Annotated in this window: 93 protein-coding genes and 4 pseudogenes (2 of these 97 cut by a window edge); 60 read left to right on the top strand and 37 right to left on the bottom strand. The window is 56.4% G+C overall.

Features of this window, described 5'->3' with window-relative positions; all coding sequences use genetic code 11:
* The 18 genes from yidC to glmS all read left to right on the top strand — a co-directional run.
* A protein-coding gene (yidC, locus tag CKW19_RS11145) for a membrane protein insertase YidC (RefSeq protein ID WP_095057934.1) crosses the window boundary here: on the top strand, positions 1 to 1,484 show its 3' portion. Its footprint begins 196 nt before the window's first position; 1,484 of the gene's 1,680 nt are visible here — the last part of the coding sequence; the start codon falls outside the window, past its left edge; the stop codon is at positions 1,482 to 1,484.
* A gap of 79 nt (positions 1,485 to 1,563) precedes the next feature.
* Positions 1,564 to 2,934 (top strand): tRNA uridine-5-carboxymethylaminomethyl(34) synthesis GTPase MnmE, encoded by a 1,371-nt coding sequence (gene mnmE / locus CKW19_RS11140; protein WP_095057933.1) that lies wholly within the window; start codon positions 1,564 to 1,566, stop codon positions 2,932 to 2,934.
* A gap of 552 nt (positions 2,935 to 3,486) precedes the next feature.
* Positions 3,487 to 5,385, top strand: a complete 1,899-nt coding sequence (mnmG, locus tag CKW19_RS11130) for a tRNA uridine-5-carboxymethylaminomethyl(34) synthesis enzyme MnmG (RefSeq protein ID WP_095057932.1) — start codon at positions 3,487 to 3,489, stop codon at positions 5,383 to 5,385.
* A complete protein-coding gene (gene rsmG / locus CKW19_RS11125) occupies positions 5,382 to 6,026 on the top strand; it encodes a 16S rRNA (guanine(527)-N(7))-methyltransferase RsmG (RefSeq protein WP_095057931.1) in 645 nt (214 codons plus the stop codon). The genes mnmG and rsmG overlap by 4 nt, the downstream gene beginning before the upstream one ends.
* Positions 6,027 to 6,044: 18 nt before the next feature.
* Complete coding sequence (locus CKW19_RS11120) at positions 6,045 to 6,842, top strand: ParA family protein (protein ID WP_053164056.1); 798 nt, start codon at positions 6,045 to 6,047, stop codon at positions 6,840 to 6,842.
* Between the two features lie 9 nt (positions 6,843 to 6,851).
* Positions 6,852 to 7,724, top strand: a complete 873-nt coding sequence (locus CKW19_RS11115; protein WP_095057930.1) for a ParB/RepB/Spo0J family partition protein — start codon at positions 6,852 to 6,854, stop codon at positions 7,722 to 7,724.
* Positions 7,725 to 7,872: 148 nt separating this feature from the next.
* Positions 7,873 to 8,280: a F0F1 ATP synthase subunit I gene (locus CKW19_RS11110; RefSeq protein WP_008045685.1), complete on the top strand. Its 408-nt coding sequence runs from the start codon at positions 7,873 to 7,875 to the stop codon at positions 8,278 to 8,280.
* A gap of 16 nt (positions 8,281 to 8,296) precedes the next feature.
* Positions 8,297 to 9,166: a F0F1 ATP synthase subunit A gene (gene atpB / locus CKW19_RS11105; protein ID WP_053164051.1), complete on the top strand. Its 870-nt coding sequence runs from the start codon at positions 8,297 to 8,299 to the stop codon at positions 9,164 to 9,166.
* Between the two features lie 133 nt (positions 9,167 to 9,299).
* Positions 9,300 to 9,557, top strand: coding sequence for a F0F1 ATP synthase subunit C (atpE, locus tag CKW19_RS11100; RefSeq protein ID WP_003097235.1), 258 nt, complete (start codon positions 9,300 to 9,302; stop codon positions 9,555 to 9,557).
* 58 nt (positions 9,558 to 9,615) lie between these two features.
* The gene (locus tag CKW19_RS11095) at positions 9,616 to 10,086 is read left to right on the top strand and encodes a F0F1 ATP synthase subunit B (protein WP_008045681.1); all 471 of its coding nucleotides are present in this window, start codon (positions 9,616 to 9,618) and stop codon (positions 10,084 to 10,086) included.
* Between the two features lie 12 nt (positions 10,087 to 10,098).
* The gene (locus CKW19_RS11090; protein ID WP_008045680.1) at positions 10,099 to 10,635 is read left to right on the top strand and encodes a F0F1 ATP synthase subunit delta; all 537 of its coding nucleotides are present in this window, start codon (positions 10,099 to 10,101) and stop codon (positions 10,633 to 10,635) included.
* A gap of 21 nt (positions 10,636 to 10,656) precedes the next feature.
* On the top strand, positions 10,657 to 12,201 hold the full coding sequence (gene atpA / locus CKW19_RS11085; protein WP_030132553.1) for a F0F1 ATP synthase subunit alpha: 1,545 nt from the start codon (positions 10,657 to 10,659) through the stop codon (positions 12,199 to 12,201).
* Positions 12,202 to 12,251: 50 nt separating this feature from the next.
* On the top strand, positions 12,252 to 13,112 hold the full coding sequence (atpG, locus tag CKW19_RS11080) for a F0F1 ATP synthase subunit gamma (RefSeq protein ID WP_095057929.1): 861 nt from the start codon (positions 12,252 to 12,254) through the stop codon (positions 13,110 to 13,112).
* Between the two features lie 27 nt (positions 13,113 to 13,139).
* Positions 13,140 to 14,519, top strand: coding sequence for a F0F1 ATP synthase subunit beta (gene atpD / locus CKW19_RS11075; RefSeq protein ID WP_095057928.1), 1,380 nt, complete (start codon positions 13,140 to 13,142; stop codon positions 14,517 to 14,519).
* A 45-nt stretch (positions 14,520 to 14,564) separates the two neighbouring features.
* Positions 14,565 to 14,990: a F0F1 ATP synthase subunit epsilon gene (locus tag CKW19_RS11070; protein WP_059403770.1), complete on the top strand. Its 426-nt coding sequence runs from the start codon at positions 14,565 to 14,567 to the stop codon at positions 14,988 to 14,990.
* A gap of 112 nt (positions 14,991 to 15,102) precedes the next feature.
* Positions 15,103 to 16,470, top strand: a complete 1,368-nt coding sequence (gene glmU, locus CKW19_RS11065) for a bifunctional UDP-N-acetylglucosamine diphosphorylase/glucosamine-1-phosphate N-acetyltransferase GlmU (RefSeq protein ID WP_095057927.1) — start codon at positions 15,103 to 15,105, stop codon at positions 16,468 to 16,470.
* A gap of 194 nt (positions 16,471 to 16,664) precedes the next feature.
* Positions 16,665 to 17,441: a DeoR/GlpR family DNA-binding transcription regulator gene (locus tag CKW19_RS11060; RefSeq protein ID WP_095057926.1), complete on the top strand. Its 777-nt coding sequence runs from the start codon at positions 16,665 to 16,667 to the stop codon at positions 17,439 to 17,441.
* A 1-nt stretch (position 17,442) separates the two neighbouring features.
* The gene (gene glmS, locus CKW19_RS11055) at positions 17,443 to 19,275 is read left to right on the top strand and encodes a glutamine--fructose-6-phosphate transaminase (isomerizing) (protein ID WP_095057925.1); all 1,833 of its coding nucleotides are present in this window, start codon (positions 17,443 to 17,445) and stop codon (positions 19,273 to 19,275) included.
* 92 nt (positions 19,276 to 19,367) lie between these two features.
* Here the strand turns inward: glmS and CKW19_RS11050 are convergent, their stop codons facing one another.
* The 4 genes from CKW19_RS11050 to CKW19_RS11035 are packed head-to-tail and all read right to left on the bottom strand — an operon-like array spanning position 19,368 to position 24,151.
* Positions 19,368 to 20,396 carry a DUF2955 domain-containing protein gene (locus tag CKW19_RS11050; protein ID WP_095057924.1) on the bottom strand — a complete coding sequence of 343 codons (1,029 nt, stop codon included), beginning with the start codon at positions 20,394 to 20,396 and terminating at the stop codon, positions 19,368 to 19,370.
* Positions 20,386 to 21,504, bottom strand: coding sequence for an HlyD family secretion protein (locus tag CKW19_RS11045; protein WP_095057923.1), 1,119 nt, complete (start codon positions 21,502 to 21,504; stop codon positions 20,386 to 20,388). The genes CKW19_RS11050 and CKW19_RS11045 overlap by 11 nt, the downstream gene beginning before the upstream one ends.
* The gene (locus tag CKW19_RS11040) at positions 21,501 to 23,009 is read right to left on the bottom strand and encodes an efflux transporter outer membrane subunit (RefSeq protein ID WP_095057922.1); all 1,509 of its coding nucleotides are present in this window, start codon (positions 23,007 to 23,009) and stop codon (positions 21,501 to 21,503) included. Before CKW19_RS11040 ends, CKW19_RS11045 begins: the two co-directional genes overlap by 4 nt.
* 14 nt (positions 23,010 to 23,023) lie before the next feature.
* Positions 23,024 to 24,151 (bottom strand): AI-2E family transporter, encoded by a 1,128-nt coding sequence (locus CKW19_RS11035; protein ID WP_095057921.1) that lies wholly within the window; start codon positions 24,149 to 24,151, stop codon positions 23,024 to 23,026.
* A 590-nt stretch (positions 24,152 to 24,741) separates the two neighbouring features.
* On the opposite strand from CKW19_RS11035, the gene CKW19_RS11030 reads away from it, so the two are divergent.
* From CKW19_RS11030 to CKW19_RS11010, 5 genes and pseudogenes are all read left to right on the top strand, one after another.
* Entirely contained in the window at positions 24,742 to 25,644 is a 903-nt protein-coding gene (locus tag CKW19_RS11030) for a LysR family transcriptional regulator (RefSeq protein ID WP_095057920.1), read from the top strand.
* Positions 25,645 to 25,762: 118 nt separating this feature from the next.
* Positions 25,763 to 26,389: a glutathione S-transferase family protein gene (locus CKW19_RS11025; protein ID WP_095057919.1), complete on the top strand. Its 627-nt coding sequence runs from the start codon at positions 25,763 to 25,765 to the stop codon at positions 26,387 to 26,389.
* A 40-nt stretch (positions 26,390 to 26,429) separates the two neighbouring features.
* Positions 26,430 to 27,308 (top strand): annotated as a pseudogene (locus tag CKW19_RS11020) (pyridoxamine 5'-phosphate oxidase family protein); the annotation flags it as partial.
* A gap of 185 nt (positions 27,309 to 27,493) precedes the next feature.
* Complete coding sequence (locus CKW19_RS11015) at positions 27,494 to 28,690, top strand: DUF3142 domain-containing protein (RefSeq protein ID WP_095057917.1); 1,197 nt, start codon at positions 27,494 to 27,496, stop codon at positions 28,688 to 28,690.
* Positions 28,677 to 30,809, top strand: a complete 2,133-nt coding sequence (locus CKW19_RS11010) for a hypothetical protein (RefSeq protein WP_095057916.1) — start codon at positions 28,677 to 28,679, stop codon at positions 30,807 to 30,809. Before CKW19_RS11015 ends, CKW19_RS11010 begins: the two co-directional genes overlap by 14 nt.
* 3 nt (positions 30,810 to 30,812) lie before the next feature.
* Here the strand turns inward: CKW19_RS11010 and CKW19_RS11005 are convergent, their stop codons facing one another.
* Positions 30,813 to 31,439, bottom strand: coding sequence for a LysE family translocator (locus tag CKW19_RS11005; protein WP_095057915.1), 627 nt, complete (start codon positions 31,437 to 31,439; stop codon positions 30,813 to 30,815).
* A gap of 145 nt (positions 31,440 to 31,584) precedes the next feature.
* On the opposite strand from CKW19_RS11005, the gene CKW19_RS11000 reads away from it, so the two are divergent.
* On the top strand, positions 31,585 to 32,058 hold the full coding sequence (locus CKW19_RS11000; RefSeq protein ID WP_095057914.1) for an Lrp/AsnC family transcriptional regulator: 474 nt from the start codon (positions 31,585 to 31,587) through the stop codon (positions 32,056 to 32,058).
* Positions 32,059 to 32,115: 57 nt separating this feature from the next.
* On the opposite strand, the gene lpdA is transcribed toward CKW19_RS11000, so the two are convergent.
* The gene (gene lpdA / locus CKW19_RS10995; protein ID WP_095057913.1) at positions 32,116 to 33,516 is read right to left on the bottom strand and encodes a dihydrolipoyl dehydrogenase; all 1,401 of its coding nucleotides are present in this window, start codon (positions 33,514 to 33,516) and stop codon (positions 32,116 to 32,118) included.
* 201 nt (positions 33,517 to 33,717) lie between these two features.
* Between lpdA and hflK (CKW19_RS10990) the strand changes: the two genes are divergently transcribed.
* The 5 genes from hflK (CKW19_RS10990) (at position 33,718) to cfaB (ending at position 41,085) form a co-directional block, all read left to right on the top strand.
* Positions 33,718 to 35,676, top strand: coding sequence for a protease modulator HflK (gene hflK / locus CKW19_RS10990; protein ID WP_095057912.1), 1,959 nt, complete (start codon positions 33,718 to 33,720; stop codon positions 35,674 to 35,676).
* On the top strand, positions 35,673 to 36,713 hold the full coding sequence (hflC, locus tag CKW19_RS10985) for a protease modulator HflC (protein WP_095057911.1): 1,041 nt from the start codon (positions 35,673 to 35,675) through the stop codon (positions 36,711 to 36,713). Before hflK (CKW19_RS10990) ends, hflC begins: the two co-directional genes overlap by 4 nt.
* Positions 36,710 to 37,768, top strand: coding sequence for a protease modulator HflK (hflK, locus tag CKW19_RS10980; protein WP_095057910.1), 1,059 nt, complete (start codon positions 36,710 to 36,712; stop codon positions 37,766 to 37,768). Before hflC ends, hflK (CKW19_RS10980) begins: the two co-directional genes overlap by 4 nt.
* Entirely contained in the window at positions 37,765 to 39,675 is a 1,911-nt protein-coding gene (locus CKW19_RS10975) for a cation-translocating P-type ATPase (RefSeq protein ID WP_095057909.1), read from the top strand. The genes hflK (CKW19_RS10980) and CKW19_RS10975 overlap by 4 nt, the downstream gene beginning before the upstream one ends.
* Positions 39,676 to 39,900: 225 nt before the next feature.
* Positions 39,901 to 41,085, top strand: a complete 1,185-nt coding sequence (cfaB, locus tag CKW19_RS10970) for a C17 cyclopropane fatty acid synthase CfaB (RefSeq protein WP_095057908.1) — start codon at positions 39,901 to 39,903, stop codon at positions 41,083 to 41,085.
* Here cfaB and cls read toward each other — a convergent pair.
* Positions 41,082 to 42,521: a cardiolipin synthase gene (gene cls, locus CKW19_RS10965; RefSeq protein ID WP_095057907.1), complete on the bottom strand. Its 1,440-nt coding sequence runs from the start codon at positions 42,519 to 42,521 to the stop codon at positions 41,082 to 41,084. The two genes, cfaB and cls, sit on opposite strands and share 4 nt — an antisense overlap.
* Before the next feature lie 133 nt (positions 42,522 to 42,654).
* Here cls and CKW19_RS10960 point away from each other — a divergent pair, with 133 nt between their 5' ends.
* A complete protein-coding gene (locus CKW19_RS10960; RefSeq protein WP_095057906.1) occupies positions 42,655 to 43,176 on the top strand; it encodes a DUF3617 domain-containing protein in 522 nt (173 codons plus the stop codon).
* Positions 43,177 to 43,179: 3 nt separating this feature from the next.
* Here the strand turns inward: CKW19_RS10960 and folE2 are convergent, their stop codons facing one another.
* Positions 43,180 to 44,076 carry a GTP cyclohydrolase FolE2 gene (gene folE2, locus CKW19_RS10955; RefSeq protein WP_095057905.1) on the bottom strand — a complete coding sequence of 299 codons (897 nt, stop codon included), beginning with the start codon at positions 44,074 to 44,076 and terminating at the stop codon, positions 43,180 to 43,182.
* A 94-nt stretch (positions 44,077 to 44,170) separates the two neighbouring features.
* On the opposite strand from folE2, the gene zigA reads away from it, so the two are divergent.
* Positions 44,171 to 45,376 carry a zinc metallochaperone GTPase ZigA gene (gene zigA, locus CKW19_RS10950; RefSeq protein ID WP_095057904.1) on the top strand — a complete coding sequence of 402 codons (1,206 nt, stop codon included), beginning with the start codon at positions 44,171 to 44,173 and terminating at the stop codon, positions 45,374 to 45,376.
* On the opposite strand, the gene CKW19_RS10945 is transcribed toward zigA, so the two are convergent.
* On the bottom strand, positions 45,377 to 45,745 hold the full coding sequence (locus tag CKW19_RS10945; protein ID WP_095057903.1) for an NADH:ubiquinone oxidoreductase: 369 nt from the start codon (positions 45,743 to 45,745) through the stop codon (positions 45,377 to 45,379).
* A 27-nt stretch (positions 45,746 to 45,772) separates the two neighbouring features.
* Between CKW19_RS10945 and CKW19_RS10940 the strand changes: the two genes are divergently transcribed.
* Positions 45,773 to 46,744 carry a CobW-like GTP-binding protein gene (locus CKW19_RS10940; protein ID WP_095057902.1) on the top strand — a complete coding sequence of 324 codons (972 nt, stop codon included), beginning with the start codon at positions 45,773 to 45,775 and terminating at the stop codon, positions 46,742 to 46,744.
* Positions 46,745 to 46,748: 4 nt separating this feature from the next.
* Here the strand turns inward: CKW19_RS10940 and CKW19_RS10935 are convergent, their stop codons facing one another.
* Complete coding sequence (locus CKW19_RS10935; RefSeq protein WP_095057901.1) at positions 46,749 to 47,162, bottom strand: DUF3301 domain-containing protein; 414 nt, start codon at positions 47,160 to 47,162, stop codon at positions 46,749 to 46,751.
* Between the two features lie 119 nt (positions 47,163 to 47,281).
* Here CKW19_RS10935 and pdxY point away from each other — a divergent pair, with 119 nt between their 5' ends.
* Positions 47,282 to 48,154 (top strand): pyridoxal kinase PdxY, encoded by an 873-nt coding sequence (gene pdxY / locus CKW19_RS10930; RefSeq protein WP_095057900.1) that lies wholly within the window; start codon positions 47,282 to 47,284, stop codon positions 48,152 to 48,154.
* A gap of 70 nt (positions 48,155 to 48,224) precedes the next feature.
* On the opposite strand, the gene CKW19_RS10925 is transcribed toward pdxY, so the two are convergent.
* Positions 48,225 to 48,707: an acyl-CoA thioesterase gene (locus CKW19_RS10925; RefSeq protein ID WP_095057899.1), complete on the bottom strand. Its 483-nt coding sequence runs from the start codon at positions 48,705 to 48,707 to the stop codon at positions 48,225 to 48,227.
* Between the two features lie 286 nt (positions 48,708 to 48,993).
* Here CKW19_RS10925 and CKW19_RS10920 point away from each other — a divergent pair, with 286 nt between their 5' ends.
* Positions 48,994 to 50,757, top strand: coding sequence for a cation:proton antiporter (locus tag CKW19_RS10920; RefSeq protein ID WP_095057898.1), 1,764 nt, complete (start codon positions 48,994 to 48,996; stop codon positions 50,755 to 50,757).
* 18 nt (positions 50,758 to 50,775) lie between these two features.
* On the opposite strand, the gene CKW19_RS10915 is transcribed toward CKW19_RS10920, so the two are convergent.
* The 3 genes from CKW19_RS10915 to uvrD form a co-directional block, all read right to left on the bottom strand.
* Positions 50,776 to 51,183, bottom strand: a complete 408-nt coding sequence (locus CKW19_RS10915) for an SMI1/KNR4 family protein (protein WP_095057897.1) — start codon at positions 51,181 to 51,183, stop codon at positions 50,776 to 50,778.
* Between the two features lie 138 nt (positions 51,184 to 51,321).
* A complete protein-coding gene (locus CKW19_RS10910) occupies positions 51,322 to 52,203 on the bottom strand; it encodes a Tim44 domain-containing protein (RefSeq protein WP_095057896.1) in 882 nt (293 codons plus the stop codon).
* 289 nt (positions 52,204 to 52,492) lie between these two features.
* Complete coding sequence (uvrD, locus tag CKW19_RS10905; protein ID WP_095057895.1) at positions 52,493 to 54,676, bottom strand: DNA helicase II; 2,184 nt, start codon at positions 54,674 to 54,676, stop codon at positions 52,493 to 52,495.
* Positions 54,677 to 54,932: 256 nt separating this feature from the next.
* On the opposite strand from uvrD, the gene CKW19_RS10900 reads away from it, so the two are divergent.
* From CKW19_RS10900 to CKW19_RS10890, 3 genes are all read left to right on the top strand, one after another.
* The gene (locus tag CKW19_RS10900) at positions 54,933 to 57,806 is read left to right on the top strand and encodes an EAL domain-containing protein (protein WP_095057894.1); all 2,874 of its coding nucleotides are present in this window, start codon (positions 54,933 to 54,935) and stop codon (positions 57,804 to 57,806) included.
* A gap of 134 nt (positions 57,807 to 57,940) precedes the next feature.
* Positions 57,941 to 58,807, top strand: a complete 867-nt coding sequence (hexR, locus tag CKW19_RS10895) for a transcriptional regulator HexR (RefSeq protein WP_007954250.1) — start codon at positions 57,941 to 57,943, stop codon at positions 58,805 to 58,807.
* Positions 58,808 to 59,007: 200 nt separating this feature from the next.
* Positions 59,008 to 59,214 (top strand): PA3496 family putative envelope integrity protein, encoded by a 207-nt coding sequence (locus CKW19_RS10890; RefSeq protein ID WP_095057893.1) that lies wholly within the window; start codon positions 59,008 to 59,010, stop codon positions 59,212 to 59,214.
* Here the strand turns inward: CKW19_RS10890 and CKW19_RS10885 are convergent.
* Positions 59,156 to 60,118, bottom strand: coding sequence for a LysR family transcriptional regulator (locus CKW19_RS10885; RefSeq protein ID WP_095057892.1), 963 nt, complete (start codon positions 60,116 to 60,118; stop codon positions 59,156 to 59,158). The two genes, CKW19_RS10890 and CKW19_RS10885, sit on opposite strands and share 59 nt — an antisense overlap.
* Positions 60,119 to 60,308: 190 nt before the next feature.
* Between CKW19_RS10885 and CKW19_RS10880 the strand changes: the two genes are divergently transcribed.
* Positions 60,309 to 61,724 carry an acetyl-CoA carboxylase biotin carboxylase subunit gene (locus CKW19_RS10880; protein ID WP_008045577.1) on the top strand — a complete coding sequence of 472 codons (1,416 nt, stop codon included), beginning with the start codon at positions 60,309 to 60,311 and terminating at the stop codon, positions 61,722 to 61,724.
* 11 nt (positions 61,725 to 61,735) lie between these two features.
* On the top strand, positions 61,736 to 63,544 hold the full coding sequence (gene oadA / locus CKW19_RS10875; RefSeq protein ID WP_095057891.1) for a sodium-extruding oxaloacetate decarboxylase subunit alpha: 1,809 nt from the start codon (positions 61,736 to 61,738) through the stop codon (positions 63,542 to 63,544).
* Between the two features lie 83 nt (positions 63,545 to 63,627).
* Here oadA and CKW19_RS10870 read toward each other — a convergent pair whose 3' ends face one another.
* Positions 63,628 to 66,078 (bottom strand): autotransporter outer membrane beta-barrel domain-containing protein, encoded by a 2,451-nt coding sequence (locus tag CKW19_RS10870; protein WP_095057890.1) that lies wholly within the window; start codon positions 66,076 to 66,078, stop codon positions 63,628 to 63,630.
* 403 nt (positions 66,079 to 66,481) lie between these two features.
* On the opposite strand from CKW19_RS10870, the pseudogene CKW19_RS10865 reads away from it, so the two are divergent.
* Positions 66,482 to 67,643: pseudogene (locus CKW19_RS10865) on the top strand (HipA domain-containing protein).
* The gene (locus tag CKW19_RS10860) at positions 67,640 to 67,918 is read left to right on the top strand and encodes a helix-turn-helix domain-containing protein (RefSeq protein WP_095057889.1); all 279 of its coding nucleotides are present in this window, start codon (positions 67,640 to 67,642) and stop codon (positions 67,916 to 67,918) included. The pseudogene CKW19_RS10865 and the gene CKW19_RS10860 overlap by 4 nt, the downstream one beginning before the upstream one ends.
* Positions 67,919 to 67,980: 62 nt before the next feature.
* On the opposite strand, the gene CKW19_RS10855 is transcribed toward CKW19_RS10860, so the two are convergent.
* The 3 genes from CKW19_RS10855 to CKW19_RS10845 are packed head-to-tail and all read right to left on the bottom strand — an operon-like array spanning position 67,981 to position 69,748.
* Positions 67,981 to 68,652 carry a GNAT family N-acetyltransferase gene (locus CKW19_RS10855; protein ID WP_095057888.1) on the bottom strand — a complete coding sequence of 224 codons (672 nt, stop codon included), beginning with the start codon at positions 68,650 to 68,652 and terminating at the stop codon, positions 67,981 to 67,983.
* 17 nt (positions 68,653 to 68,669) lie between these two features.
* Positions 68,670 to 69,116 carry a GNAT family N-acetyltransferase gene (locus tag CKW19_RS10850; protein WP_095057887.1) on the bottom strand — a complete coding sequence of 149 codons (447 nt, stop codon included), beginning with the start codon at positions 69,114 to 69,116 and terminating at the stop codon, positions 68,670 to 68,672.
* A 2-nt stretch (positions 69,117 to 69,118) separates the two neighbouring features.
* Positions 69,119 to 69,748 carry an FMN-binding negative transcriptional regulator gene (locus tag CKW19_RS10845; protein WP_095057886.1) on the bottom strand — a complete coding sequence of 210 codons (630 nt, stop codon included), beginning with the start codon at positions 69,746 to 69,748 and terminating at the stop codon, positions 69,119 to 69,121.
* A 91-nt stretch (positions 69,749 to 69,839) separates the two neighbouring features.
* Between CKW19_RS10845 and CKW19_RS10840 the strand changes: the two genes are divergently transcribed.
* Entirely contained in the window at positions 69,840 to 71,396 is a 1,557-nt protein-coding gene (locus CKW19_RS10840) for a PLP-dependent aminotransferase family protein (RefSeq protein WP_095057885.1), read from the top strand.
* Between the two features lie 14 nt (positions 71,397 to 71,410).
* Here the strand turns inward: CKW19_RS10840 and CKW19_RS10835 are convergent, their stop codons facing one another.
* From CKW19_RS10835 to CKW19_RS10820, 3 genes are all read right to left on the bottom strand, one after another.
* Entirely contained in the window at positions 71,411 to 75,910 is a 4,500-nt protein-coding gene (locus tag CKW19_RS10835) for a dermonecrotic toxin domain-containing protein (RefSeq protein WP_095057884.1), read from the bottom strand.
* Positions 75,911 to 76,098: 188 nt separating this feature from the next.
* Complete coding sequence (locus CKW19_RS10830) at positions 76,099 to 77,130, bottom strand: histone deacetylase family protein (protein WP_095057883.1); 1,032 nt, start codon at positions 77,128 to 77,130, stop codon at positions 76,099 to 76,101.
* 1,913 nt (positions 77,131 to 79,043) lie between these two features.
* Positions 79,044 to 80,408, bottom strand: a complete 1,365-nt coding sequence (locus tag CKW19_RS10820; protein ID WP_143500321.1) for a hypothetical protein — start codon at positions 80,406 to 80,408, stop codon at positions 79,044 to 79,046.
* Positions 80,409 to 81,053: 645 nt separating this feature from the next.
* Here CKW19_RS10820 and CKW19_RS29045 point away from each other — a divergent pair.
* Positions 81,054 to 81,374 (top strand): hypothetical protein, encoded by a 321-nt coding sequence (locus CKW19_RS29045; protein ID WP_256580320.1) that lies wholly within the window; start codon positions 81,054 to 81,056, stop codon positions 81,372 to 81,374.
* A 1,735-nt stretch (positions 81,375 to 83,109) separates the two neighbouring features.
* On the opposite strand, the gene CKW19_RS10810 is transcribed toward CKW19_RS29045, so the two are convergent.
* The 9 genes and pseudogenes from CKW19_RS10810 to CKW19_RS10765 all read right to left on the bottom strand — a co-directional run bounded on the left by CKW19_RS10810 (position 83,110) and on the right by CKW19_RS10765 (position 92,492).
* Positions 83,110 to 84,177: an SAVED domain-containing protein gene (locus tag CKW19_RS10810; protein WP_095057880.1), complete on the bottom strand. Its 1,068-nt coding sequence runs from the start codon at positions 84,175 to 84,177 to the stop codon at positions 83,110 to 83,112.
* Between the two features lie 8 nt (positions 84,178 to 84,185).
* On the bottom strand, positions 84,186 to 84,641 hold the full coding sequence (locus CKW19_RS10805) for a Mov34/MPN/PAD-1 family protein (protein WP_095057879.1): 456 nt from the start codon (positions 84,639 to 84,641) through the stop codon (positions 84,186 to 84,188).
* Positions 84,631 to 86,289 carry a ThiF family adenylyltransferase gene (locus CKW19_RS29495; protein WP_371856343.1) on the bottom strand — a complete coding sequence of 553 codons (1,659 nt, stop codon included), beginning with the start codon at positions 86,287 to 86,289 and terminating at the stop codon, positions 84,631 to 84,633. The genes CKW19_RS10805 and CKW19_RS29495 overlap by 11 nt, the downstream gene beginning before the upstream one ends.
* Before the next feature lie 56 nt (positions 86,290 to 86,345).
* Positions 86,346 to 87,551 carry a nucleotidyltransferase gene (locus CKW19_RS10795; RefSeq protein WP_095057877.1) on the bottom strand — a complete coding sequence of 402 codons (1,206 nt, stop codon included), beginning with the start codon at positions 87,549 to 87,551 and terminating at the stop codon, positions 86,346 to 86,348.
* A 239-nt stretch (positions 87,552 to 87,790) separates the two neighbouring features.
* Positions 87,791 to 88,246 (bottom strand): annotated as a pseudogene (locus CKW19_RS10790) (RND family transporter); the annotation flags it as partial.
* A 590-nt stretch (positions 88,247 to 88,836) separates the two neighbouring features.
* Positions 88,837 to 89,775: a copper homeostasis membrane protein CopD gene (gene copD, locus CKW19_RS10780; protein WP_060543723.1), complete on the bottom strand. Its 939-nt coding sequence runs from the start codon at positions 89,773 to 89,775 to the stop codon at positions 88,837 to 88,839.
* A gap of 3 nt (positions 89,776 to 89,778) precedes the next feature.
* On the bottom strand, positions 89,779 to 90,162 hold the full coding sequence (gene copC, locus CKW19_RS10775) for a copper homeostasis periplasmic binding protein CopC (RefSeq protein WP_060543722.1): 384 nt from the start codon (positions 90,160 to 90,162) through the stop codon (positions 89,779 to 89,781).
* A gap of 255 nt (positions 90,163 to 90,417) precedes the next feature.
* The gene (locus CKW19_RS10770) at positions 90,418 to 91,806 is read right to left on the bottom strand and encodes a heavy metal sensor histidine kinase (protein ID WP_060543721.1); all 1,389 of its coding nucleotides are present in this window, start codon (positions 91,804 to 91,806) and stop codon (positions 90,418 to 90,420) included.
* A complete protein-coding gene (locus tag CKW19_RS10765) occupies positions 91,803 to 92,492 on the bottom strand; it encodes a heavy metal response regulator transcription factor (protein ID WP_060543720.1) in 690 nt (229 codons plus the stop codon). The genes CKW19_RS10770 and CKW19_RS10765 overlap by 4 nt, the downstream gene beginning before the upstream one ends.
* Positions 92,493 to 92,589: 97 nt before the next feature.
* Here CKW19_RS10765 and CKW19_RS29490 point away from each other — a divergent pair.
* From CKW19_RS29490 to CKW19_RS10750, 4 genes and pseudogenes are all read left to right on the top strand, one after another.
* Positions 92,590 to 92,752 (top strand): annotated as a pseudogene (locus CKW19_RS29490) (plastocyanin); the annotation flags it as partial.
* Between the two features lie 102 nt (positions 92,753 to 92,854).
* Complete coding sequence (locus CKW19_RS10760; protein WP_060543719.1) at positions 92,855 to 93,112, top strand: DUF2933 domain-containing protein; 258 nt, start codon at positions 92,855 to 92,857, stop codon at positions 93,110 to 93,112.
* A gap of 2 nt (positions 93,113 to 93,114) precedes the next feature.
* Entirely contained in the window at positions 93,115 to 95,478 is a 2,364-nt protein-coding gene (locus CKW19_RS10755) for a heavy metal translocating P-type ATPase (RefSeq protein WP_082457625.1), read from the top strand.
* 112 nt (positions 95,479 to 95,590) lie between these two features.
* Entirely contained in the window at positions 95,591 to 95,791 is a 201-nt protein-coding gene (locus CKW19_RS10750) for a heavy-metal-associated domain-containing protein (RefSeq protein WP_082457640.1), read from the top strand.
* A 258-nt stretch (positions 95,792 to 96,049) separates the two neighbouring features.
* Here CKW19_RS10750 and CKW19_RS10745 read toward each other — a convergent pair whose 3' ends face one another.
* On the bottom strand, positions 96,050 to 96,526 hold the full coding sequence (locus CKW19_RS10745; protein WP_060543717.1) for an antitoxin Xre/MbcA/ParS toxin-binding domain-containing protein: 477 nt from the start codon (positions 96,524 to 96,526) through the stop codon (positions 96,050 to 96,052).
* A gap of 448 nt (positions 96,527 to 96,974) precedes the next feature.
* Here CKW19_RS10745 and CKW19_RS10740 point away from each other — a divergent pair, with 448 nt between their 5' ends.
* The 12 genes from CKW19_RS10740 to CKW19_RS10685 all read left to right on the top strand — a co-directional run bounded on the left by CKW19_RS10740 (position 96,975) and on the right by CKW19_RS10685 (position 110,541).
* Positions 96,975 to 97,181, top strand: a complete 207-nt coding sequence (locus CKW19_RS10740; protein WP_060543716.1) for a co-regulatory protein PtrA N-terminal domain-containing protein — start codon at positions 96,975 to 96,977, stop codon at positions 97,179 to 97,181.
* A gap of 223 nt (positions 97,182 to 97,404) precedes the next feature.
* A complete protein-coding gene (locus tag CKW19_RS10735) occupies positions 97,405 to 99,324 on the top strand; it encodes a copper resistance system multicopper oxidase (RefSeq protein ID WP_060543715.1) in 1,920 nt (639 codons plus the stop codon).
* A gap of 12 nt (positions 99,325 to 99,336) precedes the next feature.
* Positions 99,337 to 100,392, top strand: coding sequence for a copper resistance protein B (locus tag CKW19_RS10730; RefSeq protein ID WP_060543714.1), 1,056 nt, complete (start codon positions 99,337 to 99,339; stop codon positions 100,390 to 100,392).
* Positions 100,393 to 100,553: 161 nt separating this feature from the next.
* Positions 100,554 to 101,021: a DUF411 domain-containing protein gene (locus CKW19_RS10725; RefSeq protein ID WP_060543713.1), complete on the top strand. Its 468-nt coding sequence runs from the start codon at positions 100,554 to 100,556 to the stop codon at positions 101,019 to 101,021.
* A 134-nt stretch (positions 101,022 to 101,155) separates the two neighbouring features.
* Positions 101,156 to 101,491: a hypothetical protein gene (locus tag CKW19_RS29035; RefSeq protein WP_082457624.1), complete on the top strand. Its 336-nt coding sequence runs from the start codon at positions 101,156 to 101,158 to the stop codon at positions 101,489 to 101,491.
* A gap of 101 nt (positions 101,492 to 101,592) precedes the next feature.
* On the top strand, positions 101,593 to 102,849 hold the full coding sequence (locus CKW19_RS10715) for a TolC family protein (RefSeq protein ID WP_060543712.1): 1,257 nt from the start codon (positions 101,593 to 101,595) through the stop codon (positions 102,847 to 102,849).
* On the top strand, positions 102,846 to 104,330 hold the full coding sequence (locus CKW19_RS10710; RefSeq protein WP_095057876.1) for an efflux RND transporter periplasmic adaptor subunit: 1,485 nt from the start codon (positions 102,846 to 102,848) through the stop codon (positions 104,328 to 104,330). The genes CKW19_RS10715 and CKW19_RS10710 overlap by 4 nt, the downstream gene beginning before the upstream one ends.
* Positions 104,327 to 107,485 carry an efflux RND transporter permease subunit gene (locus CKW19_RS10705; RefSeq protein ID WP_095057875.1) on the top strand — a complete coding sequence of 1,053 codons (3,159 nt, stop codon included), beginning with the start codon at positions 104,327 to 104,329 and terminating at the stop codon, positions 107,483 to 107,485. The genes CKW19_RS10710 and CKW19_RS10705 overlap by 4 nt, the downstream gene beginning before the upstream one ends.
* 54 nt (positions 107,486 to 107,539) lie before the next feature.
* Positions 107,540 to 107,902 (top strand): DUF3302 domain-containing protein, encoded by a 363-nt coding sequence (locus CKW19_RS10700; RefSeq protein WP_060543709.1) that lies wholly within the window; start codon positions 107,540 to 107,542, stop codon positions 107,900 to 107,902.
* A 228-nt stretch (positions 107,903 to 108,130) separates the two neighbouring features.
* Positions 108,131 to 108,523, top strand: coding sequence for a hypothetical protein (locus CKW19_RS10695; protein ID WP_060543708.1), 393 nt, complete (start codon positions 108,131 to 108,133; stop codon positions 108,521 to 108,523).
* A 102-nt stretch (positions 108,524 to 108,625) separates the two neighbouring features.
* Positions 108,626 to 109,045, top strand: a complete 420-nt coding sequence (locus tag CKW19_RS10690) for a hypothetical protein (protein WP_060543707.1) — start codon at positions 108,626 to 108,628, stop codon at positions 109,043 to 109,045.
* An 11-nt stretch (positions 109,046 to 109,056) separates the two neighbouring features.
* Positions 109,057 to 110,541, top strand: coding sequence for a multicopper oxidase family protein (locus CKW19_RS10685; RefSeq protein ID WP_060543706.1), 1,485 nt, complete (start codon positions 109,057 to 109,059; stop codon positions 110,539 to 110,541).
* Between the two features lie 398 nt (positions 110,542 to 110,939).
* Here the strand turns inward: CKW19_RS10685 and CKW19_RS29340 are convergent, their stop codons facing one another.
* The 3 genes from CKW19_RS29340 to CKW19_RS28845 all read right to left on the bottom strand — a co-directional run bounded on the left by CKW19_RS29340 (position 110,940) and on the right by CKW19_RS28845 (position 113,236).
* Positions 110,940 to 111,233, bottom strand: a complete 294-nt coding sequence (locus CKW19_RS29340; RefSeq protein WP_060543705.1) for a BPSL0761 family protein — start codon at positions 111,231 to 111,233, stop codon at positions 110,940 to 110,942.
* A 73-nt stretch (positions 111,234 to 111,306) separates the two neighbouring features.
* Positions 111,307 to 112,692: a DEAD/DEAH box helicase gene (locus tag CKW19_RS10675; RefSeq protein WP_060543869.1), complete on the bottom strand. Its 1,386-nt coding sequence runs from the start codon at positions 112,690 to 112,692 to the stop codon at positions 111,307 to 111,309.
* A gap of 187 nt (positions 112,693 to 112,879) precedes the next feature.
* Complete coding sequence (locus tag CKW19_RS28845) at positions 112,880 to 113,236, bottom strand: hypothetical protein (protein WP_177408799.1); 357 nt, start codon at positions 113,234 to 113,236, stop codon at positions 112,880 to 112,882.
* Positions 113,237 to 113,257: 21 nt separating this feature from the next.
* Here CKW19_RS28845 and CKW19_RS28715 point away from each other — a divergent pair, with 21 nt between their 5' ends.
* Positions 113,258 to 113,449 (top strand): hypothetical protein, encoded by a 192-nt coding sequence (locus CKW19_RS28715; RefSeq protein ID WP_095057874.1) that lies wholly within the window; start codon positions 113,258 to 113,260, stop codon positions 113,447 to 113,449.
* A 414-nt stretch (positions 113,450 to 113,863) separates the two neighbouring features.
* Here CKW19_RS28715 and CKW19_RS29485 read toward each other — a convergent pair whose 3' ends face one another.
* Both CKW19_RS29485 and CKW19_RS10655 read right to left on the bottom strand, forming a co-directional pair.
* Complete coding sequence (locus CKW19_RS29485; RefSeq protein WP_371856344.1) at positions 113,864 to 114,085, bottom strand: hypothetical protein; 222 nt, start codon at positions 114,083 to 114,085, stop codon at positions 113,864 to 113,866.
* 121 nt (positions 114,086 to 114,206) lie between these two features.
* On the bottom strand, positions 114,207 to 115,343 hold the 3' portion of the coding sequence (locus CKW19_RS10655; RefSeq protein WP_095057873.1) for an ATP-binding protein. The gene runs 24 nt beyond the window's last position; 1,137 of the gene's 1,161 nt are visible here — the last part of the coding sequence; the start codon falls outside the window, past its right edge — the gene reads right to left on this strand; its stop codon occupies positions 114,207 to 114,209.

Raw genomic sequence — 115,343 nt, 5'->3', positions numbered from 1 at the left:
GTGATACCAGCGCACCTGCCGAAACGCCGGTGGCCGCCAGCAAGGACCTCATCCAGATCAAAACGGATGTACTGGAACTCGCTATCGATCCACAGGGTGGTGATGTTGCCCAGTTGATGCTGCCGCTGTATCCGCGCCGCCAGGATCATCCGGAAATTCCGTTCCAGCTGTTCGATAACGGCAGCGAACGTACTTATCTGGCGCAAAGCGGTCTGATCGGCACCAATGGTCCGGATGCAAATCCAGCCGGTCGTCCGGTTTATTCCTCGGAGAAGAAGGTTTATCAACTGGCTGACGGTCAGGACCAATTGGTCGTGGACCTGAAGTTCAGCAAGGACGGCGTCAATTACATCAAGCGTTTCACCTTGAAACGCGGCCTGTATGACGTAACCGTTTCTTACCTGGTCGACAACCAGAGCGCTCAGCCCTGGTCCGGTGCGATGTTCGCGCAACTCAAGCGTGACGCCAGCGCCGATCCATCTTCGACCACCGCCACCGGCACCGCGACTTACCTGGGCGCTGCCCTGTGGACAAGTTCCGAGCCGTACAAGAAAGTGTCCATGAAGGACATGGACAAGGCGCCGTTGAAAGAAACCGTTACTGGCGGTTGGGTTGCGTGGTTGCAACACTACTTCGTGACGGCGTGGATTCCGGCCAAGGGCGAAAACAATATCGTCCAGACCCGCAAAGACAGCAAAGGCAACTACATCATCGGTTACACCGGTCCTTCGCTGACCGTTGCTCCGGGTGCCAAAGCGGAAACCAGTGCTGTTCTGTACGCCGGCCCGAAAAGCCAGGCTGTGCTGAAAGAGTTGTCCCCAGGTCTGGAACTGACTGTCGACTACGGCATTCTGTGGTTCATCGCTCAACCGATCTTCTGGTTGCTGCAACATATCCACGCCATTGTGGGTAACTGGGGCTGGTCGATCATCTTCCTGACCATGCTGATCAAAGGGATTTTCTTCCCGCTGTCGGCTGCCAGCTACAAATCCATGGCGCGCATGCGTGCAGTGGCACCAAAACTGGCTGCGCTGAAAGAGCAACATGGCGATGACCGGCAGAAAATGTCGCAAGCCATGATGGAGCTGTACAAGAAAGAGAAGATCAATCCGCTGGGTGGTTGCTTGCCAATCCTCGTGCAGATGCCGGTTTTCCTCTCGCTGTACTGGGTTCTGCTGGAAAGCGTTGAAATGCGCCAAGCGCCATTCATGCTGTGGATTACTGACCTGTCGATCAAGGATCCGTTCTTCATTCTGCCGATCATCATGGGTGCAACCATGTTCATCCAGCAGCAGTTGAACCCGACACCGCCGGATCCGATGCAGGCCAAGGTGATGAAGCTGATGCCAATCATCTTCACCTTCTTCTTCCTGTGGTTCCCGGCCGGTCTGGTGCTGTATTGGGTAGTGAACAACTGCCTGTCGATCGCCCAACAGTGGTACATCACACGTAAGGTCGAAGCCGCCGCTAATGCAGCTGCCTGATTTACACTGTGGATAACCACTCAAAACGCCCCCTAGTGGGGCGTTTTGCTATCTGTCACTTTTGTCTGGATACCGGTTTATGAGCGCTCCTCGTGAAACCATCGCCGCTGTCGCGACTGCCCAAGGTCGTGGTGGTGTGGGCATCGTCCGTATTTCCGGGCCGTTGGCCAGCGTTGCGGCCAAGGCCTTCAGTGGTCGCGAACTCAAGCCGCGATACGCCCATTACGGCCCTTTTCTCAGTGAAAACGACGAGGTGCTTGACCAGGGCATCGCGCTGTATTTTCCGGGACCGAACTCGTTCACTGGCGAAGATGTGCTGGAACTGCAGGGCCATGGCGGCCCGATTGTTCTCGATATGTTGCTCAAGCGTTGCCTGGAATTGGGTTGCCGTCTGGCCCGGCCAGGTGAATTCAGTGAACGCGCCTTCCTGAATGACAAGCTCGATCTAGCCCAGGCCGAAGCCATCGCCGACTTGATCGAAGCCAGTTCTGCACAGGCTGCGCGCAATGCGCTGCGCTCACTGCAGGGCGCGTTCTCGACACGTGTGCATAACCTCACCGAACAACTGATCGGTCTGCGCATCTACGTCGAGGCTGCGATCGACTTCCCGGAAGAAGAAATCGACTTCCTTGCCGATGGCCATGTCCTGAGCATGCTCGACAAAGTACGCGACGAGTTATCCACCGTGATGCGTGAAGCCGGACAGGGCGCCTTGCTACGTGACGGTATGACGGTAGTGATTGCCGGTCGTCCGAATGCCGGGAAATCCAGCCTGCTCAATGCCCTGGCCGGGCGCGAAGCGGCGATCGTGACAGAAATTGCCGGGACTACCCGGGATGTACTTCGCGAACATATCCACATCGACGGCATGCCGTTGCACGTGGTTGATACCGCCGGTCTGCGCGATACCGATGATCATGTGGAAAAAATCGGCGTCGAACGTGCATTGAAAGCCATCAGTGAGGCGGATCGCGTGCTGCTGGTCGTTGATGCCACGGCTCCTGAAGCGCTCGATCCCTTCGCATTGTGGCCGGAGTTTCTCGAAACCCGCCCGGATCCTGCGAAAGTCACCCTGATCCGCAACAAGGCTGACCTGACCGGCGAAGCCATCGCCCTGGAAGTCAGCGATGACGGGCACGTCACTATCAGCCTGAGCGCAAAATCAGGCGGTGACGGCCTGGATCTATTGCGTGATCACCTCAAGGCCTGCATGGGTTATGAACAGACATCGGAAAGCAGCTTCAGCGCACGCAGGCGTCACCTGGACGCACTGCGTCATGCCAGTGCAGCCCTTGAACATGGTCGCGCTCAGCTGACTCTGGCCGGTGCCGGCGAGTTGCTGGCGGAGGATTTGCGACAGGCTCAGCATTCCCTGGGGGAAATTACCGGCGCATTCAGCTCCGATGATCTGTTGGGGAGGATTTTTTCCAGCTTCTGCATCGGTAAATAACGCCCTCCGTTGTCCACAGACAGGCCATTCGAGCCTGTCTGTTTTCTCCTTTTCTTGATCAAACACCGAGTGCCGAGCGAATTCTTTCTGCTTGAGCGGCATTTGTGTGCCCGGATTTTGATCATTCCGACGCTATTCTGTGGATTAAGCCCTGTGAATAACAGCGGTTAAGGTCAGTTGATAACAGGGCTCGAAAACTGAATATAATTGCCTCTGTGGATAACCACCCCTTTCATCCACAGGCTTACACCGGTTATCCAAGGGCCTCATTGGCACATGAACACAGGGTTTTGAATCTCTGTACACATTGAAAACAAAGGGCTGCATCAATCTATCCACAGAAATGTAGCTACATAGAAATAAACATAAAAACAAAGATTTAATAAATTTCTCTCTTTTTAATTTCTATAACCCCGACTTTTCCACAGCTGGTTAATTTTTGTGCAAAGGGTTCTTTAGGAACGGCGAAGTCCCTATACTTGTCGACCAGGTCCAAAAACCTGAGCTCAAACTATTCCTGAATTACCTACTTAAGCAGGCACGAGGTGCGTGGTGGATTTCCCTTCCCGTTTTGAAGTGATCGTCATCGGCGGCGGTCATGCCGGTACCGAGGCAGCACTGGCCTCAGCACGTATGGGGGTGAAAACCCTGTTGCTGACGCATAACGTGGAAACCCTCGGTGCCATGAGCTGCAACCCGGCTATTGGCGGGATCGGCAAAAGCCACCTGGTCAAGGAAATCGATGCCCTCGGCGGCGCGATGGCCATGGCTACCGATAAAGGCGGCATCCAGTTTCGCGTATTGAACAGCCGCAAAGGCCCCGCCGTGCGTGCAACCCGCGCCCAGGCAGACCGGATTCTGTACAAGGCCGCTGTCCGCGAAATCCTGGAAAACCAGCCGAACCTGTGGATATTTCAACAGGCTGCTGATGACCTGATCGTCGAGCAGGAACAAGTCCGTGGTGTTGTCACGCAAATGGGTCTGCGTTTCCTCGCCGATTCCGTGGTGTTGACCACCGGTACGTTCCTCGGTGGACTTATCCACATCGGTTTGCAGAATTTTTCCGGCGGTCGCGCCGGTGATCCGCCGTCGATCGCCCTGGCTCACCGTCTGCGTGAACTGCCATTGCGTGTGGGCCGTTTGAAAACCGGTACTCCACCGCGTATCGACGGCCGGTCTGTGGATTTCTCTGTGATGTCCGAACAAGCGGGCGATACGCCGATCCCGGTGATGTCGTTCATGGGGTCCAAAGAGCAGCATCCGAAGCAAGTCAGCTGCTGGATTACCCACACGAATGCGCGCACCCACGAAATCATTGCCGCGAACCTCGACCGTTCGCCGATGTATTCCGCTGCCGGTGAGATCGAAGGCATTGGCCCGCGTTACTGCCCGTCGATTGAAGACAAGATCCATCGCTTTGCCGACAAGGAAAGCCATCAGGTGTTTATCGAACCGGAAGGTTTGACCACCCATGAGCTGTATCCGAACGGGATATCCACAAGCTTGCCGTTCGACGTGCAATTGCAGATCGTGCAATCGATTCGCGGCATGGAAAACGCGCACATCGTGCGTCCGGGCTACGCGATCGAGTACGACTACTTCGATCCACGGGATTTGAAATACAGCCTGGAAACCAAAGTCATCGGCGGCTTGTTCTTCGCCGGGCAAATCAACGGCACCACCGGTTACGAAGAAGCCGGCGCCCAGGGTTTGCTTGCCGGGACCAACGCGGCGCTGCGTGCACAGGGCAAAGACGCCTGGTGCCCGCGTCGCGATGAAGCGTACATCGGCGTGTTGGTCGACGACCTGATTACGCTCGGTACCCAAGAGCCCTACCGGATGTTCACGTCCCGTGCCGAATACCGTCTGATTCTGCGCGAAGACAATGCCGACCTGCGCTTGACCGAAAAAGGTCGCGAACTGGGCCTGGTGGATGACGCGCGTTGGGCGGCTTTCTGCAAAAAGCGCGAAAGCATTGAGCTGGAAGAGCAGCGTCTGAAAAGTACCTGGGTACGCCCGGGCACCGAGCAAGGCGATGCGATCGCCGAAAAATTCGGCACGCCGCTGACTCACGAATATAACCTGCTCAACCTCTTGAGCCGTCCGGAAATCGACTACGCTGGTCTGATCGCCGTGACCGGTGGCGGCGCAGAAGATCCACAGGTCGCCGAGCAGGTCGAAATCAAGACCAAGTACGCCGGTTACATTGATCGTCAACAGGATGAAATCGCCCGTCTGCGCGCTAGCGAAGACACGAAACTGCCTGTGGATATCGATTACACGAATATTTCCGGTCTCTCCAAAGAGATCCAGAGCAAACTCGGCGCGACCCGACCAGAGACTTTGGGCCAGGCGTCACGTATCCCGGGTGTTACGCCGGCAGCCATTTCGCTGTTGATGATTCATTTGAAAAAACGCGGCGCGGGCCGTCAGTTGGAGCAAAGCGCTTGAGTTCGTTGGTCACTTCGCAACACGCAGAAGAGTTATCCACAGGTGCTCGCCAGCTTGGTGTCACGCTGACAGAAACCCAGCACGCGCAGCTGCTGGGTTACCTGGCCCTGTTGATCAAATGGAACAAGGCTTACAACCTCACCGCCGTGCGTGATCCGGACGAAATGGTGTCCCGTCATTTGCTCGATAGTCTGAGCGTCATGTCGTTCATCGAAAATGGCCGCTGGCTGGATGTTGGCAGCGGTGGCGGCATGCCGGGTATTCCGCTGGCCATCCTGTTTCCAGAGTCCCAGGTGACTTGCCTGGACAGCAACGGCAAGAAAACCCGCTTCCTGACCCAGGTCAAACTCGAACTCAAACTGGATAACCTGCAAGTTATCCACAGTCGCGTCGAAGCCTTCCAGCCTGAACTGCCATTCAACGGGATTATTTCCCGGGCGTTCAGCAGCATGGAGAACTTCAGCAACTGGACTCGCCACCTCGGCGATACCGAAACACGTTGGCTGGCAATGAAGGGCGTTCATCCCGCCGATGAGCTGGTAGCATTGCCGGCAGACTTCCACCTCGATAGCGAACACGCCCTGGCCGTACCCGGTTGCCAAGGCCAACGCCATCTGCTGATACTGCGCCGCACGGCATGATTGGGAACACAAGCAAGAATGGCTAAGGTATTCGCGATAGCGAACCAGAAGGGTGGTGTGGGCAAGACCACCACCTGCATCAACCTCGCAGCATCCCTGGTTGCAACCAAGCGCCGGGTGTTGTTGATCGATCTCGATCCACAGGGCAACGCCACCATGGGTAGCGGTGTGGATAAACATGGCCTGGAAAACTCGGTCTACGACCTGTTGATCGGTGAATGTGACCTGGCCCAGGCCATGCACTACTCCGAACACGGTGGTTACCAGCTGTTGCCGGCCAACCGCGACCTGACCGCGGCCGAAGTGGTTCTGTTGGAAATGCAGATGAAGGAAAGCCGTCTGCGCAGCGCGCTGGCGCCGATCCGGGAAAACTACGATTACATTTTGATCGACTGCCCGCCGTCGCTGTCGATGCTGACATTGAACGCGCTGGTGGCCGCCGATGGGGTGATTATCCCCATGCAGTGCGAGTACTTCGCGCTGGAAGGTTTGAGCGACCTTGTGGATAACATCAAGCGCATCGCTGAACTGCTGAACCCGAACCTCAAGGTCGAAGGCTTGCTGCGTACGATGTACGACCCGCGCCTGAGCCTGATGAACGACGTGTCCGCGCAGCTCAAGGAACACTTCGGCGAGCAGCTCTACGACACCGTCATCCCGCGCAACATTCGTCTGGCCGAAGCCCCGAGCTACGGTATGCCGGCGCTCGCATACGACAAAGCATCGCGGGGCGCCATCGCCTATCTGGCATTGGCTGGCGAGATGGTTCGCCGCCAACGCAAAAACTCACGCATCGCCGCCGCTCAGGCAACTTAAGGAATCCCCATGGCCGTCAAGAAACGAGGTCTCGGACGTGGACTGGATGCACTGCTGAGTGGTCCGACAGTCAGCTCGCTGGAAGAACAGGCGGCGCATGCCGACCACCGTGAGCTGCAGCACCTGCCACTGGACCTGCTCCAGCGCGGTAAGTATCAACCGCGCCGTGATATGGATCCTCAGGCGCTCGAAGAGCTGGCGCAGTCGATCAAGGCACAAGGCGTTATGCAACCGATCGTGGTTCGCCCGATCGGTGGCGGTCGTTTCGAGATCATCGCCGGTGAGCGCCGCTGGCGCGCCAGCCAGCAAGCCGGGCAGGAAACCATCCCGGCAATGGTGCGCGATGTGCCGGATGAAACCGCGATCGCCATCGCACTGATCGAGAACATCCAGCGCGAAGACCTGAATCCGATCGAGGAAGCGGTCGCCCTGCAGCGTTTGCAGCAGGAGTTCCAGCTGACCCAGCAACAGGTGGCCGAAGCCGTGGGCAAGTCGCGGGTTACCGTGGCGAACCTGTTGCGCCTGATTTCGTTACCGGAAGTCATCAAGACCATGTTGTCCCACGGTGACCTGGAAATGGGCCATGCCCGTGCTTTGCTCGGGTTGCCGGAAAATCAACAGGTTGAAGGGGCGCGACATGTTGTCGCACGCGGGCTCACCGTGCGCCAGACTGAAGCACTGGTTCGCCAGTGGTTGAGTGGCAAACCGGAGCCTGTCGAACCCACAAAACCGGACCCGGATATCGCCCGTCTCGAACAGCGTCTGGCCGAGCGCCTAGGCTCTGCGGTGCAGATTCGCCATGGGAAGAAGGGTAAAGGGCAACTGGTGATTGGCTACAACTCCCTGGATGAACTCCAGGGCGTACTCGCACATATTCGCTGAAACATTTACTCATGTAGCGCGCAGTCGGAAATCACTACCTGACAGTTGAATAGGGGCTGAACCGCCCCTATACTCTGCGCGCATTTTGTCGGCACAAATTATGCCAAGTTATTGCATTTCGGCAGCCGACCATTGGAGAGTAAAAGTGATGGAAACCCGCACGCCAAACCGCTTGCCCTTCCATCGTCTGGCAGTTTTTCCGGTGTTAATGGCTCAATTTGTCGTGTTGCTGATCGCCGCTTTGGCGCTCTGGTACCGATATGGAGTCGTTGCCGGGTACTCGGGACTCTGCGGAGGCCTGATAGCCTTGCTACCCAATGTTTATTTTGCTCACAGGGCATTTCGGTTTTCCGGCGCCCGAGCAGCCCAGTCCATCGTCCGGTCATTTTATGCCGGCGAGGCAGGCAAACTGATTTTGACGGCAGTGCTGTTTGCACTGGTGTTTGCAGGTGTGAAGCCACTGGCGCCGATTGCAGTATTCGGTGCCTTCGTGCTGACTCAGTCGGTCAGCTGGTTCGCTCCCCTGCTGATGAGAACAAGACTTTCGAGACCTTAGGGCGTTTGAGGCAACCATGGCAGAAACAACCGCTTCGGGCTATATCCAGCACCACTTGCAGAACCTGACCTTCGGTCAGCACCCTACCGGCGGCTGGGGCTTTGCCCACACCGCAGCAGAAGCCAAGGAAATGGGCTTCTGGGCTTTCCACGTCGATACCCTCGGCTGGTCGGTCGCATTGGGTCTGATCTTCGTTCTTCTTTTCCGCATGGCGGCGAAGAAAGCGACCTCCGGTCAGCCAGGTGCTTTGCAGAACTTCGTTGAAGTATTGGTCGAATTCGTCGATGGCAGCGTGAAAGACAGCTTCCATGGCCGTAGCCCGGTGATTGCACCGCTGGCACTGACCATCTTCGTCTGGGTGTTCCTGATGAACGCCGTCGACCTGGTACCGGTCGACTGGATTCCTCAGCTGGCCATCCTGATCTCCGGCGATGCACACATCCCGTTCCGCGCCGTGTCGACCACCGACCCGAACGCGACTCTGGGCATGGCCATCTCGGTTTTCGCACTGATCATTTTCTATAGCATCAAGGTCAAGGGCATCGGCGGCTTCATCGGCGAACTGACCCTGCACCCGTTCGGCAGCAAGAACATCTTCGTTCAGGCCTTGCTGATCCCGGTGAACTTCCTGCTGGAATTCGTGACCCTGATCGCCAAGCCGATCTCCCTGGCTCTGCGTCTGTTCGGCAACATGTATGCCGGCGAGCTGGTCTTCATTCTGATTGCTGTGATGTTCGGCAGCGGTCTGCTCTGGCTTAGTGGCCTGGGCGTTGTTCTGCAGTGGGCGTGGGCTGTGTTCCACATCCTGATCATCACCCTGCAGGCGTTCATCTTCATGATGTTGACCATCGTTTACCTGTCGATGGCACACGAAGAAAACCATTAAGACCAGTCTCGACTAGTCTGATGTCCTTCCCGGTAAAACGGGAAGGTGCTCCTTACGGGGCATCTGAAACGATTTGTTTTACCGCTTTAATCTAAAAAACCTAAACCATACGACGTAAAAGTCGGGAGGAAAGATGGAAACTGTAGTTGGTCTAACCGCTATCGCTGTTGCACTGTTGATCGGCCTGGGCGCACTGGGTACCGCAATTGGTTTCGGCCTGCTGGGCGGCAAGTTCCTGGAAGGCGCAGCGCGTCAGCCAGAAATGGTCCCAATGCTGCAAGTTAAAATGTTCATCGTTGCCGGTCTGCTCGACGCCGTAACCATGATCGGTGTTGGTATCGCTCTGTTCTTCACCTTTGCGAACCCGTTCGTTGGTCAAATCGCTGGCTAATTACTCGGATCTTCCGGGTAATTTGGTGTGATGGACAACGTAACTGCGAGGTGTTGGCGTGAACATTAATGCGACCCTGATTGGCCAGTCCGTTGCGTTCCTGATTTTTGTACTGTTCTGCATGAAGTTCGTATGGCCTCCGGTCATTGCGGCACTGCACGAACGTCAAAAGAAGATCGCTGATGGTCTGGACGCTGCCAGCCGTGCAGCTCGCGACCTGGAGTTGGCCCAAGAGAAAGCGGGTCACCAACTGCGCGAAGCGAAAGCTCAGGCAGCTGAAATCATCGAGCAAGCCAAGAAACGCGGTAACCAGATTGTCGAAGAGGCTGTTGAAAAAGCCCGTGTCGACGCTGACCGTGTGAAGGTTCAGGCTCAAGCCGAGATCGAACAGGAACTGAACAGTGTCAAAGACGCGCTGCGTGCCCAAGTGGGCTTGCTGGCAGTCGGCGGCGCCGAGAAGATCCTGGGTGCCACAATCGATCAAAACGCGCACGCAGAGCTGGTTAACCAACTGGCTGCTGAAATCTAAGCGAGGGCGATCATGGCAGAACTGACCACGTTGGCCCGACCTTACGCTAAGGCGGCCTTCGAGCACGCTCAGGCCCACCAGCAACTGGCCAATTGGTCAGCCATGCTCGGCCTGGCTGCAGCGGTGTCGGAAGACGACACCATGCAGCGCGTGCTCAAGGCCCCGCGACTGACGAGCGCAGAAAAGGCCGCCACGTTTATTGACGTGTGCGGCGACAAGTTTGATGCCAAGGCACAGAACTTCATCCACGTCGTTGCCGAAAACGACCGTCTCCCGCTATTGCCGGAGATTGCCGCTCTTTTCGACCTGTACAAGGCCGAGCAAGAGAAGTCGGTAGACGTTGAAGTCACCAGTGCTTTTGCATTGAACCAAGAACAGCAAGACAAACTCGCCAAGGTTCTCAGTGCACGACTCAACCGGGAAGTGCGCCTGCAAGTTGCGGAGGACGCTGCCCTTATTGGTGGTGTCGTCATCCGCGCCGGCGACCTGGTTATCGATGGCTCGATTCGCGGCAAAATCGCGAAACTTGCCGAAGCATTGAAATCTTGAGTTTGAAGGGGCAGCAGAGCAATGCAGCAACTCAATCCTTCCGAAATAAGTGAAATTATCAAGGGCCGCATCGACAAGCTCGATGTGACCTCCCAAGCCCGTAACGAAGGCACTGTCGTCAGCGTATCTGACGGTATCGTGCGGATTCACGGTCTGGCCGACGTAATGTACGGCGAGATGATCGAGTTTCCGGGCGGCGTCTTCGGTATGGCACTCAACCTGGAGCAAGACTCCGTAGGTGCCGTTGTATTGGGCGCATACCAGTCTTTGGCTGAAGGCATGAGCGCCAAGTGCACCGGCCGCATCCTGGAAGTTCCGGTTGGTAAGGAACTGCTGGGTCGCGTAGTCGACGCACTGGGTAACCCTGTTGACGGCAAAGGTCCACTGGGCAACACCGAGACCGACGCGGTCGAGAAAGTTGCTCCAGGCGTGATCTGGCGTAAGTCGGTAGACCAGCCTGTACAGACTGGCTACAAGGCTGTCGATGCCATGATCCCTGTCGGCCGTGGCCAGCGTGAGCTGATCATCGGTGACCGTCAGATCGGTAAAACCGCTCTGGCGATCGACGCGATCATCAACCAGAAGAACAGCGGCATTTTCTGCGTCTACGTAGCCATCGGTCAGAAACAATCGACCATCGCCAACGTGGTTCGCAAGCTGGAAGAAAACGGCGCCCTGGCCAACACGATCATCGTGGCTGCCAGTGCTTCGGAATCTCCTGCGCTGCAATTCCTGGCACCGTACTCCGGTTGCACCATGGGTGAATTCTTCCGCGACCGCGGTGAAGACGCGCTGATCGTTTATGACGATCTGTCCAAGCAAGCAGTGGCTTACCGCCAGATTTCCCTGCTGCTGCGCCGTCCACCAGGCCGTGAAGCTTACCCAGGCGACGTGTTCTATCTCCACTCCCGTCTGCTGGAGCGCGCATCCCGCGTTTCGGAAGAATACGTAGAGAAGTTCACCAACGGCGCAGTGACCGGCAAAACCGGTTCCCTGACCGCACTGCCGATCATCGAAACCCAGGCTGGCGACGTTTCCGCGTTCGTTCCGACCAACGTGATTTCCATCACCGACGGTCAGATCTTCCTGGAATCGGCCATGTTCAACTCGGGCATCCGCCCTGCAGTGAACGCCGGTGTTTCGGTATCCCGTGTGGGTGGTGCCGCTCAGACCAAGATCATCAAGAAGCTGTCCGGTGGTATCCGTACCGCTCTGGCTCAGTACCGTGAACTGGCGGCATTCGCCCAGTTCGCTTCTGACCTGGACGAAGCGACCCGTAAGCAACTTGAGCATGGTCAGCGCGTTACCGAGCTGATGAAGCAGAAGCAATACGCACCAATGTCGATCGCTGACATGGCGCTGTCGCTGTATGCCGCTGAGCGTGGGTTCCTGACTGACGTTGAAATCGCCAAAATCGGCAGCTTCGAGCAAGCGCTGATTGCTTTCTTCAACCGCGATCACGCCGATTTGATGGCGAAGATCAACGTGAAAGGTGACTTCAATGACGAAATCGACGCTGGCATGAAAGCCGGTATCGAGAAGTTCAAGGCCACCCAAACCTGGTAAGCCGCAGCGGGAGCCGCAAGGCTCCCGCTTGCTAACCTGATAGGTGTTACATGGCAGGCGCAAAAGAGATTCGCAGTAAGATTGCGAGCATCAAAAGCACGCAAAAGATTACCAGCGCCATGGAAAAAGTGGCGGTCAGCAAAATGCGCAAGGCACAAATGCGCATGGCTGCTAGCCGTCCTTATGCGGAGCGTATCCGCCAGGTAATTGGGCATCTGGCCAACGCCAACCCGGAATACCGCCACCCGTTCATGATCGACCGCGAAATCAAGCGCGTTGGTTATGTCGTAGTGAGCAGTGACCGTGGTTTGTGCGGCGGCTTGAACACCAACCTGTTCAAGGCCCTGGTCAAGGACATGGCGGTAAACCGCGAAAACGGCGTCGAGATCGATCTGTGTGTCGTTGGTAGCAAGGGTGCGGCCTTTTTCCGCAACTTCGGCGGTAACGTCGTTGCAGCTATCAGCCACCTGGGTGAAGAGCCGTCGATCAATGATCTGATCGGCAGCGTCAAGGTGATGCTGGATGCCTACCTGGACGGCCGTATTGACCGCCTGTCCGTGGTGTCCAACAAGTTCATCAACACCATGACGCAACAGCCTACCGTGGAGCAATTGATTCCACTGGTGGCAACCCCGGATCAGAACCTCAAGCACCACTGGGACTATCTCTACGAACCGGATGCCAAGGAGCTGCTAGACGGCTTGATGGTCCGTTACGTGGAGTCGCAGGTCTACCAGGCGGTGGTCGAGAACAACGCGGCTGAACAAGCTGCGCGGATGATCGCGATGAAGAACGCTACCGACAACGCCGGTGATTTGATCAGCGATTTGCAGCTGGTCTACAACAAGGCGCGTCAGGCTGCGATCACCCAAGAGATCTCGGAAATCGTCGGCGGCGCTGCCGCGGTTTAACGGTTCAAATATTCAGAGGATCCAGCTATGAGTAGCGGACGTATCGTTCAAATCATCGGCGCCGTTATCGACGTGGAATTTCCACGCGACAGCGTACCGAGCATCTACAACGCGCTGACTGTACAAAGCGCGGCCGGGACCACCCTGGAAGTTCAGCAGCAGCTGGGCGATGGCGTGGTTCGTACCATTGCGATGGGTTCCACCGAAGGCTTGAAGCGCGGTCTGGACGTTATCGACTCTGGCGCAGCCATCTCCGTACCGGTCGGTAAAGCGACTCTGGGCCGGATCATGGACGTTCTGGGCAACCCGATCGACGAAGCTGGTCCAATCGCTACTGAAGAGCGTTGGGGCATTCACCGTCCAGCGCCTTCGTTCGCTGAACAGGCAGGCGGCAACGACCTGCTGGAAACCGGCATCAAGGTTATCGACCTGGTTTGCCCGTTTGCCAAAGGCGGTAAAGTCGGTCTGTTCGGTGGTGCCGGTGTAGGCAAAACCGTAAACATGATGGAACTGATCCGTAACATCGCCATCGAGCACAGCGGTTATTCCGTGTTCGCCGGTGTGGGTGAGCGTACTCGTGAGGGTAACGACTTCTACCACGAGATGAAGGATTCCAACGTTCTGGACAAAGTGGCACTGGTTTACGGTCAGATGAACGAGCCGCCGGGTAACCGTCTGCGCGTAGCACTGACCGGCCTGACCATGGCCGAGAAGTTCCGTGACGAAGGTAACGACGTTCTGCTGTTCGTCGACAACATCTATCGTTACACCTTGGCCGGTACTGAAGTATCCGCACTGCTGGGCCGTATGCCTTCCGCAGTAGGTTACCAGCCGACCCTGGCTGAAGAGATGGGCGTTCTGCAAGAACGTATCACTTCGACCAAGGAAGGTTCGATCACTTCGATCCAAGCGGTATACGTACCTGCGGATGACTTGACCGACCCGTCGCCAGCGACCACCTTCGCCCACTTGGACGCTACCGTCGTTCTGTCCCGTGACATCGCTTCCCTGGGTATCTACCCAGCGGTCGATCCACTCGACTCGACTTCGCGCCAGCTGGACCCGAACGTAATCGGCCAGGACCACTACGACACCGCTCGCGGCGTTCAGTACGTTCTGCAGCGTTACAAAGAACTGAAGGACATCATTGCGATCCTGGGTATGGACGAGCTGTCGGAAGCCGACAAGCAGTTGGTAAACCGTGCTCGTAAGATCCAGCGCTTCTTGTCGCAGCCGTTCTTCGTGGCTGAAGTCTTCACCGGTGCATCGGGTAAATACGTTTCCCTGAAAGACACCATTGCTGGCTTCAAAGGCATCCTCAACGGTGACTACGACCACCTGCCAGAACAAGCGTTCTACATGGTTGGCGGCATCGAAGAAGCGATCGAAAAAGCCAAGAAACTGTAATCCCGGCGCCCGGCAACGGGCGCTAATTTAGGTTGAGGCAATCAGATGGCTATGACAGTCCATTGCGATATCGTCAGCGCGGAAGGGGAAATCTTTTCCGGTCTGGTCGAGATGGTGATTGCGCACGGTGCACTGGGTGATCTTGGTATCGCTCTGGGTCACGCGCCGCTGATCACTAATCTGAAGCCAGGGCCGATCCGCCTGGTCAAGCAGGGCGGGGAAGAGGAGGTGTTTTACATCTCCGGTGGTTTCCTCGAGGTTCAGCCGAACATGGTCAAGGTTCTTGCCGACACCGTGCAACGTGCTGCCGACCTGGATGAAGCCTCCGCTCAGGAAGCCGTCAAGGCTGCCGAGAAGGCCTTGCATGAACGTGGCGCAGAATTCGATTACGGTTCTGCTGCCGCACGTCTGGCCGAGGCCGCAGCTCAGCTGCGCACCGTCCAGCAGATCCGCAAGAAGTTTGGCCACTAAGGCTGCGCTTGTTGTGTGATTGATTAAAAAGGGTAGCCTCGGCTACCCTTTTTTCTTTTCCGATTTTTAAACCCGGTCGCAGCCGCTGACCACCCAGGATTGGTAGCCAGTCATGTCTCTTGAAATCGTTATCCTCGCTGCTGGCCAAGGCACGCGCATGCGCTCGGCTTTGCCAAAAGTATTGCACCCGATTGCCGGCAACTCGATGCTGGGTCATGTTATCCACAGCGCCCGGCAACTTGATCCACAGCGCATTCATGTGGTGATCGGTCACGGCGCCGATGCTGTGCGTGAACGTCTGGCAGCGGATGATCTGAATTTCGTTCTGCAGGACAAGCAGCTGGGTACAGGCCACGCGGTGGCTCAAGCGGTGCCATTTATTGAATCCGACACTGTGCTGGTGCTCTACGGTGACGTGCCGTTGATCGAAGTCGAAACGCTTCAGCGTCTGCTCAAGCAGGTAAGCCCACAACAGCTGGGTCTGTTGACCGTCGATCTGGATGATCCGACCGGGTACGGCCGTATCGTTCGTGATGGCGATGGCAAGGTCACCGCCATCGTCGAGCAGAAAGATGCCAACGAAGCCCAACGCAAAATCACCGAAGGCAACACCGGCATCCTGGCGTTGCCTTTCGCACGCCTCGGCGACTGGATGAGCCGCTTGTCCAACAACAATGCGCAGGGCGAGTACTACCTGACCGACGTGATCGCCATGGCGGTGAGTGACGGTCTGATCGTCGCCACCGAACAACCCCACGACGCGATGGAAGTGCAGGGCGCCAACGACCGCAAGCAGCTGTCCGAGCTGGAGCGGCATTATCAACTGCGCGCCGGTCGCCGTTTGATGGCGCAAGGTGTGACGCTGCGCGATCCGGCACGTTTCGATGTTCGCGGCGACATTACGGTAGGCCGTGATGTGCTGATCGATATCAACGTCATCCTCGAAGGCAAAGTGATCATCGAAGACGACGTGATCATCGGCCCGAACTGCGTGATCAAGGACAGCACCCTGCGCAAAGGTGTGGTCATCAAGGCCAACAGCCATATCGACGGTGCGATTCTGGGCGAAGGCAGCGATGCCGGTCCGTTCGCTCGGTTGCGTCCGGGCTCCGTGCTGGATGCCCGAGCGCATGTGGGTAACTTTGTCGAGCTGAAGAACGCGCACTTGGGAGAAGGCGCCAAGGCTGGTCATTTGTCGTATCTGGGCGATGCCGAAATCGGCGCGCGTACCAACATTGGTGCCGGCACCATCACTTGCAACTATGACGGCGCCAACAAGTGGAAAACCGTGTTGGGCGAAGATGTGTTCATCGGTTCCAACAACTCATTGGTGGCGCCTGTGGATATCTTGGACGGTGCAACCACGGCGGCCGGTTCGACGATTACCTCAACTGTGGATAAAGCGCAGTTGGCAGTCGGGCGTGCTCGGCAGAAGAACATCGACGGCTGGAAGCGGCCGGAAAAAATCAAGAAGTCGTAAGTTATGCACAGCCCTCTTGCTCGCGATGGACGTGAACGATGACGCTATTTTTCTGAATAGATGCATCGCTTCCATTGCGAGCAAGTTCGCTCCTACTGGTTATCCACAGCTCTTTTTATCGCCTCGCCCTTGACGAAGTTTCACCGATAGGTTTTTATTGCTTTCGTTATCTTTCGAATCGAAACTTATCCAGCATGTCAAAGCGCAATACACCACAACGCCGCCACAACATCCTCACCTTGCTCAACGAGCAGGGCGAAGTGAGTGTGGACGAATTGGCCAAGCGTTTCGAAACGTCTGAAGTTACGATTCGCAAGGATCTGGCGGCACTAGAAAGCAACGGTCTGTTGCTGCGGCGTTATGGCGGGGCGATCACCATGCCTCAGGAATTGGTGGCCGATGTCGGTGAGCCAGTCTCCAAATACAAACAAGCCATTGCCCGCGCTGCCGTTGCGCGAATTCGCGAACATGCGCGCATCATCATCGACAGCGGCAGTACAACCGCCTCCATGATTCCCGAGCTCGGCCAACAACCGGGTTTGGTGGTGATGACCAACTCCCTGCATGTCGCCAACGCTTTGAGCGAACTTGAGCACGAGCCGGTGCTGTTGATGACCGGCGGCACCTGGGATCCGCATTCCGAGTCCTTTCAGGGGCAGGTGGCCGAGCAGGTTCTGCGCTCTTACGACTTCGACCAGTTGTTCATTGGTGCCGATGGCATCGATCTGGTTCGCGGTACCACCACCTTCAATGAATTATTGGGGCTTAGCCGGGTCATGGCTGAAGTGGCCCGTGAAGTGGTGGTGATGGTCGAGGCCGACAAAATCGGCCGCAAAATTCCCAATCTGGAGCTGCCCTGGAGCAGCGTCCATACCCTTATTACCGATGATCGCCTGCCCCTTGAGGCACGGGATCAGATTCAGGCCCGCGGTATCACGTTGATTTGCGCGGCTGTCAGTCAGGAGAAATAGTATGTGTGGCATTGTCGGGGCAGTCGCAGAACGTAACATCACCGCCATCCTGGTCGAAGGCCTGAAGCGTCTGGAATACCGTGGGTATGACAGCGCCGGTGTGGCGGTCTATTCCAATGATGAAAAACTCGAGCGTCGTCGTCGCCCGGGCAAGGTCAGCGAGCTGGAGCAGGCTCTGGCCGAAGAAGCGCTCGTCGGTCGTCTGGGTATTGCTCACACCCGTTGGGCCACCCACGGCGCGCCTTGCGAGCGCAATGCGCACCCACATTTCTCGGGTGATCTGGCCGTAGTGCACAACGGCATCATCGAAAACCACGAAGCCCTGCGCGAACAACTCATAGCCTTGGGTTATGTCTTCACGTCGGACACCGACACTGAAGTCATCGCGCACCTGCTGAACCACAAGCTCAAGGACCTGCGCGACCTGACCGTGGCCCTCAAGGCAACCGTCAAAGAACTGCATGGCGCGTATGGTCTGGCGGTCATCAGTGCACAACAGCCTGATCGGCTGGTGGCGGCACGTAGTGGCAGCCCGCTGGTCATCGGGCTTGGCATGGGTGAAAACTTCCTCGCGTCCGACCAGTTGGCCCTGCGCCAGGTCACTGATCGCTTCATGTACCTGGAAGAAGGCGATATCGCCGAGATTCGTCGTGACAGCGTGCAGATCTGGGACGTGACCGGCAAAGCGGTCGAGCGCCAGTCGGTGCAATACAGCGATGGCGCCGAAGCCGCCGACAAAGGCGAATACCGTCACTACATGCTCAAGGAAATCCACGAGCAACCGTCCGTGGTGCAACGCACCCTGGAAGGTCGCCTGAGCCAGAGTCAAGTCTTGGTGCAGGCGTTCGGTCCACAGGCGGCCGAGTTGTTCGCCAAAGTGCGCAATGTACAGATCGTGGCCTGCGGCACCAGCTATCACGCCGGTATGGTTGCCCGTTACTGGCTTGAAGAGCTGGCTGGCATCCCGTGCCAGGTCGAAGTGGCCAGCGAGTTCCGCTATCGCAAGGTGGTGGTGCAGGCAGACACCCTGTTTGTGACCATTTCCCAGTCCGGCGAAACCGCCGACACCCTCGCAGCGCTGCGTAACGCCAAGGAACTGGGCTACCTCGCCAGCCTGGCCATCTGCAACGTGGGTATCAGTTCGCTGGTGCGTGAATCCGACCTGACCTTACTGACCCAGGCCGGGCGCGAAATTGGCGTGGCGTCGACCAAAGCCTTTACCACTCAACTGGTTGGCCTGCTGTTGCTGACGCTGTCCCTGGGCCAGGTTCGCGGCACACTGGCCAAAGGCGTCGAAGCTACATTGGTCGAAGAGCTGCGTCGCTTGCCGACTCGCCTTGGCGAGGCATTGGCGATGGACAGCATCGTGGAAAAAGTTGCCGAGCTGTTCGCCGAGAAGAACCACACGCTGTTCCTCGGTCGTGGTGCGCAGTTCCCGGTCGCAATGGAAGGGGCGCTCAAGCTCAAGGAGATTTCCTACATCCACGCTGAAGCCTATCCGGCCGGCGAGCTGAAACATGGTCCGTTGGCGCTTGTGGATAACGACATGCCGGTGGTGACCGTGGCGCCGAACAACGAGCTGCTGGAAAAGCTCAAGTCCAACCTCCAGGAAGTCCGCGCCCGTGGCGGCCAGCTTGTCGTTTTCGCTGACGAGAAGGCCGGCATGACCAATGGTGAAGGCACCCACGTCGTACAGATGCCGCACATCCACGACATCCTGTCGCCGATCCTCTACACCATTCCGCTGCAATTGCTGTCGTATTACGTTGCCGTGCTCAAAGGCACCGACGTTGACCAGCCGCGTAACCTGGCGAAGTCGGTGACTGTGGAATAAGTTATCCACAGGTGAATTTATTCACATGAAAAACCCCCGATCAACGGGGGTTTTTTGTTTTCAGAGAACAGGCTCGTCAGTAGCGTTCGGTATTAACGTTGAGGGACCTGACGCTTTTCCCGTCGTGTATCGAGCAAATGCACCATCGCACAGGCATACAAGGTAACCAGAATGAACAGGCCCATGCGGATGGCGAATGCGGTGTAGACATCTTTGCCCGCTGCGCTGTCTTGTACCGATTGGCCAAGCAGAATGATCAGCGTCGCCAGGCTGTTGAGCCAGAAACTCGGCGGTTGCCGGGTGATGGCCAGGCCATAGAGCTTTCGGGCCACCAGCAAGCCGAACAGCAGCATCCACAGAAAGTACATCCACAAGTTGACGAACAGGCTCAGCGCGCACCAGAACAGTATCGCCATCAGGCCGCCCAACAGGGTCGAGCCGAGCAATTCCTGGCCGGCGTTGCGGGCGTTGGTCGCGCAGCTCTGCTGGCCGAGACCGACCGCTTTCATGATGATTGGCATGTAACTGGCCGGGTCAATCATCGCCAACAGGAAGGCTGGCAGCACCACCAGAGTGGCGCGCATTGCCAGCCAACCGCTTTCGGTGGGCGTGAGGGCTGGCTTGGGTTTTGGCGGGGGAGCACTGGCGGGCTCTGGAAACAGAAAGTGGCTGATCGTCAACGTCGTCACGGCCAGGAACAGTCCCTTGACCAGGGCGACGATCACCTCAAGCGCCAGACCGAATTCAGCGGTTCCGGCTGAACTGATCAAAGTCAGCCCCACCACCAGAAAAGTCGCCACCAGCGGGTTGCCGCCGCGCAAGCCATAACCGAAGGCCATGAACAGGCAGAGTCCGACCAACAACACGCCGCTGAACGGGTAATAGCGCAACAGGGGAATCAGCAGCAGGCCGCTCCCGGTGGTCAACATCAGTATCAGGATCAGACCCAGGCTGGCCTTGAACGGCAGTGGCCGGTTCATTGCCGCCAGCATCATCATCGCCAACATCGGCGCGAGGAACGGGATAGGCAGGGCCAATCCATAACTCGCCGCCAGGCACAGCGCCGTGCCGAAGCTCAGGCGCAGGGCGCGCTGGACTCGGGGCGAGCGCTCAATAGGCATAGGACAGCCAGCTCATCATTCGCAGGAACACGCGCCCAAGAAGGTTCAGCGGGCTGTTGTCGCTAGGGAACGCCATGATTTCGGCCTGACCGCCAGAGCGGATGCCCTGGGGACCGGTCAACTCACCGGGCTCGAATTCGATGATGACTTGAAACCGCTGTGCCGGACGCAGCCAGTCGCGGCTGTTCTCTACCGTTGGCAGGCTTCCGGGCGGGGTGGTCTGGCCAACATCGACGCCATAGCCGACGCTGCGAACATGGCCTTTGAAAATTTCCCCCGGGATTGCGTCGAGGATGATCGACACCGGTGTGCCTGGCTTGACGTCGCCCAGGTTGTTTTCGGTCATGTCGGCGCTGATCCAGACATCGTGGATAGCGATCAGGGTCATCACCGGCGCCCCAGCGGCGGCGAATTGGCCGACGTCGGTGCGCAAATCGGTGATCAGGCCGGCCGAGCGGGAGTGGACCTTCGTATTGCTCAAGTCCAGTTCGGCTTTTTCCAGGTTACTGGCGGCGCTGAGCAATTGGGCGTTTTCGTCTCCGCTACCGCCCTGTGTTTCGCGCGCGCGTTGTACTTCGGCCTTGGCGGCGGCGACCTGGCTGATGGACTCTGACAGCGTGGCGCGGGAGATTTCCAGACGACGCAGAGAGATAGTGCCAGGGTCTTCGCTGTACAGGCGTTCAAGCCGCTGGATGTCCTGACGTGCCTTGAGCTCATTGGCCTGGGATGCACGCAGTGACGCTTGCTTGGAGTCGACGCCGGCCGTGTTGGCCCCGACCTGGCGACGCGTCGTCTCGAGGTCGGAGCGGGCGCGATCAACCGCAATCTGGTACTGCTCCGGATTGACCTCAAACAGCAATTCGCCTGCCTTGACGTCCTGGTTATTGCGAACGTGCACCTTGGTCACCCGGCCGGACACCTCCGCCGCCACCGGCACCACGAAGGCCTGCACCCGGGCCTGCTGCGTGTAGGGCGTGTATCGATCGGCCAACAGATACCAGACCAGGCTCAGGATAATCAGCAATACCACCCAATTGACCGCTTTTTTGGCCGGGTCGGCAGCGGGCTCGGTGGCGTTCACATCGGCCTGTTGTGGGCTGTCACTCATGGGGTACCTTCCTTCGGTTCATCGAGCAGATCGCCCCAATCGGTTCGTTGCTGCATCTGTTGGCGGGTCGCCGCATCAATCATCGGTCTGTCGCTGTACCAGCCTCCGCCCAACGCCTTGTACAGGGCGATCAGGTTGTTGACGGCGGTGCCGCGATTGACCAGATAGATATCCTGCTGGGCAAACAAGGCGCGCTGGGCATCCAGCACGCGCTGGAAATCTGAATAGCCTTCGCGATATTGAGCGTTGGCCAGGGTCACCGAACGGTCGGCTGCGATTGATGCTTCGCTGAGGATACGGTCGCGTTCCAGCGCCTTGATCAGGCCGGTTGCGGCATCGTCGGCCTCGCGCGCCGCCTGGCGCACGCTGTCCTGGTAAACAACGATCAACTGCTGCAGGCGCGCGTCCTGCACGCGCACATTGTTGGTGATTCGGCCATGGTCGAAGATGTCCCAGCGAAAGCTCGGACCGCCCACCAGGTCGAGGGTGTCGGAAGCGCCCTTGAGCGAACTGGCGGACCAGACGATGCTGCCCACCAGGCTGACCGAAGGGTACAGATCGGCTTCGGCCACACCGATCAACGCCGACTGTGCCGCCACTTGCAGCTCGGCCGCGCGAACATCCGGGCGTCGTACCAGCAAGTTGGCGGGCACATCCTGCAGCACGGCCGTGTCGAGCAGTGGCACCAGCCCCGTGTTGTTGTTCAGCTCGGGGAATGCACCGGGTGGTCGGCCGACCAGGGTGGACAACGCATTGCGAAAGCTTGCGACCTGGCTTTCAAATTCGGGGATGGTGCTCAGGGTGCCCAGGTACTGGGTCTTGGCCTGTTGCAGGTCGAGTTCGGCTTCGGCCCCGCTTTTGAACAGGCGCTCGGTGATTTCGTAGCTGCGTTTTTGCAATTTGGCATTGTTACGCGCGATGTACAGGCGTGCTTCGGCGGTGCGCAAGGCGTAATAGGTTTGGGCCAATTGCGCGTGCAACAGCACCAGGACGTTTTCATAGTTGGCCTGGGCAGCAAACCAGGACGCGTCGGCCGACTCGATGGCACGGCTGAAACGTCCCCAGAAATCCAGTTCCCAGCCGATATCGACACCGGCGCTGTGTTGCCAGAAGTTCGTGTCCTGAGGGTTCGTACCACCCGATTGATTACGGTCCAGGTACAGGCTGTCGGCGCTCGCCTGTTGCAGTTGCGGATAGCGACCGCTCTGGGCGATACCCAGTTGTGCGCGGGATTCCATGACCCGCAGGCCGGCGACCAGCAGGTCGGCGTTGTGGGCGTCGGCCTCGGCGATCAATTGATTGAGCACCGGGTCTTCGAACACTTGCCACCACTGACGGCTGTCGGGTTGCGTGTGTTTCTGGTTGGTGAGCTCCAGGGCCGGAGTGTTCCAGTGCTCAACCCAAGGTTGGGCTGGCGACTGGAAATCCGGACCCAGCTGTACGCAACCGCCGAGAACGGCGGTGCTACACAGGAGCAACCGGTTGATGCGAGCAAGGCAAGGCATCAAACGCAAACTCCTCAGACAGGATGTTGATCGTTCATTGCCTCGAGTTGCACAGTCTCGCTTACGACCTCGGCCGGTTTGTCATCGACCCACTGCCAGAACAGTTGGTAGCCCACTGCGAGCGCAACCGGCCCGATGAACAAACCGATGAAACCGCCACTGACCATGCCGCCCAGCGCGCCAATCAGAATCACCGGCATAGGCACATCGACACCGCGTCCCAGCATGAGTGGCTTGAGGATGTTGTCGGCCATGCCGGCGATCAGGCTGTAGATACAAAATATGATAGTACCCAGGGTCGTACCGTCGACAGCGAAGACATACGCGATCACCGGAAGGGTTATCAGCACCACCGGTAACTGCATGATGCCCATCAACAGGGCAACCATGGCCAGCAGCCCGGCACCCGGGACGCCCATGAGTACGAAACCGACACCCACCGCGAGCATCTGGATGAAGGCGATACCCACCACGCCCTGAGCAACAGCGCGGATGGTGGCGGTGCACAGTTCGGTGATGCGCGGCCCACGTTCAGGACCGGAAAGACGCGAGGTGATGGCCAGGGCGCTTTTTTCACCGTTTTCGCCATAGGCCATCAGTACACCGGCAATGATCAAGGCACCGATGAACAACAGGAAGCCCACGCCCACGTCGGCCATTTTACCCAACAGGGTCAGCCCGATGGACTTGATGTAGGGCATCAACTTCATCAGTACGCTGCTCATGTCGGTGGCAGCTTGCATCCAGTAGGTGTAAAGCGGCTTGCCGATGAGCGGCAGGGACGCGATTTTTTCGTTTGGCAGCGGAACCTCTAGCGTTTCGGACTTGAGGATCGCCAGGGTGCCTTCAATCGACTCGCTGATCGAGGTACCCAGCAGGTAGATCGGCACCATCAGCAAGGCCAGGGCGACGACCACGATCAGGGTGGCGGCACGACCGTCCTTGTTGCCAACCTTGCGCTTGATCATGGTGTGCAGTGGGTAAAGGGTGATGGCCAGGATCACTGCCCACAGCATGAGGTTGAGGAAGGGGTTGAAGATCTGGAAGCAGAACAGTACCAGCACCGCAATCAACCCGGCGCGAATCAGTACATCAAGAAAACCACCGGACAGTGCTCTAGCGGATATGTCTGTGCGTAACATTGTCGAACTCCTCGCGGTGTCACCAGGCTTGGCCATCTTGCTGCTGAAGTTTCAATTCATCCTTAACAAGTAAATCTTGTAAGTAAAAAGGATGTAAATCCGTTCAGATACCCACGACCAAGAGGGATTGATTTCATCTAGGGAAACAAAAATGGCACCTACTGAAGTTCAATAGGTCTAAGGGTGGTTTTGAGTATAGGGGGCAGTCTAGTTTTCTGCCTCACGAGATAGGCGAAATCGTGATTCCCATGGATAGCGATGCCGAAACCACCCTGTGGAGCGAGCTTGGCGCTGTACCAGGTTCATTTTCTTTCAGGTGGAAGCCCATGGCAGTGGGCAACTTCGGATGATTGCGAAAGGCTGAACGCCCCGCAAGACAATCCTCCTCAATAATTATCAAAAGACCCCCAGTTCGTTTTTTTCGGATGTTTTTTGCGTTCACAAAGCAATGTTGTCGCTCTCGAACAGGTGGCATTTGGGTAGCTCATTGATTTACTTGAGGGTTGTATGCCCAACTAGGTTATTGAAGACCACGCTGAAAAAACCGGCAACTGCGACTGCCCTTTTTTATCCTTAACAAGGACACATCCATGGACCGCTTCCAGGAAATGCAGATCTTCGCGGCCGTCGCCCAGGCGCAGGGTTTTTCCGCGGCAGCGCGGCGTCTGGGTGTGTCGGCGGCGAGCGTTACCCGGGCGGTGGCAGCCCTGGAGAAACGCATCGGCACCCCGTTGCTGACGCGCACCACACGCCGTGTGTATCTGAGTGAGGCGGGTCAGCGGTATCTGGAAGACTGTAGGAGAATTCTCAGCGAAGTACAGGAAGCGGAAGATTCTGCGGCGGGCAGTCATGCGCAACCTCGTGGGCAACTGACGATTACTGCGCCGGTCCTGTTTGGCGAGTTGTTCGTCACACCGCTGATGGTGAACTTTCTGACGCAATTTCCCGATGTTTCGATCAACGCCGTGCTGGTTGACCGGGTGGTGAGTGTGGTCGAGGAAGGCATCGACGTCGCTGTGCGCATCGGTGAACTGCCCGATAGCAACCAGCATGCGATTCGGGTGGGCGAAGTGCGGCGGGTGATCTGTGCATCCCCCCATTTTCTGGACCGTCATGGTCGGCCCGAGCACCCGGAAGCACTGGCACAGGCACCGATGATTGCGACGTCGGCCATCGGGCAACTCAGAAGTTGGCCATTCCTTGATCAGGGTGAGCCCGTGAGTGTCCGGGTGGAACCGCGACTGGTCGTGACAGCGAATCAGGCGGCGATTACGGCGGCGTGTCTGGGGCTTGGGTTCACCCGGGTGTTGTCTTATCAGGTCGCAGGCAAAGTGGCGGCCGGCGAGCTGGAAATCATTCTGGCTGACTTCGAGCTGCCGCCATTACCCATTCACGTGCTTTACCAGGGTGGGCGCAAAGCCCCGTCCCGGGTGCGCAGCTTTGTCGATTTCGCGGTGAAGACACTGCGCGAACATCCGGCGTTGCAGCGTTGAATTATTCCGCTGGGTGAAATAATGGATTGCGTTGGCTGGTTATTCTGTTGATTTGGTTGCGGGCGGAAGATAGGCCCCGTCTCTCCCCTGAACAGCGCCACTCAACCGAGGTGTCGACATGCAACCCATCAAACTCTACAACTTCCCACGTTCGGGTCACGCCCACCGTGTCGAACTGATGCTCTCCTTATTGAAGTTGCCGACCGAGCTGATCTTTGTCGACCTGGCCAAAGGCGAACACAAGCAACCGAAATTCCTCGCCCTCAATGCGTTTGGTCAGGTGCCGGTGATTGATGACCAAGGCGTGGTGCTGGCCGATTCCAATGCGATTCTGGTTTACCTGGCGCAAAAATACGGCAACGGCCGCTGGCTCCCAGCCGACCCGGTCGGTGCCGCCAGGGTCCAGCGCTGGTTATCGGTGGCTGCCGGTCCGATTGCCTTCGGCCCGGCCCGCGCAAGGCTGATCACGGTATTTGGTGCGCCATACAACGCTGAAGAAGTGGTTGCTTACGCCCACACCGTGCTCAAAGTCATCGATCACGAATTGGCCCATTCAACCTATCTGGCTGGCAGCGAGCCGACCATCGCCGACGTTGCGGCCTACAGTTACATCGCCCATGCCCCCGAGGGCAATGTCTGCCTCGACGACTACACCAACATCCGCGCCTGGCTGACCCGCATTGAAGCGCTGCCCGGTTTTGTCGGCATGCCGCGCACGGTCGCCGGGCTGCAAAAAACAGCCTGATACGGCTAACACTGAACATGTGGCGAGGGGAGAAGTCGTAATGGACCATTCACCATGGCATGCCGGCGAAAAACAATTGCAGGTGCACGTGGGTGTTGCCGAGCGCATGGAGGCGTTCGGGCGTAAGGTGATTCGCAATGAGATGCCGGATCAGCACCGCACCTTCTATCAGCAACTGCCGTTCATGTTGTACGCAGCGGTCGATGGGGAGGGGCATCCCTGGGCCAGCGTGCTTGAAGGTGAGCCAGGTTTCGCCCAATCACCGCAGCCCGGTCTTCTGCAACTGAGCAGCCTGCCGGCGGCTGACGACCCTGCACAGCTCACCGAGGGCGCGGCGATCGGTTTGCTGGGTATCGAATTGCACACCCGGCGACGCAACCGCATCAATGGTCATGTTCGTGCGTTATCGACGCAGGGCTTTGGGGTGACGGTGGATCAGGCATTCGGCAATTGCCCCCGGTACATTCAATTGCGACAGTTTCGATCAGTGCCTTTGGCGGACCCTTCGGCCCGTGTCGCTCAACGTTTCAACGGCCTGGATGACGCCGCCAAAGCCATGATCGCCGGAGCGGACACCTTCTTTGTCGCCAGCTATATAGAGGTTGAAGGCGAACGCTCGGTGGACGTTTCTCACCGGGGTGGTCAGGGTGGATTCGTACGAGTGGAAGGGAATCGCCTGACTATTCCTGACTTTGCCGGCAACCTGCATTTCAATACCCTGGGCAATCTGCTGCTCAATCCCCGAGCCGGTTTGCTGTTTATCGATTTCAATACGGGGGACTTGCTACAACTCAGCGGACGGACCGACATCATCCTGGAGGGCCCGCAGATAGAGGCATTCGAAGGGGCTGAGCGTCTGTGGACGTTTGAGGTCGAGCAAGCGGTGCGTCGCCCCGGTGCACTGGCGCTACGTTGGCGCTCTATATCAGAAGCGAACATTGCCCCCAGGGCATTCGCTGAGTAGGGTAGTGCGCAACACGAAAAAGGGCCGTGAGTCAGTGAGTACACGAAACCTGTGGGAGTTTGCTCCCACAGCGGTTGCAGTGTTCAAACCGTTAACGGACATAACAGGCCCTTTCTGCTTTTCAGGGACAGGCGTTTTTCATGGTTTTTCTCACTCGCGCGATCGTCTTGCTTTCGACGCTGGCGCTGCTCAGCGGTTGCGAACGACAAGACGCGCCACCGCTGGATCAACAACTCTACATCTGGCAACGGCAATGGACACCGGCCCATGACGCCGCTCTCAGCGACAGCCGCGCAGACTTTTCGACCCTGCGGGTGCTGGCGTTGCAGGCCTTCCCCAAGGCGGGCTGGAGTCGCGTGCGGATTGATCCGGGAATGCTCAGGCAGGATGGTCGGCCGCTGATTGCGGTGATTCGTCTCGACGGGCAACTCCCGTCGCTGGACCAGGCTGAAGTCACCGCCCAGGTGCAGCAACTGATCAGCGATTGGCAGGCACAAGGGTTGACCCTTTCTGGTGTGGAAATCGACCACGATGCAGGTAGCGCACGGCTACCGGCTTATCGCCAATTTCTTGCCCAACTGCGTGCCGCTCTGCCGGCGTCTGTGCCACTGAGCATCACCGCTTTGCCGGCCTGGCTCGACAGTGCCGAACTGCCTGCGTTGTTATCCACCGTCGACAGCAGCGTTTTGCAAGTGCATGCGGTCAGTGATCCGCGCCTTGGGTTGTTTGACGCCGATCAGGCTCGAAAATGGGCGAATGCCTGGAGTCGCGTCACGACGAAACCCTTTTATCTGGCACTACCCGCCTATGGCGTTGCGTTACTGCCGGGGGGCAGCGGCGCACCGGTTGTTGAAAGTGAAGTCCCCGTTGAACGTGACGGTCAGCGCCGTGAACTGCTCGCTGACCCGCAACAACTGAAGGCACTTGGAGCCACCTTGCGCGCTGATCCTCCCAAACACCTGGCAGGACTGATCTGGTTTCGTCTGCCATTGGCCAACGACCGCCGCGCCTGGAGCCTGACGACGTTGCGTGCGGTGGCCCGCGGTGATGTGCTCGAAAGTCAGCTGACGTTGAAACTATCGGTCGACAACGGCCTCTATGACATCGCCATCAGCAACCAGGGCAACCTCGACAGCGCGTGGCCTGAGCGCTTGACCCTGGCGGTGCAAGGTTGCGATGGCGCCGATGCGCTGGCCGGTTATGCATTGCAACAGAGCCCCGACCTGCTTACCTTCACCCGCCTGCACGACGGTCGAATACCGGCCGGCGGACAGCGCGCCATCGGTTGGGCTCGCTGTGCACACATTGATCAAGGAGGTTCGAATGTTTCCCCGTAACTGGCCGCGTCATCTGCTTTGCCTGAGTCTCAGCCTGCCGCTGGGTTCGGCGCTGGCCTGCGGCCCGGACTTTCCCATGCGCTTGCTGGACAACCGCGAGCAGTCGCTGGCGGAGTTGCCGGAAGGCAATTTCAGCTTCGAGGTGAGTCGCCTCGGGCAGGCGATCGCCGGGCTCAAGCACGCGACGGCCGCGACACTGGGCCCCGGCGATGGCTATGGTGAGACGCCGGGCTATTCCGAACAGCGGGATCTGGCCGAGCAGACGGATTTGACGGCGGAACAGCAGGTACTGGTCAAACAATTGCGTGGCTTGACCGACGCTCGCCAGGTGGAAGTGCAGGGCGCGAGCCTGCCCGCCGAGTTCAGGTTCTATCTGGCCGGGGCCGTGGCGTTCAGCGCGGGTGACCATGGCTTGGCGGCCGAGTATTTCCAGAAAGTGCTGGCGTTGCCGGCGGATCAACGTGCCTTGCGCAGTACTTGGGCAGCCTACTCACTGGGGCGGGCGATGTTCGCGATGAGTTCCGAAGCCGACGCGAGCCCTGATCGACTGGAACAATCGCGCAAAGCGTTCGAGCAGACACGACAACTGAGCATCGATGGCTTCAGTGATCCTTTGGAACTGGGCATTGCCAGTCTCGGCGAAGAAGCCCGGGTAGTGCGCACCGCCGGCGATTGGAACCGCGCCATCGAACTCTATGCCGCGCAAAACCTGCATGGGTCGGCGGTGGGCTACACCTCCCTGAAGCTGTTGATGGCCGATCTGGCGGCAATGCCAGAAGATCAACTGGCTGAACTGCTCAAGGGCAAACCGGTGCAGCAATTGGTGACGGCGTCGCTGATCAGCCGGCTGGGCTGGTCATTCGGCGATCAAGCGCCAAACGAACAGAAAATGATCAAGCTGCTGCAAAACAGCACCCGTGGCAGCCTCGATAACGCCGATCGATTGGCGGCGATGAATTATCAACAGGGCGACTACGCCAGCGCCAAAGCCTTCCTCGAACACGCCGGTGACGGCGGTCTGGCGTGGTGGCTACGGGCAAAACTGGCGCTGCGCGAGGGCGATAAATCTACTGCCGCCGGGGCTTACGCCAAGGCTGCCCAAGCCTTCCCGCAGAATGAGTCCTGGGGCGAACGACGCACGCCAGACTTCGATTACGAAACGGTGCAGCCTAAATGCCGGGTCGAGGGCGAGAGCGCGATTCTGGCGCTGCAACGCGGCGATTACCTGCAAGCCTTCGATCAGCTCTATCGCAGTCAAAGCATCTATTGGTTCGACGCGGCGACGGTGGCCGAGCGCGTACTGACCCTCGAAGAACTCAAACACTACGTCGACACCCAAGTCCCGGCGCCACCGCCGCTCACTCAGCAGGAGCGCGATAACTATGTGCCCCTGCCGGTTGCAGCCAACCTGCGCAATTTGCTTGGGCGGCGTTTGTTGCGCGAGGGGCATTACGAGGAGGCACCGGCCTACTTCGATAACGCCGGTTTGCAGAACAAGGCCAGGTTGTATGGCCAGCAGCGGCTAGCGGCTGATTCGGCATGGTGGCCGACTCGGCGGGCCGCTGCGTTGTTCAATGCAGCGTGGACTGCACGGGAGTGGGGCATGGACATTCTGGGCTACGAATTGGCCCCGGATTACGCCACTTTCGGCGGCAACTATGTTTTGGCAAACGCTGAGCTGAAGGTCGGTCCGCTAGTGGCCGAGGCCGAAGTAAAACGCCAGCAGGCCAGCGCCGCGCAACCGGATGAGCGTTACCACTACCGTTTTGTAGCCACGGCGCTGGCCAACCGCGCGGCGGACAATCTGCCGCACACCAGTCAGGCATTCGCGGCGGTGCTGTGTGAGGCTTCGGGCTGGAACAGCAGCCTGTCCGAGCAAAGTGCGATTTATCAGCGTTATGTCAAAGAAGGGCCTTACGTGGAATGGGCGGCTGATTTTGGTCATCAATGCCCGTATCCCGACTTCGAAAACGCTGACAAACGCTATGTGACGCAAGTGACTGACGGGGCGCGTTCAGCCCTTCGTCCGTACAAGTTGCCCTTGCAGATTGGCGGTGTCCTGGTGGTCGCGGCAGCGGCGCTGTTGCTGATCATTCGTCGCCGCCGCAAGGCGCAGTAAGGCTTACGCCTGTTGAACAAAGGTCAGTCGCACGGCGAAACCGATCAACAGGCTGCCGAACAACCATTGCTGCAAGCGTTGGGCTGAAGGACTGCGTTGCAGCCAGCGGCCCAGTGCAGCACCGATGAGTGCGTAAGCACTGTCGAACAGCAAGCCGACGCCGACCAGCACCACTCCCAGGGTCGCGAATTGTTCAAGCACCGGCCCGGCCTGTGGATAAATAAACTGCGGCAGCAACACTGAGCAAAACAGCAAAGCCTTGGGGTTGAGCAGATTGGTCAGCAAACCGCGACGAATCGCTGTGCTCCAGCGTGTTTTTTCGCTCATGAGCTGATCGGTCAGGCTCGGCAACATCGTGGTTCTCAAACACTGAATGCCGAGCCACAGCAGGTACGCGGCACCCGCCAGACGCACCCCATCGAAGGTCCACGGCGCCGCTTTGAATAATGCCGCCAGCCCCAAAGCCGCCAATGCCACGTGACAACCCCGGGCGATGGCCAGGCCGACAGCCGTGGCCAGTGCTGCGCCCTTGCCCTGGCGGGCTCCGGTTTGCAACAGCAGGATCATGTCAGGTCCCGGCAACAGGTAGACCACTGCCAGCGCCATGAAAAACAGCCCAAGTCCTGCCATGTCGTACCCCATTCGTTGTCGATTCGGTAGGGCCAGTCTAGGGCGCAGAGGCGGGGCAGGTGCTTGCGTAGTTCGCTTCTATTAGGTTTGTGATTGGCATAATCTGCTGGATAACTCAGCTGTAACCATCAGGATCTGCCAAATCATGAAACTGGACGCCTACGACCGCAAAATTCTCGCCGCACTGCAACGGGACGGGCGCCTGAGCAATGTACAATTGGCGGACGAGATCGGGCTGTCCGCGTCACCTTGCTTGCGTCGGGTGCGAATGCTCGAGGAGGCCGGGGTGATTCGCGGTTACCAGGCCAATCTCGATCGCGACGAAGTGGGCCTTGGGCTGACGGTGTTTGTCGGGGTCAAGGTTGAACGCCATAACGACGAACAGGCCGAAGCATTTCGCTTGGCGGTGACGGCGTTGCCGGAAGTGATCTCGGCGTTTCTGGTGTCGGGGGAGTCGGATTTTCTACTGCAAGTGGTGGTGCCAGACCTGCGTGCATACGACCGTTTTCTCACCGGAAGTTTGCTGAAGTTGCCGGGTGTGAGCGACATCCGCAGCAACTTTGCGATTCACACGGTGAAATCGCCGGGGGCGTTGCCGTTGGAGCATTTGCCAACCTGAAAGCAAAAAAATCGCAGCCATCATAGGCGCTGCCGAAGGCTGCGATCTTTTGATCTTCTACATCTGCGTCGCCATCCCTTCGACATTCATCGCCGCCTGGCGCAACGCCTCCGAGCGAGTCGGGTGAGGATGACAAGTCAGGGCAATGTCCTCGGCCGAGGCGCTGAACTCCATGGCAACGCAATACTCGCCAATCATTTCGCTGACGCTCGGGCCCACCAGGTGCACGCCGAGAATTTCGTCGGTGCGCTCGTCGGCCAGCACTTTGGCGAAGCCTTCGGTCTCGTGGTTGATCTTCGCCCGGCTGTTGGCGGTGAAGGGAAACTTGCCAACCTTGTAGGCGCGACCTTCCGCCTTGAGCTGCTCTTCGGTCTTGCCGACGCTGGCCAGTTCGGGTTTGGTGTAGATCACGTTGGGAATCAGGTCGTAGTTGACCTCGCCAGCATTGCCGACGATCTGCTCGACGCAGGCCATGGCTTCGTCTTCAGCCTTGTGCGCGAGCATCGGCCCGGACGTCACGTCGCCAATCACCCACACGCCCGCCGCCTCGGTGCGGTGGCCCTTGTTGGCGAGCATGCCGCGTTTGTCCGTGGCGAGGCCGACGTTTTCCAGGCCCAGGCCCTGTGTATAAGGACGGCGACCGATGGCCACCAGCACGTAATCTGCCTCCAGCAGCTCGGCAGTACCGCCAGCAGCGGGCTCGACGCTGAGCTGGACACCGGAGGTGGATGCCTTGGCGCTGGTCACTTTCGAACTCAACTTGAATTTGATGCCTTGCTTGCTCAGTGACCGTTGCAGTGTTTTGCCCGCTTCGCCGTCAACACCGGGGCAGATTCGGTCGAGGAATTCGACCACCGTCACCTCTGCGCCAAGGCGTCGCCACACTGAGCCCAGCTCCAGGCCGATCACCCCGGCGCCGATCACCACCAGATGTTTTGGCACTTCGCTCAGAGACAGCGCGCCGGTTGAATCGAGGATGCGCTGGTTGTCGATGTTTACGCCGGGCAGGGGAGTGGGCTCGGAGCCGGTGGCGATGATGATGTCCTTGGCGCTCAGATCGGTCTTGCCCCCCGCACTGTCTGTCACCGTGACTTTGCCCGGTCCGTCGATGTGGCCCCAGCCCTTGATCCAGTCGACCTTGTTTTTGCGAAACAGAAACTCGATACCCTTGGTCAGCCCGGTCACGCTTTCATCTTTCTGCTTCATCATTTGGGCGAGGTTAAGGGTGGGTTTGACCTCGATGCCCAGGTTGGCGAATTCCGTACCCATGGCCGCGTCGTAGAGTTCGGAGGCATGCAGCAAGGCTTTGGATGGCATGCATCCGACGTTCAGACACGTGCCACCGAGGGTGGCGCGTCCTTCCACGCAGGCCGCTTTCAAACCCAGTTGCCCGGCACGGATTGCCGCGTTGTACCCGCCGGGACCACCGCCGAGAATCACGACGTCATAGGTGCTCATGGATGTTCTCCTGAATGAAAAGACGGAATGGGTAAAAGTAGTTCGCAGGTAAAATTACGAGCGTAATATGTGTGTTCTGTACCTTTTCGGTCAAGGCTTCGGATTGAGCAATTCTGGATAGCGCGATTAAATACGAAAATTTCACCGCTTTCGTTATATCGTAACGAATTGCCATGTGAGCAAAACCAACGCTGGGGTGATATGCAAGTCGATCTCGATGTGGATGAGGCGCCGGTTACAGGGTTGCCGCGCTTTCAACAGGCCCTTTTTCAGGGACGACGCTTGCGCCAGTTTGCGATTGGCGCAGGCGTGCTTGCAGCGACAGGTGTGTTGCTGGCGTTAGTTGTCGGGCTGTTTGCGCCGCAATCGCTTTGGCCTGCTTTGCTGGTCAATCAGAGCGCGGCTTTTCTGGTGTTGATTGCGGGCCTGCAATCGGCCTGGTGGGTGGCGCAGTGGCGTGAGCGGGCGATGAATCCGGTGGTGCCGGTGGTTGTCATCGATGAACCTGAGGCACCGTCGGATTGGTATGAGCGCTTGCTCGATCGAATCAGTCGCCGCTGGCAGCACGGGGTCACGCAAATCGGCGCCCCCACGTTGTGGCTAGGCGGGTGGGCGCTGCTGGCGCTGTCCGGCGTCGAACAGGTTTGGAACCTCACATTGCCGCCCGCGGCATTGGGCATGTCGGCGACCGTTGGCGCGGCGATTTCGTTACTGCTGGCTTTCGGGCTGCTGGTGCTGGAGCGTCACCTCGCGCAGGAAAATACCGCGCAATGGCCAGAAGCCAATTCGCTGGCGCAACTGACCCGCGTCGCGATTATCAGCCTGGTGCTCGGCGCCGTCTGTTTGTTGTTCGCCAACGAGTCCTCGGTCTGGCCCGTTCGCCTGGCGGTATTGATCGGCCTTTTGCCGGGGTTGGTGGCCGCTGAGTTGCTGTTGCGCGCGGTCCTGTCATTGTTCAGCCCGCGCCGTGAGCGTCTCGAACCCGAGCTGCTGGCCCGCAGTTTTGTCGCCGACATGCTGCGCTGGCCGCCACAACCCTTGCTGGCGTTGCAGCATGAATTGCACAACCGTTTCGGCATCGATTTGCGCCAGATTTGGGCGTTCACTTACATGCGTCGGGCATTCGTGCCGGTGCTGGCGGTGGTGGCGATCATCGGTTGGGCCCTGACCGGCATTCACGAAATTCCGCTGCAAGCTCGCGGCATTTACGAGCGATTCGGTAAGCCGGTTGAAGTATTCGGTCCTGGCTTGCACGCGGGATTACCGTGGCCATTGGGACGGGTATTGAGCGTTGAGAACGGTGTGGTTCACGAGTTGGCGACCAGCGTCGGCGAAACCTCTGCACCCCTTCAGGCCGAGCCCGCCGAAGGCCCGGCACCTGCCATCGCCAATCGCTTGTGGGATGCCAGCCATGTGAACGACAAGTCTCAGGTGATTGCCAGCAGCCGTGGCGACAAACAGAGCTTTCAGGTCGTCAACATGGACGTGCGTTTCATCTACCGCATTGGCCTGAGTGATCAAGCCGCGTTGGCGGCAACGTACAACAGCGCTGACGTGCCGATGCTGATTCGCAGCACCGCGAGCCGGATTCTGGTTCACGATTTTGCTTCGCGCACCCTCGACGGATTGCTCGGCGAAGACAGGGTAGGGCTGGCCGAAGAGATCGGTCGAGCCGTGCAGGCCGATCTGCAAACACTCGACAGTGGCGTAGAGATTCTGGCCACGGTGGTCGAAGCCATTCATCCACCCGCCGGCGCCGCCAATGCGTATCACGGCGTGCAAGCGGCGCAGATTGGCGCGCAGGCGTTGATTGCCCGCGAACGCGGAGCAGCGGCCGAAGCTACCCATCAGGCGCAATTGCAGGCCAGCATCGCTCGCGACCAGGCGACGGCCGGGGCGCGTGAAATCAACGCCAGCGCTCAGGCGGCAGACTTGAAGTTCAACGCCGAACAGAAGGCCTATGCGAGCGCCGGCCAGGCCTTTGTGCTCGAACAATATTTGAGCCAATTGTCCCAAGGCCTGGCCAACGCCAGGTTGCTGATTCTTGACCATCGACTGGGTGGCAGCAGCAATGCGCCGACCATCGACCTCCGTACGTTTACGCCGCCGGTTGACCCTGCGCCGTCGCGCAAAACCGCTCAGCCAGGAGCTGCCAATTGAGCCAGTCCCACACTCACGATCACGATGACCACGCCGGCCACAACCACGGCCATGGCGGGCACCACCACGGTCATCATCACCATCATCACGGTGATCCCCAGGAAGCGGGGCCGTTCCCATGGCGACGCATGGGCTGGGCGGCTTTGCTGGTGGCATTCGCGGTGGCCGCCGCGAGCCTGGTGCAAGTGCGTTCGGGCGAGGCCACGGTGATCACGCGTTTCGGCAATCCGTCGCGGGTCCTGCTGGAACCGGGTCTTGGCTGGCGTTGGCCGGCACCGTTCGAAGCCGCGATCCCGGTGGACTTGCGGCTGCGCACCACCTCCAGCGGTTTGCAGGATGTCGGCACGCGGGACGGTTTGCGCATCATCGTTCAGGCCTACGTGGCCTGGCAGGTGCAGGGTGATCCTGAAAACGTGCAGCGATTCATGCGCGCGGTGCAGAACCAGCCGGATGAAGCAGCGCGGCAGATTCGTACTTTTGTGGGGTCGGCGCTGGAAACGACCGCGAGCAGTTTTGATCTGGCGAACCTGGTGAACACCGACGCCAATCAAGTGCACATCGCCGATTTCGAGGCGCAATTGCGTCAGCAGATCGATCAGCAGTTGCTCACCACTTATGGGGTACGTGTGCTGCAAGTCGGTATCGAGCGCCTGACCTTGCCGTCGGTGACACTCACCGCGACGGTCGACCGAATGCGTGCCGAGCGTGAAACCATCGCGACGGAGCGGACGGCGATTGGCAAACGTGAAGCGGCGCAAATCCGTTCCGCCGCCGAGCGCGATGCGCGAATTGTGCAGGCCGATGCCACGGTCAAAGCGGCAGATATCGAAGCTCAGTCCCGGGTTGAAGCGGCGCAAATTTACGGTCGTGCCTACGCGGGTTCGCCACAGCTTTACAACTTGCTGCGCTCGCTCGACACCTTGGGCACAGTGGTGACGCCGGGGACCAAGTTGATTTTGCGTACCGACGCCGCACCGTTCCGAGTGTTGGTTGACGGTCCGCCGAACCTTGAACACAAGTCCGGATCGCAGCCATGAGTTTGGTTCCACGTGGAACAAATGAGTTGAGCAGTCCGTGGATCCAGGCCGGACGCTTGGCATTTCTTGCCCTGTACGCGGTGACCGTTCTGGCGGCGTTGGCGTGGGCAGTCTCCAATGTGCGACAGATCGATCCGCAGAATCGAGCGGTCGTTTTGCACTTCGGCGCGCTGGATCGAATCCAGAATGCAGGGTTGTTATTGGCTTGGCCACGACCGTTCGAACAGGTGATCTTGTTGCCGGCGGCGGATCGCGTGGTCGAGCGTCGGGTGGAAAACCTGCTGCGCAGTGGGGCCGCTGTACAGGCGGATCGCGTCGCCAGTTTCGCCACGCCCATCAGCGATGCGTTGGCGGGCTCCGGTTACCTGCTGACGGGTGATGCGGGCGTGGTTCAACTTGAAGTGCGGGTGTTCTACAAGGTCACTGAGCCCTATGCCTTTGTGCTTCAGGGTGAACATGTGTTGCCGGCGCTGGATCGTCTTGTCACCCGAAGCGCCGTAGCGCTCACCGCTGCACGCGATCTGGACACCATTCTGGTCGCCCGTCCGGAGCTGATCGGTGCCGACAGCCAAGCGGCAGAGCGGCGTGAACGCTTGCGGGGTGATCTGGTGCAAGGGATCAATCGGCGCTTGGCGGAGCTCACCGCGACGGGGCAGGGGTTAGGCATCGAAGTGGCACGGGTCGATGTGCAATCGAGCCTTCCGGGCCCTGCGGTCAATGCGTTCAACTCGGTTCTGACGGCCAGCCAGCAAGCGGACAAAGCCGTGGCCAATGCGCGAACCGAAGCCGAGAAACTCACTCAGTCCGCCAACGAACAAGCCGACCGCACGCTGCAAGTTGCCGATGCGCAGGCCAGCGAACGGTTGGCAAAAGCGTCTGCTGACACAGCCACGGTGTTGAGTCTGGCCAAGGCGCAACAACAGGGCACCGACCCGCAAATGCTCCTGCGCATTTACCGTGAACGAATGCCGGACATTCTCCGCCAGGCCGGTTCGGTGACGACGGTCGATCCTAAAGACGATTCCCGCCTGATCATTCAGGGAGCTGCACAATGACCGCTCAAACCGCTGCCGCCCCGAGCATGTTGTCTTCGGCAGAACAACGCAGTGCTGCGCGCCAGTTGACCCTGGCAATGCTCGCCTTGGGCTTTTTGGCGCTGGGTTTGATCTGGCGCTGGTTGTCGCCGGAGCAGGCCGGCGTCAGTCAGTTGTTGCTCGGGTTCGCTTCGTTGTTGGTCGCCGTGCCGGTCATGCGCTCAGCCTGGTACAGCTTGCGGTATCCGAGCCTGCACGGCATCACCGATCAATTGATCGCCCTGGCGATGCTTGGGGCATGGGCCACCGGCGATCTGCTGACTGCGGCATTGTTGCCGATCATCATGATCTTCGGCCATGTGCTGGAAGAGCGCAGTGTGATCGGTTCCCAGGAAGCAATTCACGCCCTCGGCAAACTGACCCGTAGCCACGCACGCAAGGTGCAAGCGGACGGCACCATCATCGAAGTCGACAACGGCACACTTCTGCCTGGGGATCTGGTCGAAGTCCGTGCCGGTGATCGGGTGCCGGCCGATGGTCGGGTGTTGTCTGGCCAGGCGAGTCTGGACACTGCGTCCATCACCGGCGAGTCGGTGCCGATGGAGGCGGGTGTCGGCATGTCGGTGTTCGGCGGTGCTATCAACCTGGATGGTTTGCTGCGCATCGAAGTGACCCGCACCGGCAACGAGTCGACCCTCGGGAAAGTCATCGCCTTGATGCAAAACGCCGAGCGTTCCAAGCCGCCGATTACGCGTTTGCTCGAACGTTACGCCGGCAGTTACATGGTGTTGGTTTTGTTGCTGGCGGCAGTGACCTGGTTCGTCACAAACAATGCCCAGGCGATGCTCGCGGTGTTGGTGGCGGCGTGTCCTTGTGCGTTGGTGTTGTCGGCACCCGCCACGGCGATTGCCGGGGTGGCAGTGGCAGCACGGCACGGGATTCTGATTCGCAGCTCAGCGTTTCTGGAAGAGTTGGCCGACCTTACGTCGTTGGTCGTCGACAAGACCGGGACCCTGACCTTTGGCACGTTGCGACTGCAATCCATCGACAGCCCGCTGCAGGATCACGGCCATCTGTTGAAGCTCGCCGCGAGCCTCGGCTCAGCCAGCAGCCACCCGGTGAGTCGTGCCCTGGCAGGGTTGGTTTCCCAGGAACATTTCCTGCTGCTTTCGGACATTCATGAGCGCCAAGGCCTGGGCGTTGTGGCGATGACCGGGCAAGGCGAAGCCGCACTCGGCCGTCCGGAATTGTTCAGTCAGCTGGGCATCACCACGTCTACCGTTCCCGACCACGATGGCCCGATTGCCGGGCTGGCGCTCAACGGTGAGTTTCTCGCCTGGCTGTTGCTGGCCGACAGCGTCAAGCCCGAAGCCCAGTTTGCGCTGAGTGAACTGCGTGACCTTGGGTTGGGTCGGCAGCTGTTGCTGACGGGTGACCGTCAAAGCGTTGCGCAAACGCTCGCCCGTGATGTCGGAATCAGTGACGTCGAAGCGCAGGCCTTGCCTGAAGACAAACTGAACCGCGTGCTCAAGGAAATCGACAGCGGTTTCCGGCCGATGGTGGTCGGTGATGGCATCAACGATTCCCTCGCGCTCAAGGCCGGCGTGGTCGGTGTGGCCATGGGCGCTGGTGGTGCGGATATCGCCTTGGCCTCGGCAGACATCGTGTTGATCGGCAGCGACTTGCGTCGGCTCGGTACCTGCGTGCGTCTGAGTCGTCAGTGCCGTCGGACGTTGCAGGTCAACGTCATCATCGGTCTGGGCTGGACCCTGGCGATTGTGGCCTTTGCTGCCTTCGGCTGGCTCGGCGCCGCCGGGGCGATGGTGGCGGCATTGCTGCATAACCTCAGCACGTTACTGGTGCTGGGTAATGCCGGGCGTTTGCTAAGGTTTCAGGAGCCGTTGCTCAAACTCAAGGACGAAGCCTGAATGGCATCCGGGACCGGCGCTAACCCCCACGTTAAAGGCTTATACGCTTTTTAGAACTGTGGCGCCGGTTCGTAGTCATTTGTAATAAGGGCGCACCATTTTGCGTGTTCACGGCGGCTGAATGGGCGTCGTGAATCCATGGGAAACGGCTATTAATTCGATAGCCCGCGATTTTTCCAACATGGTCTACCCTCTGATCAGACGTCTGAAACAAGGGGTATTCCCATGCTCGCGCATCTACCACCGGCCTTACAGAATCTGCAATTACCGCTTCGCTTGCGACTCTGGGACGGCCATGAATTCAATCTGGGGCCGACGCCCAGCGTCACGATTGTGGTCAAGGATCCACAAATGGTCACCCAGTTCACCCATCCCAGCCTGGACTCGCTAGGCGCGGCGTTTGTCGAAGGAAAACTGGAACTCGAAGGTTCCATCAGCGACGTGATCCGCGTCTGTGATGAGTGGAGCCAGGCGTTGCTCGACGAAAATGACGACAACCAGCCCGTGCGTACCCTCCACGACAAAGACACGGACGCCAAGGCGATTTCCTACCATTACGACTTGGGCAATGCCTTTTATCAGCTGTGGCTCGACAGCGACATGGCCTATTCCTGCGCCTACTTCGAGACCGGCAGCGAAACCCTTGAGCAGGCCCAGCAAGCCAAATTCCGTCATCTGTGTCGAAAACTGCGTTTGCAGCCTGGCGAATATTTGCTGGATGTCGGTTGTGGTTGGGGCGGGTTGGCGCGCTTTGCGGCCCGAGAGTTCGGCGCGAAAGTGTTCGGTATTACCCTCAGCAAAGAGCAACTGGCCCTGGCTCGTGAGCGCGTTAAAGCGGAAGGGCTGGAGGACCTGGTCGAGCTGCAATTGCTCGACTATCGCGATCTACCGCAGGACGGTCGTTTCGACAAAGTGGTCAGCGTCGGCATGTTCGAACATGTCGGGCATGCGAACCTGGCGGAGTACTGCAAGACCCTGTTCGGCGCGGTGAAAGAGGGCGGTCTGGTGATGAACCACGGCATCACCGCCAAACATATCGACGGCCGTCCGGTGGGACGCGGTGCCGGTGAATTCATCGAGAAGTATGTGTTCCCCAACGGTGAGCTGCCGCACCTGTCGATGATCTCTGCCGAGATCAGCGACGCCGGGCTGGAAATCGTCGATGTCGAGAGCCTGCGCCTGCACTATGCGCGCACGCTGGACCATTGGAGCGAGCGCCTGGAGGACAACCTCGATGCAGCGTCCAAACTGGTGCCGGGTCAGGCCTTGCGGATCTGGCGTTTGTACCTGGCGGGCTGTGCTTACGCGTTCGCTCGAGGCTGGATCAACCTGCACCAGATTCTCGCGGTGAAAGCCCATGCCGATGGCAGTCATGAACTGCCATGGACACGGGACGACATTTACATTTAGAGGACCGGTGAAATAAGCCGGGCGACCCGCATGCCGAGGTGTTGCAGGCGGTGGGTCTCCCGGCTTTCTCCTTTGGCGATTTCGTGGGCCTGGGCGAAGTCATCGGTGAGCATCCGGTCCACCTCGGCGGCAAACGCGCGGTCAACCGTCAGCAGCATCACTTCGAAGTTCAGCCGGAACGAACGGTTATCCATGTTGGCACTGCCAATGGCGCTGATTTCGCTGTCGATCAATACCACTTTCTGATGCAGGAACCCGGGCTCGTAGCGGAATACCCGCACGCCCGCACTCACCGCTTCAAAGGCATAGAGACTGGAAGCGGCGTAGACCACGTGATGGTCGGCTCGGGAAGGCAGCAGAATCCGCACATCCACACCGCGCAGCACTGCCAATCGCAGTGCCGCGAACACGGCTTCATCGGGGATGAAGTAGGGGGTGGTGATCCACACTCGTTCCGTCGCCGCGTGGATGGCGTCGACGAAGAATAAGGAACAGGTCTCGTAGGCGTCCGCCGGGCCGCTGGCGAGCAATTGGCACAGCACGCCGTCTTCTGGATAAACCTGCGGCAGAATCAGCGGCGGTAACGCACGTGCGGCCCAGAACCAATCTTCGGCAAAGGATTCCTGCATGCAGGCCACCACGGGTCCACGGACCCGCACGTGGGTATCGCGCCAGGGCGCCAGGGGGGGCTTTTCTCCCATGTATTCATCGCCAACGTTGTGCCCGCCGACGAATCCGAGGAAGCCGTCCACAACGACGATCTTGCGATGGTTGCGGAAGTTCACTTGAAAGCGATTGAGCCAGCCGCTGCGGGTGGCGAAGGCTTTGACCTGGACACCGCCATCGCGCAACGCCTGTACATAACTGTGAGGCAGAGAGTGGCTACCGATTCGGTCGTACAACAGATAAATCGCCACGCCTTCGGAAGCTTTCTTGAGCAGCAACTTTTGCAGGCGTTGGCCGAGGCGATCATCGTGGATGATGAAGAACTGTACCAGCACGGCCTGTTTCGCTTGATCGATGGCTTCGAAAATGGCGTCGAAGGTTGCCTGCCCGTTGATCAGCAGTCGCACCTCGTTGTTGGCCAGGCACGGCATATGGCCCAGCTTCGGCATCGCTCTTAATGAGTCGTATGCGGTGGACGCACGGGCGGTGAGCGCCTCCTCTACCCAGGGGCGCCAGTTGAGCTCAGAGATGGCCTTGCGCATTTCCTCGTTGGCTTGGCGCCTTGCCTTGATATAAGCGTCGAAAGAACTGCGACCGAATATCAGATACGGAATGAGCATCAGGTAGGGCATGAAAAAAAGTGACAGCGCCCACGCAATCGAGCCTTGCGCGGTTCGAACGGTCAACACGGCGTGTATCGCGGCGATCATGCCCAGCGTATGCAGCAGGGCGATGGTATAGCCGAAAATATGCGGTCCGAAGTAATCCATGTGGGGCAGCCTTACTCCTGAAGATTCAGTGCCTAACAGACCATGTTCTGTGCAAAATGTCGCTAATTAATTGGCCCATGAACCGAAGCGAGCGGCTGACGTCTAACGGCCACTATTGATCAGGAGTTACTCGATGAACGTTCGTCTGCTGGGTTTGGCCGTGGCGCTTGGTTTGGCACTTCCTGTGGCAGCTCAGGCGCAAATGCTGCAACCGGGTTTATGGGAATTGACCACGAGCAACATGAAGGTCGATGACCAGAACATGCCTGATCTGCAATTGATCCTCGGCCAGATTCAGAACCAACTCACACCTGAGCAACGTGCGCAGTTGGAGAAGCAGGGCATCACCATGGGCGGCAAAGGGATTCGGGCTTGCCTGACCCCCGAGCAGGTCAAGTCCGACGACATTCCGCTGACGGATCCGCAATCGGGTTGCAAACAGGAAATCACCGATCGCACGGGTAACCAGTGGAAGTTCCGCTTCAGCTGCCCGAAAGCCCAAGGGGCCGGTGTCGCCACGTTCCTGAGCGATCGCGAGTTCACCACCAAGGTCAATGGCACGTTCAATGCCACCGGTCTTCAACAGAAGGGCAGTCTCGAATCTCGTGCCGTATGGTTGGGCCAAGATTGCGGCACGGTTAAACCGCGCGCTTAAAAGCTAGAACGTTCCCCAGTTAAAAAGACTCTCGGCAACGGCGTCATGAGCATGAAGGCTTTCCGCGTGGATGACACGAACATGAAAAGCCTTGATGCCTGGGGAACGTTTCAGCGTCAGGTTCAAGCGCCGTGCAGCGTCTTCGCAGAACATCAGGTTCTGCCCATTGGCCAAGGCAAAGGCTTGTTCATCGGCGCGTTTCACCGCGGTTTGAACGGCTGTGCCTAACGCCGCTTCTGCGTCATTGATGATCGCAATAAACGGTAAATCCTCTAGGTACTCGTCCAGTCTCAAGCGCAATTGCGCCGAGCTACGTTGGCTGTGGGGCGTCGCAATGATGCCCTTGGTCGAGCCCAACCACTGCAAAACATCAGCGTGTTGCAGCGAGCGGTTGGCGAAGTCCTGGACGAATTGCTGCTGAATCAACTGGCGTGAAAGGGCCGCTGAACAAGGGCAGGTTGAGGAATAAAGAAGCTCTGTTTTTAGTTCCACGTGGAACATGTCGTTTTTCAAGCGCGCTTCGATGCTGATTGGATAGCTTTTCCAGCCTTCCAAAGGACTGATCAGCGCTGGCCGTTTCAGCAACAATTCCCCATGTATTTTCAAGTAAGCACTCGCGGACATTCCGGTATGGCTGTCCAGAAAACTGCGCAGCACCCGACGTAATAAATCAGGCGAAAGGGTTTCTCGTTCGAGCAGTTCAAGCGCCAGGTACAGTCGTGACATGTGTATGCCCCGCGCATTTCCATCATCCAGGCTCACGCCTGCGTCGGCTTTTGCACTCAGCCGTTGGCCATCGAATAGAACAGGAAGGGCGATACCGCACATCCCCACCCATTCCAGTGGAAAGGCGTGGGGTGAGGCTTGCGCGGCGATATCCGGCAAAGTCAGCGCATTCATGAGCAGGTCCATCGTAGAAGTTGTTAAGTGTTATAGTATAACAATACAATCGACGATACCTTTTCTTGTGCGAGCTTTCGCGAGGAACATCCTGATGCCAAATCGCCTTCCTGTGACCGTCCTCTCCGGCTTTCTAGGTGCTGGAAAAAGTACACTTCTTAATTACGTACTACGTAATCGTGAAAATCTTCGCGTCGCTGTGATCGTTAATGACATGAGCGAGATCAACATCGATGGCAGTGAAGTCCAACGCGATGTCAGCCTCAATCGTGCCGAAGAAAAACTCGTCGAGATGAGCAATGGCTGCATCTGCTGCACGTTGCGCGAAGACCTGCTGGAGGAAGTCAGCAAGCTCGCCAGGGACGGCCGCTTTGATTACCTGTTGATCGAATCCACAGGTATTTCCGAACCGCTGCCGGTGGCGGAAACCTTCACCTTTCGCGATGAAACCGGGCAGAGCCTCGCCGATATCGCCCGGCTCGATACGATGGTCACGGTCGTCGACGGCATGAATTTTTTGCGCGACTACCAGGCAGCAGAAAGCCTGGCCTCCCGTGGCGAAACACTTGGAGAAGCGGACGAGCGCTCAATTACCGACCTGCTGATCGAACAAATTGAATTCGCCGATGTGATTCTCGTGAGCAAGATCGATCTGATCAGTCGCTGCGAGCGCGAGGAGTTGATCGCCATACTCGAGCGACTCAACGGTCAGGCGGCCATCATTCCGATGGTGATGGGTGAGATTCCCTTGGAGAAAATCCTCAACACCGGCCGCTTCGACTTCGAAAAAGCGGCCCAGGCGCCAGGCTGGTTGCAGGAAATGCGTGGCGAACATGTACCGGAAACCGAAGAGTACGGCATTGCCTCCAGCGTTTACCGTGCGCGTCGACCGTTCCATCCCCAGCGTTTTTTCAGCTTCATCGACGGGGAATGGATCAACGGCAAGTTGCTGCGCTCCAAAGGGTTTTTCTGGTTGGCGAGCAAACACATGGACGCGGGTAGCTGGTCCCAGGCCGGAGGAATGATGCGTTACGGTTTCGCCGGGCGCTGGTGGCGTTTCGTACCGAAGAACCAATGGCCGCAGGACGTGGAAAGTACGGCCGCAATCATGGAGAACTGGAGCGCTGCTGCCGGAGATTGCCGGCAGGAACTGGTCTTCATCGGTCAAAACATCGACTTCGTAAAACTGAATGCCGAGCTTGATAGTTGCCTGCTGACGGAGGATGAAATGGCGCTGGGCGTCGAGGGCTGGAGTGTGTTTGCGGACCCGTTTGGCCCTTGGTATGAAGAGGCCGCCTGATTATCGGTCTGCGCGTTGAGGCGTGAGCCAGGTGCCCTGGCTCTGAGCCTCGCAATAAGGCTTCAAATACGCCGCGTCGCTGGCAACGCCGTAATAGTGAATATCCTGCCGGTAAGGCATATTGGCGACTTGAGCGTTGCTGCAAGCACCGAAGGCGCCACCCGGGCATTGATCGACATATTCCACTGAGACCTTCTGCCCGGGCAGGGTTGGTTGGCAGAAACCATCGGCGAACAGTTTTTCCGGGATATTACGATTTTGCTGGCAGACTTTCACATCAAGGCGTTCAGCCTGACTGTGAACCACGCAGGCCTGGGCCAGTGCTTCACCGCAGGCAAGCGCCCACAGCAACGAAAAAATCCACCGCATCCATTACCTCCTTAGAAAACCTCGACCATGTTGCAGAACATTCCCACGCACGTCATTGCTGGCCCGTTGGGCGCCGGCAAGACCAGCCTGATCAAGCACCTGCTGGCTCAACGGCCGGTCGATGAGCGGTGGGCGGTGTTGATCAACGAGTTCGGCCAGATCGGCCTCGACGCAGCGCTGCTGACCTCGCCGAGCGATGGTATCGCACTGGGCGAAGTGGCCGGCGGTTGCGTGTGTTGTGTCAACGGCGCGCCGTTTCAGATCGGCCTTGGGCGCCTTTTGCGCAAGGCGCAACCGGATCGCCTGTTCATCGAGCCCTCCGGGCTGGGGCATCCGGCGCAATTGCTCAGACAACTGAGCGCGGCGCCGTGGCAAGGGGTGTTGGCCGTTCAGCCCAGCGTGTTGGTGCTGGATGCCCAGGCGCTCGCGGATGGCAAGCCACTGCCTGTGACACAACAGGAGGCGCTGAACGGCGCCGGATTGTTGTTGCTGAACAAGTCTGAGAATCTCGACGAAGAACACCGCACGCAGATTGCCGCTCGACTGCCTGCGCGTCCGATGTATTGGACGCAAAATGCCGTTTTACCCTTGGTTGAGTTGCCGGGTTTGGCCGCTCAGGCCGTGGCAGGTGTGGATAACTTCGTTGCGCCCAAGGGGTTGGCGCAGATGCCTGCGGTTTGGCCTGATCCCGCGTTGCCCATTTGCTTGAGTCAGCAGCAGGACAGCGGCTGGAGCATCGGTTGGCGTTGGCACCCGAGCCAGATATTCGATGCGACGCTGATCGAGTGGTGGCTGTCAGGGCAGGTCTGGCGTCGTGCGAAGCTGGTTATCCACAGTGACGCGGGATGGGTTTCAGCGAATGCAGTGGATAACTCGGCGCTGGATTGGCAGCCCATCGAGTGGCGGCAGGATTCGCGCCTGGAGCTGATTTTCAGTGAGCCGCAGGATGTCGATGTCCTGCAATGCCAGTTGAAGGGGTGCCGTACGACGCCGGGTTAACGGCTCAAGGCCGCCACTTGGTGTGTTCCTGGCGCCACTGGCTCAACTCAATCACTTCGGCTCGAGGCTTCACCACATCAACGACAGCTTCTGTCTCTGCATGCGGCATAGGATAGGGCGCCAATTCGATGTGCGCGCTGTGCGCGCCAAACTGGGTGATGGTGCCGTTGTGGCGGGTTTCGCCGGTCACGGTGAATTCGAAGTTATACACACGCCCCAGACGTCGACGACCGTTGGCGTCTTTGATGAACGCGATTTTTTTCAGAGCCACGTTGCCATCCAGCAACTCGACGCCGAGTTTGCTGCAATGCTGCTTGACCCGCTCCAGCGCCCGCTCGCGCAAGCCGTGGTTGTGCCACAGCCATGCGCCCGCGGTGGCGAACAGCATCAGCACGAAAATATTTCCAAGGGTCAGCATCGACAGGTTGCTCCAACAATAGAGTGTCAGCTTAACTGCGTCGCCGGTCTGTCGTACAGACTGCGTTTAGTCGCATACTGCGCGGCTAGAATTTCAATCGTTTTACGGAAACTCACCGCATGAAACGTACGCCTCATTTGCTCGCTATCCAGTCCCATGTCGTGTTCGGTCACGCCGGCAACAGCGCCGCGGTATTCCCGATGCAGCGGGTCGGTGTGAATGTGTGGCCGCTCAACACCGTGCAGTTCTCCAACCACACCCAGTACGGCCAGTGGACCGGGGACGTGTTGGCACCCCATCAGATTCCTGACCTGGTCGAAGGCATTGCCGCGATTGGCGAGCTGGGCAACTGCGATGCCGTACTCTCCGGTTATCTTGGCAGTGCGGCCCAGGGCCGGGCGATTCTGACGGGTGTGGCGCGGATCAAGGCGATGAATCCCAAGGCGCTGTACTTGTGTGATCCGGTCATGGGCCATCCGGAGAAGGGCTGCAGTGTGCCGGCCGAAGTCAGTGACTTCCTGCTGGAAGAAGCCGCTGCCGTGGCGGACTTCATGTGCCCGAATCAACTGGAACTGGATAGTTTCTCGGGGCGCAAGCCGCAGTCGCTGTTCGATTGCCTGGCGATGGCCCGAGCGCTGTTGGCGCGTGGTCCGAAGGCCGTGTTGGTGAAACATCTGGATTATCCCGGCAAATCCTCGGATGTCTTTGAAATGCTGCTGGTGACGGCTGAAGGCAGCTGGCATCTACAGCGTCCGCTGTTGGCGTTTCCGCGTCAGCCAGTGGGCGTTGGCGACCTGACTTCCGGGTTGTTCCTGGCCCGCGTGCTGTTGGGCGACAGCCTGGTGGCGGCCTTCGAGTTTGCCGCCTCGGCGGTGCACGAAGTACTGCTGGAAACCCAGGCTTGCGCCAGTTACGAGCTTGAACTGGTGCGCGCTCAGGACCGGATTGCCCATCCGCGAGTGCGCTTCGAAGCGACGTCGATCAGTTTGTAATCAGATTTAGGCAAAAAGATCGCAGCCTGCGGTAGCTCCAAGCTGCGGCAGGCTGCGATCTTTTTTTGCTTTAAGCGTCGCCCTTGATCTCTTGATAACGCTTTTCCAGTTCCTGACGAATCTGGCGGCGTTGCTGAGCCTGGATATAGCGGCGCTTGCTCTCGCTGTTGTCCGGTTGCAGCGGCGGTACCTGGGCCGGTTTGCGCTGGTCATCCACCGCGACCATGGTGAAGAAGCAGCTGTTGGTGTGACGCACCGAACGCTCGCGGATGTTCTCCGTCACCACCTTGATGCCCACTTCCATGGAGGTATTACCGGTGTAGTTCACCGAGGCCAGGAAGGTCACCAATTCGCCGACATGGATCGGCTCGCGAAAAATCACCTGGTCCACCGACAGGGTCACCACATAGCGTCCGGCATAACGGCTGGCGCAGGCGTAGGCCACTTCGTCGAGGTATTTGAGCAGGGTGCCACCGTGAACATTGCCAGAGAAATTGGCCATGTCGGGGGTCATCAATACCGTCATCGACAGCTGGGCGTTTCCGGGTTCCATAGCATTCTCACGGGGCAAGGCAACGTTTGAGGGGGGCACCTCTGCGGGTGCCTCAGCGGTTTTTTCAAACCAACAGTTATCGGGACGCCGTGCGCCTGTCCGCCGTCACGCCGAATCGATCTGTTTCCATATATTGCACCGCCTTTCTGCTTCAAGTCGCGGTGTTACCCTGCCAAAAGCCCGGTTTCGAGGGCAATTCCTACGCGGCACGCAGATTTTTACTCGCCTCAGTCAGACCGTTCTTACGGTCGGCTTATGGTCAATGACATCCAGGGAGCGCCACGCCATGCATGCCATCAGTTTTATCCAGGATCTGGCAGTGATCATGTTGATCGCAGGTGTGGTGACCGTGGTGTTTCATCGCCTCAAGCAACCGGTGGTACTGGGTTATATCGTCGCCGGCTTCATCATCGGTCCGCACACCCCCCCTTTCGGGCTGATCCACGACGAAGAGACCATCAAGACCCTGGCGGAACTCGGGGTGATTTTCCTGATGTTCTGCCTGGGCCTGGAATTCAGCCTGCGCAAGCTGTTCAAGGTCGGTGCCACGGCCTTCATCGCCGCGTTCCTGGAAATCGTGCTGATGATCTGGATCGGCTACGAGATCGGTCGCTGGTTCGACTGGAACACCATGGATTCGCTGTTCCTGGGCGCGATCCTGGCGATTTCGTCGACCACCATCATCGTCAAGGCGCTCAATGACCTGAAGCTGAAGAACGAGCGTTTTGCGCAGCTGATTTTTGGTGTGCTGATCGTCGAAGACATCCTGGGCATCGGCATTATCGCTTTGCTGTCGAGTATCGCGGTCAGCGGTACGGTCAGCTCCGGCGAGGTGTTTTCCACCGTCGGCAAGCTCTCGCTGTTCATGATCGTTGCGTTGGTCCTCGGCATTTTGATGGTGCCGCGGTTGCTGGCCTACGTGGCCAAATTCGACAGCAACGAAATGCTCCTGATCACGGTGCTGGGTCTGTGTTTCGGCTTCTGCCTGCTGGTGGTCAAGCTCGAATACAGCATGGTGCTGGGGGCATTCCTGATTGGTGCGATCATGGCCGAGTCGCGACAATTACTGAAGATCGAGCGATTGATCGAACCGGTTCGCGACCTGTTCAGTGCCATTTTCTTTGTGGCGATCGGGCTGATGCTCGATCCGAAGATCCTGCTGCAATACGCCTGGCCGATTGCGGTGATTACGGTAGCCGTGGTGCTCGGCAAGATGTTGTCCTGCGGCCTCGGTGCCTTTATCGCCGGTAACGACGGACGGACCTCGCTGCGCGTCGGGATGGGGCTTTCACAGATTGGCGAGTTTTCTTTCATCATCGCGGCGTTGGGCATGACCTTGCAGGTCACCAGCAACTTTCTGTATCCCGTGGCGGTGGCGGTCTCGGTAATCACCACCTTGCTGACGCCATATCTGATTCGCGCGGCCGATCCATTGTCGATCAAGCTTGCGCACGTCATGCCCGAACGCCTGGGACGGGTCCTGGGAATGTACGGCGAGTGGCTGCGCAGCATTCAGCCGCAGGGAGAGGGCGCCTTGCTGGCGTCGATGATTCGACGGATTTTGCTGCAGGTGGGGGTCAATCTGGCGTTGGTGATTGCGATCTTCTTCTCAGGTGCATTCTTCGCCGAGCGCATGGCTGCTTACGTGCAAGCCTGGATCAGCGACCCGAGCTGGCAAAAAGCACTGATCTGGGGCGGTGCACTGTTGTTGTCGTTGCCATTCCTGATCGCGGCGTATCGCAAGCTCAAGGCGCTGTCGATGTTGCTGGCGGAAATGGGCGTGAAGCCGGAGATGGCCGGGCGCCACACGCAGCGAGTGCGAAGGGTGATCGCCGAAGTGATCCCGATCCTGTCGCTGCTGGTGATCTTCCTGCTGTTGGCAGCCTTGTCGGCCAGTATTCTGCCGACCAACAAGTTGCTGCTGCTGATCGCCATCGTCGCGGCCGCCGTGGCGGCGCTGCTGTGGCGTTGGTTCATTCGCGTGCATACGCGGATGCAGGTGGCGTTGCTGGAAACACTCGACAACCACAAGGAGTCGTCCGGGCATTGACCACCGGCATCGGCTGAATCAGCTTTCCAGCCAGACGTCCCGCGCCCAGTGCCACACCGATTCCCAGGTTTCTTCGGCAATCAGCTCTTCTTCGGCCTGCCAAAGCACCACGGTGCCGTCTTCTTCGACGCAGTAGTAGTCGTCACCGTCCTGGCAGATCGGAATCAGGCTGCGTTCAACGCCGGCATCCCAGGCATTGGCGGCAACGTCCGGCAGATAGGTGTGAGATTGCGGGTCGGTGACGGTCACCGGCTCCAGGCTGCCGTAGACCACGTCGCTGACGGTCAGCAGAAACTCTCTGAAGACGAATGGAATGTCGATGAACAGTTGTTCCTCGATTTCCACCAGCATGTCTTCGTCAGGCAGCTCCAAGGGGACCGGTACCGGTTCGTTGGCTTCACGCAGTTGTTCGATGATTTCTTCCACGTCCGGGATCCTCTTGCTTGAATGGCGCGGTTTATATGGGGCGGTTTATACAGTAGCTTGCTATAGATGCAACCGCGAAATAGAAAACCCCAGCCGAGGCTGGGGTTTTTATTGCAGCAAGTGAAGCGCGGAGGGGGATCAGCCGTTCTGGCGGATACCGGCCACCAGCCAAGGCTGGTTCTCGCCCTGTGCACGTTCCATGTTCCAGCTTTCGCTGAAGGCTTCACCCTGGTCGAAACGTGAAGTTTTCGATACACCGTTGAAGGTCAGGGTAGCGATGGTCTTGTCGGCGCGATCATCCACACCGTCCAGTTGCACATTGAGGTTATCAATGTAGGTGGACTGGAAACCGTCACCCAGGTCGGCACGCTCACGCTTGAGGAACTCGAGCATTTGCGGGGTCACGAACTCGGCAATCTTGTCCATTTCGTTCGCGTCCCAGTGCTGTTGCAGGGACTGGAAGTGATTGCGCGCGGCTTCGATGAAGTTGTGTTCGTTGAACCAGGCCGGAGCGTTGATTACCGGACGAGCGGCGACCGGTGCTGCCGCGCCGCCAAAGATCGAACCGCCAGCCGGCTTCTGTTCGAAAGCTTCACGCTGCATCGGCGGCGCGTAGCCTGCCGGAGCCATTTGTGGCTGCTGCTTGCGGCGACGAGCGGCGATGAAACGGAAGACCAGGAAAGCGATGACCGCCATGATCAGGATGTCGAAGATCTGCATGCCCTGGAAGCCGTCGCCCATGAACATGGACGCCAGCAGGCCACCGGCGGCGATGCCGGCCAGAGGGCCGAGCCAGCGCGAAGCGCCACCGGCCTTGGCAGCGGCGCCAGCGGCACCGGCAGCACCAGCGGTCGCCGCAGCGCCGCCCATGCCTGGAGAAGAAGGAGCCATCTGGCTGGTTTGGTGAGTCGGCGCAGCGCCTGCGCTTTTGCCACCACCGAAGCGCTTGGCGGCATTGACGTCGAGACTCATCGTCAGGCCGATGCACAACGCCATGGCGATGCTAAGAAAACGTTTCATAAAGGGAATTCCCATTTGTGGAAGGCACGCGCGCCATGTTGCACAGGTGAAGTGTTACTGGCTAGCGGCAGAGTGTTTCCGGCTTTTGCCTGACAGGTTGAGTTCAGCTCTGTCGGCGCAAGTGGGCCCGTGTACTTTGGGCTGTAGGACTTGTGATTTAGTTCGGAAGGAAATGATCCCTGTAGGAGCGATCTTGCTCGCGAAAAAACCAAGGGCAGCGCGTTCATTAAGAAAAACGCGCCATCGTTGACGACCTTCGCGAGCAAGCTCGCTCCTACAGAAAGTCTTGTTATATGGCTTCCAGCTTGGCGTAACCCAGCATCAACCACTTGCTTCCTTCGCTGAAGTTCACCTGTACCCGCGCCTGAGCGCCGGCACCTTCGAAGTTCAGGATCACGCCATCGCCAAACACCGAATGCCGTACAGTCTGGCCCAGGCTGAAACCTGTATCCGGAATGGCACTGCCGCCGAACAGGTTGCCGCCACTCATCGACTGGTTGCCACTGAACGGACGACTGACGCTATTGGAAAGCCTTACTTCCTGAATCAGACCTTTCGGCACTTCGCGTACGAAGCGTGAGACCTTGTTGTAGGTTTCACTGCCGTACAGGCGTCTGGTTTCAGCATAAGTCATCACCAGGTTCTGCATGGCCCGGGTAATGCCGACGTAGGCCAAGCGACGTTCCTCTTCAAGACGGCCGGGTTCTTCCAGGCTCATCTTGTGCGGGAACAGGCCTTCTTCCATGCCGACGAGGAACACGTAGGGGAATTCCAGGCCTTTGGCGCTGTGCAGGGTCATCAACTGAATGCTGTCTTCGTGCTCGTCGGCCTGGGTATCACCGGCCTCCAGCGACGCATGACCGAGGAACGCCGCCAGTGGCGTCAGGTCTTCGTCCTCTTCGCTGTTCTCAAAGTTGCGCGCGGCGCTGACCAGTTCCTCAAGGTTTTCTACCCGGGCCTGGCCTTTCTCGCCTTTTTCCGCTTCGTGGTAGGCAATCAGGCCAGACTGCTCGATGACCGTCTGGGTCATCAGGTGCAGCGGCATGTCCATGCACTTGGCGGCGAGGTTTTCGATCAGCTCGATAAAGGCGCCCAGGGCACCCGCTGCACGACCGGTCAGGCCCTTATTGGCCACCAGCAAGCGCATCGCTTCCCACATCGACACATCGCTATGACGGGCATGATCGCGAATAGCCTCGACGGTTTTTTCGCCAATGCCACGGGCTGGCACGTTGATCACTCGCTCAAGCGCGGCATCGTTGCCCCGGCCTTCGAGCAGGCGCATATAGGCCATGGCGTTTTTGATTTCCGCCCGTTCGAAGAAGCGCTGACCGCCATAAATGCGGTACGGAATGCGCTCGCGCAGCAAGGCTTCTTCCAAAACGCGCGATTGGGCGTTGGAGCGGTACAAAATCGCGATATCGCTACGGGAAAGTCCGGTTTTCAGCGCACTTTCGATGGTTTCGACAACGTAACGAGCTTCGTCGTGTTCATTGAACGCGGCGTACAGGTTGATCGCTTCGCCGTCGCCGCCATCGGTCCACAGTTCTTTGCCCATGCGGCCAGTGTTGTTGGCGATCAGGGCGTTGGCGGCTTTGAGAATGCCGGCCGTAGAGCGGTAGTTCTGCTCCAGACGAATGGTCTCGGCATCCGGGAAGTCGTCGGAATACTGGTAGATGTTCTCGATTTTCGCGCCACGCCAGCCGTAGATCGACTGATCGTCGTCGCCGACCACCATGAGGCTGTCGCCACCTTTGGCCAGCAGGCGCAACCAGGCGTACTGCACGGCGTTGGTGTCCTGGAACTCGTCGACCAGAATGTGCCGGAAGCGTTTCTGATAGTGCGCCAGCAGGCCTGGGTGATCGCGCCACAGGTCGAGGGCGCGCAACAGCAATTCGGAGAAATCGATGACGCCCGCACGCAGGCACGCGGCCTCGTAGGCTTCATAGATGCTGCGCATGGTGGCCAGGAACAGATCGCCGCTGGCTTGAATGTGTTGCGGGCGCAGACCTTCGTCTTTCTGCCCGTTGATGAACCATTGGGCCTGTCGGGCCGGCCAGCGTTGCTCGTCCAGACCCAGTTCGCGGATCACCCGCTTGACCAGGCGTTGCTGGTCGTCGCTGTCAAGAATCTGGAAGGTCTGGCTCAGGCCGGCTTCCTGCCAGTGCGCCCGCAGCAAGCGGTGCGCCAGGCCGTGGAAGGTGCCGACCCACATGCCGGCCGGGTTGATACCCATCAACTGCTCGATGCGATGACGCATCTCGGCAGCGGCCTTGTTGGTGAAGGTCACCGACAGGATGGAGTGGGGCGAGGCGTTTTCGACCTGGATCAACCAGGCGATACGGTGCACCAGCACTCGGGTTTTACCGGAACCAGCACCGGCCAGGACCAACTGACGACCCACGGAGGCAGCTACGGCCTGGCGTTGGGCATCGTTGAGGGAGTTCAGCAGAAGGGAGAGATCATCGCGCATCGGGGCATTCTAGGGGGCGGCGACACACCGGGCAAACTTCGCTTCGCTTTTGCCGATGAAAGATCGTTCGGGACGACCGGTCAGTCATTGGCCGCAAGCGTTGACGGGACACGCTCATGGTCTTTTCAGGGGGATCGGGGGGCGAGAATTTTGGCGAATTATTGATCAGATGCAGTTTGGTCCAGGCCCCTGCTTGTGTATGCTCCGTCGACGTTTCGGGCCCATGCTCATCATTATAAGAACAAGAACATTGCCTATGACCCTCAGCTCCGACCTGTCGGGCCCCACTGTGGAGCCCCGGGTTATCCGCAAACAGTACGTCCTGGAAATGGCGGTCGAACGCACGCGCCTGCTGTATCAGGGTTCCTTGTTGCCCACTTTGTTCATGCTGATCAATGGCCTGGTGTGTGCCGGATTGCTCTGGAGCCCGCAGCGCTATTTTCTGGTCAGTGTGTGGTTGATCTGGTTGTTGTCGCTGGTGGCCCTGCGGGTCATTCAGGTCGCCGCTTTTGACTCGGCCATTCCTCACCGTCAGGCCAATCCAATCTGGCGTCGCATGTTCTTGCTCGGTTCGGGCCTGACCGGGCTGACCCTGGCCGGCGCCGGTATCGCCCTGGTACCGGCCGATAACTTCATCCAGCAAGCCTGGGTGTTCGGCCTGATCGGTGCCGCAGCGCTCTCGGCCAGCGTGGCCTACGCGGTCAGCTTGCCGGCCTTCCTGTCCTTTGTCTTGCCCTGCCTGTTGCCGGCCATTGCCTATATGTTTTGGGGCGGTGACGAACAACAGCACGGCTGGGGATGGTTTGGCCTGATCCTGCTCGGCGCGTTGAGCGTAGTGGCCTGGCAAGTCAATCGGGTGATCGATCGTGGACTGTTACGGCGTTTTCAGAACCAGGCGCTGATCGAGCATTTGCAGCAGGCTCAAAACGACAGCGACCAACTCAATCAGAAGCTGGCCCAGGAAATCGACCAGCGCCGACGGGCCGAGGATGAACTGCGGCAGATTCAGATCGAACTGGAAAGCCGTGTCGCCCAGCGCAGCCTGGAGCTGGACGCGGCCAATCAGGCCTTTAGCAAAAGTGAGGCGCGTCTGGCGCTGGCCTTGAAAGCCAGCGAACTCGGGTTGTGGGACTGGAACCTGCAAACCGATGAAGTGCATCACACGCAGATTCAAGAGTTGTTCGGGCTCGAGCCCGATCACGTGACCGCGATGCTACGCCACCTCAAGCCGCGCTTGCACCCCGACGACCTTCCGGCCCTGCGGCGAGCACTGGTCGAGCATTTGAAGGGGCGCAGCGAGGATTATCAGGTCGAGTACCGTGTGCGCCATGGCGCGGGTCATTGGGTCTGGATCGAGGACCGAGGGCGAGCGGTAGAGCGCAGCGCAAACGGCCGGGTGATCCGCATGGTCGGGACGCGCCGCGACATCAGCGTCAGCAAGGCCATGGAAGAGCAGCAGCAACTGGCAGCGACGGTGTTTGAAGCAGCCAGCGAAGGCATCGTGATTTTCGACCCCCAATACGCGTTGCTCGCGGTCAACCAGGCCTTTAGTCAGGTGACCGGTTACGACATCGAAGAGATTCTTGGGCGCAACGTGGTCGAGTTGCCGTGCAGCCGCGACGCACGCCGTCATTACGCAACCATCCATCAGGCGCTGGAGCAGCATGGCAGTTGGCAGGGAGAACTCGTAGAGACCCGTAAAAACGGTGAAATGTATCCACAATGGCTGCAGCTGAATATGGTTCGCGATCCTCGGGGAAGGGTCAGTCATATTGTCGGCTTCTTTGCTGATCTCTCCGCAAGGCGCGAATCTGAAGAACGCATGCGATACCTGACCCATTACGACGAACTCACCGGGCTGGCGAACCGGTCGCTGTTCCGTGAACGGCTCAGCGAGGCGCATCAACGGGTGCGCCAGGGCGGTTATCGCAGTTTGGCGTTGCTGCATATCAATCTGGACCGCTTCAAGTTACTCAATGACAGCCTGGGCCATGAAATCGCCGACCAGTTGTTACAGAAGATGGCCCGTCGCCTGGTCAACGCGCTGCCGGAGGCCGACACCATCGCTCGGCTGTCGGGCGATGAGTTCGCCGTGCTGTTCAACTCTTACGGCAACCTCTCGAGCCTGGCGCGGGTGGCGACACGATTGGCAACCAAACTGCGGGTACCGATCGCGGTCAATGGGCATGAGTTGGTGATCAGTGCCTCCATGGGCATCAGTCTGCTTCCAGACAACGCCCGGGAAATTTCGGCACTGGTCAATCAATCGAACATGGCCATGCAACATGCCAAACATTTGGGCGGTAACAATTTCCAGTTCTATACCGACAGCTTGCAGGCCAGCACGATGGAGCGTTTGAATCTGGAAAACCAGCTGCGTAAAGCCATCGAGGAGCAGCAGCTCAAGGTGTTTTACCAACCGAAACTGTGCCTGGCCACGGGGCGGCTGAATGCTGCCGAAGCACTGGTGCGCTGGGATCATCCGACCATGGGGCGGGTGCCGCCAGGGGACTTTATCGGGCTGGCCGAAGAAACCGGGTTGATTGGTCCGATTGGCGAATTTGTGTTGCGCCAGGCCTGCTGGCAAGCCTGCGATTGGCAGCGCCAAGGGCTTGAGCCGATTCGGGTGTCAGTCAATTTGTCGGTGTATCAGTTACGCCAAGGCAAGCTGGTCAGTCTGGTGCGTCAGGTGCTGGAAGAAACCGGGCTGGCGCCGCACTTGTTGGAGTTGGAACTGACCGAAAGCCAGTTGCTGGACAACGTCGAGCACATCATCGCGACGTTCCAGCAGTTACGTGATCTTGGGGTGAAACTGGCGATCGATGATTTTGGCACCGGTTACTCGTCCTTGAGCTACCTCAAGCGCATTCCTGTGGACTACGTGAAGATCGATCAGGCGTTTATCCGCGGACTGGGGGAGGGCACGGCAGATTCGGCGATCACCCGCGCGATCATCGCCATGGCGCATGGCCTGTCATTGAAGGTGGTGGCTGAAGGCGTGGAGCGAGAGGAGCAGCTCGAGTTTCTGAGGAAAGAGCGCTGCGATGAGGTTCAGGGGTATTTGATCAGTCGGCCGGTCGAAGCGAGGGATCTGGCCGTGCTGTTAGATATGAGTGAAAAGGCCCTGTAGGGCTACATGGAGTGTACGACGCGTGAAATGGGGACATCGAGTTACGCATTGAGCAGGCAAAAAGCCGATTCATGTAGTATAACTACAAGCGTGCTACATCCCCGGCACCTGCCAATAACAAAGAGTCCAGCCCTTTGAATCTGCTGCAACACATCGCCCAGTCTCGCCACCTGTTACGCAAGTCGGAGCTCAAGGTCGCTGACCACGTGCTGCTCGATCCTGCGGCCGTGATGCACAGTTCCATGGCCGACCTGGCCCACAGCGTGGGTATCAGTGAACCGACCATCGTGCGTTTTTGCCGTGCCATCGGTTGTTCCGGGTTTCAGGACCTGAAGCTGAAACTTGCCCAGAGCCTCGCGGCGGGTGCGAGTTTCGGGCAGTTCGCGATCCACGAAGACGATTCGGTCGCCGACTACAGCCTGAAGATCTTCGACACCACCCTGCATACCTTGATGGAGGTTCGCGAGAAGCTCGATCCGCTGGAATTGCAGCGTGCCGTGACGTTGATGTCCCAGGCGCAGCGTGTCGAGTTCTACGGTTTCGGCGCTTCCGGCGCGGTAGCGGCAGACGCCCAGCACAAATTTTTCCGGTTGCTGCTGACGGCGGCGGCGTATTCCGACCCGCACATGCAGGCGATGTCGGCGGTGACGTTGAAGCCGACCGACGTGGCGATCTGCATTTCCCAGTCCGGACGTTCCAAGGATTTGCTGATCACCGCTAACCTGGTGCGCGAAAGCGGCGCTTCGTTGATCACGCTATGCCCGAGCCAGACACCGTTGGCCGAGCTGTCCACCGTCAACCTGGCGATCGACGTGCATGAAGACACCGAAATCTATACGCCGCTGACGTCGCGTATCGCCCACCTTGTGGTGATCGATGTGCTGGCGATGGGCGTCGCCATGGCGCGTGGCCCGAGCCTGGTCAACCACCTCAAGAGCGTGAAGCGCAGTCTGCGCAGCTTGCGGTTGTCGCCCAAGTCGGTGAAAGCGCTGGACGACTGACGTCGTCGTAAGGTCGTTCCGACCTTAATCGCGAGCAGGCTCGCTCCCACCTTTGACCCGATCTCCTGTGGGAGCGAGCCTGCTCGCGATGGCGTCCTCGAATACGCAGCAATTTTCATCAGCCTGTAACACCCAAGCCGCCAAACCGTCATCCCCCACGCCTATCTTGAAACTCCCGTACTCGCCTTGGGAGACTCGAAATGGCCCCTTACGAAGAACGCAACAGCGCTGTCAAAACCCGTCGTCAGCAAGAAGATCAGCGCCGCATGGAATTTCGCCGCGCCATCGAAGATCGCTGTGAACGCCGCCAGCTGTTGGCCGAAATTGGTGACTTTCCTGAATTGGAACTCAATTTCTGGCAGGCATCGCCCTCGACTTCCCGTCGAAACGCTCAACCAGCGCGCTGATCTGAATTCGTTCGCTACGAATAAACGCAAGGAAGGCGTGAGCCACGGGTGACAGGCGTTTTGCCTTGGCCTGCACCAGACACCAACTGCGCATTAACGGAAGCTCTTCGACCGGTAATTCGATCAGTCCGCCGGTTGCCAACTCAAGGTTCAGGGCGTGGCGCGTCAACAGCGCAACGCCCAGGCCTGCCAACACACACTCGCGCTGGGCTTCGGCCGATGAGACTTCCTGAGTCTGGTTGAAGTGCACACGTTTCTCTTTGAAGTATTCTTCGCAGGCGAGCCGCGTCCCGGAACCGGGTTCGCGCAGCAGCAATGTGTAGGGCTCCAGATCCTGCAAGCGCAACGGTCCCAGATGACACAGTGGATGATTCGGAGGCGCCACGGCGACGATCGGATTATTGAGGAAGGGCAAGAATTCCAGCCCCATGTCCTGCGGCACCATGGACATGATCACCAGGTCGTCGCGATTGTCCGACAGGCGTCGAATGACTTGGCCGCGATTGACTACAGTCAGTTGCAGGTTCACTTCCGGGTGCTGGCGTTTGAATGCGGCAAACAGGTGCGGCACGAAATACTTGGCGCTGGATTCCACCGCCAGTTTCAATTGCCCCTGCAACGAGCCCTGCATGTCCGACAGCTGCATGTCGAGGTTTTCCAGGCGCCCGAAAATGTCCCGACTGGCCCGCTGTAACGCTTCAGCGGCTTCGGTCATGTAAAGCTTTTTGCCGACGTAATCGAACAATGGCTGACCGACCAGCTCCTCAAGTTGACGAATCTGTAGGCTGACGGCAGGTTGTGTGAGTGACATTTCGTCGGCTGCGCGGCTGTAGGAACGTAAATCGCAGACCTCGTTGAAAATCTGCAATTGACGCAATGTCAGGCGCATCAATGACTTACGCATTATGTAGGCGCTCGCGTCGCTGGGGATGCCTCAACTATAAGTCTTTACTTATGCATGACCCAATAATTATTCATTTTTGTTAATCCCTTGTGCACGCTAGTGTGGACCTGCGACTAAATTGAAACATTTGGTCACGCGTCGACCTGGGTCTAGCAGGTCGTGGGTACCACCGGCTCAAGGGAAACTCCAAGTGATAACAAAGATCCTGATCGCCAACCGTGGTGAGATTGCCGTACGAATCGTACGTGCCTGTGCCGAAATGGGCATTCGCTCGGTCGCGATCTACTCCGACGCCGACCGTCATGCTTTGCACGTTAAACGTGCAGATGAGGCCCACAGCATTGGTGCCGAGCCGCTGGCTGGCTACCTGAACCCGCGCAAGCTGGTGAACCTGGCGGTGGAAACCGGTTGCGACGCACTTCACCCAGGCTACGGCTTCCTTTCGGAAAACGCCGAACTGGCGGAAATCTGCGCCGAACGCGGGATCAAATTCATCGGTCCATCGGCTGAAGTGATTCGCCGCATGGGCGACAAGACTGAAGCTCGCCGCAGCATGATCAAGGCCGGCGTGCCGGTCACTCCAGGCACCGAAGGCAACGTGTCGGGCATCGAAGAAGCCCTGACCGAAGGCGATCGCATCGGTTACCCGGTGATGCTCAAGGCCACCTCCGGTGGTGGCGGTCGCGGCATTCGTCGCTGCAACAGCCGTGAAGAACTCGAACAAGCATTCCCGCGCGTCATTTCCGAAGCCACCAAGGCCTTCGGTTCGGCGGAAGTGTTCCTGGAAAAGTGCATCGTCAATCCGAAGCACATCGAAGCGCAGATCCTCGGCGACAGCTTTGGCAACGTGGTTCACCTGTTCGAGCGTGACTGCTCGATCCAGCGCCGCAACCAGAAGCTGATCGAAATCGCCCCGAGCCCGCAACTGACCCCGGAACAGCGCGCCTACATTGGTGACCTGTCGGTGCGTGCAGCCAAGGCCGTGGGTTACGAGAACGCCGGCACCGTGGAGTTCCTGCTCGCCGAGGGCGAGGTGTACTTCATGGAAATGAACACCCGGGTGCAGGTGGAACACACCATCACCGAAGAAATCACTGGCATCGACATTGTCCGCGAGCAGATTCGCATTGCCTCCGGCCTGCCGCTTTCGGTGAAACAGGAAGACATCCACCACCGTGGTTTCGCCCTGCAATTCCGGATCAACGCCGAAGACCCGAAGAACAACTTCCTGCCGAGCTTCGGCAAGATCACCCGTTATTACGCACCCGGCGGCCCCGGTGTGCGCACCGACACAGCGATCTATACCGGCTACACCATTCCGCCGTACTACGACTCGATGTGCCTGAAACTGGTGGTGTGGGCGCTGACCTGGGAAGAGGCGATGGACCGTGGCTTGCGCGCCCTCGACGACATGCGTCTGCAAGGGGTCAAGACCACCGCCGCGTACTACCAGGAAATCCTGCGCAACCCGGAATTCCGTAGCGGCCAGTTCAACACCAGCTTCGTTGAAAGCCACCCTGAACTGACCAACTACTCGATCAAGCGCAAACCCGAAGAGCTGGCCCTGGCCATCGCCGCCGCCATCGCCGCCCACGCAGGCCTGTGAGGAATAGAATAATGAGCAAGCAAATCCACGTTACCGACACAATCCTGCGCGACGCCCACCAATCGCTGCTCGCGACCCGCATGCGCACCGAAGACATGCTGCCGATCTGCGACAAGCTCGACAAAGTCGGCTACTGGTCGCTGGAATGCTGGGGCGGCGCAACGTTCGACGCCTGTGTACGTTTCCTCAAAGAAGATCCGTGGGAGCGTCTGCGCCAGCTGCGCGCCGCGCTGCCTAACACTCGCCTGCAAATGCTGTTGCGCGGTCAGAACCTGTTGGGCTACCGCCACTACAGCGACGACGTGGTCAAGGCCTTCGTCGCCAAGGCAGCTGTCAACGGCATCGACGTGTTCCGCATCTTCGACGCCATGAACGACGTGCGTAACCTGCGCGTGGCCATCGAAGCCGTGAAAGCCGCCGGCAAACACGCCCAAGGCACCATCGCCTACACCACCAGTCCGGTGCACACCATAGAGGCCTTCGTAAACCAGGCCAAGCAAATGGAAGCCATGGGTTGCGACTCGGTGGCGATCAAGGACATGGCTGGCCTGCTGACCCCGTACGCCACCGGCGAGTTGGTCAAGGCTCTAAAAAGCGAGCAATCGCTGCCCGTGTTCATCCACTCGCACGACACCGCTGGCCTGGCCGCGATGTGCCAGATGAAGGCCATCGAAAACGGTGCCGATCACATCGATACCGCGATCTCCAGCTTCGCTTGGGGCACCAGCCACCCGGGCACCGAATCGATGGTCGCCGCCCTTAAAGGCAGCGAGTTCGACACCGGCCTGAACCTGGAGCTGTTGCAAGAGATCGGCCTGTACTTCTACGCCGTGCGCAAGAAGTACCACCAGTTCGAAAGCGAATTCACTGCCGTCGACACCCGTGTTCAAGTCAACCAGGTGCCGGGCGGGATGATTTCCAACCTGGCCAACCAGTTGAAAGAGCAGGGCGCACTGAACCGCATGAGCGAAGTGCTGGCTGAAATCCCGCGTGTTCGTGAAGACCTCGGTTTCCCTCCTTTGGTGACCCCGACTTCGCAAATCGTTGGTACCCAGGCGTTCTTCAACGTTCTGGCCGGCGAGCGCTACAAGACCATCACCAACGAAGTGAAGCTGTACCTGCAAGGCGGCTACGGCAAAGCGCCGGGCATCGTGAACGAACAACTGCGTCGCCAGGCCATCGGCAGCGAAGAAGTGATCGACGTTCGCCCAGCCGATCTGCTCAAGCCGGAAATGGCCAAGCTGCGTGCCGACATCGGCGCTCTGGCCAAGTCTGAAGAAGACGTGCTGACCTTCGCCATGTTCCCGGACATCGGTCGCAAGTTCCTCGAAGAACGCGCGGCTGGAACCCTGACACCTGAAGTGCTGCTGCCGATTCCGGAAGCCGGCAAGGTGGCTTCGGCGGGCGGCGAAGGCGTGCCGACCGAGTTCGTCATCGACGTTCACGGCGAAACCTACCGCGTCGACATCACCGGTGTGGGCGTCAAGGCCGAAGGCAAGCGTCACTTCTATCTGTCCATCGACGGCATGCCGGAAGAAGTGGTGTTCGAACCGCTCAACGAATTCGTCGGTGGTGGTGGCAGCAAGCGCAAGCAAGCCACTGCACCGGGCCACGTCAGCACCACCATGCCGGGCAACATCGTTGATGTGCTGGTCAAGGAAGGCGACACCGTCAAGGCTGGCCAGGCTGTGCTGATCACCGAAGCGATGAAGATGGAAACCGAAGTCCAGGCTGCCATCGCCGGTAAAGTCACCGCCATTCATGTGGCCAAGGGCGACCGGGTCAACCCGGGCGAAATCCTGATCGAGATCGAAGGCTGATTTAACAGCCTCGATACAACGCTTTAAACCTCGGGGGGGCATGTGCTCCCCTTTTTTTCGTCCGGGATTTGTGGAGACGGTTTTTAGAAGGTCATCCGCCACTGAGCCGTTGCGCCATGGTCTCGGCTGTCGGTTGCCATCTCGCCATTTACGCCGACGCCCAGCGTCTGTCGCGCCGAAAGCCCCAACTCCAGCCCCGCGTCCACCATCAGGCTGTCCCGATCCAGCGGCGCACCGGAAACGGTGTACTTGCGACCACCCGTGATCAACCGTTGGCGGGTTTCTGTGGCGATCTCTCCGTAGGTATGTTTCCAGCTGGCACTGAACCGTGGCGTCAGTTGCATGCCGTTATCCAGGGTATTGATCTTCGCCAGTCTCAGACCAAAGGTGCTGTTGAGGTTGTTCTGTTCCTGACCATCGACCTTCAACGCCGCCGCGCCGCCTTTTTCCGTGTAGCCATTGCGCTGATAGCGTTGGTAGCCAAGACCTGCGAAGGGCTCAATGCTGGTGTTAGCCCGGCCGAGGTTATAGCCCACTTCTGCAAACGCCTGCTGGGTGCTGGAATCGTACTGACCTTCCAGGCGATCACTGAAACCCTTGAAGGCTACGCGGCGTTTTGTGCTGCCGTCGTGGTTGCTGTAGGTCGCGCCGAGACGCAGAGACATCGGACCGTTCTGACGCAATGCATAGGCCCCCAGATGCCAGCTATCGAGATCACCGTCGAGTTCTCGGCTGTCCATGCGCGTTTGGGATTTGCCGCCGATCAGGCCGATGCGCCACTCGTGGTCGACGGCCCAATCCGTCCCCATGACCAGACCTTGGGTGGAGTGTTTCAAGGTATCGAAGTCACGATCCAGTTTTCCGCCATGTCCCAATGCCTGGAGCCAGACGCGGCCATTGGCTTCGTTACCGGCCGCCAGTTGAGGTGCTCTTTTCCGGCCACCAGAAGCGGCGGCACTGTTCAGTTGGCGCATGGCCGCGAGCATCGAGGCGCTCACGGGAGCGTCGCTGTTCAACGTCACTTTCGCGAGGTTGGGGATGCTGCCGCCGGCCAGTTGTTCGATGGCGTAGGGCGCAGTTTTTTTGTCGGTGGCGAGTAGGGCTGCGACAGCTGCGTTCGTTGGAGTAGCCGTTTTGGGCGCAGGGCTCGTGGGATTTGTCGCAGGCGTTGGTGCCGGGGTTGTCGGAGCTGGATTGGCGGCAATGGTTGGCATTGAAGGGGTGGTCGGCGTCTGCGCTGCGATGGATGCAGTGTCGATTTCGGTCGTACCGGCAGTTACCTCTGAAGTGATGGCGACATTATCGGGTGGCAAATGCGCTAAAGGCTCTGATGGAGGCAACGTGGCTGGCGTTGAATTGGCCAATGCTGGTTCGTTGTCGGTCGGCGCTGCAGAGGGGGCTGGAGTTTGCGCTGTAGTCGGTGATACGGCGGGAGTCTCGACAGTGTCTGCCTCTTGATTGTGAACTACGAAATCCGGGGGCACATCGTCATCAGAGAGCAGGAGGCTCGGTATGTCTTGGTTTTCTTCAATGCTTTCAGCGAGGTTTCGGCCATTATCGTTGGTTGCGAAGATCGCGATTGGTTCGCCATTACGTTCGAAGGTCAGCCCGACCGATTTTGCGAAGCGACGGGGGGTTGCTTTCATGTACGCCAAATCGTTTTTAATGACGCCGAATTCACCTGTGATGCTACCGGCCTTGATGATTGTGTACTGTCGGTTTTCCAGATAATTACCCGGTAGCGCGACGACTTTGAGCGTTGCGCCTTCGATGTTGGCGTTACCGCTGACCTTGATCGTTTCCCCGCCACCGTCGGGAGAGACTTCGTAGGCAAGTACCCCGATGTCAGAAATAACCAGGTCACCTTTGACCCGTGGAGCACCGTTCAATTTATCGACGTTCAGCTGACCGGAGACATCCAGGCTCCCAACACTGCCAGCACCTGCAAAACTGCCCCCCTTCATGACGATCACATCGCCCTTGATATCGCCCTTGTTGAAGAGACTGCCACTCACTAGCGCGCTGCCTTCGACTTTTCCATTGTTGGTCAGGGTGCCGCCTTGCTGTACGAGTACGCCTTGTTTGAAATCCCCCACACTGTTCAGCAACCACGTTCCTTGTGTGACATACAGGCCGTCAAAGTTACGAGTATTGCCCAATTCGCCGCCGCCCTCAGCTGCAGCAAGTTGTATGACGTTTTCGCCTTTACCCCCATCGACCCGGCCTTCAAAGCTAGCTCCATTCCTGATGATGAGGAGGTCATCGCTGTCGCCCAGTTTCAGGGATACGCCTTTTGTTGCAGGGTGAGCCGAATCAACTTCCTTGAGCACCGTGGTATCAGCGGTGATAAGGGCCTGGAGCCTGCCGATGAGGTCTGTCTCTGGAACCTTACCTTGGTGCTCGACCATTTCGCCGGGGATTGTCGGTTCAATGTCATTGGTTGGCTGTTGGGCACTTGAGTATTCAGTGCAACCCAATGCCAGTGCTATGGCGAGTGCCAGATATTTGGGCCGGAATCTGTGTTGAATGTGCATCGAATTTGGTCTCGGTTTAAATGAGGCCAAACTCTAAAAGAGGGGCTATAGGCGCCGATGTCAGCTGCTTCCGGCACCTTTGAAAGACGTATCAGATCGTCGTGTAGAAAATGACTGATGACTTGAGAAGGGCAGTTTTTATCCCTTTGATCTGACGTATTTTCTTACAGCAATTCGAGATGTGCGCGGCTATCGCAGCTCAAAGAGCAGGTCTACCGTACTGCTCGTGCAGTATTCAATACCAAAGGTGATCTGCATTGTTTTGCGTAATTCTCGGCACAAGTTACGCAGGTCTGCATTTTATTGCGTACTTTCTAGTTTTTCACGATTGAGAATGCACTATATTGCAGTTCATGGTTCGGGCGCTGCACAACAATGTGCATTTAGATGCAGGTACCGCTTTATGTACGATCTGACCTTACAAATCTATGAAGCCGGGAACTGGCAGGACGCTATGGTTTTGAGCTTCGACAGTCCTGAAAAAGGATTCGAAAGTCGATGCAGCTTTGGTTATGCGCAAACCTATCTTTTTGATAACTATGAGGACATCGGCACGCCATTCGCCAAAGCGGTGAGTGCGAGGTTTCCCTTGGATTGGGATGGTCGGAGATCCAACGCACCGGCATTTGTGCATGACATTGCACCTGCCGGTGCGGCCAAAAGGTTTCTTCTGGCGCGCATGGGGCGAGACAAGCCTGTTGATGTGGGTGCTGACCTTTTCTTGTTGGCCAGAAGCACTCCGGCGCCGATCGGGAACATGCGGGTAAAAGAATCCGCTGAAGCGATGGACCAACGTGAGTCGATGGGGTTTGAACGGCAGGACGTTATTAGTCGCGATAATCGGTTTCTTGAGTATGCCTATGAGCAGGGTGCTGCCATTGGCGGTGCTACGGGGGCTGGTGGTGAGGCACCGAAGCTATTGTTGACCCAGAACAAGGCAGGTCTTCTTTACCCTGATGCAGCGTTCTGACCGCCATGTAAACCAAACAGGTGTCGAGCGCTTTGCCGTGGAGTCCATCTACTCGCTGGCAAACATCACTACACCGGGTAGTGCTATGGATCACATGGAAGTTATCCGGTTATTGGCAGGGCTTTGGCGTGAAGCGGGGCAGACGGAGCAAATTCCTGATCTTGTAGCCGATTACTTGCGTCGGGATTTGCTCAACAAAATCCTCGGTAACTCGGATAACCATGGGCGCAACATCGCAATTATCCGTGACGTGGCTTCGTTTCGCCTGGCACCGATCTACGATCTGGCGCCTATGGTGATGGACGATGAAGGTATTACTCGGTCTACCAAATGGCCAAAGAATTTAGAACGAGCGGGAGACGTCGATTGGCGTGGTGTGTGCCGGGCAATATCCAACATCGACAATCCGAAAGACCCGTTGGCAGGGTTGAGTGATTTGCAAGACTCTTTTGAGCGCCTGCGTGAAGATGCCAACCATTTTATGGCTCTCCCGGACATCCTGGCAGCGGGCGGATTACCTGAAGTAACCATGAATCATCCGCGAATAGCATTGAAGAATCTGGAGCAACGTTTGAAAGACTGGGGCTTGAAATGAGCATGACCGTTGCCGAGCGCACTTTGCTCATAGAAAGTATTCAAGAGGCGTTAGCTCAAGGCACGCTTGAAGTTGGCGAAGCGGTTCGCCGATTGCGCGTTGAAATCACCGGTCTGCACCAGACGCAATTCGCGAAGATGTGCAAAATTTCGGTACGGACGCTGGTGCATATCGAGCATGGAGAAGGGAATCAGACGCTTAAATCGTTGAATGCTGTATTCAGACCATTCGGATTGAAGATGGGTGTGGTGCGAATTCGGCGTGAATTCAGCTGATCTCTCAAAGATCGCAGTCTTCGGCAGCTAGCTCTCTCGAAGTCTGCGATCTCTCAGGAATCTTATCCTCGGCACTCCACAAGGCCTTTCACCTGCCCGGACGCCGTCTGATTCTCATCGCTCAACCACGTTTCAAACCCGGCGCCAATCGCAGGCCATTCCGAATCCAGAATTGAATACCACGCGGTATCACGGTTCTGTCCCTTGACCACCATGTGTTGTCGGAACACCCCTTCAAAACTGAAACCCAAACGCTCGGCGGCGTATTTGGAGCGGGCGTTGGCGTTGTTGCACTTCCATTCCAGGCGACGATAACCCAGGGCGAAGGATTCCTTGGCGAGCAGGTAAACCGCTTCGGTGCTTTTCGGTGAACGTTGCATCGGCGCGCCGAAAGTGACGTGGCCGATTTCGATGCGGCCTTGGGCCGGGACAATCGACATCAGGCTGAGGATGCCTTGTACATCGCCGCTCGCGCGGTCAATGACGGCGAAGAAGTACGGGTCGCTTTGGGTCGCGTGGTTGTTCAGCCAATCGTTGAATACGCTGCGCTCCGGGAAGGGGCCGTAAGGTAAGTAATCCCACAGTTTCGGGTCGGCGCCCGGGCCTTGCAGGGCTTTGAACAAGCCGTCGCTGTGGCGCGCCGGGTCGAGTCTTTCCAGGCGGACGAAGCGCCCTTCGATCAGTTGAACGCTAGGTGCCGGGACGCCTTTCCAGTCGGCGAGTGAGGTCGACATATTGCTCTCCTTGAACTTTAAATGGCTTTGCGAAACTGGATGAGCCCGGGGCGTTCGGCGATGCGCTCGTAGAGCTGGATCGCGGTCGCGTTGGATTCGTGGGTCAACCAATGGACCTTGCTGCAGCCGTCGGCCTTGGCCGTGGTGTAGACGAATTCGATCAACTGGCGGCCGACGCCGGTGCCGCGGGTTTCTGGCGCTACCAACAGGTCTTGAAGGTAGCAGGAATTTTCGATGGCCCAGTTCGAGCGATGGTAGATGAAATGCACCATGCCTACCGCTTTGCCATCGGCCCAGGCGAGGGCGGCGTGGGTCGGTTCGCTCGGGTCGAGCATGCGCTGCCAGGTGCTTTGGGTGACAGACTCCGGCAATTCGGTTTTATAGAAGGCCAGGTAGGCCTGCCACAGCGGCAGCCAGGCAGCGTGGTCGTCGGCGCTGACCTGGCGGATTTCGATCTGACTCATGTTCATTCCTTGGGCATCAAATGGGCGCAGGTCTGGTCGTGGACGTCGGGGCTGGCGCTCAACCCTTCACGCACGCCGGCGATGTCGGCGGCATTGCGGTTCTGGCTGAGCTTGCGTTTGCCTTCCAGGCGCTGGATCGGCAGGGCAAACCCGACGATAGCCTTGAGCATCCCTTCAATGTAGTCGGCGGGTGCATCGGCGACTTTCCATGGCTGGGCGCGGCTGGCTTCATGACGGTCGGTCAGGGCGCTGACCAGCTTGAGCAAGCGCTCGGCGTCGGTGAACACTTCAGCACTGCCGTAAGCGTGCACGGCCACGTAGTTCCAGGTCGGTACGACTTTGCCGTGTTCAGCTTTGCTCGGGTAAAACCCGGGGCTGACGTAGGCGTCGGCGCCGGCAAAAATGACCAATGCTTCAGCGCCGTTTTGCAGCTCCTTCCATTGCGCATTGGCTTTGGCGAAATGACCGTACAGCGTTCCGTTCGGCCCTTGCTCGGCATCAAGCAGTAGCGGTAGATGGCTAGCCTGCAGGCCTTGCTCACCGTGGGTGACCAGCAAGGCGAGGCGGGTGCCGAGTATCTGTTGCTGCATTTCCTGCAGGTCGTCGATGGCGAAGGCTTTTGGCGTGTACATGGAAATTTCCCCTTGGCGAATGCTTGCATCCTAGGCAGGATATTGGTCTGGTGTAAGAGCCATTTATGTGTAATTTCATAGGTCCATTGAAATGACCAACGAGCCACTGTCCTTGTCATTCAACCCCGCGGGTATCGAACTGGATCGCCGTCAGGGGTTGAGCCGTCAGCTCTATCAAGCGTTGCGGATGCGGGTGCTGGACGGACGCCTGGCCAGTGGCACGCGCTTGCCGGCGAGCCGCGATCTGGCGGCGGCGTTGGCGATTTCCCGAAACAGCGTGGTGCGTGCCTACGATCAGCTCTATGCCGAAGGGTTTATTGAGGGGCGGGTTGGAGACGGGACTTATGTCGCGCAACTGCCTCAGAATGCCTTGTCGCCAAAAAAACTATCCACAAAAGTATCCACAGGCTTTTCAACAGGGTTACCCACAGCCTTATCCACAAAACGGCTTGATTTACCTGTGGATCCATCCAGCAAAGTTATCCACAGTGCTGCTTTAGGGCGCGTTGAAAAACACCATTTGCCCACGCCACCGAGTGGCCCGCTGCGGGCTTTTCGGGTCGGTGTTCCGGCATTTGATCTGTTTCCTTTCGAGGTTTGGGCCAAGCTGAACGCGGCTTTCTGGCGTAAACCGGATTTGCAGCAGCTGTGCTATGGCGACCCGGCGGGTGATGCACGATTGCGCGGCATGATCGCGGCGTACTTGCGCAGTTCCCGAGGCATGCAATGCACGGCTGAGCAAATTGTGATCACCAGTGGCGCACAGCAGGGGATTAGCCTTTGTGCACAGCTGCTGGTGGAGCCGGGGGACGGGGTTGCCATAGAAAATCCGGGGTATCGAGCAGCCGGGCATGCGTTCGCGGTGGCGGGGGCTCGATTGCACGGCGTAACGGTGGACAGCGAGGGCATCGCCTGTACTGAGTTGGCGGCGCTGGGCGATTGTCGTTTGGCCTATGTCACGCCGTCGCACCAGTACCCGACCGGGGTGGTCATGAGCCTGGCACGGCGTCTGGAATTGCTGGCCTGGGCCGAGCGTACTCAAGGCTGGATCGTCGAGGACGACTACGACGGCGAGTACCGCTACAGCGGCGCACCGTTGGCGCCGCTGGCGGCACTCGATCGCAGTGGTCGAGTGTTGTACGTCGGCACCTTTGGCAAAGTAGCCTTCCCGGCGTTGCGCCTGGGATATCTGGTGTTGCCGCCGGGGCTGGTGGACGCCTTTGCGCAACGTCGGGCGGTGGATGTGCGTCATTCCGAAGTGAGCACCCAGGTGGTGATGGCCGAGTTCATGGCCGCCGGGCACTTCCAGCGGCATATCCGGCGCATGCGCCGCGCCGCCTTGAGTCGACGCAATGCCTTGATGAGCGACTGGCCTGTGGATATCCCGGGCGTAGGCAGCTTGCCCAGTGTGGCGGCGGGGCTGCACATGACCGTGCCGGTAGACAATCTGGAGCGCGAACGTGAGTTGGTTGAAAAGGCTGCCAGTGTCGGTGTCGAAATCAATCGACTGAGCAGCTATTGGCTGCCAGATTCAAAGACACCGGAGGACAATCGTGCAGGTCTGGTCCTGGGGTTTGCCGCTGTGCCTGAAGCGGCGATAGCGGCAGCCCTGGTGCAACTGAAAGAGGTATGGCGTGGCCCCGATTAGCCGGCCAGCCGGTGTCAGGTTTTGGGTTCCAGATCAAAAAATACCGCCGGCTCGGTGATGGCGCGCAATACGTAGTCGATGGGCGCCAGGTCCATCAGTTCCTTGCGACGTTCAACACTCAATGTGGCCAAATGCTGATCAGCGATTTTCAGGTGTGCTGCAGTGAATTGCTCTTTCGCAGCCCCAAGCGTGTCGTAGTGAAAGTGCGCCAGCCACAATGGCTGATCCTTGTTGGTGAAGTCGAGAATCCGGTATTCCTCAAAGTAATCCTTGCGTTGTTTTGTCTTGATCCGGCCTTGCTCGTTTTTGACGATCCGTACCTGGTTATTGCTTAGCATCCATTGCAGATAGGCCTGACGGGGATAGCGCTCCTTGAGCATCATGGCGCGGGTTTTGATGCCTTCCTTGCGTAAGCGGGTGGCCTTTGCTCTGAGCTCTCCGGGGAGGGACGCGACGGGAAACGTACCTGGGGACTTGCGCAGGATCTGCTCGACATCGACAGCCATTTGCTCCATCCGGTTCGCTCGTAGATCGAAGAGGTCCTGCATGTCTGCGGGCACTCGCTGGGGTTTAAGGGCATCCTTACGTGTTCGCTCGACGAAGTTATCAACGTCCAGGTTTAACTCATCGCCCTCGTAGACAGTAAGCCTGTCGGTACGTACCGGTAACAAGGCAGGAGCTGCCTTGACGGGCAGAGCCGCTTCAAAATCCTGATCCTCGTTCTGCGACTGTTCAGGTTCCGAAACCTTTGATTTCGCAGAGGCCCGCGGTCGGCTTTTACTGACTTTGCCGGCGAGCCTTGATGGGCCTGCGACGGCGTGTTTGACGGTGGTAGTTTTAGCGGTCGCCTGACTGGGTATCAGTTTGCCCAACTGGTCTTGCCCCGACGCCTTGAATTCGCAGATCAGGCCGCGCACCCGCTCCAATTCGACAGGTTGAACCTGTTCCGGGAAGTCGTTGGGTAAATCCTGCAAGCGCTGTTCGGCATCGGCTAATGTGTCGATCTGAGTGCTTAAGGTTTCGATGCGAATTGCGGTGGTCGTATCGTCTGCTGGTGTTTTCAGGAGTTTTGCCACTTGTCGGCTGGCGGTCGTTGCATCCACGATGACCTTGGCAACAGCTTCGGATACCGGCTCCATATCGATGCCGGCAGCGGGCTTCAGAGTCAGCTCGTAGGACATGGCAATCTGGTTGGCCTTAAGGTCCCACTGTGTGAAAGCTGGCAGCAATCTCTTCATCGCGGATACTTGAGGTATACCGATTTTGCCAACATCAATGAGTCGATCCATGGTTGCGTGGGACAGTTGGAGCTGGGCAATCATCTTGTCGCTCAACTGAATGGCCTTGTTGGCATCGTCCAGCAAGGTCTGCCGTGAAGCGGTTGCCCCAGATTCGTTCGTCAGACGGCGAAGGAGCTCTGCGTAGGTCTTTCTTTTAGCTAAAAACCACAGGCCGATGTATTTTTCCAGTTCACAGGACAGGTTTCTAAAGTCCCGCTCATTGCCACCATTGCTACCAGCCTTAGGCAACGACCTCAGCTCCTCGACTTGCTCCAGAGCCGCCTTGTAGTCCGTGATTTGCTGTTCGAGAAGCGTAAGGAACGAACCCTCTGTTTCTTCTTCGAGCTTTTCAGGAGTGGTTGCCAATTGCTCTTGTGAGTTTTCGAAGGCAGCACGTTTGGTGTCCTCAAGGTTTTTGAATTCCTTTATCGCCTTTTCCAGCTCCTCTTTTCTTGCGAGGTCTTTTTTGCGCTTGGCGTGCAACTGGCTTTTGAGGCTTACCCCGCCGGCACCACCACGCAGCCGCAGGCGCAAGTCCAGATGCCAATGCCCCTGTAGATCATGAATCAATAGAGGACCCGTACGTGCAGGGTTGGCCGGGTAAGCAATTTTTACATCCCCGTCTTCATCTTCAACAACCTTGAACCAGCGCTCGCCGACTTCTGCGAATAGTGTGTCCTCCAGTTGATGCAACGAAGCGTTGCCTCGTTTGAGCAGCGTCAAACCGTCACTCGCCAGATCAGGCATCGGGACTTTGATGCTGTCCAGATATTTACCCAGCGCTGTGGGTGAGCGGCGGGGGATGGAACCGCCGACTTCAAGCGATGAGTAGTGGCTGATGGGCAGGTCGCCGGTGAGGGGCGTGACATTCATTTCTATCGTCGGCGGCGTGACGGGTTCTGGGCGAATGATCGTTTCGGCCATCTCACTTCGTCGTCCTGATTCAGGCGTCACTTCTGCCTTGCGTCTTGAAACAGCTCGATGGGCCAACACCATGCCCAGCATCAACAGCAGGTCACCCATTGCCGACCACTGAGTAAGTTTGTCGCCACGCAAATTGGCATCCTGCGCTTGCTGAATATCGGCGAATGCTTGCCAGACCCACACCGCGACGCCCGCCGCGCCACTGAAGAAATTCGACGCGACGTTGAACACTGCCCACCCGCTTTCGCGCAGCAATGCCCACCTTCGCTCGGCGTTGGATTGCGATTGCCGATCAGCGAGTTCGGCCAAGGCTTTGGCATTGCTCTTGAACAGCACGGAAAACACATCGCCCGTCAATTCATCAGAAGAGAGCCCGACCGGGCCGGCCCATGTGATTGAAGTCCAGGGTTCGGCCAGTATTTGGGTCGACAGCCAAGGCGAAGGCAGGCCGACAGGAAATGCGTACTGGGCATATTTGAAGCTCAGGGCGGTGTCGGGCAGCCAGGCTAGAACTGAGTCACGCAGCTCTCCCGGTTGATGCAGGGCATAAATCAGGTTTTGCTCTGCAGGGAACTGCAGCAAGGGTTTTTCGAACAGCGGGCGATAGAGCAGGCAAGGCCCGACGTCGGTATCGCGTGCAGCGATGATGAACATGTTGGCGACGTTATCGCCGGTATGCCTGCCGCCATGGGTGAAGGTTAGAGGGCGAATGACCACGGGTTGCGGATTGCCCGGCGTGGGGTCGAGCCATGCACGCAGGGTACGGTAGCCCTGTTCATCAATGCCTGCGAGTTGACGAAGTTTGTGCTCCAGCGCCATAAGCGGCAGCAGTACGCGCAATTGCTTGATGTAAGCACTTTCTTGCAGAGCTGACTGAACGTTGTCATCAATCAGCTTGCTCTTGATCAACGTCGGATACGTCTCACCAATATTGACCTGAGCTGCCTTGGCCGTCAGGTAATCGATGGTCAACCAGTCGGGGACTGTGTGTTCATCTGTGAAGCGCAGAGTGGCCTGGTAGGGCGCCTCGTTTTCGAGAGCATATTCACCGAGCGTTTCGGTGTGCCTGTCGAGCGGGTTCGGGAGTGTCAATCCACCCGCTTCGAAGCTGTTGGTGATAGTGATTTCGAGCTTGTCGAGGGGCAGCGCGGCAGCGTTTGTCTTGTTGTCCGCCAGGATCGCTTCACGCATTTTTTGCTGAGCAAAGTCAGTAATGGGCGGGATCTTGTAGAGCGCAGGGTCGGATACTTTGAGCAATTTACCCATGGCCTTGATGGATTGACTGTAGACATCCAGATCCGCAGCCGAGGCATCAGCCAGCCAGTCAGGTATCGCCTCGTCAAGTTGGCTTCGCGCAGGCCCTTGAGGGGCGTTGTGATGCAAGGGTTCTTCCGATGGGTTTTCACCGGTGATGGCACTCAACGTGTCAATTTGCGTACTGATCAGCGCCCAGGCCATGTGGTCGAAAAAATTGCCGTCTGGTTCGAACAAGCGCCATTGCATGCTACGCCTTGCCAGCTCGTCGTCTATCCGTGCAGGCAGCGAAGCGCCGAGTTTTTCCAGTGAGTCGAAGGATTCATAATCGTCTTCTACGGAGTACATCATCACTAGGTTGCGACCTTTGTATTGCCCGGTAATGACGGCTGCGCCGCCGATCATCAGATGTCGGGTGCCTTGCGCGTCGACAGTATCAATGTCGATCAGACAGACCTTGATGTTGGCAACCGTTGGATCCTGCTTTGTTCTTTCCTGTTTATCGGGATATTGAAATACAGCTCGCGCCACATAGCATTGATCGCTGTTCCAGCCGTTGGCGCTATTTACGTCCAGCATTTTTTGCAGCGCGTTGGACAGCTCCTGCCAGCGAGGCGCGCTGTGCCCCTTGTCGTTCCAGAACGCTAACTGGCGCTGGCCAAATGCGACAAACAAAAGAGGCGCGTAGTCGTTGAGCAACTCGCCGATTTCTTCGATGCTGATGTTCAGGTGCACGACGGGCGTGAGCAGCGGCAGGCGGGTCAGGAACTGCTCACCTTCGAAATAGTGGGCGGTGGAGGAGGTGAAGAACTGTCGCACCAACGCCTGGGTCAGCGTTTCGTATTGAATCGGGCCGGCGATCAGTTGATCTTCAATGTATTGCCACTGCGGGGTGCCGATGAGTATCTGGTCGGGATCGAGATCGCGGGTCGGGTAGCGCTCTTTCAAGGCCTGTCGCAGCATTTGCGCCGCCACATCGCTGACGGTGGGGCCTTGTCGGGTTTCGTGGGCCGCAGTACTTTTCTTCGGCAGCGGTGTGTTAGCCGTCTCTGTCATTGTCATTTCCCTGTGACGATGTGGGCGATGGGATCATCGCCTCGGGACATCTACGGTAGGGGAGCATGTACCTGACAGGGTGGTAGATATGTATCGGTTACCTTTCGATCAGCGAAAAACTGTGGCGAGGGAGCAAGCTCCCTCGCCACAGGGTTCAGTGTTGCGCTTAAGTGCATTGCAGTCGTTGTTCACTGGCCGCTTTCAAAGCCCTGCAAAACGTTCACGGCGTTGATGCCGATTTCTTCCACCGCGTAACCGCCCTCCATCACAAACAGTGTCGGCTTGCCGAGGCCGGCGATGCGCTTGCCCATGGCCAGGTAATCCGGGCTGTCGAGCTTGAACTGCGAGATCGGGTCGTCCTTGAAGGTGTCGACGCCCAGGGAGACGACGATGATGTCGGCGCCGTAGCTGTTGATCTCGTTGCAGGCGTGCTCCAGCGCCGCGCTCCATGCCTCCCAGCCCGAACCGGCCGGTAACGGATAGTTGAAGTTGAAGCCTTCGCCGGGGCCTTCTCCCGGCTCGTCTTCATAGCCGAGGAAGAACGGGAATTCGGCTTCCGGATGGCCGTGGATCGAAGTGAACAGCACGTCGCTGCGTTCGTAGAAAATCGATTGCGTGCCGTTGCCGTGGTGGTAATCGACGTCGAGGATCGCGACTTTCTTGTGGCCCTGATCGAGGAACGCCTGGGCGGCGATGGCGGCGTTGTTGAGGTAGCAATAACCGCCCATCAAATCGCCGGCAGCGTGATGTCCCGGTGGACGGCACAGGGCGAATGCACTGCGTGCGCCGCGCTGGATTTCCGCTTGGGCCGTCAGGGCGACTTGCGCTGCGCTGTACGCGGCTTGCCAGGTTCCGGCGGTGATCGGCGCGCCGCCGTCGAAGCTGTAATAACCGAGCTGACCGTGCAGGCTGGTCGGTTTGATCGGTCGCAAGGTGCGGGCCGGCCAGGTGTAGGGCAGCAGATCACCGTCGGTGTTGAACTCGGTCCAACGGGCCCAGGCACCCTTGAAGAAGTCGAGGTAGTCGCGACTATGAATACGCTCGATCGGGTCGCGGCCGAAATCCTTGGGCGCTTCCACCGGGCCCAGATTCTGGTTTTGCACCCTGGCCAGCACATGGTCGGCGCGCGAAGGCATCTCGAAGCAGGGCTTGAGTTGCCCGTCTATCAATTCGCAACGGCCGTGGTGCAGGTGGTGATCGTCCGAGTAGATCGTCAGCATTTCTTGTTCTCCGAAGGCGGATTCGATTGAACACAGTCTTGCGGCATGGGCAGTTTTGGAGAACGGCAGGAAAGGCCAAAAGGGGATCGATACGGCCAAAAAAACTGACCGAAATTCGCCCCTTACTTGTCAGGGCGCGCTCCTACAGTGTTATCCGTGGATTTAGACAATAAAAACTGTCTCGAAACAATAAAAGCTGTCTCAGAGGTTGGGGGCCTTCTTGGGCCTCCAACCTCTGTGCTTTATATTCTTTTTTGTAAAATGGTAAATTAAGCCACTTGGCTGAATCGGAAAACGTTCATTGTCCATTGGGCTGGAATGGACAGTCATTGAGCGCTTTGGTTGATATCCACGATCGTCAGTAGTGGCTCTGACAGGAAACCTGGCCCAAGAATGGTTGGATTCGACGACACCCCAAGAGCGTGCGGACCAGATGGCGCTATTTCAGGGTAAATCATCGGAGGTCTCTGAATGGTTCACGTCGATCGTGTATTTGGCAATGTGCGCAATCAAGGTCGAGCCCTAATCGAACCGGTTGGACAAATCCAAGGTGATGATTATAAGTGATTGAAGTCATCGATAGTCTCCCGTATTGACTGCCAATAAGCGTCTGTTGTTCGAAATGCGAAAAAAGCAATTTTTGTTATTGACCCGAGGCTAGTAATTGGGTTTAGTTGACTAATGCTGAAATCAATTTTGTTTTTATGAGTAAATTCGCCGAGATAGTTGTTCAGATCAACGCAGACATTTTTCCAGTGGATATCACCCTCCAACACATATCCAAGCTCTCTAAGCTGGTTATAAATCGCATGTCGCACATGCGAAAAATTTGCATTGTGCACTTTGCAGTGTAGGAGTTCGCGTACAAATTTTGCATATTTTATGTTAGCGGCTTGGAGTTTGTTTTCATTTTCATTCAGATTAAACGCTTTTGCGCATCCGTGGAAGCTAGAGTTTAAGTGTTTTTTTATAGGAGTGTTACAGGAGGGGCAAATCTCATCTAATGATAGGCCGTGTAGGTCGCAAACTTTTATGCTAGATAACAAGTGATGTCGACGTATGTAACCGACGCCGATAGTTTCTAGGTCGGTCGTGATGCATTGTCTACAAATACGCCATGAGTCACTCGGTGTGATTACTGTCAACGGATTCGTGCTTAACCCAAGTGATTTAGCTAAAGGAAGTAGTGTTGCTGTATCCGCCAGTGTTACAAGAGTGGGATTACTTTCACGAATAAAACACGTCAACGTCTTGCGGTAATTGAATGGCGGTTTGATTTTATATTCTTTACGAGAAAGTCTTCCTAGATTGAATAGTTCCTTTTTTCGCCGGATTACTGACCCGATATATTCGTCAGGAAGTGTTGAAGGTAGTAAATGCAATTTTTGCCTCTAGCAGCACATCAAAAATAAAATTTCTTAAGTTTATTTGTATTTGTGGCTATACATCCTCGGAACAGGCCCATCTGTATGGCTGAGGGGCTGAGTCTAACTAAAGTAGCTGGCGAGCGACAATGTAAGCTTGTTCTTTGTTAAAGCGACCTTCACTGATCGTCCGCTTTTGGCCGTTCTGTGTTTGTCATGACGGGCAAAAGTCGTCACTCTAGGAGCCGTCGGCGGCGTTTTGGGGGTCGCAGGACTACCCAACCTCAAGGACATCAAAATTAAATATACAGAGTTCAATGCGGAGGAAAATGCTCGGAACAGCGCGCCTACCGGAATGCTTCTCAAACACTTGAGACAAGCTTACCTAGGCGAAGGACAGCTACGGGTTGATTGCGATAGACATAAACGAGACGGACATAAACGGCACGGATTTATTGCCTGAAAGTAAATCCGTCCCGTTTCCGCGATTTTGTTTTTCACATTTTAGGTTGTAAAGTCAAGAGAAGACTAACAAATAAAAAACAGAGGTCACTTGCTCACTTCTCGAACTTTTGAAATAATCGAAAAGAAGTGCCACTTCGAATTACCAATCTCAGAATCACGGGAATCTTCAATAGATACTTTCCATCTAAAAGCACCTAATTCTACGACCTCAAAAACCATTTTATTATCTTGAGTAACATAGCGCCCCGCCGCATGAGCCGCTGGAAGCCACTTACCGTCACCAGAAAGTTTTTCGACCATCACAATAGACTCAGCCTGTTTTTTGACTTCAGTCCAAGACAAAATCACTTCTCCCGACGGAGCAGATAGAGACGCACCATCTTTAGGTGAAAGAATCTCTACCCTTTCTTTTGAATCTATGTATTCCTTGTAGAGTTCAGGAGAAAAGTAGGTGGCAACACCTAAAAGTAGAGTACTTACAATGCTCATAGTCCATGAGCGCATAGGTGACCACTCCTTTTTCATCGGAGGATGTACGCATGTTGCCGGCTCCGCAACAGACAGATCAACTGCTGTCTCAAACAACCTTTTTAACTTAAACTCATCTGCAATCAGAATCCATGTTTTATAGCCCGTAACGCTTTTAATAAATACAATGTCGGGTGAAAAAATCAGGATCTTAATAAAATCCAGTTCACTCTTGTTCAGGTCGCGATATTTATCGCTAGAAAATATTTCAAAAAGCGCTAAGCCTACTTCAAAAAGACAATGCACGCTTTCCATTTTTCTTTCGTTATTTCTTTCATCACCGAACTCATAGGCATATCTAGCAAATATGCCCTGGCGGTCGATTAAGATACTGTTTTCATCGACTTGATGATCGATATTTTTCTTCAAGGTATCTTCAATTATTCGAGCCCTCGGATTTCTATGACGAGTTAAGGCCTCAACAGCCACCACATCCGAAATAGAAGCTTCACCTAGGCTCTTTTCATAAACTGCCACTGGATAAATTTTTGGAGAAAAACTTTTATAATCAGACCTTCCGTGTCCGAAGCAAATCACAGAACAAACAGCTTTAACTAGATTGTGAAGCCCCGGATGAGACTCCATATCTTGCAGTACTAGAAGGCTGGCAGCGACTCCTTCACGCTGTACAATCAACTTAGAAACCAGTAAAACAACAACATTGGCTGAGTAAGTATGTATATTTATATTAATGGCTTCTGGCGCGCCAGAACCATTGTCATATTTAAGGGGGAATTTTTTCCCTGAGAAGCCATTGTCGCGCATGGCTGGCTTAATAGCATTATAAAAGACTATCGTTGGATCTAAGGTCTTAGGTGCTATCGGAAAAAATGAAACCCCGCCCATCTTTCTGACAAACATTTTTCCTTGTAGCACATTAAAAAGGCTACAGCTACTTGTATACTCAATGCCGTTTTGCATAGGTTCAACAAGCACCTTCCAAGACAGATGTACCTTAGAAATAAGTCATACCTTCTAAAAAATGGGTCAGGGGGAGAGGAATCGAACCTCCTTCTAAGAAACGCCCAGCATACCCTTGCGTCCCCCCGATTTTGCGACGCAGTTTACATGCATTTTGCCAACGAAAGCGAAGTGCTCCTGAGCACAGGAATCGCATTTGACCTTCAGGTTGCGGAAACGACATAAAAATGCGGAAACGATGACCACCACACACAGGGGCTTTCGCTGCGTCCGAGCTACTCCAGTGAGCGAGCCCTGCCATATAATCCGCACTTTTCCATAATCAGGTAAGTGCCAATGAGGGTTGTCGCTGTAGTTGTCGGGGTTCTCGTTCTCTGTGCCTTGTCAGCATTTGCTGGGCTGACAGCCGGTATAAACCTAAACCCGCAGTCAACAGTGCGATTCGTTCCAGACTGGGGAAGTGTTGGGGATTGGGTGTCGGGAGTGGGCGCGCTGTTGGCGGTTATCGCTAGCCTGTACATGGTCCAACGAAGCGAGAGATTCCAGCTGGCCAGAGACAGTGAGCAGGTTATGTTGACCCAAGAGCCGAGTATGGCATGGCTCACGCTCCACATAGCATGCAAGGGACTGAGGAGCTGCACGGTAATGGACCTCAGAATAGGTCACGGTGGAAAATGTAGCTCATTGAAGCATGCGCTTTCGGATCGGAACAAAGGGGTATTTCCAGCCCGTCTTGAGCCGGGGGAGATGGTCCAACTGGATTGGAGTGGTAGAGATCTCATCCCAACGCTACAGACAATTTGTCATCTTGGTCTGGAGAATACCGAAGGGCTGTATTTTGAAGTTGTGACCGGCATTTCCGTGCATCGTTTTGGCCTCGACACCTTGACACTCGAAGAACTGCAAACCGGGGCCGACGCCTTCGACATATCCCTTACAAAGCGCGAAGACGGACTACCATTTTGAGAGTCTCATAAACAGGAGGAGGCTTACCAAAATCAACCCGAGCCGTGGTTCGAGCATGGGCTCATAACAGAGCTGACCTGGCACGCCTATATGGCCTCATTGGGAAACACATCGATCGACTCCGCATTTGTACAGGTGACATCCACATAGGGGAAACATACGACCACGGATGTGTGACGGTAATTACCGGTGGGAGTCGCAGGCTTCTATACAGATATGGAATCAATCGTAATGTTCGGCGAGAATTTCCGCATGTGCTGTGCCTTCATAGATCAGGGCGTGGTTCGTTACTTTTTAAATCGACGTGATTGGATAGACCAGTTACCAGCGGAAGTTGAAACATGGCGGGCTCGCTTCGCTCACAAGGAAATTGTCTTCGAAATATTCAAATTGGATGAAGAGATGTAGCCGTTCAGAGCGCTTTCGGACGGCTTAGGATGGCTGACTTAGGTCGATTGCTGCCTGTCGCGACAGGCAGAATTCGGCCAAAAACGGTCTCTCAGTTTCTTTGCGAATCAGGGGCAATTTAGTCACCGGTAGAGTTGAAAAAATTGTCCGCAGCGAGCCTGGAGGGTATTTAGAAGTACCCAGGGTATTTTAACTCTCAGGTTATGCCGCAATGATGATATTCGATATGTCGTTATAGCGCTCATAGAACGGGTAATGATCGTCAGCTAAGGCGAAATTACAGGCTATGCATTCATCCCCTACAAGCTCCAATGACAAAAGCTACCATTAAAGTAGCTTCTGCCAGCGACAACCTATTTTTTTGAGGACTTGCTAGGTTTCAAGTCGGGTTTATTTCCCGGCGTGTCTTTATTGTCACGACGACGCTGATCAAGTTCACCGGTTGACTTAGCAATTGGCTTTGGGCCTGGTTTAAGCGCCATAACATTTCTCCTTGATGTTAATATTTATTTGGGTTGTTGCAGAATCATCTTATTGGTACTGATGAATACTTTCAATAGACATAAGACGCTTGATTTTAGCTATGTGAAAAATTGAATTAGCTTTGGCAGCATCTACTGGTTATCTAACGGTAGGCCAGCTTGTTGGTTTACGTCCATTGGTGCGACGTTGCAGGTAGCACAGCACGTCCAGAGTCATTCGAGCATCGCCCCGGGCGCGGTGGGCGCCGACCTCCGGCCCCGCATTCGCTGGCGGCCTCGATCAGCTTGATCCAGCGCCATTGCCAGCCCTGGCGCCCTTCTACCCATTCACCATTCCATGAGGCATACAGCAGCATTGCGCAGGCGGTAGTCAGCTCCGGGGGGGTAGTCCGTGGCGCTTGCGGGTCAGCGACAATAGGCGCCGATCAAAGGAGACGCTGTAAGCCACGACCGTTCACCCCGCGACGATAGCCGCATATTGCTCAGCCACCTCTGGCCCGGTCAATGCGGTGGCCATCATGTCGTCGGTGATACCCATGAATCCATGTGAAATCGTGCACGGTCTGAGACAACCAGACCAAGGCCTCCTGGCAAGAGTATCGGCAGGCCCTACCTGATGTTCACGGAAAGTCAGAATAGTTAAAAGGACTATAGTGGTGTGAGGGAAAATGGGGTCAGGTATGTACTCGTCCACTGCGAAATTTCGCTGTCAAGCCGCTAGCACCCCGAGATTGAATGACTGCTTCTGGCCGCTCGCTGCATGTCACGACGGACGGGAGTCGGCCAAAAGCTGCCTGTCACCACTGCCCACTTGCGCCGCCACTATCGGTGGGCGCTCCTTGAACTTATCGTTGTGTCAACTCAGCTTGGGGTAATCCCGCCACTGGCATCCTAACCGCCCAAGGGAATCGTTTGGGATCGCCCTGCTCATACTGGTTAACTTCGAGAAGAGGAAGATTACGTTTGTCGTAGAGCGTACCCAACCGCAGCGTGAGACTCGCGGGTGCCGCCAGAAATAGAGAGATTTCGGTGACACCTTGCTGAGCCAGAGACATCACAGTATCTAGAAACTGCTGCGCGAGCTGCTGCTGCTTCGTCTCGGACCAGTGCGAACTGGTATTGCGCCCTTCCAACTCCAATTTGATGATTGGAACGCCAGTTTCAACAATACGCACATCAGCCTCAAGGACATCGTATGAAGCAGACACGCAAAGCGCCACTCGCCTCACAGCCGCGTTGGCAGCATCCAGCCCTGTAACAACGAAACGTTTGCCATCATCTTCATCGGCAAGCGCGCGCCACGCATGCTGTGTCCGATCCCAGTCCATGATGAACGTTCTGGACTCATCATCGACAATCACACCGAGTAGAAAAAGAAATGGTACCGGGGCGAGCCCACCGAGCACGAAGGAGATATCCGACCTGTCCAGCCCATCACAACGTCGGGCGATATCATCGGGCAGACTAGCGAGGCGGCGTATTGCCGCATCAGGACTGACGATTTGACCATCTACAACGCCTTGCCTTAGATCTATTATCACCTGTTCGCGCCGTCCCGGTATTGAGGAAGGGACTGCCGATGCCAATGGTTGCCCCTGCCAATCTCGCAACCCTCTCGCCTCAATGACGATGGCTTTCTTGCGACTCTCCTGACGGATGTCGCGAATGATCAGGAGCCCCCCCAACAGGACGATGAAGCTCGCGATGACGAACACCCCCCAACTTAGCGCGCCAGTGCTGCCAGCCGAATCCCAACTGAAAATAAAGGGTCCATGGGAGGTGGGAATAGTTACACCGACCGTGAGCCCTACAAGAACAACAGCAAAGAGTGGCACCCCAATTTTTACTAGTGTCACACCCGCTGATCTGCGCCTGAAGATCCAGTCAATGAATGACCGCACAAAATAATTCATCAACGTTATTACTCCAAAATATCGACTGGCGAAGGGTTAGCGCTTCGGCAAAACAGGGTGCAGGAGCAGGAAATTCTGCGCCACCAGCGCAACCTGACGATCAGCAATACAGCGAACTCGATTCCCCGTTCCCCCTCAACCAAATCGATCATTGAAGCAACGTCCTGAGTGCTCGGTGTTACGGCAAACCGAGGATGGGAATGCCACTCTCCCAAGTAGTTGAATCGATCGTATTGATGGCCCGTCTCGTGAAAGAAGGCACTCAGTGCTTCAGCATGGGCCTCCGAACTACGGACGAAATGAGCGCGCCCGCCAGTCTGACTATCAATCGATAAATCGACGATCCGAAAATGACCTGGCGCGATCTGCTCCCCCATCAGCACACCACCAATTTCCCGGCTACCAGCGGCTCTCAGCGCCCCTCGCAATTTGCCCTTCACGTGATCAGCGATCTCAACCTGCATCGTTCGCTCCGGCTAACAGGTCGGCTACAAATTGGCTTAAAGCCTCGGAATCACCTGCCTGCGCCTCTGTGTCCCAGCCATCGCTTGCCCCGAGGTCGATTGGTCTCACGTCGAAGGGCGCGGTGAATATCCACCTATCAGCCATTCCGATTAGGTAGGCGGAAAAAGGGAAAATCGTCGCGTCGGGGCGGGCAAGAAGGTCAATGGCAAAACGAGACAAGTGTGCTGCAATAACAGAAACATCTGCGTCATCAGCAATCAAAGGCGTCCCTGTACCATCAACCACCGAGTAAGGCTGTGAGGTGCCGTCTTCAGGCCACGCAATAGCCTGTTCCGCGTACCAGGCCTCGATCCGCTGCCGGGCTGTGAGAGGAGTCGGGTCTATCCCAGGCCGTAGGCGAACGACAATGCCACCAGCCCCGCCACCGAATACCTGAGCCCAGCACATCTGTTTCTTCGCCCTACGTGCAATGGACGCACATAGGTTGAAGACCGCCGGATCAGCGGTGGCATCTATGATCAAATCACAGTCCGCGATGTACCCCATCGTCGCAGAAGTTGCCCCACTACTCTCCTGTCCACCCAAGACTGTAGAGCGGCTTAGAACTTCGCACTCATTGCTGACTTCCTGAAGCCGGACTGTTAGTGCTTGCGACTTATGCATCCCAACCGCTCGCCAGTCGAGCTCGTTTCGGACCAGGTTGCCTGAGGCAAGCACGTCTCCATCTACGAGTACAAACCGACCGACACCGGACCGGGCAAGGTGCACAGCGACTTTAGACCCGACGGAACCACAGCCAACCACTGCGACTTTCGCTGCTTTGAGGCGAGCGTACTCTGGGTCGAGGCGCACGCCATCAAGCTCAGCAAAGACTTGGTCATAGATGAGCAGCTTCCGAGATCCAACTTCACCGAAGACCATTGGGACCACGATGGCAGTGCCATTAAAGATGATGACCCCTATAAAGCCAGACGCTTGCAATAGCTCGGCGACCAAAGATTCGAAACCGTGACGTTCAAGTAGCGCCACCAGATCGTCGAGCGTTTGGCACTCGATTGGTGCGCCTTCAGGCAAACGGACCACCTTAGCCGCTGATGAACTAGCCCCGTATCCACGCTTATTCGGCTCGACCCATATAGAAGCATCTGCGGAACCAATACGCGAAAGTTGGGCCGCAGCAACACCGGCGAAATAGTGTTCCTGAATTTCAGCATCGACCACCTGTCCCTCTCCGACCATAGACAAGCCGGCACATACGTTGCGCGAGTAGAGGAAGCGAAACACTGCGCTTCTCGCCCGCTGAGCCGGAAGGGTTCGGTGCTCAGAAAGTGCATGTTCACCGGTCTCATGCTCGGATGACAGCAAGCGATAAGCACTTTCAATCATCATGGCGCCCGTGATTTCTGGCGTCCAATTGTCAGGACGGTACTGCAAACAAAGCTCGCCAGATGCACCGTATTGATGGCCCGACAAACGAACTCCATCCCGCGGGACAACCGAAGGAGTTGTATCCGGAAAAAACTCGGGGTAGGTGAGTGTTAACGGAATTATCCGCTCACCGACTTGCAGATCGAAGTCAGCAGCAATCTGTAAGTCGGCCGCAAACCGCCAGGTTATGTTCACGAGCCATGGGTTCTGATCGGCCAAGTCCGAAACTGCGGTACGTTCGGACTGCGCACGTCCGGGCTGCTCCGCCCACCAAATCAAGCAAACCCCCGAGGCGAAGTAGGCTCCCGACGAGTGTTCGGAAATACCGGAGTGCTAGCGGCTGCAGAACCGACTGCGGCCGCGGCCGTAGCGGGATGTAGCATGGTTCCTGGAGGTGGCCCGAGTCGTAAGGCAGCTCTGTCCGCCACCGCTCCCATGCGGGGTTGAATGCTTTCGATCAAGCGACGTCGCTCTACTTGTCCCGCAAGCGTTTCGAAGTCCTGGCGGGCCTGTTGCAGCCACTCAAAGAATGCAAGTTCCCGTTCAGGATGCTCAGGCCACTTATCTGCAAAATTTTCGAGGGGGTCAGAAGGATTGCGAATGATGCAATGATTTCCATCATGCTCAATGAACTGGTCCATTCGCGAAAGGATCGAGTAAAGAGCATCGGCGATCTTTTCTTCGCCGTTGTATGCATGAGCGGCAAGCGTGGTGATGATGATCGAAATAGGGCGCTCGTCGTACCGCCCTTCAAACATACCGTCACGGTGGCGCTTCAGGATCATGATGGCTGACTGAAGCGGCGTCCGAATCCTGTAGTCCGGAATATCCTCTACGCTAGCTTTGATAGATTCCGCCAGCTCCCGCCTACGCCGTTCGAATAGTTCGCCCATCCGCTGCCTGAACCACTCGGCATATCCTTTAGGGTTCGAGCGCTGCCAATCATCCGAGAGCACCTTATAAACAGGTGACTCGATGTCGGTGATAACCATTGCTGTCTCAGACCATTTCAAGTCCAATCCGCGAGTTTCAAGCAACAGGCGCTGGCGGGCTGCGTTGGGGACAGAGGGAACGATATCCATATGGAACTGAGCACCATCCGCATAGTCTAGGACCCAGCAGCGGCGCCCTTCGCGCACGGGCTTAATCATGCTCTGAGCGTTGCGGTAGGCTTTTATCTCGTCGCCAACCAACGTTTTCAGTTCGCTCTGAGTAAGATCCTTCGTTCCGAGGGTGCGAAGCAAACAGACAGAATCGACGTCGTACTCCTCCTCATCATTCAAAGGACGAATCGCCGTACCCAGCCGAAAGGACCCCTGCACGTAAACCTGCGGATCGTACTTGACGACGGTGGACTCTGGACGGTGGAGCCAGTCACCAAGTGACGCATAGCTACGGCGCGCCTGCTCGTATCGTGATTCACTGATTGCAAGCTCGTCCGCTAGCGCGGCGAGAAAATCTTCGGCGGTTTTCGTCGGCATCTTCCTATCCTCCCTGATTTGGTCAGTGTTCTATCATCAAAATGCCATCTTCGATTAGAAGCGCGATGGTGCATAGTTGTCCAGCATGTTGACGCTTCCGCCGAATTGATCCGCTTGCCGATGCAACACTGACCCACATCCGACCGGAGCAACTTCAGCACAGCCAATGGTTCGCAAGGAATAAGACTGGGTCAATGAAATCTCAGCAACTGGGGGTCAATTTGGCATCGGCCTCAACAATCTGGTATCACCGGGCCGCCTTCCAGGCCCTCCTCGGTGACACCTGTCCAACGAGTAGAAGGAGTCCACAGCGACTTCATCGTTGCACGGTCAACCCCCGGAAGCAGATATACCTCATCGCTGAGTTGCTGGAGTGTGTGCAAATAATTTTTGTCGTAGATGCTTCCCTCTGGATTCACTACGGCAATGCGCACAGCATTCCCAAGACCGGCCAGTTCCTGGCGATGCTCAAGATAATTGACGATGTAAGGATGCTCACGCGGGATCATCTTCTCGAAACTGGCATTGAGCGTCACATGTGTCGCCTGCCATGCCAGCAGAAGTGTCGCGGCCAGGCATAGCAGCATAACCAAGGCACGATGGTTAAACAGCGCACGCTCCAGTACGGAGCCAGAGGCGCTGTCGAAATCGTTGAGACTGCCTGTAGACGGAGGGGGGGAGGTCTGTACGTGCATGGCTCAGTCCGCGATCTTGGTGAGGGAGGATGGCGCTACGCGCCGCGCGCCGGCCACACCAACAGCGACTAGGGCACCATCGGCTGTGTTTGTAACGGCGGTCAAAGGGAGTCCTTCGGATATGGGTAATTGCATTGATTTGACCACTTGTTTGCATTCGACTTGACCAGTCAATTGCATTCGACTTGACCACCCGTTTGCAATCGACTTGACCAGCGATGGATAACGTATTTCTTCGACCAAAAAAGCTTGGCACACGCTTGCCTTGGAGCTAGACAGGGCTGAAATGATGCCAAAGCCCACCGCCTTTGATGGTTGTGTCGCATTCACGGTGCAAATTTTTGCACTTGTTTGATCAGTGGGGGGCCGAATCGATTTTCGCTGCTGCGAGCGGGTCTACGCCACGATGGACCTGTCCAATTTGTCGAAGCATGAACAGTAGGTCGGCTCACTCAAAGACTGCTTCGGACAGTCCTGGTGATACTTGATGGAGTGAGGTTCTGTCATCGAGATGCTGCTGAGCTTATCCATAATTTCTGATACAAAAATCAGCAATCCCCTGGGGGTAATTTGCAAACAGCGCCAACACTCTACTCCATGCTCATACCCATCTCTGGGCTCAAGGTTCCTAACCAAGCGACTAGGCAAAGTATGATTATTGCTAGCGTGAGCTCTACAGCCATACTGCGTCGCAAAGCATTAACAGCTCCAGTGTATTGACCGCCCTGGATCGATCGTTCTAAAAGTGGGCTCAAGTGAAAGCGGTTCAACGTAGCTAATGCCATCATTACTGCAAACAGTGAAACCTTTAAACTAAGTAATACACCATAAGTACTGAGCGTTATCCCATCAATTGTTGGACCTACAATGAAAAGATAATTCACAACGCCCGAAACACTTAGACTCACCACGATCACTGCACCAGCCAATTCAAACTCAGTAAGAGCTCGGGAGAGAATTCGTAACTCTTGTTCACCATTTAGAATTTTAGTATGCAGCAGTAAAGCGAATGCGGCCAGTGCTCCCATCCAGCCGCCGGCTGCCAAAAGGTGAAAGATATCGCTAATGAAATGCATATAACGAAGATTGCCTTCGTCCATCGCGCCATGGCCTGTCCATGCCAAGGTAGCGAGCGCAATGGCACCAGCCAGAGTAACGACCCAAAGGCTGGAGGTTGGGAAGCGTTTGTTGAGATTGACAGCTATACCTGCCAAAACAAGCGCTGCAATTCGGACCATCCAGGTGAGCCCGACATCGGTACCAGTAAGCACCATTTCGAAGATATGTTGGCGAAGCTCCGTAAACTCTGAAACGCCGCTCATTGCTTTCGCAAGCAACAACATAGCGGCAAAAGACAGAAGTAAACCACCAACAACGGTGCTGAAAAGGAGCGACTCAAAATTCAAGACTGCGCCGGATACCCGCTCCTTTCCCCTGAGGCTGTACAAACCAAAAATAGCCAATCCAAAAAGCAGCATCAGGTCCAGATAAAGAGCTAAGCGAATCAGGATATTGATTGAGTCGCTCATGAATCATTTCACTTTGAAAGAAAAGTTACCGGTGATCGGATGAGTGTCCGAAGAGACTGCACGCCATTCAACTTTATAAGTACCAGTGGTCAATGGAGCCGCCGGTGTGATGACCATCATTTTCGGATCATCACCGCCCGAGACCCCAGCCTTGACGCCCATGGGGGAATTCGGCATGCCGGGCATGTCGGTCATGATCAGTTTTGCACCTGAGAACTGAGTCGTCAGGTTCTCCGAGAAGTGCAGCTCGATCTTGGCAGGTGCGACGGAGGTCGAACCTTCCGAAGGAGTGGAAGAAAGCAGTTTCGGATGCGCTTGAGCAACCCCGCTCAGAAGTAAGCCGGCGGTAAGCGCAACAGCTACGGTGGTAGCTTTAAAGAAGGACATGCAAGACTCCTCACAGCTTGAGCTGTTGATTCGAGGTTTGGTTGGGGAGATCTGTTTTTACTTCTCGACTCTTATAAAAACCAGAGACGGAAATCGAGCGTATGTCGCGTCCTGGTAAGCACTGCACTCAGGGAACAGGTCAAGACTCCCACGCCACAGTGCTGGTACACGATGCCACATGAGAACAGACCGTTCGATTACAATTCAGTAAGCTTGGGATGTGCCACACTTCGCAGGCTAAACGCTGCCCTGGGTTTAAGCGCCTTTCAGGCCGACGCCAGGGAGCTCCATATGGAAGGCTGTTTTTCCATTGGATGAGGTGCACCAGATCTTGCCCTCATGAGCTTCTATGATCGACCGCGTAATTGACAGTCCCAGTCCGGCATTGCTGGGGCTTCCTTCGCGTCGTGCCGGATCTACTCGGAAGAATCGATCAAAGAGCTTTTCTAAGTGCTCGGGGGGGATGACAATCCCTGGGTTTTCCACCGTCACTACTGTGGACGTACTTCTCTCTTTGATATCGACACTGATGGTCCTTCCCTCTGGGGTGTACCTCAAAGCATTCGAAAGCAAATTCGAAATGGCTCTGTGAATCATCAATACATCGCCCCGTACACTTCCTGCTCCTGAAACAGCCAGGTTGATGTCGCGTTCATCAGCCAATAGGCGGTAATACTCAAGCAGTTTCTCCACGACCTCCAGCAGGTCGATCTGTTTGTTTTCAGGCTTGATTAACCCGTTGTCGGACTTGGCAAGGAAAAGCATGTCGTCGATCATTCGCGACATTCGCTTCAAGTCATCGAGATTCGAATACAGATTGTCTTCGTAGTCCTCAATATTCCGTTTTCTAGAGAGCACCACCTCTGTATGAGTCATCAAATTGCTGACTGGGGTACGCAGTTCGTGAGCAATGTCTGCTGAGAAATTTGATAACCGCACAAACGCATCATCTAGTCGGGACAGCATCGCATTGAACGACGATACCATCTGTTGCAGCTCTTTTGGGACCGGCCCCAGGGGGATACGATCCTTGAGTGATTTGGCTGACATCGACGCCGCGACCATGGTCACTTGATGGATTGGACGCATACCACTGCGTGCAACCATCCAGCCTAAAGCGGCACTGACAAGCGCACTGATCGCCAGCCCGATCCAAAACCATCGCTGGAGGGTCTCGAAGAAGGCCATATGATGAGTAACATCAAGGATCAAGATTACGGTCAACGGCTTGTCATGACCATTGACCATCGCTTGTGCTGTCAAACCACGGAACATGTGCTTTTGGTCTTGCCATTCCCATACAGTGTTGGTTGTCACCGAGAGGAACTCTTTCGGAACCTTCATGGGCTGGGGATCAGCGAAAAGTAGTTTATCGTCGACATCCAGAATTAGGGCCGTCAGGTCACGGTGAGCCCCAAGCAACGCTTGTAACTCGGGCTTTAACTCGTTGAATTGATCGATATTTTTCAGCTCTCCCAAAATTCTTTGAGTTGAGTGAAGCTTTTCGTTCAGGGCCTGCTGATCCAGCATTTTGAAGTGGTGCCGGCTCAGGTTGTTGAAACCGAGGCCGGCGATGGTGAGCACAGCCGTTACTGCAAGCATGAACATCAGGCTCATGCGCGTAGTCAGGGATAGACGGTTCATTCCGATTCCGAATCTGGTGCATCGAGCATATAACCCATACCTCGCGAGGTCTGGATCAGCTTGACCTCAAAGCCATCATCAATCTTCGCCCTGAGCCTGCGCACCGCTACCTCAATTACATTGGTGTCGCTGTCGAAGTTCATGTCCCAGACTTGCGAGGCGATGAGCGACTTTGGTAGCACTTCGCCTCGGCGACGGAGCAGTAGTTCCAGGAGTGCAAACTCTTTGGCCGTAAGATCTATGCGTTTGCCTGCCCGAATGGCCCTGCGTTTGAGCAGGTCAACGTCAAGATCGGCAATTTTCATATGAGTTTGCGAGGGCATGCCGTGACCACGGCGGAGCAGTGTCCTGACTCGAGCTAGCAATTCAGAGAATGCGAAGGGTTTGATGAGGTAATCATCAGCTCCGAGCTCAAGACCGTGGACTCGATCTTCAACACGATCTCGTGCCGTCAGAAAGAGTACCGGAACGTCCTTTCCTGACAGGCGTACCCTCCGAAGGACTTCCCATCCATCCATCCCTGGCATCATGACGTCCAGAATCAGCAGGTCATATGCTTCGCTTAAAGCATGTTGAAGAGCCTCAGTGCCGCTGGTGTAACGATCGACATTGAACCCAGCCTCGGTAAGACCCTGCTGCAAATAGATACCTATTTTCGGTTCGTCTTCGGCAATCAGAAGTCTCATAGAGGTGGCTCTCAAAATTGTCATTGGCTGAGTTTGCATCGAATTCGTCGAGCCAACCAGAAACTGACAGAAAAGTAATCTTGGCCTCAGGTGGACGAAGATGGTCAGGATGGAGCACAACGATCCAACATCCTCTGAATAAGCCTGACGCAAACAAAGACCCTACCTGGACCGTCTCCCATAGCACAGACCTGGAGTTTTCCAGCAATGTACCAGGCCACTATCAATCAGGAATGGTTGGCCAGTTTGAAGTGAAGTAAAGCTTGGATTGATTGATCGAGATCATAGCCTCAAGGCGAGCGTGGACTACTCTCAGACGCAGATGCCACTGCAACTCTGGGCAGGACAATAGGAGCAAAGTCATGGCTAACCATCGGCATTCGGTTGAAAACGCTGCTTCACCTTTCTGGAGGAGCAAAACAGGTGTAGTGCTGATCATGCTGGTTGCAATCGGGGGTTTTTACGTGGTCCGGGAACACTTCGGCCATGTTTCACCTTATCTCCCCTATTTGATTCTGTTGATCTGTCCGTTGATGCACTTTTTCGGGCACGGGCACGGGCACGGCGGTCATGGACGACACGGAAGTTCGGAAGCCAACAAGGACGAAAACGGAAACTAACCATGTCTGACGCCACGGATCACCGCGACCAAAATCACGCCCATTCGGTAAAGTCCTCCGATGATGGAGGTCTACATGATCCAGTGTGCGGTATGGCTATTACTCGGCCGAGCCCGTTCAGTGAGCTTTATGAGGGACAGGCATATCAGTTTTGCAGCTTGAAATGCCAAGAGAAATTTCGAGCAGAACCTCAACATTACGCTGCTGATCAGTCTGATAGCCATCCCTCTAGTCACATCGAGCCCTCGGCTGAGCCACAGTTGGGTACTGAATTCACTTGCCCCATGCACCCTGAGATACGACAGCCAGGCCCTGGCACTTGCCCGATTTGTGGAATGGCATTGGAACCGGTCATGCCAGGGTTGGAAGAGGAGGAAAACCCCGAACTCAAGGATTTTGCCCGTCGTTTTTGGTGGTCATTGCCATTAACTGTGATAGTGACTCTGCTCGCGATGGCGGGACATTCATTACAACTCTTCCACGGAACCCAACAGAACTGGGTGGAGCTGCTTCTTGCAACCCCGGTGACTCTCTGGGCTGGTTGGCCCTTTTTTGTGAGGGGTGTAGCCTCTATTCGGCTTCGCAGTCCAAATATGTGGACCTTGATTGGCCTGGGTACAGCGGCTGCTTATCTTTACAGTATTGTAGCCACGCTCTTCCCCCAGAGTTTTCCCGCCAGCTTCACGCAAGATGGACGCATCGGGGTCTACTTCGAAGCCGCAGCAGTAATCATCTCATTAACATTACTTGGGCAGATTCTTGAGCTCAAAGCCCGATCGCAAACCTCCGCTGCCATTAAATCTCTTCTGGGGCTCTCACCCAAAACGGCACGCAAAATCAACGCCGATGGCCAAGAGGAAGATATCCCGGTGACCCATGTCCACAAGGGTGACCACCTCCGGGTAAGGCCAGGTGAAAAGGTGCCTGTTGATGGTTTAGTACTGGAAGGCGAAAGCGCAGTCGACGAGGCGATGCTGACCGGCGAGCCAGTACCAGTAATGAAGAGAGCTGGAGATAGCCTGATCGGCGCCACGCTCAATACACATGGCAGTCTGGTGATGGAGGCGCAGAAAGTTGGCGCCGAGACGGTGCTATCGCAAATCGTGCTGATGGTAGCTCGTGCTCAACGCTCCAAAGCCCCCATGCAACGCATGGCCGATGTCATCGCCGGCTACTTTGTAATGGGTGTCATCACAATTGCGGTACTGACTTTTCTGGGGTGGGGTTTTTTTGGTCCTCAACCCAGTTGGGTTTTCGGTCTGATCAATGCAGTGGCCGTGCTGATCATCGCCTGCCCCTGTGCATTAGGGCTCGCGACCCCCATGTCGATCATGGTTTCCTCGGGTAAGGCAGCCAGCATGGGGGTACTGTTCAGGGATGCCAGTGCCATCGAGAACCTTTGCAAGATCGATACGCTGATCGTCGATAAGACCGGCACCCTGACAGAGGGGCGTCCGGTATTCCACAGTGTAGAGGCCACAACGCCTTTCGACCCCAATGATGTCCTTCAATTGGCTGCCAGCCTCGATCAAGGCAGTGAGCATCCTCTGGCTCACGCAATTGTTGATCACGCCCGAGCTGAAAACCTTGTATTGAGCAAGCCTGAATCGTTCGAGTCTGGATCTGGAATCGGAGTCAGCGGCATGGTTAGCGGCAAGAAAATCCAAATGGGTAATACCGCCTTGATGGAGGAGGCAGGCGTGAGTATCAGCCCTCTCCAACATCGTGCGGAGCTGTTACGACTTGAAGGTATCAGCATCATCTATGTGGCTGTCGACGGAGTGCTGGCTGGATTGCTCGCGGTGTCAGATCCGATTAAGCCAACCTCCAAAGAGGCCGTCACTAAGCTCAAGGCTGACAATGTAAAAATCATCATGGCCACTGGCGACGGACTCACCACGGCACGAGCTGTAGCCAAGGAAATGGGGATCGAAGAAGTCCACGGCGAAGTGAAACCTCAGGACAAGGAGCGTCTGGTCGCGGACCTTCAGCAACACGGTCGTCGGGTTGCCATGGCTGGCGACGGTATCAATGATGCGCCTGCCTTGGCCCGAGCAGATGTGGGCATCGCCATGGGGACAGGGACAGACGTCGCGATGAACAGTGCACAATTGACCTTGGTTAAAGGCGACTTAATGGGAATTCTTCGAGCGCGTGCTCTTTCTGTCGCAACAGTAAAAAACATGCGGCAGAACCTTGGTTTCGCCTTCCTCTACAACGCGATGGGGATACCACTCGCTGCGGGCCTATTGTATCCACTGACCGGACACCTGTTATCACCAATGGTCGCGGCCCTCGCGATGAGCGTCAGCTCCGCATCCGTCGTTTTCAACGCATTGCGGTTGAGAAACGTCCGTATAGATTGAGGCCCAGGCATCCATTCAAACTAGGATGTAAAGAACTCTTGACCTTCCTATCGTGGCAACGTTGATGCTGTTCCTGCGGCTAAAAAGGCCGCTCACCATGAGAGGAATAACTATGTTCGTCTTGAATGTTTCAGGCATTGCTTGCGGTAGCTGTGTCAGCAAAATCACCAAAGCTATTCAGTCGTTGGATAGCGAGGCTGCTGTTTCAGTGGATCCTGCTGCTGGCAAGGTCAACGTTGAAAGTATCGAAAGCCCAGAGCGAGTCCGTGCGGCTGTTGAAGCGTTGGGTTTTCCTTCCACGGTTAGTGCCTGAGACGGTGATCTTGCTCCGCGTTAATGCCCTCATGCATAAGCTCTCCATGCCGCATTTCAGATGTGAGCGCAGGTCTCGGCGGTCAACTCAGCCCTGCGCTCACGAGCGCTATTCTGCCGATGAGCAATTTCCGTCGCACCCAGCATGTGTATCGAAATTAGCGAGTTTATGCTCAGGACATAATTTTGCTAATTTCCATACACTAAGCATCGCGGCAGTAGAAAACACGCAAGGTGTGTTTGGCAGACGCTTACAAACTTAGACTACTCCACCCCATTTTATAACTTGAAGCACACGGCTAACTTGCACGGCTCCGCGCTCAGTTTTGCAGAGCATTATGGGTTTACTACCACCGAGGGCTTGATTCGGCTTTGACATCCAGTCGGTGGCTGCTTGTCTGCTGTCGCAGACCTCCTCAGCCAAGTGACAAACAGCCGCAATTCGATCTAGTCGTCCGGACGCAACAGGATCAAGAGGCTTTTGTTGACGCCTATGTCGTTTGAGCGTGGAGGTCGAAATATTGAACAACATTTCCAAGCTACTTTCCTGAAGAGCAAAGTTCGCACAAAGGGCTTGAAAAAGTTGAGAGGGAAGCCCTTCACTGATCTGGAGTAATCGTTCCGATTCATTGAGAAAACCTCGATTTGCGCTGAAGCTCCAAAACATGGCAATCAATAAATCACGCGCTTTTTCTTCCTTTTTTGTTCGGCGTCGAGTGGTCGTTGTAGTGGTCATCACGACTCCATCAAACCAATTGGGTTTTTCTATCGCAAAGGCAACATATGGGCGCTGCGTTTAGGTTGCCTCGTGAGCTCTTCGTCCTGCCCCTCTGCACTGACCATCTACCGTGCTGATTGGGTTGAAGTAAAAGTCGCTTACCCATGGACCGACTGTAACGTGGGGCCCTATTGACCAGCAAATTGCATTCCCACCGGCCGCCCATTTGCATTCGCATCAATGCGGGAGTTCGGAAGGTGACTTGGCCGGATGCTTTCCCTGTTTCAACGTACGCAGACGATTGTTCAGGAAGAAAAGCGCAACCTTACGCACCTGTAATGTTCACCTAAGGTTCCTGACAGGGAACGACGGTTAAGGTGGCACCGAGCCTTGAGCTCAGCCCCAAAACCATTTTTCTCGATGTGGATTTAATGGGGTAACTGAAAACTCATCCAAGGATATCCAAATGAAATCTATGAAAACCCTGTTTGCCATTGCAGCTTTGACCGTCTCTTCCCTGGCTATGGCCGCAGGCGGTGGTGATCGGGCATTTGAACGTATGGAGGCGGCCAGAAAGGACTCGATGGAGTCGTACCAAATTGCCCAGAAGCAAGGCACTCAGCTCCCCGTAGCCGAGAGCAAAGCTAAAGCTGCCGACCACACCAGCTGCTGATCCATTTGGCACATACCCAAGCTGACAGAAATGTAATCACCCTGATAGTTAAAGTGTGGCAATTTCTAAGCTCGTCTGCCGTATGAGTGTTGTCAATTTCGGCGGCGGGCAAGGCTCAGGAAAGATGCTAGAAGAACTCCAGAGAAGTTGCCCCCGAACCGATAAGCGAAACGCACAAAGTGCTTCGCACGGCTTTCTTTTTGACTGAGTGGACATAAACGGCATGCATTCCAAAACCTCTAGGCGGACCTTCGTCAAAGGCCTGGCCGCTGGTGGCATTCTCGGCGGTCTCGGCCTGTGGCGTACCCCTGTCTGGGCAGTAACTAGTCCCGGTTTCCCGAACGTATTGGCCGGCAATGAATTTGATTTGTTCATTGGCGAAACTCCAGTGAACATCACAGGCTCGGCGCGCACGGCGATGACCATCAATGGTTCTTTGCCGGGACCGCTGCTGCGCTGGCGTGAAGGAGAAACGGTCACGCTGCGGGTGAAAAACCGACTGGACCAGGACACCTCCATCCATTGGCACGGGATCATTCTGCCGGCCAACATGGATGGTGTACCCGGCTTGAGCTTCCACGGTATCGCTCCCGATGGCATGTACGAGTACAAATTCAAAGTCCATCAGAATGGTACCTATTGGTATCACAGCCACTCTGGTTTTCAGGAACAGTCAGGCGTCTACGGTCCAATCGTGATCGATTCGAAGGCGCCAGAGCCATTTCAATACAACCGCGATTATGTGGTGATGCTGACCGATTGGACTGATGAAGATCCTGGTCGCGTGTTAGCCAAACTCAAGAAACAGTCGGACTACTACAACCACCACAAACCTACCGTCGGCGACTTCATCAACGATGTCAGCGAGAAAGGCTGGTCCGCGACAGTGGCGGATCGCAAGATGTGGGCCGAAATGAAAATGAACCCCACCGATCTTGCAGACGTCAGTGGGGATACTTACACCTACCTCATGAATGGCCAGGCCCCTGACGGTAACTGGACCGGTATTTTCAAACCGGGCGAGAAGCTGCGACTGCGCTTTATCAACGGTTCGGGAATGAGCTATTTCGACGTTCGTATCCCAGGCTTGAAAATGACCGTGGTGGCCGCCGACGGCCAACACGTCAATCCGGTCAGCGTCGATGAGTTCCGCATTGCCGTGGCAGAAACCTATGACGTAATTGTGGAGCCTGTCAGTCAGGAGGCCTACACCATTTTCGCCCAGTCCATGGATCGAACCGGATATGCCCGCGGAACCCTGGCAGTACGCGAAGGGCTCAAAGCTACTGTTCCCGCGATCGATCCACGTCCTCTGTTGACCATGGATGATATGGGGATGGGAGGAATGGATCACGACAATATGGCAGGCATGGATCACAGCACAATGAAACCGGGCGACATGGCCGGTATGGACCACAGCAAGATGATGGGCATGGATCAGGGCGATATGTCCGGCATGACCGGTATGGATCACAGCAAGATGACGGCCATGGATCAGGGCGATATGCCCGGTATGAACGGTATGGACCACAGCAAGATGACTGGCATGGATCAGGGCGATATGTCCGGCATGGCCGGTATGGACCATAGCACGATGGCGGGCATGGGCGGAGGCGCTATGCAGTCTCACCCGGCATCCGAAACCAACAACCCGTTGGTTGATATGCAAGCCATGAGCACAGCGCCGAAGCTAAACGATCCCGGCATTGGCTTGCGGAACAACGGCCGTCGAGTTCTAACGTACTCTGACCTTAAGAGCACGTTCCAGGACCCGGATGGTCGCGTGCCCAATCGCACCATTGAGCTGCACTTGACCGGTCATATGGAAAAGTTTTCCTGGTCATTTAACGGCATCAAATTCTCTGATGCTGAACCATTGCGCCTCAAGTATGGCGAGCGTCTGCGCATCACCTTGGTGAATGACACCATGATGACCCACCCCATCCACCTCCACGGTATGTGGAGCGACCTGGAGGATGAGAACGGCAATTTCATGGTGCGCAAGCATACGATCGACATGCCGCCAGGCACTAAGCGTAGCTATCGAGTAACAGCTGATGCGCTGGGACGCTGGGCTTATCACTGCCACCTGCTGTTTCACATGGAGATGGGGATGTTCCGTGAAGTACGGGTTGATGAGTAAAGGAGACGGGATATGACCCAAAAACCAAAAAAACGGATTGAGATCATGACCTGGAAGCTTCTACGTCCGACGCTGATGGCACTGACGGTCTCCTTCAGTGCCGCTTTTGTTGGTTTGGCCAGTGCCGCTGAAGAGATGGATCCGTCGATGACTATGTCTTCGGGAGCGGAGTCGAAACCGGCCGCACCTCAAAAGCCAATCCCCGCCAAAGACGGCCAGATGGATCACTCCAACATGGATCATGGTTCGATGGAGGCGATGGACCACAGCAATATGAATCATGGCCGGATGGACCAGGGTCAAATGGAAGGCATGGATCACAGCAAAATGAATATGGATACTGAGGCGACCAGTACGAGTCGAACGCCAATCCCCGTGTTAACCGAGGCTGATCGTAAAGCGGCGTTTCCGCCTCTTGCAGGTCATGGTGTTCATGACAAAAAACTCAACTCTTTCATCCTCTTGGACAAGTTCGAATACCAGGATGCGGATAACGGCAGCGTTCTGAATTGGGAAGCCAAAGGTTGGATCGGCGGTGACGTCGATCGTTTATGGCTGCGCTCGGAAGGTGAGCGCACCAACGGTGTGACGGAAGACGCCGAGCTCCAGGCGCTTTGGGGGCACTCAATCGGTCCATGGTGGGATGTTGTTACCGGCGTGCGCCAAGACTTCAAACCAGGCTCACCGCAGACTTGGGGTGCCTTCGGCATCCAAGGCATGGCCCTCTACAACTTTGAAACTGAAGCCACCGCATTCATCGGCGAAAACGGCCAGACCGCCGCTCGGCTGGAAGGTGATTATGACATTCTGCTCACCAATCGCCTGATCTTGCAGCCTACCGCTGAAGTGAACTTCTACGGGAAAGACGATCCTCAGCGCGGTATTGGCTCTGGTTTGGCCAATACGGAAGTGGGTTTACGGTTGCGCTATGAGATTGTCCGCGAGTTTGCGCCCTATATCGGGGTGACCTGGAGTCGCTCTTATGGCGAGACTGCCGACCTCGCTAGTGATGAAGGAGAAGATACGAACGAGGCGCGATTTGTCGCCGGTATTCGGATGTGGTTTTAAGAAAGCAGCGCCCATGCCCATGATGAGGACGCTGCGCCTTCTCAGGGTGAAGATACCAAGCCAGGCCATCCTCAGGTTGTGAAGGCTTCACATGATGCCCAAGCAACTTCGGCCGCTCAGCCTAAAATTCGTACCCATGCTGATGGGAAGGAGCACCCCCCATGCGAAATAACTTTCTTCGTCCCAGCCGGGCACTTCGCCTCGCCGCATTCGCGGCTCTGTTTATCAGTTCAGTTGGTCATGCAGCAGAGTCGCTGACGATCGACGTCCATCGTGATGCGAACTGTGGATGTTGCAAGAAGTGGATCCAGCACCTTGAAGCTAACGGTTTCACCGTCGTTGATCATGTAGAAACCAATATGAGCACGATCAAGCAAGACTTGGGCGTTGTTCCGCGTCTCTCGTCATGCCACACAGCAGTGGTCAACGGAAAATTTGTAGAAGGCCACGTACCTGCTGAGCAAATAGTTGCCTTGAGCAAACGTGATGACCTTATAGGGATTGCTGTGCCGGGTATGCCGGCAGGCTCGCCTGGTATGGAAGTCGATGGAAAGCAGGATGCTTATCAGGTGATCGGTCTGAGCAAAGCCGGTACTGACCAAGTGATCGCTGAGTACCCGGCAAACTAATCAGTGTTTGGCGGCTCTGCCGCCTTTATGACAAGAGGGAGCATAGGGCATGTTGACCTACAGACGCTATTTGGCTGGTTCTCCTGATAGATACGTATTTGTACAGCCAATTTTCAGCGTCTAGACTCCCTCGCATGAGACGCTATCTGCGGTGTTGCCTCATTCTCCTGATCAACTTGGCGCTTCCCTTGAGTGGGATGGCGGGCATTCAGTCACCGCTAGAACCTTGCCCCATGAAAACCATGATTATGATGAGTGAGATGAACCAGGACTGCGGCGTCGACATGAACTGCTCCGTCGATCATGGTAAATGCTGCAATCCTGGCCAGGATTGCAGGAGCGCCGTTTTGCTACAAGTGTCGTTTCGGAAACCTGTCACTCATTTGTCCAGTCCACAAATGCTGACAACTTTCAACGATTCCCTGCCTATTCATGCCCCGTCGAGAGTTTGGCGACCGCCTCGCGCTTGATTCCTGTACCACACTGAATCTCATCCTGCTTTGGCGCGGGATGGCATATCTGTGCGCATGTTTAACGTGGCGCGCAGTAGATCCTCACAGGAATCGTGAGCATGAATTCCAAGTGTTACTGCACTGGTTGGCCCCTCTTGGTCGCCTTGGTGGCAAGCATTCTGGCATTGCCCAGCCTTGCTGCGCCCCTAACACTCGACGAAGCCTTACGCTTGGCTGAAAACAACGCCCCTTCACTGACCGCTCAAGCTGCTAAACAGCAAGCAGCCCGTAGCGCAGCCATTCCAGCCGGTGAACTACCCGATCCGAAGCTCCTGCTGGGCGTACAAAACTATCCCATCAGCGGCCCTGAGGGTGGGCACCTGAAGCAGGACCCCATGACCATGCAGATGGTCGGGGTCATGCAGGAGGTACCCAACCGTGACAAGCGTAAAGCACGCATTGAAGTTGCTGAGGCGTCCGTAGCGCGAGCTGAGGCCGAAAGCCGTTTCGAGCGACTGAACGTTCGTGAGGCCACGGCATCAGCTTGGATCAGCAGTTACTCCGTCGAACGGAAAGAGGCGCTGTTTCAGGATTTTTACCGGGAGAACCGTCTATTGACTGATACCGTTCGGGCGCAGATTGCCGGTGGCCGAGCTCAACCTGCCGATGCGATCACGCCCAAACAGGAGGCGGCTCAGTTGGCGGAACAACAGGACGAGCTAATTCGTCTACGTGCGAAAGCCCGAGCGGCACTCAAGCGCTGGGTTGGCCCAGCGGCCAATGACAAGCTCGTCGGCAGCTTTCCCGATTGGCCCATCGATGCCTCAAGTTATTCCCAGAAGCTGCAACAGCACTCTGCCGTGGCGGCTTCCGCTTCAATGACTCGCGAAGCGCAGGCCAAGGTGCGTGAAGCCGAGTCGGAAAAGCAGTCCGATTGGAGTTGGGAGCTCGACTACCAGCACCGCGACAGTCAGTTCGGCGATATGGTCAGCGTGCAATTTACTTTCGACCTACCACTGTTCCCCGACTCTCGACAAAACCCGAAAATCGCCGCCAAACACGCCGAACTGAATCAGCTGGAGGCGGAGCGCGAAGCTCTTGTACGTGAAAAGACCCAGCAACTGGAGGACGATCTGGCGGAGTACGAGCGTCTGAACCGTGCCGTGCACCGCAGTCAGGACAGCTTAATACCGCTGGCCAAGGAAAAAGTGGATTTGACTATGGCCAGCTACAGCGCAGGTAAAAGCGACTTGGCAGCAGTCATTACGGCTCGACGTGCGCTTATCGAAACCCGCCTCAAACAGATCGACTACGAAGAACAACGCGCCCTCACCAGTGCTCGCCTGTATTTTGCTTATGGGGATACCAAACAATGAGCACTCGAATCTGGAAAGGGGCTTCACTGGCAGGTTTTTTGATTGCTTTGGGCGCTATCGGAGGTTACTGGATCTCTCACCAGCGCATGAGTGCAACGCCTGAAACAACTGCTGAGCAAGCACCTAAAACGCAAGACGAACGCAAAGTTCTGTATTGGTACGATCCGATGCAGCCACAACAGAAATTCGATAAGCCGGGCAAGTCGCCCTTCATGGATATGGAGCTGTTGCCCCGATACGCTGATTCCTCGGCGGACAATGCGGCCATGAGCATCGACCCTGGCCTGACCCAGAATCTCGGCTTGCGCTTGGCCACCGTCACCCGTGGACTCCTTGCTTCCAGTCTGGACGTGGTGGGTGCGCTAGCATTCAACGAGCGGGATGTCGCGGTCATTCAATCGCGTACTGCCGGCTTTGTGGAGCGGGTGTATGCCCATGCTCCAGGCGATGTACTCAAAGCCAATGCGGCGTTGGCCGATATCCTGGTACCCGAATGGGCCGCTGCTCAGGAAGAGTTTCTCGCACTCAAACGCATCGGCGATGCCGACTTGCTGGCGGCAGCACGACAACGGCTGCGTTTGACCGGGATGCCAGCGACGCTGATTGCTCAAGTCGAGCGAAGCGGCAAGGTTCAGCCGATCTTGACACTCACCAGCCCCATCAGCGGTGTGCTGTTAGAGCTGAGTGTCCGTTCAGGTATGACTGTGGCCGCCGGCGTGACTCTGGCTCGGGTTAATGGCTTGAGTAGTATCTGGCTAGCGGTGGCTGTTCCAGAGTCGGAGACTGGATCGATCATCGTCGGGCAAGCGGTCGAAGCACGTTTGCCAGCCTTTCCGGGGAAAGTACTCAGTGGCACCGTCAGCGCGATTCTGCCCGAAACCAATCCAGACAGCCGGACCGTGCGCGTGCGGGTTGAATTGCCCAATCCTGATGGGCAACTGCGGCCGGGCATGACAGTCCGGGTGCACCTGAATCGTTCGACAGATCAAAGCGTATTGTGGGTGCCGAGCGAGGCAATCATCCGCACTGGCCGACGTGTCTTGGTGATGCTCGCTGAAGGCGCTGGCCGCTACCGACCTGTAGAAGTGCAACTCGGGCAGGAAAACGAAGGCAAGACAGTGGTATTGAAGGGGTTGGAAGAAGGTCAGCAGGTAGTCAGCTCAGGGCAGTTCCTGCTCGACTCGGAGGCCAGCCTCAAGGGGCTTGTCGCGCCGACTCTGGAAGTTCCGCCATCCACTGCCGCAGCTGCCGCCTTGCATGAGGCCGAAGGCCAGATTGTCGAGATCAACAACCAAGACGTGACGCTCGCCCATGGTCCATTCAAAACGCTGGGCATGCCAGGCATGACCATGACCTTTCCATTGGCTGACCCTGTTCTCAGACAAGGACTTAAAGCGGGGGACAAGGTTAGGATTTCACTGCGTCAAACCGATGATGGTTTGCGCGTTGAACGCCTGGAAAAACTAGGGGGTCAGCCATGATTGCCGCCCTGATCCGCTGGTCAGTAGCCAACCGCTTCCTGGTACTGCTCGCCACGCTGTTCGTCACGGCCTGGGGTGTCTGGGCGGTTCAGAGCTCCCCCATCGATGCATTGCCAGATCTTTCCGATGTTCAGGTGATTATTCGCACTCCTTATGCGGGGCAAGCGCCGCAGATTGTCGAGAACCAGGTGACCTACCCACTGGCCACCACCATGCTATCGGTGCCAGGGGCCAAAACAGTTCGCGGCTATTCCTTTTTCGGCGACAGCTTTGTTTACGTGTTGTTTGAAGACGGTACCGACTTGTATTGGGCTCGCTCACGGGTATTGGAGTATCTGAGCCAGATACAAAGCCGTCTGCCGGCCAGCGCCAAACCGGCTTTGGGTCCGGATGCTACGGGGGTGGGCTGGATCTACCAGTACGCACTGGTGGATCGCAGTGGTGGGCACGATCTGGCGCAGCTACGCGCACTACAGGATTGGTTTCTCAAGTTCGAACTCAAGACCCTGCCCAATGTGGCGGAGGTCGCCACTGTGGGCGGCATGGTCAAGCAGTACCAGGTGCAGCTCGATCCGCTCAAACTTGCCAGTCAGGGCATCACCCAGGCGCAGGTGGCCGAGGCTATCGGTAAGGCCAATCAGGAAACCGGTGGTGCGGTGCTGGAAATGGCGGAAACCGAATTTATAGTGCGCGCTTCCGGTTACCTGAAGACACTGAATGACTTCCGTGCGATTCCACTCAAGCTTGGCGCTGGTGGTGTACCAGTGACCCTCGGCGACGTCGCGACTATCCAGATGGGGCCGGAAATGCGTCGCGGCATCACCGAACTCGATGGCGAAGGTGAGACCGTCGGCGGCGTGGTGATTCTGCGCAGTGGCAAGAACGCTCGCCAAACCATTGCTGCGGTCAAAGCCAAACTTGACGACCTGAAGAGCAGTCTGCCAGCCGGAGTAGAAATCGTCACCACCTATGATCGCAGCAAGCTGATTGATCGTGCCGTGGAGAACCTTGGCTACAAACTGCTTGAGGAATTCCTCGTCGTCGCGGTGGTCTGCGGGATATTCCTTTGGCATTTTCGCTCATCCCTAGTGGCTATCATCTCTCTGCCGGTGGGGGTGCTGATTGCCTTCATCGTTATGCGCTTCCAAGGGATTAATGCCGACATCATGTCGCTTGGCGGGATCGCTATCGCCATTGGCGCCATGGTCGATGCCGCCGTGGTGATGATCGAAAATGCTCACAAAAAGATCGAGGCCTGGCACGCGGCCCACCCGGGGAAGGAACTGAAGGGTGAACAACACTGGCATGTAATGACCGAATCGGCGGCCGAGGTAGGGCCGGCACTGTTTTTTTGTCTGTTAATCATCACACTTTCGTTCATACCGGTGTTCACACTGGAGGATCAAGAGGGACGTCTGTTTGGTCCTTTGGCCTTCACCAAGACCTACGCCATGGCCGCTGCGGCCGGACTATCGGTAACCTTGGTGCCAGTGCTGATGGGCTACTGGATTCGTGGACGAATCCCCAGAGAGGAGCAGAACCCTCTGAACCGCTGGTTGATCAGGATCTATCAACCGGCCCTGGACGCGGTACTGCATCGTCCGAAAATCACCCTGTTGGTCGCGCTCTTGGTCTTTCTCAGCGCGCTATGGCCGGTCTCTCGCTTGGGCGGCGAATTCCTCCCTGCGCTGGACGAGGGCGATTTACTCTATATGCCTTCGGCCCTACCGGGGTTGTCGGCGCAGAAGGCCGCGCAACTGCTGCAACAGACTGACCGCATGATCAAAACCGTGCCAGAGGTCGAACATGTCTTTGGCAAAGCCGGCCGCGCTGAATCCGCGACCGATCCAGCCCCCTTGGAGATGTTCGAGACCACCATCCAATTCAAACCACGCGAGCAGTGGCGCCCCGGGATGACCCAAGAGAAGCTGGTGGAAGAACTGGATCGAGCGGTGCGAGTCCCGGGGCTGACCAATATCTGGATACCGCCCATCCGCAACCGCATCGACATGCTCGCCACCGGTATCAAGAGTCCAATCGGGGTAAAAGTTACCGGTCCCAACCTCACGGAGATCGATGCAGTTACTCAGGCAGTCGAGCGCGTGGCGAAGGACGTGCCTGGGGTCAGTTCATCTCTGGCCGAACGATTGACGGGTGGGCGTTACATCGATGTGGATATCGATCGTAAGGCAGCTGCCCGCTACGGGTTGAACATCGCCGATGTGCAGTCGATCGTGGCCGGTGCTATTGGTGGTGAAAACGTCGGGGAGACAATTGAAGGGCTCGCACGCTTTCCGATCAACGTGCGTTATCCCCGAGAATGGCGCGACTCGCTCGGTGCATTGGAGCAGCTGCCGATCTACACCCCTTTGGGGAGTCAGATTACCCTCGGAACAGTAGCAAAGGTCAAAGTCAGTGAAGGGCCTCCGATGCTCAAGAGCGAGAATGCACGGCCTTCCGGCTGGGTGTACATCGATGTGCGGGGCCGGGATATTGCCTCGGTGGTCGCCGACTTGCGCCGGGTCGTCGGTGAGCAGGTCAAGTTGCAGCCAGGCATGAGTTTGAGCTACTCCGGGCAGTTCGAGTTTCTAGAGCGAGCCAACGCACGGCTCAAGTTGGTGGTACCGGCCACGTTGCTGATCATTTTCGTACTGCTCTACCTGACCTTTTCCCGTTTCGACGAGGCCTTGCTGATCATGGCCACCCTGCCATTCGCTCTTACGGGTGGCGCATGGTTCCTCTACCTATTGGGATTCAACCTGTCGGTGGCTACCGGCGTCGGTTTCATTGCTCTAGCAGGTGTGTCTGCCGAATTTGGCGTGATCATGCTGCTTTATCTGAAAAACGCCTGGGCCGAACGCGAAGAGGCAGACGACAGTACCGAGCGTGGGTTAATCGCCGCGATTAGCGAAGGCGCCGTGCAGCGTGTTCGACCCAAGGCTATGACCGTGGCGGTCATCATTGCTGGTCTGTTACCAATCTTATTGGGCAGTGGTACCGGTAGCGAAGTGATGAGCCGCATTGCCGCACCTATGGTCGGTGGCATGATCACTGCGCCTTTATTGTCTCTGTTTGTCATCCCTGCGGCCTATCGTCTGATGCGCCGTCGACACCTATCTGCTGAACCCACCAACACTTTAGAAAAGATCGTATGAAACTGACCCTGATTGCAGTTTCTAGCACCGTAACTGAAGACGACGGAGGGAGTCATGCTCGATTACTTCGCTTTGGGCCTCTTAATATTTGTCGGTTTGGTTTTGTTTTACGGAATCCTCATGTTGCATGACATCCCCTATAACATCGCCGTGAGCCGCAATCACCCTCATCAGGATGCGATCCATGCGACTGCTTGGGTAAGCATGTTCACCTTACACGTGCTCTGGCCGTTTCTGTGGATTTGGGCAACCTTGTACAGGGAAGATCGAGGGTGGGGTTTCAGCGATGGACAATCGCCGAAAAACCATGTCGTTCACCTGGAGCAACAGATCACAGACCTGCAACAGCGCATTGAGCGCCTGGAAGAGACAGCGACGTCGCCAAAGGCATCGGCTAATTCTGAAGAGGGCATCTAAGCTCCGCTCGCTCGCAGCAGGTATTCCATACCGATTTCGCACCAGACGATCTGCGCTTGGCGCAGTTGTAAGGTATCGATGCCGAGCCCAGCCCAAAGCTAGGGGTGATCCAAGATGAGTTTTGAACTTGGTCGTCACCCCTCGCTTGCTTGACTTCGATCAATGTTTCTATTTCTTTGCAAGCTAGACTGAAAATTGTTACGACGTAAAAAGTCGAGGAAGTACTCCATGTACTGGTTCCGCCGTCATCGTCAAAGCCTATTGCACCTCACCCTCGTGGTGTGGGTGTTGGCTGTGGCGGTAATGGCAATCCAGGGTTGTCTGGTGCAGACAGGTCACAATGTAGCTACGCCACACACTGCCGAGCAGTATTTGCAGCCTGATCATGTTCTCCACGCCAATGGTTGCCTCCAGACGTGTGAGGACGTTGCCACGGCGATTAAACCTTCATCGCAGATTCCAGTATTAGACCCCATCAACTGGGTAGTCCTTTTGCTGTTAACTGCGGCAGTACTCCTACTTATCCCAGAAGAGAAATTCTCCTTCGCCGCTCTTCAACTGAAGCGCCCCGCACCGCCGGGGAGGCCAGCCCGCCTGACTTTCGTTCGTTCCAACGATTAACCCCAATTTCAAAGTGGCCGGCACCGGTCGCTCTGTCTTGCTGCGCCGCTTTTTTGCGACTCAGTTGTTCCTGCTTACCCTTCACAATCTCCGGAGCTCATCATGCAAGCAATTTCCAAATTGGTTCTAGCCACGATTTTGGCAAGCAGTGCGTTCATGGCCTCTGCCGAAGATGCGCACCACCCAGCCGACGTACCAAGCAACTCAGCCGAGAATACAGCACCAGCACCAGCACCAGAGTCGGCGGCCATGACTCAAGCTATGACCGATCAAATGCAGAAAATGCAGGCTGCACATGACAAAGCAGCGGCTGCAAAGACTCCCGCCGAGCGCCATGCGGCCATGCAAGAAGGCATGAAAACGATGAAGGACAGCATGGCCATGATGAGCAAACATCATAGCGCAATGGGCTGTATGAACATGTCTGGGGATAAGAACAGTGGAGGTATGGGGATGATGGACATGATGATGAAAATGATGGATCAGCAGTCAAACATGATGAACATGCCAATGACTAAGTGAAGGTGACCCAGATGCAACGACGTACCTTTCTCGGCGGGATGGCTGTAGCAGGACTGGTAACTCCTTGGTTGCGCGCCTGGTCGGTCGAGACCATGGGCTCCCCGTCGTCGCCTCTTGGGCTGCCATTGCTGGCATCAGAGTCACTGCCCAAAGGTGGTACTCTTCGGGAACTCACCAAACTGACCAACACCAGCAATCAGCCAGGCAACTTCCAAGGCAAGCTGATCGCTGCACCTGTAACGCTGCCGTTTATCCCCGGTCATGCTTCGACCGAGTTCTGGGCCTATAACGACACTCTGCCCGGTCCTTTGATTGAGCTATTTGAGGGGGACACGGTGGAAATCACCTTCGTGAACCAGCTTAAACAGCCATCCACTATTCACTGGCATGGCTTGCCAGTGTCGCCGGAGCAGGACGGTAACCCGAAAGACCCAGTGCCACCCGGCGGAAGCCGTATCTATCGTTTCAATCTGCCCGAGGGTAGTGCCGGTACCTACTGGTACCACCCTCATCCACACCAATATACCGCCGAGCAAGCCTTCCGTGGACTGGCTGGGGCTCTGGTGGTCCGATCGCGCAAAGACCCACTGATCACACTGCCGGAACGACTGTTAGTGATCTCTGATCTCAAACTGGACCGCTATGCTGCCATTGCACCAAATGAAGAAAACGACTGGATGAATGGTCGCGAAGGTCAGTTCGCCTTGGTCAACGCCCAGCGTCAACCGGTATTGCCATTCGATACAGGAGGACGCGAGCGTTGGCGCGTTTGGAATGCCTGTAGTGCCCGATATCTACAACTCACGCTGCCCGGTAGTACGCTGACTCTAGTAGGAACGGACGGTGGTTTATTGGAAGCTGCACAGCCAGGACTGACCGAATACTTACTGGCGCCCGGCCAACGGGCCGAACTCATAGTCGACGCCAGTAACCGTCGAGACAAAGCAGAGCTAATTGCTAATGTATATCCACGGGGCAAGATGGGTAATGTGGCGCCTGATCGAATCATCCCCCTGCTAACAGTTGATTTTGCAGCCGTCACTTCCAAGGTACAGGCAGACTTGCCTGCCCATCTTGGCTCAGTGGACGACCTTGGCCCGACGTCAACCTCTAAGCAGGTAGTATTCAGTGAAAGCATGAGTATGGCCAATGGTCGCCATAGCGTTCAGTTCCTAGTCAACGATCAGGAATACGACATGCAACGGATCGATCTGACCAGCCGAGTCAATGAAGTGGAGCTTTGGGAAATCGTCAACCGCAGCGACATGGACCATCCCTTTCACCTACACGGCACCCAATTCCAAGTAGTTGAGCGCGAGTTTGAGGGAGTGGTCACGCCCGCTCCATTCCGTGCATGGCAGGATACGGTCAACCTGCGCGCGAATGAAGTCGTACGTATTAAAACAGTACAGCGATGGCCCGGCTTACGCATGTTTCACTGCCACATCCTCGAACATGAGGCAATGGGCATGATGGGACAGCTTGAGGTGGTTTGAGCGGAGACAACAATGTCGTCATAGGCAGAACATTCGTCAGATTCCAACAAGCCGGAGAAGTTTCGAGTTAGGCAGGTATTGGCTTGATCATTTCCGCGAAGCAGGTTCATCGACCGCTGATATCGATAAACTGCCGCGCAGAAATAGCCATCCCAAATTACTCCGGCTCAAGCTCTTGACGTTGCACTCACCGGACTATCGCTTGGTATAAGTGCGCACGCATTACACCCTGCCAAGCGGTTCCCAATTATGAGACTGAGTGACAATTACACATTGGCATGTAGCTATCGCAGTCATAAGGCGGAAGGCTCGAACGGCCGGCATAACTATGTTCAGCGTTGCAACCTACGAAATTGACAGCACTTTACCTACTGAAATGGCTACGAAATGGAGGATCGCTAAGTCCGAGAAACGCTATCTGGGCCGTCGTCAGAGAACAGGAGCTCAGTAACCAACCAGACGCCTAGTACCGGCGGTAGAGGTCCATGTTTCTCCTCAACGAGATACAGCTCGGCTTTCCGGCGCTCCTCTAATTTGCCAGCGAGCCAAATATCACTCGCAGCGGGGTAATGACGCAGCAGGCCTTTGGCACGAAGTCGTAAGGATTCGGGCACGCTCGCGTCATGGGCAAGATCCTGTAGAAATCTCTCTGTCTGGACAACGCTACGGGTACGCTCATGTACCTTAGTCATAAAGATTTATCGCTCCTGTTAAGTCGCTGAAGCAGCTGCGTCCGTCGGCGCAGACTAAGTGCGCATTATTCAATCAGAAAACACTCAGCAACTGATGTCGAAAGTGCTGCGAAAAATTTACGGCGAAGGTCGACTCCAATCGAAACTCATCAGGTGTTAAATCACCAACCTGATATTTTGACTCCAAGTATCCAGAGCTATTTATCTCGAAATATTCATCAGGATCCTCAACATTTAACTCCTCACCACGGGCTTCTTTTGCTGGGACTTTAACCTGGATACAGACTGCTGAATCCTCGGGTAGATCATCGGCAAGTCGCTGCGCATAGCGTTGCAGTAATGGCTCGGCTAAAACATAAAACCATGCTTGATCATCAGACTCCCCTATCCGCCGAAGAACTCTTCCCAGTACTTGTCGAAAGTGCAGTTCGGTGCGAATGCGACTCAGATAACAGCAGACCTGAAGCCGAGGAATATCTGTACCCTCACTAATCATCCCAACTGAAATTATCCATCGACAATGACTATTTCTAAAACTATTTATTATCTGCTGGGCATCCGGCGTTTTGTTTGTCACGACGCAGCAGATTTCGCCCTTTGCCTTTAACTCTAAAGCTATTTGGTGAGCATGTTTAATATTTGTGGCAACTACCAAGCCTGCCGCATCCGGCTTCTCTTTTCTGACATCGTTAAGTTTTTCGCATGCCTTGCTCAATAGCTGACAGAGAATGTCATCGTGGTAAAGCAGGTCCTCGTAAGAAACGGGAGATTCGTCTAAAAGATTTGCAATGCTAGGAAACAGCCTAACCGAACCGTAATTATCCCCGTCCTCCATAAGGCGTACCTCTTGGTTATCCATTAAAACGATGCGAGGTGACCGGCAAACGCGATCGGTGATGGCCTCTTTAAGCCCATAGCGGTAATCACAAATCAACTCACCTTCCGGGGTTGAATACCGTGCCAGAGAAATAACATTTTGATCGGAGCGCCAAGGTGTACCCGATAGCGCCAGAGTGAACGCTGCACGGTCCTGTACACGCTGAATGATCTGTTGCCCCCACGAATTGCTTGATAGTGAGTCGTGCCCCGCGCAGTGATGAATCTCATCGAAAACAGCAAAAACTCGATACTCATCAAAAAGCTTCCAAAAGGCTTCCTCTCGATATTCCATCGCTTGATAGGTGCAAGCAGCACCAATTGCTCCTAACAAACCATCCAGACGCCGACCGAGCACTTTAGAAAATGTAGTCCGGAAACCCTCTACTACCTGGCATGAAGGTGCAAAGCAGAGAATCAGATCAATCTTGTCGCGCTCCAGAAGACGGCTTGCCAATTCTGCCGCCATTCGGGTCTTCCCAGCGCCCGGCGTCGCCTGACAGAAAAGATGAGGGCTAGAGATATAATGGTTCAGAGCCGTATCAATGCACCTACTTTGCCAATTCCTCAGTGATCCATTCATCATGATGTGAGTGTGTTGACGCGGATGCCGATTTGACCCACTTGCCGACGCAAGACTACCCCACCTCCAAATCGGCAAAAATCCTGCCCAGGTAATGTTTTTCGAGGAATCGGACTGGGTCAGTGACATCTCGGCATCTGGGTAAATTCGGCGTCAGCGCCAACACACAGCCCTTCACGACAGGCAGCTATCGGCCAGGATCGGGGGCTGCATATGGGCCCAAAGACTCGTGTGGCAACGGTTCTCCATTTAGCGCAGCCATGATTTGGTCTAGAACCTCAACCTTGGCGTCAAGCATTCCGCAGACGTGGTAAAGATCGGCCAATACGCCGAGTAATGTTTGAACATCATGCTGATAACGAACTGGTGTCAGGGTTATCGTGCCGTCCGGTTGTTTTTCCATATTCAGCTTGTCACCGCAGGTCAACCCGATAGCCGCCAGAAGATCGTCAGGCAAAGGTATGATCAGATCGCCAGTTACATCATCAGTGTTTTGGCAGGTAACAATCCATCTGCCATTTTCAGAGAGTGGTGTCGGGTTCATTATTTTCCCCTAGGTGATCACATGACAGAGAAAATTACTGTTCTTGGCCCAGTGGATTACTTGGATAGCTGGGAAATGGTGGAGGCCTTTTTGGCTGATGCGTATGAGACCGGTGACGCTGCTTCGATTGCCGAGGCGATAGCGATTGTTGCACGCGCCAAAATTCGTATCGATGAAGCGGAAGAAGCACAGAAGCCATCGTCATGTTCGTGACAGCGTTTTTCTCGCACGCAAGAAATTCGGCCTGACCAGTCTGACTCCCAGCACCCAAGGGAGCTGATTTCTTGTACGGAGTCTCCGCAAGACTTGCCGGCGAAGGCTGAGCCCTCAACCTGGGTAAAGGCATTGATAGTATCGACGTTGAAAAAGCTATGGTACTTGGACGAGTTCTGCAGACGCACAAGTTTGGCTCGGGCCTCACCTTTGACAGTGCTGTTGATTTTCATCTTCGGATGCCTTGGCGTGATTAATGGCATTGTTGTGAGGCCATGCCTGACTGCAAATCAGATCACCCGAGGCCGCGCGTGCTGACGAAGCTCGCTGAGGGTGTCGCTCATCAAATCAAAATGGAATAGAAATCGAGCGCTGCCTGGCAGTGGTGGTACGGACGTGTTTGGTAAGGCGCGTTTATCTCAGGCTTATCAGGTCTTTGACGGTGACATTCTGTCGCGTGCCATTTCCGAGCAGGACATACACCGAGTTTTTAGTGAGGAAAAAGCTTTCCTCGTAGCTCAACTGGAATGAGCTACGCACCCAGTCACCGGGGTTGAAGCGGCCTTGGCTGTCGAGCACAACGTTTAGCGCATAGACCATCACCGGTCCCAAACCACGGGCACGAAGTGCTTCCAGCGTGGCAACTCACCAATTCCACGGCCACAACGATTTAGCTGTCTCGATAGCGGGGAACAAAACGCCACGCAAGGTGCACTCACCTACCGTGCTGCAACGCAGGAACCACTATTGATGAGGTTCACACTAGGTCATCCAACAGACCATCTTCGCGTAGAAGGTCAACTATCACCTGTTCCTCGATCGTATAGACACCGCGAGAAGTTTTCCAGACCAGTTTCTTTTCCTGCAGCGCCATGAGCGCTAGCTTCACCTCTGGCACTTCGACCCTCGGCTCGCTTGGGGCTATGCCAGCGTTCGTTATCGCTTTGGTATACAACTCCATAGTCGAAGATTCGAAGGGCGCGTAACCCTCACCCTTTGCACCCATGACACAAATGACGGCAGACTGGATCGGTGTGAGGCTATGAATCACCATCTTAAGATCCGCATTGAGCGCTTCCGCTTGCGCTCGGACAAGCTCGGTAAATCGCACCAGGATGGCTTTAGGGCCCACGGTGAGATCGAAACGGATACCGTCTGCGGCTGCGCTGAGAATTTCGGGGCGATAACCACTCTCTTGAAACAACTGGAATACATCTGAAGGGTCGAGATTATTTGGAAGGTCAAGCGCCTTGCAATACCAGTCAATGAAGTCTTTTTCCAACATTGGGAGCTGCAGCATTGAGGCCCCAAAAAACGCCTCATCGCTGCTATTGCGAAGCATGGCAAGCTTGTTTTGGTTTGACCCGATGCAAACGATGCGAAGACCATAATGTTGGGAGCGGTTAAGTTCGTCCCTGGCCGCCTTTAGCGCAAAGAGCGTTGCGACGCCTTCGTCTGTCGTGATCGCATGTTGAGTTTCGTCGATTATCAGAACAATGAGTTTTTTCGCCTTATCGGACAGCGCTTCAAATGCCTTGGTGAGACTGATTTCTTTCCCGAGCCCAATTTTGTTCACGTTGAAATTCACGCGACCGACACGTACCGCTTCCTGCCTGGGAGCTATCGCCAATCGGCTCATGAGTTCTTTGTCACGTCCAATAGCTTCTCGGAGAGTCTCGGCTATGACAGCTCCTGGCTCTGCCGTCAGGTCCTTCCAAAGATCGGCATACAACACAATAGCTCCCGCCTCTTTCAAGGCAGGCCTCAAATCTTCGCGGGCGAAAGTGGACTTTCCGGTTCGGCGTGGCGCTGTCAGGAAGACACCTGACGCAGCAGCACTGCCCACTGCCACTTGCGTTATCAGCTTAGTGAGCCGTGCAGCCAGCGCCCGGCG

The organism is Pseudomonas sp. Irchel s3f7, assembly GCF_900187615.1.
Lineage (GTDB): Bacteria > Pseudomonadota > Gammaproteobacteria > Pseudomonadales > Pseudomonadaceae > Aquipseudomonas.
The sequence above is the reverse complement of the archived record's forward strand: the minus strand, read 5'-3'. Positions and strand labels throughout refer to the sequence as shown.

Bases quoted from the DNA above. Each gene is read 5' to 3' on its own strand.
- mnmE (WP_095057933.1), top strand. From the start codon at position 1,564: ATGAGCGCTCCTCGTGAAACCATCGCCGCTGTCGCGACTGCCCAAGGT.
- CKW19_RS11120 (WP_053164056.1), top strand. From the start codon at position 6,045: ATGGCTAAGGTATTCGCGATAGCGAACCAGAAGGGTGGTGTGGGCAAG.
- CKW19_RS11115 (WP_095057930.1), top strand. From the start codon at position 6,852: ATGGCCGTCAAGAAACGAGGTCTCGGACGTGGACTGGATGCACTGCTG.
- CKW19_RS11110 (WP_008045685.1), top strand. From the start codon at position 7,873: ATGGAAACCCGCACGCCAAACCGCTTGCCCTTCCATCGTCTGGCAGTT.
- atpB (WP_053164051.1), top strand. From the start codon at position 8,297: ATGGCAGAAACAACCGCTTCGGGCTATATCCAGCACCACTTGCAGAAC.
- atpE (WP_003097235.1), top strand. From the start codon at position 9,300: ATGGAAACTGTAGTTGGTCTAACCGCTATCGCTGTTGCACTGTTGATC.
- CKW19_RS11090 (WP_008045680.1), top strand. From the start codon at position 10,099: ATGGCAGAACTGACCACGTTGGCCCGACCTTACGCTAAGGCGGCCTTC.
- atpA (WP_030132553.1), top strand. From the start codon at position 10,657: ATGCAGCAACTCAATCCTTCCGAAATAAGTGAAATTATCAAGGGCCGC.
- atpG (WP_095057929.1), top strand. From the start codon at position 12,252: ATGGCAGGCGCAAAAGAGATTCGCAGTAAGATTGCGAGCATCAAAAGC.
- atpD (WP_095057928.1), top strand. From the start codon at position 13,140: ATGAGTAGCGGACGTATCGTTCAAATCATCGGCGCCGTTATCGACGTG.
- CKW19_RS11070 (WP_059403770.1), top strand. From the start codon at position 14,565: ATGGCTATGACAGTCCATTGCGATATCGTCAGCGCGGAAGGGGAAATC.
- glmU (WP_095057927.1), top strand. From the start codon at position 15,103: ATGTCTCTTGAAATCGTTATCCTCGCTGCTGGCCAAGGCACGCGCATG.
- CKW19_RS11060 (WP_095057926.1), top strand. From the start codon at position 16,665: ATGTCAAAGCGCAATACACCACAACGCCGCCACAACATCCTCACCTTG.
- glmS (WP_095057925.1), top strand. From the start codon at position 17,443: ATGTGTGGCATTGTCGGGGCAGTCGCAGAACGTAACATCACCGCCATC.
- CKW19_RS11050 (WP_095057924.1), bottom strand. From the start codon at position 20,396: ATGCCTATTGAGCGCTCGCCCCGAGTCCAGCGCGCCCTGCGCCTGAGC.
- CKW19_RS11045 (WP_095057923.1), bottom strand. From the start codon at position 21,504: ATGAGTGACAGCCCACAACAGGCCGATGTGAACGCCACCGAGCCCGCT.
- CKW19_RS11040 (WP_095057922.1), bottom strand. From the start codon at position 23,009: ATGCCTTGCCTTGCTCGCATCAACCGGTTGCTCCTGTGTAGCACCGCC.
- CKW19_RS11035 (WP_095057921.1), bottom strand. From the start codon at position 24,151: ATGTTACGCACAGACATATCCGCTAGAGCACTGTCCGGTGGTTTTCTT.
- CKW19_RS11030 (WP_095057920.1), top strand. From the start codon at position 24,742: ATGGACCGCTTCCAGGAAATGCAGATCTTCGCGGCCGTCGCCCAGGCG.
- CKW19_RS11025 (WP_095057919.1), top strand. From the start codon at position 25,763: ATGCAACCCATCAAACTCTACAACTTCCCACGTTCGGGTCACGCCCAC.
- CKW19_RS11015 (WP_095057917.1), top strand. From the start codon at position 27,494: ATGGTTTTTCTCACTCGCGCGATCGTCTTGCTTTCGACGCTGGCGCTG.
- CKW19_RS11010 (WP_095057916.1), top strand. From the start codon at position 28,677: ATGTTTCCCCGTAACTGGCCGCGTCATCTGCTTTGCCTGAGTCTCAGC.
- CKW19_RS11005 (WP_095057915.1), bottom strand. From the start codon at position 31,439: ATGGCAGGACTTGGGCTGTTTTTCATGGCGCTGGCAGTGGTCTACCTG.
- CKW19_RS11000 (WP_095057914.1), top strand. From the start codon at position 31,585: ATGAAACTGGACGCCTACGACCGCAAAATTCTCGCCGCACTGCAACGG.
- lpdA (WP_095057913.1), bottom strand. From the start codon at position 33,516: ATGAGCACCTATGACGTCGTGATTCTCGGCGGTGGTCCCGGCGGGTAC.
- hflK (WP_095057912.1), top strand. From the start codon at position 33,718: ATGCAAGTCGATCTCGATGTGGATGAGGCGCCGGTTACAGGGTTGCCG.
- hflK (WP_095057910.1), top strand. From the start codon at position 36,710: ATGAGTTTGGTTCCACGTGGAACAAATGAGTTGAGCAGTCCGTGGATC.
- CKW19_RS10975 (WP_095057909.1), top strand. From the start codon at position 37,765: ATGACCGCTCAAACCGCTGCCGCCCCGAGCATGTTGTCTTCGGCAGAA.
- cfaB (WP_095057908.1), top strand. From the start codon at position 39,901: ATGCTCGCGCATCTACCACCGGCCTTACAGAATCTGCAATTACCGCTT.
- cls (WP_095057907.1), bottom strand. From the start codon at position 42,521: ATGGATTACTTCGGACCGCATATTTTCGGCTATACCATCGCCCTGCTG.
- CKW19_RS10960 (WP_095057906.1), top strand. From the start codon at position 42,655: ATGAACGTTCGTCTGCTGGGTTTGGCCGTGGCGCTTGGTTTGGCACTT.
- folE2 (WP_095057905.1), bottom strand. From the start codon at position 44,076: ATGAATGCGCTGACTTTGCCGGATATCGCCGCGCAAGCCTCACCCCAC.
- zigA (WP_095057904.1), top strand. From the start codon at position 44,171: ATGCCAAATCGCCTTCCTGTGACCGTCCTCTCCGGCTTTCTAGGTGCT.
- CKW19_RS10945 (WP_095057903.1), bottom strand. From the start codon at position 45,745: ATGCGGTGGATTTTTTCGTTGCTGTGGGCGCTTGCCTGCGGTGAAGCA.
- CKW19_RS10940 (WP_095057902.1), top strand. From the start codon at position 45,773: ATGTTGCAGAACATTCCCACGCACGTCATTGCTGGCCCGTTGGGCGCC.
- CKW19_RS10935 (WP_095057901.1), bottom strand. From the start codon at position 47,162: ATGCTGACCCTTGGAAATATTTTCGTGCTGATGCTGTTCGCCACCGCG.
- pdxY (WP_095057900.1), top strand. From the start codon at position 47,282: ATGAAACGTACGCCTCATTTGCTCGCTATCCAGTCCCATGTCGTGTTC.
- CKW19_RS10925 (WP_095057899.1), bottom strand. From the start codon at position 48,707: ATGGAACCCGGAAACGCCCAGCTGTCGATGACGGTATTGATGACCCCC.
- CKW19_RS10920 (WP_095057898.1), top strand. From the start codon at position 48,994: ATGCATGCCATCAGTTTTATCCAGGATCTGGCAGTGATCATGTTGATC.
- CKW19_RS10910 (WP_095057896.1), bottom strand. From the start codon at position 52,203: ATGAAACGTTTTCTTAGCATCGCCATGGCGTTGTGCATCGGCCTGACG.
- uvrD (WP_095057895.1), bottom strand. From the start codon at position 54,676: ATGCGCGATGATCTCTCCCTTCTGCTGAACTCCCTCAACGATGCCCAA.
- CKW19_RS10900 (WP_095057894.1), top strand. From the start codon at position 54,933: ATGACCCTCAGCTCCGACCTGTCGGGCCCCACTGTGGAGCCCCGGGTT.
- CKW19_RS10890 (WP_095057893.1), top strand. From the start codon at position 59,008: ATGGCCCCTTACGAAGAACGCAACAGCGCTGTCAAAACCCGTCGTCAG.
- CKW19_RS10885 (WP_095057892.1), bottom strand. From the start codon at position 60,118: ATGCGTAAGTCATTGATGCGCCTGACATTGCGTCAATTGCAGATTTTC.
- oadA (WP_095057891.1), top strand. From the start codon at position 61,736: ATGAGCAAGCAAATCCACGTTACCGACACAATCCTGCGCGACGCCCAC.
- CKW19_RS10870 (WP_095057890.1), bottom strand. From the start codon at position 66,078: ATGCACATTCAACACAGATTCCGGCCCAAATATCTGGCACTCGCCATA.
- CKW19_RS10860 (WP_095057889.1), top strand. From the start codon at position 67,640: ATGAGCATGACCGTTGCCGAGCGCACTTTGCTCATAGAAAGTATTCAA.
- CKW19_RS10855 (WP_095057888.1), bottom strand. From the start codon at position 68,652: ATGTCGACCTCACTCGCCGACTGGAAAGGCGTCCCGGCACCTAGCGTT.
- CKW19_RS10850 (WP_095057887.1), bottom strand. From the start codon at position 69,116: ATGAGTCAGATCGAAATCCGCCAGGTCAGCGCCGACGACCACGCTGCC.
- CKW19_RS10845 (WP_095057886.1), bottom strand. From the start codon at position 69,748: ATGTACACGCCAAAAGCCTTCGCCATCGACGACCTGCAGGAAATGCAG.
- CKW19_RS10840 (WP_095057885.1), top strand. From the start codon at position 69,840: ATGACCAACGAGCCACTGTCCTTGTCATTCAACCCCGCGGGTATCGAA.
- CKW19_RS10835 (WP_095057884.1), bottom strand. From the start codon at position 75,910: ATGACAGAGACGGCTAACACACCGCTGCCGAAGAAAAGTACTGCGGCC.
- CKW19_RS10830 (WP_095057883.1), bottom strand. From the start codon at position 77,130: ATGCTGACGATCTACTCGGACGATCACCACCTGCACCACGGCCGTTGC.
- CKW19_RS10820 (WP_143500321.1), bottom strand. From the start codon at position 80,408: ATGCAAAACGGCATTGAGTATACAAGTAGCTGTAGCCTTTTTAATGTG.
- CKW19_RS29045 (WP_256580320.1), top strand. From the start codon at position 81,054: ATGGACCTCAGAATAGGTCACGGTGGAAAATGTAGCTCATTGAAGCAT.
- CKW19_RS10810 (WP_095057880.1), bottom strand. From the start codon at position 84,177: ATGAATTATTTTGTGCGGTCATTCATTGACTGGATCTTCAGGCGCAGA.
- CKW19_RS10805 (WP_095057879.1), bottom strand. From the start codon at position 84,641: ATGCAGGTTGAGATCGCTGATCACGTGAAGGGCAAATTGCGAGGGGCG.
- CKW19_RS10795 (WP_095057877.1), bottom strand. From the start codon at position 87,551: ATGCCGACGAAAACCGCCGAAGATTTTCTCGCCGCGCTAGCGGACGAG.
- copD (WP_060543723.1), bottom strand. From the start codon at position 89,775: ATGAGCGACTCAATCAATATCCTGATTCGCTTAGCTCTTTATCTGGAC.
- copC (WP_060543722.1), bottom strand. From the start codon at position 90,162: ATGTCCTTCTTTAAAGCTACCACCGTAGCTGTTGCGCTTACCGCCGGC.
- CKW19_RS10770 (WP_060543721.1), bottom strand. From the start codon at position 91,806: ATGAACCGTCTATCCCTGACTACGCGCATGAGCCTGATGTTCATGCTT.
- CKW19_RS10765 (WP_060543720.1), bottom strand. From the start codon at position 92,492: ATGAGACTTCTGATTGCCGAAGACGAACCGAAAATAGGTATCTATTTG.
- CKW19_RS10760 (WP_060543719.1), top strand. From the start codon at position 92,855: ATGGCTAACCATCGGCATTCGGTTGAAAACGCTGCTTCACCTTTCTGG.
- CKW19_RS10755 (WP_082457625.1), top strand. From the start codon at position 93,115: ATGTCTGACGCCACGGATCACCGCGACCAAAATCACGCCCATTCGGTA.
- CKW19_RS10750 (WP_082457640.1), top strand. From the start codon at position 95,591: ATGTTCGTCTTGAATGTTTCAGGCATTGCTTGCGGTAGCTGTGTCAGC.
- CKW19_RS10745 (WP_060543717.1), bottom strand. From the start codon at position 96,526: ATGACCACTACAACGACCACTCGACGCCGAACAAAAAAGGAAGAAAAA.
- CKW19_RS10740 (WP_060543716.1), top strand. From the start codon at position 96,975: ATGAAATCTATGAAAACCCTGTTTGCCATTGCAGCTTTGACCGTCTCT.
- CKW19_RS10735 (WP_060543715.1), top strand. From the start codon at position 97,405: ATGCATTCCAAAACCTCTAGGCGGACCTTCGTCAAAGGCCTGGCCGCT.
- CKW19_RS10730 (WP_060543714.1), top strand. From the start codon at position 99,337: ATGACCCAAAAACCAAAAAAACGGATTGAGATCATGACCTGGAAGCTT.
- CKW19_RS10725 (WP_060543713.1), top strand. From the start codon at position 100,554: ATGCGAAATAACTTTCTTCGTCCCAGCCGGGCACTTCGCCTCGCCGCA.
- CKW19_RS29035 (WP_082457624.1), top strand. From the start codon at position 101,156: ATGAGACGCTATCTGCGGTGTTGCCTCATTCTCCTGATCAACTTGGCG.
- CKW19_RS10715 (WP_060543712.1), top strand. From the start codon at position 101,593: ATGAATTCCAAGTGTTACTGCACTGGTTGGCCCCTCTTGGTCGCCTTG.
- CKW19_RS10710 (WP_095057876.1), top strand. From the start codon at position 102,846: ATGAGCACTCGAATCTGGAAAGGGGCTTCACTGGCAGGTTTTTTGATT.
- CKW19_RS10705 (WP_095057875.1), top strand. From the start codon at position 104,327: ATGATTGCCGCCCTGATCCGCTGGTCAGTAGCCAACCGCTTCCTGGTA.
- CKW19_RS10700 (WP_060543709.1), top strand. From the start codon at position 107,540: ATGCTCGATTACTTCGCTTTGGGCCTCTTAATATTTGTCGGTTTGGTT.
- CKW19_RS10695 (WP_060543708.1), top strand. From the start codon at position 108,131: ATGTACTGGTTCCGCCGTCATCGTCAAAGCCTATTGCACCTCACCCTC.
- CKW19_RS10690 (WP_060543707.1), top strand. From the start codon at position 108,626: ATGCAAGCAATTTCCAAATTGGTTCTAGCCACGATTTTGGCAAGCAGT.
- CKW19_RS10685 (WP_060543706.1), top strand. From the start codon at position 109,057: ATGCAACGACGTACCTTTCTCGGCGGGATGGCTGTAGCAGGACTGGTA.
- CKW19_RS29340 (WP_060543705.1), bottom strand. From the start codon at position 111,233: ATGACTAAGGTACATGAGCGTACCCGTAGCGTTGTCCAGACAGAGAGA.
- CKW19_RS10675 (WP_060543869.1), bottom strand. From the start codon at position 112,692: ATGAATGGATCACTGAGGAATTGGCAAAGTAGGTGCATTGATACGGCT.
- CKW19_RS28845 (WP_177408799.1), bottom strand. From the start codon at position 113,236: ATGAACCCGACACCACTCTCTGAAAATGGCAGATGGATTGTTACCTGC.
- CKW19_RS28715 (WP_095057874.1), top strand. From the start codon at position 113,258: ATGACAGAGAAAATTACTGTTCTTGGCCCAGTGGATTACTTGGATAGC.